105 protein-coding genes and 1 pseudogene (2 of these 106 cut by a window edge) are annotated in these 115,343 nt (G+C 65.3%); 51 read left to right on the top strand and 55 right to left on the bottom strand.

From position 1 onward, the window contains the following. The 9 genes from EB815_RS16880 to EB815_RS16840 form a co-directional block, all read left to right on the top strand. Positions 1-275, top strand: the end of a protein-coding gene (locus EB815_RS16880; protein WP_056571352.1) for a MurR/RpiR family transcriptional regulator. It extends 619 nt beyond the left edge of the window; 275 of the gene's 894 nt are visible here — the last part of the coding sequence; the start codon falls outside the window, past its left edge; its stop codon occupies positions 273-275. A gap of 78 nt (positions 276-353) precedes the next feature. Further along, positions 354-1,136: an SDR family oxidoreductase gene (locus tag EB815_RS16875; protein ID WP_056571349.1), complete on the top strand. Its 783-nt coding sequence runs from the start codon at positions 354-356 to the stop codon at positions 1,134-1,136. Further along, on the top strand, positions 1,133-2,677 hold the full coding sequence (locus EB815_RS16870; RefSeq protein WP_056571347.1) for a mannitol dehydrogenase family protein: 1,545 nt from the start codon (positions 1,133-1,135) through the stop codon (positions 2,675-2,677). The genes EB815_RS16875 and EB815_RS16870 overlap by 4 nt, the downstream gene beginning before the upstream one ends. 20 nt (positions 2,678-2,697) lie before the next feature. Beyond that, the gene (locus tag EB815_RS16865) at positions 2,698-3,615 is read left to right on the top strand and encodes a sugar phosphate isomerase/epimerase family protein (RefSeq protein WP_246738963.1); all 918 of its coding nucleotides are present in this window, start codon (positions 2,698-2,700) and stop codon (positions 3,613-3,615) included. Positions 3,616-3,703: 88 nt separating this feature from the next. Next, complete coding sequence (locus EB815_RS16860; RefSeq protein ID WP_056571345.1) at positions 3,704-4,738, top strand: ABC transporter substrate-binding protein; 1,035 nt, start codon at positions 3,704-3,706, stop codon at positions 4,736-4,738. A 241-nt stretch (positions 4,739-4,979) separates the two neighbouring features. After that, positions 4,980-6,530 (top strand): sugar ABC transporter ATP-binding protein, encoded by a 1,551-nt coding sequence (locus tag EB815_RS16855; protein WP_056571343.1) that lies wholly within the window; start codon positions 4,980-4,982, stop codon positions 6,528-6,530. Beyond that, entirely contained in the window at positions 6,527-7,501 is a 975-nt protein-coding gene (locus EB815_RS16850) for an ABC transporter permease (RefSeq protein WP_056571341.1), read from the top strand. The genes EB815_RS16855 and EB815_RS16850 overlap by 4 nt, the downstream gene beginning before the upstream one ends. After that, positions 7,498-8,484, top strand: a complete 987-nt coding sequence (locus tag EB815_RS16845; RefSeq protein WP_056571339.1) for an ABC transporter permease — start codon at positions 7,498-7,500, stop codon at positions 8,482-8,484. The genes EB815_RS16850 and EB815_RS16845 overlap by 4 nt, the downstream gene beginning before the upstream one ends. Before the next feature lie 28 nt (positions 8,485-8,512). After that, the gene (locus EB815_RS16840; protein WP_056571336.1) at positions 8,513-8,839 is read left to right on the top strand and encodes a DUF1294 domain-containing protein; all 327 of its coding nucleotides are present in this window, start codon (positions 8,513-8,515) and stop codon (positions 8,837-8,839) included. 58 nt (positions 8,840-8,897) lie between these two features. Here EB815_RS16840 and EB815_RS16835 read toward each other — a convergent pair whose 3' ends face one another. Together EB815_RS16835 and EB815_RS33960 are read right to left on the bottom strand one after the other, a co-directional pair. Further along, complete coding sequence (locus EB815_RS16835) at positions 8,898-10,331, bottom strand: cryptochrome/photolyase family protein (protein WP_056571334.1); 1,434 nt, start codon at positions 10,329-10,331, stop codon at positions 8,898-8,900. Next, a complete protein-coding gene (locus EB815_RS33960) occupies positions 10,304-10,435 on the bottom strand; it encodes a hypothetical protein (protein ID WP_274534574.1) in 132 nt (43 codons plus the stop codon). The genes EB815_RS16835 and EB815_RS33960 overlap by 28 nt, the downstream gene beginning before the upstream one ends. Before the next feature lie 911 nt (positions 10,436-11,346). On the opposite strand from EB815_RS33960, the gene EB815_RS16830 reads away from it, so the two are divergent. Then, the gene (locus EB815_RS16830; RefSeq protein ID WP_065005314.1) at positions 11,347-12,369 is read left to right on the top strand and encodes an aminopeptidase; all 1,023 of its coding nucleotides are present in this window, start codon (positions 11,347-11,349) and stop codon (positions 12,367-12,369) included. Positions 12,370-12,451: 82 nt separating this feature from the next. Here EB815_RS16830 and EB815_RS16825 read toward each other — a convergent pair whose 3' ends face one another. Then, the gene (locus EB815_RS16825; protein ID WP_056571328.1) at positions 12,452-13,996 is read right to left on the bottom strand and encodes an alpha/beta hydrolase; all 1,545 of its coding nucleotides are present in this window, start codon (positions 13,994-13,996) and stop codon (positions 12,452-12,454) included. A 218-nt stretch (positions 13,997-14,214) separates the two neighbouring features. Between EB815_RS16825 and EB815_RS16820 the strand changes: the two genes are divergently transcribed. Beyond that, a complete protein-coding gene (locus tag EB815_RS16820) occupies positions 14,215-14,859 on the top strand; it encodes a class I SAM-dependent methyltransferase (protein ID WP_056571326.1) in 645 nt (214 codons plus the stop codon). A 40-nt stretch (positions 14,860-14,899) separates the two neighbouring features. On the opposite strand, the gene EB815_RS16815 is transcribed toward EB815_RS16820, so the two are convergent. The 3 genes from EB815_RS16815 to EB815_RS16805 form a co-directional block, all read right to left on the bottom strand. Beyond that, a complete protein-coding gene (locus tag EB815_RS16815; protein ID WP_155772442.1) occupies positions 14,900-15,718 on the bottom strand; it encodes a hypothetical protein in 819 nt (272 codons plus the stop codon). A 7-nt stretch (positions 15,719-15,725) separates the two neighbouring features. Then, a complete protein-coding gene (locus tag EB815_RS16810) occupies positions 15,726-17,228 on the bottom strand; it encodes an ATP-binding protein (RefSeq protein ID WP_056571322.1) in 1,503 nt (500 codons plus the stop codon). Between the two features lie 317 nt (positions 17,229-17,545). Further along, entirely contained in the window at positions 17,546-18,205 is a 660-nt protein-coding gene (locus EB815_RS16805; RefSeq protein ID WP_056572111.1) for a glutathione S-transferase family protein, read from the bottom strand. A 175-nt stretch (positions 18,206-18,380) separates the two neighbouring features. Here EB815_RS16805 and EB815_RS16800 point away from each other — a divergent pair, with 175 nt between their 5' ends. After that, positions 18,381-18,689 carry a hypothetical protein gene (locus EB815_RS16800; RefSeq protein WP_056571320.1) on the top strand — a complete coding sequence of 103 codons (309 nt, stop codon included), beginning with the start codon at positions 18,381-18,383 and terminating at the stop codon, positions 18,687-18,689. A gap of 586 nt (positions 18,690-19,275) precedes the next feature. Then, positions 19,276-21,390 carry an alpha/beta fold hydrolase gene (locus tag EB815_RS16795; RefSeq protein ID WP_245303353.1) on the top strand — a complete coding sequence of 705 codons (2,115 nt, stop codon included), beginning with the start codon at positions 19,276-19,278 and terminating at the stop codon, positions 21,388-21,390. Here EB815_RS16795 and EB815_RS16790 read toward each other — a convergent pair. The 3 genes from EB815_RS16790 to EB815_RS16780 all read right to left on the bottom strand — a co-directional run bounded on the left by EB815_RS16790 (position 21,368) and on the right by EB815_RS16780 (position 24,231). Further along, a complete protein-coding gene (locus tag EB815_RS16790) occupies positions 21,368-22,198 on the bottom strand; it encodes an aldo/keto reductase (RefSeq protein ID WP_056571318.1) in 831 nt (276 codons plus the stop codon). The two genes, EB815_RS16795 and EB815_RS16790, sit on opposite strands and share 23 nt — an antisense overlap. Positions 22,199-22,341: 143 nt before the next feature. Beyond that, on the bottom strand, positions 22,342-22,974 hold the full coding sequence (locus tag EB815_RS16785; protein ID WP_065005313.1) for a Vgb family protein: 633 nt from the start codon (positions 22,972-22,974) through the stop codon (positions 22,342-22,344). Between the two features lie 36 nt (positions 22,975-23,010). Continuing rightward, positions 23,011-24,231 (bottom strand): hypothetical protein, encoded by a 1,221-nt coding sequence (locus EB815_RS16780; protein ID WP_056571314.1) that lies wholly within the window; start codon positions 24,229-24,231, stop codon positions 23,011-23,013. Between the two features lie 313 nt (positions 24,232-24,544). Between EB815_RS16780 and EB815_RS16775 the strand changes: the two genes are divergently transcribed. The 4 genes from EB815_RS16775 to EB815_RS16760 all read left to right on the top strand — a co-directional run bounded on the left by EB815_RS16775 (position 24,545) and on the right by EB815_RS16760 (position 27,142). Then, positions 24,545-25,297, top strand: coding sequence for a DUF899 domain-containing protein (locus EB815_RS16775; protein WP_056571312.1), 753 nt, complete (start codon positions 24,545-24,547; stop codon positions 25,295-25,297). Positions 25,298-25,406: 109 nt separating this feature from the next. Continuing rightward, positions 25,407-25,664 carry a hypothetical protein gene (locus EB815_RS16770; protein ID WP_056571310.1) on the top strand — a complete coding sequence of 86 codons (258 nt, stop codon included), beginning with the start codon at positions 25,407-25,409 and terminating at the stop codon, positions 25,662-25,664. 78 nt (positions 25,665-25,742) lie between these two features. Next, the gene (locus EB815_RS16765; protein ID WP_056571308.1) at positions 25,743-26,747 is read left to right on the top strand and encodes a zinc-dependent alcohol dehydrogenase family protein; all 1,005 of its coding nucleotides are present in this window, start codon (positions 25,743-25,745) and stop codon (positions 26,745-26,747) included. A 122-nt stretch (positions 26,748-26,869) separates the two neighbouring features. After that, positions 26,870-27,142: a hypothetical protein gene (locus EB815_RS16760; RefSeq protein ID WP_056571307.1), complete on the top strand. Its 273-nt coding sequence runs from the start codon at positions 26,870-26,872 to the stop codon at positions 27,140-27,142. 19 nt (positions 27,143-27,161) lie between these two features. Here EB815_RS16760 and EB815_RS16755 read toward each other — a convergent pair whose 3' ends face one another. Together EB815_RS16755 and EB815_RS16750 are read right to left on the bottom strand one after the other, a co-directional pair. Then, positions 27,162-27,629: a hypothetical protein gene (locus EB815_RS16755; protein ID WP_056571305.1), complete on the bottom strand. Its 468-nt coding sequence runs from the start codon at positions 27,627-27,629 to the stop codon at positions 27,162-27,164. Positions 27,630-27,733: 104 nt separating this feature from the next. Further along, positions 27,734-28,351, bottom strand: coding sequence for a TetR/AcrR family transcriptional regulator (locus tag EB815_RS16750; protein WP_056572109.1), 618 nt, complete (start codon positions 28,349-28,351; stop codon positions 27,734-27,736). A gap of 285 nt (positions 28,352-28,636) precedes the next feature. Between EB815_RS16750 and EB815_RS16745 the strand changes: the two genes are divergently transcribed. From EB815_RS16745 to EB815_RS16720, 6 genes are all read left to right on the top strand, one after another. After that, positions 28,637-29,134, top strand: coding sequence for a (2Fe-2S)-binding protein (locus EB815_RS16745; RefSeq protein WP_056571303.1), 498 nt, complete (start codon positions 28,637-28,639; stop codon positions 29,132-29,134). After that, positions 29,131-30,189, top strand: coding sequence for an FAD binding domain-containing protein (locus tag EB815_RS16740; protein ID WP_056571301.1), 1,059 nt, complete (start codon positions 29,131-29,133; stop codon positions 30,187-30,189). Before EB815_RS16745 ends, EB815_RS16740 begins: the two co-directional genes overlap by 4 nt. Next, a complete protein-coding gene (locus EB815_RS16735) occupies positions 30,179-32,437 on the top strand; it encodes a xanthine dehydrogenase family protein molybdopterin-binding subunit (RefSeq protein ID WP_056571299.1) in 2,259 nt (752 codons plus the stop codon). Before EB815_RS16740 ends, EB815_RS16735 begins: the two co-directional genes overlap by 11 nt. Positions 32,438-32,542: 105 nt before the next feature. Continuing rightward, complete coding sequence (locus EB815_RS16730; protein WP_056571296.1) at positions 32,543-33,016, top strand: (2Fe-2S)-binding protein; 474 nt, start codon at positions 32,543-32,545, stop codon at positions 33,014-33,016. Beyond that, positions 33,013-33,996 carry an FAD binding domain-containing protein gene (locus EB815_RS16725; protein WP_056571294.1) on the top strand — a complete coding sequence of 328 codons (984 nt, stop codon included), beginning with the start codon at positions 33,013-33,015 and terminating at the stop codon, positions 33,994-33,996. The genes EB815_RS16730 and EB815_RS16725 overlap by 4 nt, the downstream gene beginning before the upstream one ends. Next, positions 33,993-36,287 carry a xanthine dehydrogenase family protein molybdopterin-binding subunit gene (locus EB815_RS16720; RefSeq protein WP_056571292.1) on the top strand — a complete coding sequence of 765 codons (2,295 nt, stop codon included), beginning with the start codon at positions 33,993-33,995 and terminating at the stop codon, positions 36,285-36,287. Before EB815_RS16725 ends, EB815_RS16720 begins: the two co-directional genes overlap by 4 nt. A gap of 160 nt (positions 36,288-36,447) precedes the next feature. Here the strand turns inward: EB815_RS16720 and EB815_RS16715 are convergent, their stop codons facing one another. Beyond that, positions 36,448-37,458, bottom strand: a complete 1,011-nt coding sequence (locus EB815_RS16715; RefSeq protein WP_056571290.1) for a zinc-dependent alcohol dehydrogenase family protein — start codon at positions 37,456-37,458, stop codon at positions 36,448-36,450. A gap of 98 nt (positions 37,459-37,556) precedes the next feature. Between EB815_RS16715 and EB815_RS16710 the strand changes: the two genes are divergently transcribed. Continuing rightward, complete coding sequence (locus EB815_RS16710; RefSeq protein WP_056571288.1) at positions 37,557-38,486, top strand: LysR family transcriptional regulator; 930 nt, start codon at positions 37,557-37,559, stop codon at positions 38,484-38,486. Positions 38,487-38,658: 172 nt separating this feature from the next. Here the strand turns inward: EB815_RS16710 and EB815_RS16705 are convergent, their stop codons facing one another. The 8 genes from EB815_RS16705 to EB815_RS16670 form a co-directional block, all read right to left on the bottom strand. Then, positions 38,659-39,417 carry a slipin family protein gene (locus EB815_RS16705; RefSeq protein WP_056571286.1) on the bottom strand — a complete coding sequence of 253 codons (759 nt, stop codon included), beginning with the start codon at positions 39,415-39,417 and terminating at the stop codon, positions 38,659-38,661. Next, positions 39,414-40,799: an NfeD family protein gene (locus EB815_RS16700; RefSeq protein WP_065005375.1), complete on the bottom strand. Its 1,386-nt coding sequence runs from the start codon at positions 40,797-40,799 to the stop codon at positions 39,414-39,416. The genes EB815_RS16705 and EB815_RS16700 overlap by 4 nt, the downstream gene beginning before the upstream one ends. 145 nt (positions 40,800-40,944) lie before the next feature. Continuing rightward, positions 40,945-41,649 carry an outer membrane protein gene (locus EB815_RS16695; protein ID WP_056571284.1) on the bottom strand — a complete coding sequence of 235 codons (705 nt, stop codon included), beginning with the start codon at positions 41,647-41,649 and terminating at the stop codon, positions 40,945-40,947. A 252-nt stretch (positions 41,650-41,901) separates the two neighbouring features. Continuing rightward, complete coding sequence (locus EB815_RS16690) at positions 41,902-42,783, bottom strand: EamA family transporter (protein ID WP_056571282.1); 882 nt, start codon at positions 42,781-42,783, stop codon at positions 41,902-41,904. A 138-nt stretch (positions 42,784-42,921) separates the two neighbouring features. After that, positions 42,922-43,608, bottom strand: coding sequence for an aspartyl/asparaginyl beta-hydroxylase domain-containing protein (locus EB815_RS16685; protein WP_056571280.1), 687 nt, complete (start codon positions 43,606-43,608; stop codon positions 42,922-42,924). 122 nt (positions 43,609-43,730) lie between these two features. Beyond that, positions 43,731-45,026, bottom strand: a complete 1,296-nt coding sequence (locus tag EB815_RS16680) for an HlyD family type I secretion periplasmic adaptor subunit (RefSeq protein ID WP_056571278.1) — start codon at positions 45,024-45,026, stop codon at positions 43,731-43,733. Positions 45,027-45,037: 11 nt separating this feature from the next. Then, entirely contained in the window at positions 45,038-46,804 is a 1,767-nt protein-coding gene (locus tag EB815_RS16675; RefSeq protein ID WP_065005374.1) for a type I secretion system permease/ATPase, read from the bottom strand. Between the two features lie 331 nt (positions 46,805-47,135). Then, positions 47,136-50,657: a beta strand repeat-containing protein gene (locus EB815_RS16670; RefSeq protein ID WP_171883297.1), complete on the bottom strand. Its 3,522-nt coding sequence runs from the start codon at positions 50,655-50,657 to the stop codon at positions 47,136-47,138. 672 nt (positions 50,658-51,329) lie between these two features. Here EB815_RS16670 and EB815_RS16665 point away from each other — a divergent pair. Beyond that, positions 51,330-51,989 carry a response regulator gene (locus tag EB815_RS16665; RefSeq protein ID WP_056571274.1) on the top strand — a complete coding sequence of 220 codons (660 nt, stop codon included), beginning with the start codon at positions 51,330-51,332 and terminating at the stop codon, positions 51,987-51,989. A 48-nt stretch (positions 51,990-52,037) separates the two neighbouring features. On the opposite strand, the gene EB815_RS16660 is transcribed toward EB815_RS16665, so the two are convergent. From EB815_RS16660 to EB815_RS16640, 5 genes are all read right to left on the bottom strand, one after another. Continuing rightward, a complete protein-coding gene (locus EB815_RS16660; protein ID WP_056571271.1) occupies positions 52,038-53,531 on the bottom strand; it encodes an efflux transporter outer membrane subunit in 1,494 nt (497 codons plus the stop codon). 10 nt (positions 53,532-53,541) lie between these two features. Continuing rightward, a complete protein-coding gene (locus EB815_RS16655) occupies positions 53,542-56,709 on the bottom strand; it encodes an efflux RND transporter permease subunit (protein WP_056571269.1) in 3,168 nt (1,055 codons plus the stop codon). Positions 56,710-56,713: 4 nt separating this feature from the next. Then, positions 56,714-57,988, bottom strand: a complete 1,275-nt coding sequence (locus EB815_RS16650; RefSeq protein WP_056572103.1) for an efflux RND transporter periplasmic adaptor subunit — start codon at positions 57,986-57,988, stop codon at positions 56,714-56,716. A gap of 263 nt (positions 57,989-58,251) precedes the next feature. Continuing rightward, positions 58,252-58,458, bottom strand: coding sequence for a hypothetical protein (locus tag EB815_RS16645; RefSeq protein WP_056571267.1), 207 nt, complete (start codon positions 58,456-58,458; stop codon positions 58,252-58,254). Between the two features lie 124 nt (positions 58,459-58,582). Further along, entirely contained in the window at positions 58,583-59,290 is a 708-nt protein-coding gene (locus EB815_RS16640; RefSeq protein ID WP_056571266.1) for a hypothetical protein, read from the bottom strand. A 227-nt stretch (positions 59,291-59,517) separates the two neighbouring features. On the opposite strand from EB815_RS16640, the gene EB815_RS16635 reads away from it, so the two are divergent. Both EB815_RS16635 and EB815_RS16630 read left to right on the top strand, forming a co-directional pair. Next, complete coding sequence (locus EB815_RS16635; protein WP_056571264.1) at positions 59,518-60,243, top strand: response regulator; 726 nt, start codon at positions 59,518-59,520, stop codon at positions 60,241-60,243. Next, positions 60,240-61,481, top strand: a complete 1,242-nt coding sequence (locus EB815_RS16630) for an ATP-binding protein (RefSeq protein WP_056571262.1) — start codon at positions 60,240-60,242, stop codon at positions 61,479-61,481. The genes EB815_RS16635 and EB815_RS16630 overlap by 4 nt, the downstream gene beginning before the upstream one ends. Before the next feature lie 72 nt (positions 61,482-61,553). On the opposite strand, the gene minE is transcribed toward EB815_RS16630, so the two are convergent. The 3 genes from minE to minC all read right to left on the bottom strand — a co-directional run bounded on the left by minE (position 61,554) and on the right by minC (position 63,558). Then, positions 61,554-61,826 carry a cell division topological specificity factor MinE gene (gene minE, locus EB815_RS16625; RefSeq protein ID WP_056571260.1) on the bottom strand — a complete coding sequence of 91 codons (273 nt, stop codon included), beginning with the start codon at positions 61,824-61,826 and terminating at the stop codon, positions 61,554-61,556. Beyond that, a complete protein-coding gene (minD, locus tag EB815_RS16620; RefSeq protein ID WP_056571258.1) occupies positions 61,823-62,638 on the bottom strand; it encodes a septum site-determining protein MinD in 816 nt (271 codons plus the stop codon). The genes minE and minD overlap by 4 nt, the downstream gene beginning before the upstream one ends. A gap of 77 nt (positions 62,639-62,715) precedes the next feature. After that, on the bottom strand, positions 62,716-63,558 hold the full coding sequence (gene minC, locus EB815_RS16615; RefSeq protein WP_056571256.1) for a septum site-determining protein MinC: 843 nt from the start codon (positions 63,556-63,558) through the stop codon (positions 62,716-62,718). Between the two features lie 674 nt (positions 63,559-64,232). On the opposite strand from minC, the gene EB815_RS16610 reads away from it, so the two are divergent. The 5 genes from EB815_RS16610 to EB815_RS16590 all read left to right on the top strand — a co-directional run bounded on the left by EB815_RS16610 (position 64,233) and on the right by EB815_RS16590 (position 68,715). Continuing rightward, positions 64,233-66,059, top strand: a complete 1,827-nt coding sequence (locus EB815_RS16610) for an AAA family ATPase (protein ID WP_081294871.1) — start codon at positions 64,233-64,235, stop codon at positions 66,057-66,059. 216 nt (positions 66,060-66,275) lie between these two features. Beyond that, entirely contained in the window at positions 66,276-66,773 is a 498-nt protein-coding gene (locus tag EB815_RS16605) for a hypothetical protein (protein ID WP_056571253.1), read from the top strand. A 343-nt stretch (positions 66,774-67,116) separates the two neighbouring features. Beyond that, entirely contained in the window at positions 67,117-67,641 is a 525-nt protein-coding gene (locus EB815_RS16600) for a hypothetical protein (protein ID WP_056571251.1), read from the top strand. Positions 67,642-67,655: 14 nt separating this feature from the next. Continuing rightward, a complete protein-coding gene (locus tag EB815_RS16595) occupies positions 67,656-68,069 on the top strand; it encodes a phage holin family protein (RefSeq protein ID WP_056571249.1) in 414 nt (137 codons plus the stop codon). After that, entirely contained in the window at positions 68,050-68,715 is a 666-nt protein-coding gene (locus EB815_RS16590) for a hypothetical protein (RefSeq protein WP_056571247.1), read from the top strand. The genes EB815_RS16595 and EB815_RS16590 overlap by 20 nt, the downstream gene beginning before the upstream one ends. A gap of 13 nt (positions 68,716-68,728) precedes the next feature. On the opposite strand, the gene EB815_RS16585 is transcribed toward EB815_RS16590, so the two are convergent. Next, positions 68,729-68,908, bottom strand: a complete 180-nt coding sequence (locus EB815_RS16585; protein WP_056571244.1) for a hypothetical protein — start codon at positions 68,906-68,908, stop codon at positions 68,729-68,731. Positions 68,909-69,182: 274 nt separating this feature from the next. On the opposite strand from EB815_RS16585, the gene EB815_RS16580 reads away from it, so the two are divergent. After that, the gene (locus tag EB815_RS16580) at positions 69,183-71,081 is read left to right on the top strand and encodes a PAS domain S-box protein (RefSeq protein WP_056571242.1); all 1,899 of its coding nucleotides are present in this window, start codon (positions 69,183-69,185) and stop codon (positions 71,079-71,081) included. Beyond that, complete coding sequence (locus EB815_RS16575) at positions 71,078-71,437, top strand: response regulator (RefSeq protein ID WP_056571240.1); 360 nt, start codon at positions 71,078-71,080, stop codon at positions 71,435-71,437. Before EB815_RS16580 ends, EB815_RS16575 begins: the two co-directional genes overlap by 4 nt. 141 nt (positions 71,438-71,578) lie before the next feature. On the opposite strand, the gene EB815_RS16570 is transcribed toward EB815_RS16575, so the two are convergent. The 11 genes from EB815_RS16570 to EB815_RS16520 form a co-directional block, all read right to left on the bottom strand. After that, complete coding sequence (locus tag EB815_RS16570) at positions 71,579-71,728, bottom strand: hypothetical protein (protein WP_140773983.1); 150 nt, start codon at positions 71,726-71,728, stop codon at positions 71,579-71,581. A gap of 24 nt (positions 71,729-71,752) precedes the next feature. Continuing rightward, positions 71,753-72,076: a DUF2934 domain-containing protein gene (locus tag EB815_RS16565; protein ID WP_056571238.1), complete on the bottom strand. Its 324-nt coding sequence runs from the start codon at positions 72,074-72,076 to the stop codon at positions 71,753-71,755. Between the two features lie 189 nt (positions 72,077-72,265). After that, a complete protein-coding gene (locus EB815_RS16560; RefSeq protein ID WP_056571236.1) occupies positions 72,266-72,511 on the bottom strand; it encodes a hypothetical protein in 246 nt (81 codons plus the stop codon). A gap of 276 nt (positions 72,512-72,787) precedes the next feature. After that, positions 72,788-73,309 (bottom strand): DoxX family protein, encoded by a 522-nt coding sequence (locus tag EB815_RS16555; protein WP_056571234.1) that lies wholly within the window; start codon positions 73,307-73,309, stop codon positions 72,788-72,790. Positions 73,310-73,581: 272 nt separating this feature from the next. Then, positions 73,582-74,061 (bottom strand): tetratricopeptide repeat protein, encoded by a 480-nt coding sequence (locus EB815_RS16550; RefSeq protein WP_056571232.1) that lies wholly within the window; start codon positions 74,059-74,061, stop codon positions 73,582-73,584. Between the two features lie 30 nt (positions 74,062-74,091). Then, positions 74,092-75,063 carry an MBL fold metallo-hydrolase gene (locus tag EB815_RS16545; protein ID WP_056571230.1) on the bottom strand — a complete coding sequence of 324 codons (972 nt, stop codon included), beginning with the start codon at positions 75,061-75,063 and terminating at the stop codon, positions 74,092-74,094. Between the two features lie 138 nt (positions 75,064-75,201). Then, entirely contained in the window at positions 75,202-75,450 is a 249-nt protein-coding gene (locus EB815_RS16540) for a DUF680 domain-containing protein (protein WP_056571228.1), read from the bottom strand. A gap of 44 nt (positions 75,451-75,494) precedes the next feature. After that, the gene (locus EB815_RS16535; protein ID WP_056571226.1) at positions 75,495-75,731 is read right to left on the bottom strand and encodes a DUF680 domain-containing protein; all 237 of its coding nucleotides are present in this window, start codon (positions 75,729-75,731) and stop codon (positions 75,495-75,497) included. Between the two features lie 232 nt (positions 75,732-75,963). Next, on the bottom strand, positions 75,964-76,263 hold the full coding sequence (locus tag EB815_RS16530) for a hypothetical protein (RefSeq protein ID WP_056571224.1): 300 nt from the start codon (positions 76,261-76,263) through the stop codon (positions 75,964-75,966). Positions 76,264-76,430: 167 nt separating this feature from the next. Beyond that, entirely contained in the window at positions 76,431-77,393 is a 963-nt protein-coding gene (locus EB815_RS16525; protein WP_056571222.1) for an AraC family transcriptional regulator, read from the bottom strand. A gap of 154 nt (positions 77,394-77,547) precedes the next feature. Continuing rightward, positions 77,548-78,567, bottom strand: coding sequence for a helix-turn-helix domain-containing protein (locus tag EB815_RS16520; protein WP_171883296.1), 1,020 nt, complete (start codon positions 78,565-78,567; stop codon positions 77,548-77,550). Between the two features lie 382 nt (positions 78,568-78,949). Between EB815_RS16520 and EB815_RS16515 the strand changes: the two genes are divergently transcribed. From EB815_RS16515 to EB815_RS16505, 3 genes are read left to right on the top strand one after another with little or no spacing between them, the layout of a single operon-like run. Continuing rightward, positions 78,950-83,077, top strand: coding sequence for a Pls/PosA family non-ribosomal peptide synthetase (locus tag EB815_RS16515; RefSeq protein WP_056571218.1), 4,128 nt, complete (start codon positions 78,950-78,952; stop codon positions 83,075-83,077). A gap of 25 nt (positions 83,078-83,102) precedes the next feature. Further along, positions 83,103-83,585 (top strand): GNAT family N-acetyltransferase, encoded by a 483-nt coding sequence (locus tag EB815_RS16510; RefSeq protein WP_065005309.1) that lies wholly within the window; start codon positions 83,103-83,105, stop codon positions 83,583-83,585. Continuing rightward, positions 83,582-84,241 (top strand): 4'-phosphopantetheinyl transferase family protein, encoded by a 660-nt coding sequence (locus tag EB815_RS16505; protein WP_065005308.1) that lies wholly within the window; start codon positions 83,582-83,584, stop codon positions 84,239-84,241. The genes EB815_RS16510 and EB815_RS16505 overlap by 4 nt, the downstream gene beginning before the upstream one ends. Before the next feature lie 8 nt (positions 84,242-84,249). Here EB815_RS16505 and EB815_RS16500 read toward each other — a convergent pair whose 3' ends face one another. The 3 genes from EB815_RS16500 to EB815_RS16490 all read right to left on the bottom strand — a co-directional run bounded on the left by EB815_RS16500 (position 84,250) and on the right by EB815_RS16490 (position 86,556). Next, on the bottom strand, positions 84,250-85,350 hold the full coding sequence (locus tag EB815_RS16500) for a KamA family radical SAM protein (protein WP_065005307.1): 1,101 nt from the start codon (positions 85,348-85,350) through the stop codon (positions 84,250-84,252). Positions 85,351-85,465: 115 nt separating this feature from the next. Beyond that, entirely contained in the window at positions 85,466-86,362 is an 897-nt protein-coding gene (locus EB815_RS16495) for an NmrA family NAD(P)-binding protein (RefSeq protein ID WP_065005306.1), read from the bottom strand. After that, positions 86,359-86,556 carry a DUF1127 domain-containing protein gene (locus tag EB815_RS16490; RefSeq protein WP_081294865.1) on the bottom strand — a complete coding sequence of 66 codons (198 nt, stop codon included), beginning with the start codon at positions 86,554-86,556 and terminating at the stop codon, positions 86,359-86,361. The genes EB815_RS16495 and EB815_RS16490 overlap by 4 nt, the downstream gene beginning before the upstream one ends. 215 nt (positions 86,557-86,771) lie before the next feature. Here EB815_RS16490 and gcvA point away from each other — a divergent pair, with 215 nt between their 5' ends. After that, a complete protein-coding gene (gcvA, locus tag EB815_RS16485) occupies positions 86,772-87,683 on the top strand; it encodes a transcriptional regulator GcvA (RefSeq protein WP_056571208.1) in 912 nt (303 codons plus the stop codon). A 472-nt stretch (positions 87,684-88,155) separates the two neighbouring features. On the opposite strand, the gene EB815_RS16480 is transcribed toward gcvA, so the two are convergent. From EB815_RS16480 to EB815_RS16470, 3 genes are read right to left on the bottom strand one after another with little or no spacing between them, the layout of a single operon-like run. Continuing rightward, the gene (locus tag EB815_RS16480) at positions 88,156-88,368 is read right to left on the bottom strand and encodes a tautomerase family protein (protein ID WP_065005305.1); all 213 of its coding nucleotides are present in this window, start codon (positions 88,366-88,368) and stop codon (positions 88,156-88,158) included. 30 nt (positions 88,369-88,398) lie between these two features. Then, the gene (locus EB815_RS16475; RefSeq protein ID WP_065005304.1) at positions 88,399-89,292 is read right to left on the bottom strand and encodes an SDR family oxidoreductase; all 894 of its coding nucleotides are present in this window, start codon (positions 89,290-89,292) and stop codon (positions 88,399-88,401) included. A gap of 7 nt (positions 89,293-89,299) precedes the next feature. Then, positions 89,300-90,037, bottom strand: coding sequence for an SDR family oxidoreductase (locus tag EB815_RS16470; protein ID WP_065005303.1), 738 nt, complete (start codon positions 90,035-90,037; stop codon positions 89,300-89,302). 103 nt (positions 90,038-90,140) lie between these two features. Between EB815_RS16470 and EB815_RS16465 the strand changes: the two genes are divergently transcribed. Both EB815_RS16465 and EB815_RS16460 read left to right on the top strand, forming a co-directional pair. Further along, positions 90,141-91,034, top strand: a complete 894-nt coding sequence (locus tag EB815_RS16465; RefSeq protein WP_065005302.1) for a LysR family transcriptional regulator — start codon at positions 90,141-90,143, stop codon at positions 91,032-91,034. A 179-nt stretch (positions 91,035-91,213) separates the two neighbouring features. Further along, a complete protein-coding gene (locus EB815_RS16460; RefSeq protein WP_065005301.1) occupies positions 91,214-92,872 on the top strand; it encodes an acyl-CoA synthetase in 1,659 nt (552 codons plus the stop codon). A 41-nt stretch (positions 92,873-92,913) separates the two neighbouring features. Here the strand turns inward: EB815_RS16460 and EB815_RS16455 are convergent, their stop codons facing one another. The 4 genes from EB815_RS16455 to EB815_RS16440 form a co-directional block, all read right to left on the bottom strand. Beyond that, positions 92,914-93,870, bottom strand: coding sequence for a methyltransferase (locus tag EB815_RS16455; RefSeq protein ID WP_245303352.1), 957 nt, complete (start codon positions 93,868-93,870; stop codon positions 92,914-92,916). A 168-nt stretch (positions 93,871-94,038) separates the two neighbouring features. Further along, positions 94,039-94,782: a hypothetical protein gene (locus EB815_RS16450; RefSeq protein ID WP_065005299.1), complete on the bottom strand. Its 744-nt coding sequence runs from the start codon at positions 94,780-94,782 to the stop codon at positions 94,039-94,041. 40 nt (positions 94,783-94,822) lie between these two features. Continuing rightward, the gene (locus EB815_RS16445) at positions 94,823-95,974 is read right to left on the bottom strand and encodes a hypothetical protein (RefSeq protein ID WP_065005298.1); all 1,152 of its coding nucleotides are present in this window, start codon (positions 95,972-95,974) and stop codon (positions 94,823-94,825) included. Positions 95,975-96,372: 398 nt separating this feature from the next. Continuing rightward, the gene (locus tag EB815_RS16440) at positions 96,373-96,570 is read right to left on the bottom strand and encodes a hypothetical protein (RefSeq protein WP_056571190.1); all 198 of its coding nucleotides are present in this window, start codon (positions 96,568-96,570) and stop codon (positions 96,373-96,375) included. A 212-nt stretch (positions 96,571-96,782) separates the two neighbouring features. Between EB815_RS16440 and EB815_RS16435 the strand changes: the two genes are divergently transcribed. Beyond that, the gene (locus tag EB815_RS16435) at positions 96,783-97,079 is read left to right on the top strand and encodes a hypothetical protein (RefSeq protein ID WP_196772380.1); all 297 of its coding nucleotides are present in this window, start codon (positions 96,783-96,785) and stop codon (positions 97,077-97,079) included. Between the two features lie 146 nt (positions 97,080-97,225). Here EB815_RS16435 and EB815_RS16430 read toward each other — a convergent pair whose 3' ends face one another. Continuing rightward, positions 97,226-97,507, bottom strand: coding sequence for a hypothetical protein (locus tag EB815_RS16430; protein WP_245303351.1), 282 nt, complete (start codon positions 97,505-97,507; stop codon positions 97,226-97,228). A gap of 337 nt (positions 97,508-97,844) precedes the next feature. On the opposite strand from EB815_RS16430, the gene EB815_RS16425 reads away from it, so the two are divergent. Together EB815_RS16425 and htpG are read left to right on the top strand one after the other, a co-directional pair. After that, on the top strand, positions 97,845-98,729 hold the full coding sequence (locus EB815_RS16425) for a hypothetical protein (protein WP_065005373.1): 885 nt from the start codon (positions 97,845-97,847) through the stop codon (positions 98,727-98,729). 300 nt (positions 98,730-99,029) lie between these two features. Continuing rightward, positions 99,030-100,916 carry a molecular chaperone HtpG gene (gene htpG, locus EB815_RS16420; protein ID WP_065005295.1) on the top strand — a complete coding sequence of 629 codons (1,887 nt, stop codon included), beginning with the start codon at positions 99,030-99,032 and terminating at the stop codon, positions 100,914-100,916. A gap of 104 nt (positions 100,917-101,020) precedes the next feature. Here htpG and EB815_RS16415 read toward each other — a convergent pair whose 3' ends face one another. Both EB815_RS16415 and EB815_RS16410 read right to left on the bottom strand, forming a co-directional pair. Beyond that, a complete protein-coding gene (locus EB815_RS16415; RefSeq protein WP_065005294.1) occupies positions 101,021-102,001 on the bottom strand; it encodes a GlxA family transcriptional regulator in 981 nt (326 codons plus the stop codon). Positions 102,002-102,233: 232 nt separating this feature from the next. Then, positions 102,234-102,935, bottom strand: coding sequence for an alpha/beta hydrolase (locus EB815_RS16410; RefSeq protein ID WP_065005293.1), 702 nt, complete (start codon positions 102,933-102,935; stop codon positions 102,234-102,236). A gap of 185 nt (positions 102,936-103,120) precedes the next feature. Between EB815_RS16410 and EB815_RS16405 the strand changes: the two genes are divergently transcribed. From EB815_RS16405 to EB815_RS16385, 5 genes are all read left to right on the top strand, one after another. Further along, on the top strand, positions 103,121-104,671 hold the full coding sequence (locus EB815_RS16405) for a winged helix-turn-helix domain-containing protein (RefSeq protein WP_065005292.1): 1,551 nt from the start codon (positions 103,121-103,123) through the stop codon (positions 104,669-104,671). Positions 104,672-104,883: 212 nt separating this feature from the next. Continuing rightward, a complete protein-coding gene (locus EB815_RS16400) occupies positions 104,884-105,762 on the top strand; it encodes an ABC transporter permease (protein WP_056571179.1) in 879 nt (292 codons plus the stop codon). Between the two features lie 13 nt (positions 105,763-105,775). Beyond that, entirely contained in the window at positions 105,776-106,615 is an 840-nt protein-coding gene (locus tag EB815_RS16395; protein WP_065005291.1) for an ABC transporter permease, read from the top strand. Beyond that, positions 106,612-107,754, top strand: a complete 1,143-nt coding sequence (locus EB815_RS16390; RefSeq protein ID WP_081294864.1) for an ABC transporter substrate-binding protein — start codon at positions 106,612-106,614, stop codon at positions 107,752-107,754. Before EB815_RS16395 ends, EB815_RS16390 begins: the two co-directional genes overlap by 4 nt. Further along, complete coding sequence (locus EB815_RS16385) at positions 107,747-108,925, top strand: ABC transporter ATP-binding protein (RefSeq protein WP_081294863.1); 1,179 nt, start codon at positions 107,747-107,749, stop codon at positions 108,923-108,925. Before EB815_RS16390 ends, EB815_RS16385 begins: the two co-directional genes overlap by 8 nt. A gap of 62 nt (positions 108,926-108,987) precedes the next feature. Here the strand turns inward: EB815_RS16385 and EB815_RS16380 are convergent, their stop codons facing one another. Then, positions 108,988-109,314, bottom strand: coding sequence for a helix-turn-helix domain-containing protein (locus EB815_RS16380; RefSeq protein WP_244494073.1), 327 nt, complete (start codon positions 109,312-109,314; stop codon positions 108,988-108,990). A gap of 79 nt (positions 109,315-109,393) precedes the next feature. Continuing rightward, positions 109,394-110,410, bottom strand: a complete 1,017-nt coding sequence (locus tag EB815_RS16375) for a helix-turn-helix domain-containing protein (RefSeq protein ID WP_081294862.1) — start codon at positions 110,408-110,410, stop codon at positions 109,394-109,396. A 375-nt stretch (positions 110,411-110,785) separates the two neighbouring features. On the opposite strand from EB815_RS16375, the gene EB815_RS16370 reads away from it, so the two are divergent. The 3 genes and pseudogenes from EB815_RS16370 to EB815_RS16360 all read left to right on the top strand — a co-directional run. Then, positions 110,786-114,733 carry an autotransporter domain-containing protein gene (locus EB815_RS16370; protein WP_056571175.1) on the top strand — a complete coding sequence of 1,316 codons (3,948 nt, stop codon included), beginning with the start codon at positions 110,786-110,788 and terminating at the stop codon, positions 114,731-114,733. A gap of 168 nt (positions 114,734-114,901) precedes the next feature. After that, a pseudogene (locus EB815_RS16365) lies at positions 114,902-115,177 on the top strand (FAD-dependent oxidoreductase); the annotation flags it as partial. Positions 115,178-115,244: 67 nt separating this feature from the next. Further along, positions 115,245-115,343: the 5' end (the start) of a hypothetical protein gene (locus tag EB815_RS16360; RefSeq protein WP_081294859.1), read on the top strand. The gene runs 600 nt beyond the window's last position; the window shows 99 of its 699 coding nt (coding positions 1-99); it begins with the start codon at positions 115,245-115,247; its stop codon lies off the right edge, out of view.

Below are 115,343 nucleotides of genomic sequence, written 5' to 3'. Positions count from 1 at the left end.
TCGACCAGGTCGGCTGCATCGGCGGCCGGGATGCGGTGCTGGCGGTGTCCTTCAGCCCTTACAATTCGATCACGCCCGACCTCGTCGCGGTGGCGCATGAGCGCAAGGCCCGCATCGTCACCATCACCGACAGCACGTTCAGCCCGCTGATCCGGCTGTCGGACAGCTGGCTGGAGGTGGTGGAATCCGACTTCGCCGGCTTCCGCTCGCTGGCGGCGTCGCTGGCCGTCGGCATGGCGCTGGTCCAAGGCGTCGCGGCAAAGCGCGGCACATGAGGTGGTGCTGGCACAATTGACTATCGGGAATTGTCGTTCCATATTTCAAAAAATAGAAACTTTGTTCCGGGAGGAGGAATGGAGATCAGGCTCGACGGCAAGGTGATATTGGTCACCGGGTCGACGCAAGGCATCGGCCGCGCCATCGCCGAGACGCTGGCGCGCTCCGGCGCGGCCGGGCTGCTGGTCACCGGCCGCGAGAAGTCGCGTGGCGATGCGGTGGCGGCCGAGCTTTCGCGGCTGGGCACGCCGGCAGTCTTCGTCGCCGCCGACCTCGGAGACCCGGCGACCCCTGCCCTTTTGGCGCGGGCCTGCGTCGAGCGCTTCGGCCGCATCGACGGTCTCGTCAACGCGGCGGGGCTGACCGACCGCGCCTCCTTCCTCGATGCCAGCCTCGACGATTGGGCCTCGCTGTTCGCCGTCAACGCGCGCGCGCCCTTCTTCCTGATGCAGGCGGCCATCGCCGACATGAAGAAGCGCGGCGAGCGCGGCGCCATCGTCAACATCCTGTCGATCAATGCCCATTGCGGCTCGCCCGAGCTTGCCGTCTATTCCGCCACCAAGGGCGCGCTGGCGACGCTGACCAAGAATGCCGCCAACGCGCATCGTTTCGACCGCATCCGCGTCAACGGCATCAATGTCGGCTGGACCGACACGCCGGCCGAACGCACCATGCAGTCCGAAACGCTCGGCCATGGACCGGGCTGGCTCGACGCCGCCAACGCCGCGCAGCCTTTCGGCAGGCTGCTCGAGCCGGGCGATATCGCCAGCCTCGCGGTCTTCCTGCTTTCCGACGCGGCCGGGCCGATGACCGGCGCCGTCATCGATCAGGAGCAGTCGGTGATCGGGGCGAACCGGTGAACGCTGCTCCCAACTCGCCGGAAACGCTCGGGCCGGCCTTGCTTGACCGGCTTCCGTCCGCGGTCCAGACACCGTCCTATGACCGGGCGGCGTTGACGCCCGGCATCGCGCATCTCGGCGTTGGCGCCTTCCACCGCTGCCACCAGGCCGAATACACGGACGACCTGCTCTCGCTCCAGTTCGACCGCTGGGGCATCGTCGGCATCAACATCCGCCCGCCCCGCCTTGCCGACACGCTTGGCCGTCAGGGCGGGCTCTATACGCGGCTGATCCGCGAGAACAGCCATGTCGAGGCACGCGTCATCGGCAGCATCGTCGAAGTGGTCGACAGCCAGGACAGCGCCGCGCCGGCGCTCGACGTGCTGGCCTCCCCCGACATCGAACTGGTGACGATGACGGTGACGGAAAAGGGCTATTGCCACATCCCGTCCAGCGGCGCGCTCGATCTCGGCCATCCCGATATCGTCCATGATCTCGCCAACCCGCAAGCACCGCGCAGCGTGCCCGGCATATTGACGCGGGCGCTGGAACTGCGCCGCGCCACGCATGGCCGGAAGCTGACGCTGCTCTCCTGCGACAACATCCCGACCAATGGCGTCATCCTCGAAAATGTCGTGCGGACCTTTGCCGAACGGCGCGGCAATGGCCTGGCCGACTGGATAGCGGCCAACGCCGCCTTCCCTTCGGCCATGGTCGACCGCATCGCACCGGCGGTGACCCAGGACGATCTCGACAGCGTCGAACAATGGTTCGGTTACCGCGATGCCGCCGTTGCCGTCGGCGAGCCGTTCCGGCAATGGGTGATCGAGAAGAAATTCGCCGGCCGCATGCCGCGCTGGGATCTGGCCGGCGCGACCTTCGTCGAAGACGTGACGCCGTTCGAACATCTCAAGATGCGGGTGCTGAACGGCGCCCAGACGACGCTTGCGACCCTCGGCGTGCTGGCCGGACTTGAACACACATTCGATGCCGTCGCCGACCCGCTGCTGTCGGTCTTCGTGCACCGCATGCTCGTCGAGGAAACGCTGCCGACGCTGATGCCGGTACCCGGCATGGAGCCGCTGGCTTATGTCGAGCAAAGCCTTGGCCGGCTGAGGAACACGGCGATCCGCCACCGCAACCACCAGATCGCCACCGACGGCTCGCAGAAGATCGTGCAGCGTCTGCTCAACCCGATCCGCGACCGCTTGCGGCAGGGCCAGGGCATCGACCTTCTGTCGGTGCCGGTCGCCGGCTGGATGGCTTACCTCGTCCAGGCCTCGGCCCGCTTCGGCAAGCGCTGGCCGGTGTCGGACCCCTATGCCGGCAAGGTCGCCGAGATCGCGGACATGACCGGGCGCGATGCACCGGCGCTGGCCTGCGCCATTCTCGCGATCGACACGATTTTCGACCCTGGCCTCGCCGCGAACGCTACCTTCCGCGAGGCCGTGACCTCGGCGCTTGGCGCGTTGCTGTCGGACGATCCGATGGCGGGTGTCAGGCACAGTCTTGAACAAGATGAGATCGCGAGGTTGAAGCGATCCAAACAATCGGCATTATAGGCACTGGCTTTAGGGGAGGCATGATGAAACTTGGTGTGCTTACGGCACCGTTCGCGCAGACGCCGCTTGGCGAGGTTGCCGGCTGGGCGAATTCCGTCGGCTTCGAGGCGCTGGAGATCGCCTGCTGGCCGAAAACATCTGGCGCGACCCGCCGCTATGCCGGCACCAGCCACATCGACGCGGATGGCACCTCCCCCGCGCAGGCCAAGGAAATCGTTGCCTCGCTGGCGCAGAAGAACCTCACTGTCTCGGGCCTCGGCTACTATCCCAACCCGCTGCATCCGGATGCCGCGCACCGCGAGGCGGTCATCGGCCATCTGAAGAAGGTGATCGTGCTGGCCGCCAATATGGGCGTGCCGGTCGTCAACACCTTCTGCGGCGGCGATGCGTCCAAGACGGTCGACGTCAACTGGCAGGACGCGCTGAAGATCTGGCCCGAAATCGTCGCCTATGCGCGCGGGCACGGCGTCAAGCTCGCTTTCGAGAACTGCCCGATGATCTTCAGCCATGACGAATGGCCGGGCGGGCACAACATCGCCTATTCGCCGCAGGTCTGGCGCCGCATCCTGGAGACCTGGGGCGGCGATGTCGGCATGAATTTCGACCCCTCGCACCTGGTCTGGCAGATGATCGACCAGGCCCGCTTCATCAGGGAGTTCGGCCCCTACATGCTGCATGTCCACGCCAAGGACCTGATGATTGATCATGATGGTTTGTACGAGCGCGGAATCCTTTCGGCTGGCATAGGCTGGCAGGTGCCGCGCATGCCGGGGCTGGGCGATGTCGACTGGAGCGGCTTCTTCTCCGGCCTTTACCGCGCCGGTTATGATGGATCCGTCATCATCGAACACGAGGACAGGCGATTTGAAGGCAGCGACGACCAGGTGAAGCGCGGTTTCCTGCTCGCCCGCGACGTGCTGCGCCCCTTCGTCAAATGAATGAGAGCGCGCCGCATGACTCACTTTGTCAGCGGCGTGTTCCAACAGGTTGAAACTGAAACTGAAAACAATGTGGAGGAGTATTGAAATGAAGAAAATCCTGACCATGGTCCCGCTACTGGCGGGCGCGGCCTTGCTGGCCTCGGTGGGCGTCTCGTCGGCCGCCGGCAAATACACGATCGGCATTTCCAACACCGTGCAGGGCAATGGCTGGCGCGAGGAGATGGTCTGCGCCATGAAGGCGCAGGCGCTGGCTTCGGGCGAAGTCGCCAAGCTCAACATCGCCCACCGCAACACCGACGCCGCCGGCCAGTTGGAAGATATCCGCAACCTGATCAGCGCCAAGGTCGACGCCATCGTCGTCAACCCCGCCGATCCGGCCGGCATCAAGGCGGGCCTGGAGGAAGCCACCAAGGCCGGCATCGTCGTCGTCGCCGTCGACCAGGCGGTCACCGAACCGTCGGCCTACATCATCTCCAACAACCAGGAGCAGTATGCCTATCTCGGCGCCAAGTGGCTGTTCCAGCAGATGGGCGGCAAGGGCGAGGTGTTCTACATGCGCGGCGCCGCCGGCGCTTCCGCCGACTCTGATCGCGACAAGGGCTTCAAGAAGGCGCTGGCCGAATTCCCCGATGTGAAGGTCGCGCAGGAAGTCTTCACCGGCTGGCAGCAGGACCAGGCCAAGCAGCAGATGCTGTCTTTCCTCGCCACCGGCACGCCGTTCAACGGCGTCTGGACGTCGGGCATCGACAACGTCATCGTCGACGCGCTGGTTGAATCGCAGGCGCCTTTGGTACCGGTGGTCGGCGCCGACAATGCCGGCTTCGTCGGCCAGTTGAGCTCGGTCAAGGGCCTCGTCGGCGCTGCCGTCACCAACCCCGGTTCGATCGGCGGCGCGGGTGTGACGCTGGCCTTGCAAATCCTCGACGGCAAGAAGCCGGCACAGCAGACCGTGCTGGTCGACCCGCAGCTGTGGGAAAACGCCACCGAAGAAGGCAAGGCCAAGCTGAAGGCCGCCGCCGACCCCTCGCTCAGCCCCGAATGGCCGGTCTCGATCTCCATCCCGGACTGGACGACGTACACGAAGGACCAGATCGTGGCGTGCAAGGGTCCGGGCGAGTAAGGGCTGCGCCTCTGCCTTCTCCCCTTGTGGGAGAAGGTGGATCGGCGCGCTAGCGCCGAGACGGATGAGGGGTGTTCCAGGGAACGCCGACGCCTCACTCCGCTGGAACACCCCTCATCCGTCGCCTTCGGCGACAGCTTCTCCCACAAGGGGAGAAGGTGGAGCTTTTCAGCAGTACGCCGCGCACAAGCCTGGCGTACTGGTGCATTGAGCAGATCCCATAAATCGAGACCCGAACCATTTGACCACCAGCCCCCTCCTCGACGCGTCAGGCGTCGCCAAGAATTACGGCGCGGTCGCCGCATTGCGCAACGCATCGCTCTCCGTGCTGCCGGGCGAGGTGCATGCGCTGATGGGCGCCAATGGCGCCGGCAAGTCGACGCTGGTGAAGATCCTGACCGGTGCTATCCAGGCCAATGCCGGGCGCATCCTGATCCGGGGCGAGGCGCGTGACATACGCTCGCCCGCCGCCGCCCGCCGCGCCGGACTGCTGCCGGTCTACCAGGAGCCGTCGCTGATCCCCGATCTCGACGTTCTATCCAATCTGCGGCTCACCGGCACGCCGGTGGAGCCGTTCCGCGCCTGGGTGCGCGAGCTCGGCATAGCCGACCTCGACCTGCGCGACACCGCGCGCGACATTCCGCTGGCCGTGCTGCGCGTGCTTGACCTTGCCCGCGCGCTGGCCGTCGAGCCCGATGTGCTGCTGCTCGACGAGATGACGGCCGCGCTCCCGGCCAACCTCGCCGAAAAGGTGCTCGAAGTGGTGCGCCGCCAGGGCGACGCCGGCCGCGCCGTGATCTTCATCTCGCACCGCTTCGTCGAGATATCGGCGCTCTGCGACCGCGCCACGGTGCTGCGCGACGGCGAGACCGTCGGCGTCGTCGACATCGTGCCGGGCATCGAGGAGAAGATCGTCGAGCTGATGCTCGGCACCCGCATCGTCAAGACCCATGTCGCCGCCCGCAGCGCCGCCGAGAAGGCCGCGCCCGCCCCTGCCCAACCGCGCATCGCCGTGAAGAACCTGCGCGTCGGCACCAAGCTCAACGACGTCTCCTTCGATCTTGGGGATGGCGAGGTCGCCGGCGTGGTGGCGCTGGAAGGCCAGGGCCAGGACGAATTGTTTTCCGCCCTTGCCGGTTCGATCCGGCCCTCCGGCGGCACGATCGAGGTCGACGGCCATCAGGTGAAATTCTCGCATCCGATCGACGCCATCCGCTCGGGGATCGCCTATGTGCCGGGCGACCGTTCCGAGGCGCTCGCCATGCAGCGTTCGGTGCGTGAGAACATCGCCCTGCCCTTCAGCGCCGCGCTGCGCAACTGGGGCCCCATTCCCATGCGCCGCGAGCGCGCCAAGGTGCTCAGCGCCATCGAGCGGCTGCAGATCGACACCCGCGCGCAAGGCGAGGTGCAGCGCCTGTCGGGCGGCAACCAGCAGAAGGTGACCATCGCCCGCTGGATCGCGGCCGACGCCCGCACCATCCTGTGCTTCGACCCGACGCGCGGCATCGATGTCGGCACCAAGCAGGAGATCTACAAGCTGCTGCGCGAACTTGCCGGCCACGGCAAGTCGGTGCTGTTCTACACCTCGGAACTCGAAGAGGTGCAGCGCGTCTGCGACCGCGTCATCGTCATCTTCGGCGGCCGCCTGGTCGACATCTTCCCGGTCGAGGAGGCCGACGAACCGGCGCTGATGCGCGCCGCCTACGGCCTGCCGCGCGGCGCCAAGGCCGATGTCGGCATCCTGGCGGCCCCCACCGCCAATGCCTCCGATGCGCCGGAGGCGAAGCCATGAGCCATTTCCTGCGCCGCCAGGGCTGGGTCATCGGCCTGTTCGCCCTCCTCGTCGTCCTGTTCATCGCCACCAAGCTGATCCAGCCCGGCTATGGCAGCGGCGATTTCGGCTCGCTGGCGCGGGCCGTGCTGCCCTACGCCTTCGCCGTCGCCGCGCAGACGGTGGTGGTCATCGCCGGCGGCATCGACCTGTCGGTCGCCGCCATGATGGCGCTGACCAGCGTCACCGCCGCCTCGATGATGGCGGGCGCGTCGGAAGAATACGCGCTGTTCGTCGTGCCCTTCGTGCTCGCCATGGGTTTCGTGCTCGGCGCGCTCAACGGCCTGTTGATCGTCGTCACCCGCGTGCCCGACATCGTCGTCACGCTCGCCATGCTGTTCGTGCTGCAGGGCGCGGCCCTCCTGGTGCTCGATGCGCCGGGCGGCGCCGCCGCCGAATGGCTGAAGGCGCTGATCTCCGGCACCGTGCCGATCCCAGGCCTGCCCGACGCCATCGACGCCTGGCTGCCCAAGGCGCTGCTGGTGCTCATCGTCTGCCTCGCCATCATCTGGATACCGCTGCGGCGCTCGCGCCTCGGCCTCTCCATCTACGCCATCGGCTCGAGCGAGCTGGCCGCGTTCCGCTCAGGCGTGCCGGTCAAGCGCACCCGCATCATCGCCTATGCGCTGTCGGGCCTCTTCGCCGCCTTCGGCGGGCTGGCGCTGACCATGAGTACCGGCATCGGCGCGCCCATCCCCGGCCCCTATCTCCTGGCCAGCGTCGCGGCGGTGGTGCTGGGCGGCGTGGCGCTCGGCGGCGGCAAGGGCGGCCTGCTCGGCCCGATCATCGCCGTCTTCGTGCTGCGCCTGGTGCGCACGGATCTCACGCTGCTAGCCATCGACCCCAACGTCACCGCCATCATCGAAGGCGCCATCATGGTCGCCGTCGTGATGTTCGGCGCGTTCATCACCATGCGGAGCCGGCAACAATGAGCAACGCCGCGACTGTTCCCCAAACCATCCCCTTCGGCCGCCGCCTGAAGCGCTTCATGGCCGACCGGCCGCTGGTGCCGCTGATCATCCTGCTCGTCATCCTGGTGGTGATCCTGCAGATCCTGCGCCCCGGCATCGTCAACGAGCGCTGGATCGCCAACACCATCAAATTCGCCATTCCGCTGGCGATCCTGGCCGGTTGCCAGACCATGACCATGCTGACCGGCGGCATCGACCTGTCGGTCGGCACGGTGGCGACGATGAGCGCCTTCATCATGGCGACGCAGATCGTCAACCAGGACCCTTCCATCGCCTTCCTGCTGGCGATGATGCCGGCCCTGCTGATCGGCCTCGTCAACGGCATCGGCGTCGGCGTCTTCCGCGTCCATCCGCTGATCATGACGCTGGGCACCAGCCTGATCGGTACCGGCTGCCTGCAGGTCTACCAGCGCACGGTGATCGCGTCGGGCGCCAAGATCCCCGACTTCCTGGCCTGGCTCGGCACCGGCGTCACCTACGGCTTCCCCAACGCCTTGCTGCTGTTCATACCGCTGGCTGCCCTCATCGTCTTCACGCTGGCCCGCACCGGCTTCGGCCGCCTGCTCTACGCCGTCGGCGACAATGAGCGCGCAACGCGCCTGTCGGGCGTGCGATACTGGCAGGTCATCACCGCGCTCTACATCACGTCAAGCGTGCTCGCCGGCATCACCGGCCTGCTCTATATCGGCCTGATCAAGGCCCCATCGCTCTCGCTGGCCGAACCCCTGGTCCTGCCCTCGGTCGCCGCCGCCGTCATCGGCGGCACCTCCATCTTCGGCGGCCGCGGCGGCTACACCGGCACCATCATCGGCGCCCTGATCCTCACCGTGCTGACGACGCTGCTGACGATCCTGCAGATGCCGGAGGGGGCGCGGCGGATCTTGTTCGGGCTGATCGTGCTGTTTGTCACGGCGGCTTATTTGCGGATTGTGGAGGAGCGGTGAGAGTTGATAAAGCCCGCAGAGGGAGCGCATGCCGGGCCAGTTCACAATCGGTGTCGTCGGCTACGTCCTGGCGGTAAACCTGCTGGCACACGCCGCCATGGCGTTCAACAAGTCCAGGGCCAGGAACGGTTTACAACGCATTCCCGAGGCGACGCTTCTGACCCTTGCCATGATCGGCGGCGGCATCGGAACCATGATCGCGCAGCAAACGATCCGGCACAAGACGCGCAAGGAGCCGTTCCGCTCCACGCTCGTTGTCATCGCCCTGCTCCAACTCCTCGCCCTGATCGCGCTTATAGTCGGATTGCTCACGACGGGATCGCCCGAAGCGCTCTGGCAATTCCTTACGTCGTGACGGCCGCTTATCCGCGGATTGTCGGGGCGCGGCATGTCCCGTTTCGACTTGATGCGCTTCAGCCTTCTCGCGTGCCGCGATACATTTCCAGGGCTCGGTCCCTGGCCATGGCGTGGTCCACGATCGGTGACGGATAGTCCTTTCCGAGGCAAAGCCCGCAATCCCTGAGGACGGCTGCCGGCGCTTCGAAGGGGCGATGGATGTAGCGGTCGGGCAGCCTGGCCAGTTCGGGAACATAGCGCCTGATGTAGCTGCCTTGCGGATCGAACTTTTCGCCCTGCAGCACGGGATTGAAGATGCGGAAATAGGGCGCGGCGTCGGCGCCCGATCCGGCCACCCATTGCCAGCTTGCCGGATTGCTGGCGGCGTCCGCGTCCACCAGCGTGTCCCAGAACCAGTCCTCGCCGGTGCGCCAGTCGATCAGCAGGTCCTTGACCAGGAAGGATGCCGCGATCATGCGCACGCGGTTGTGCATCCAGCCGGTCTGCCACAGCTCGCGCATGCCGGCATCGACGATCGGATAGCCGGTCAGTCCGCGCTGCCAGGCCTTCAGCGCAGCGGGCGCGCTTTGCCATTCGAAGGCTTCGAAGGCCGGGCGAAAATTCTCCTTGTGCAGGCGCGGCCGGTTGAACAGCAGATGGTAGGAGAACTCGCGCCAGCCGACTTCCTTGCGGAAGGTGTCGGCGTCCTTGCCGCGCCTGCGCCGCAGCGCCGCCATGATCTGGAAAGGCGTTATCTCGCCATGCGCCAGATGCGGCGACAGGCCCGACGTGCCATCAATGCCGGGCAGGTCGCGGTTCTCGGCGTAGTTGTCGAGGCCATCCTCGACAAACCGCGCCAGCCTTTCCCCCGCGCCCTGTTCGCCGGGCTGCCAGCGTTGTGCGAGGCCCGACGACCAATCCGGATGCCTTGGCAGAAACCCGAACGCGTCGAGCCTGTCGGAGGCAAGCTTGCCCTTCCATCCCGTGAGCGAGGCCGGCGCATCGATCGGATCGCGCACATCGTCCTCGGCCAGCCTTCTGTAGAAGGGCGTGAACACCTTGTAGAAATCGCCGGATTGCGTGGCGAGGCGTGACGGCTCGTGCAGCAGGAACCCGTCATGGCTTTTCGCTTCCAGCCCTTGCTCGCGCAGGCCGGACTTCAGCGCCTTGTCGGCATCGATGCCGGCTGGAGAATACCGGCGATTCCAGTACACGGCGCCCGCCCCCGTCTCCTTGACGGCCTCGGCCACGATCTTCTCAGTCGCCCCCCGCCGCAGGAAAAGCTTGCCGCCAAGCTGCTCCAGCGACCGCTCCAGCGCCGCAAGCGAATGGTGCAGCCACCAACGGCTGGCTCCCCCAAGCGGCCGCGCGTCCTTCCCGCTCTCATCCAAAATGAAAAGCGGCACGACCGGCCTGCCCGCAGCGCCCGCCGCCGCCAGCGCCCCATTGTCCGCAACACGCAGATCGTCCCTGAACAGGACGATTATCGGGCCTGCTTGATTTCGCTCCAAACCTGCTCCTTCCAGACAAAAGAAATGGCAACCAGCGATGCGAGGCAGCCCTGCGACAGCCACCGGCTTGAAAACATGCCGGCGTCGTCGATGTCCTTCATCATCTAGAGCGCCGGCCGGTCAGTGACCAGCACGATTGCGGTGTGGGAGGTTTCGGCGGGCGCTGTGTCGAGACGGGGGAGAAGGCCGTGGTGGGCGGCGCGTCCATCTAAGCTGCTGCGCCAGCTTTTGCCCGTACCGGCGAAGGTGGCCACTGCGATAAAGATAGGGATCATCGAATAGATATGTCGTTAGCGCTGCGTAGTGGACGATCGCCGCTCCCAAGCCTCATTTCCCTGCCGGAATGTCTTCCGAACCACGACATGCCGTCAATGGTGCCAGTGAACAGAGCGGGCAGCTACCAAGCTCAGTGAAATCTTGCGATGGTACGTTGCCATCGTAACGCCGCCGAAAAGCGCCGGTTGAAGCAAAGAATTACGTGACCAAATTACGGTGACAGACAGCGCACTCTTTACGTCGCCTGTCGGCCAATCACCCACCCCGCACCATCCCCCCTCCACCAACACCCCCTGCTCACCCACCCAGAACCAGTGGTCCTCCGCCTCCACCTCGACAAACCGCGCCTCGGCTATCCTGCCCGCCAGATACCGCCCCGGCTTCCACCCGCACCGCCGGTCACCTCTGCGGTGCAGCACCAGCGTCTTGGCCGAGACTTTTGACAGCAGCGGGCGGACATCGGCGTCGCGCAGCGCTTGCGGCAGGCAGGCGACTGCGGCGGCCCTAGGGAGGCGGAGCGCCAAGCGCGCCTGGCGGTCGGCGACGACGCCCGGCGCAAAAGTTTCGCCTGGCCGCCTGCCAGTCCTGCCAGTTCGAAAGTCCGACCTGTTGCCCCCGCCAGCTCTTGACGAAAATCGGTGCGCCTGACACGAGGGCAAATGAGCATTCGCGCCATGGACGACAAGCAGGCGGTGGGCAAGCTGTGAAGCGTTTTTTTCGATTGCTTGCCGCTGTGGTGATGGCGTCCGGCCTGGCCGGGTGCACCAGCGTTTCCTACTACGCGCAGTCGCTGGAAGGCCATGTGCGGATCATGGCGGCGCGCGAAAATGTCGGCAGGCTCATCCACGATCCCTCGACGCCGGAGGTATTGCGCGCCAAGTTGACGTCGGCGAGCGCCATACGCCGCTTTGCCACGGACGAGCTGGCGCTGCCCGACAACAGCAGCTATCGAAGCTATGTCGACATCGGCCGGGACAATGTGACCTTTGCCGTTTTTGCCGCGCCGCAATTCTCGCTCACGCCCATGACATGGTGCTTTCCGGTCTTCGGCTGCGTTCCGTACCGGGGTTACTTTTCCCAGAAATCAGCGGCTGAAAGTGCCGGCGACCTGCGGCGGAAGGGGCTGGACGTTTACGTTTCGGGCGTCACCGCCTATTCCACGCTGGGCTGGTTCAGCGACCCGCTGCTCAGCACCATGCTGCGTCAGGACGACACCTATATTGCGAGCCTCATCTTCCATGAGCTGGCGCATCAGAAAATCTATGTGAACAACGACTCCGCGTTCAACGAGGCGTTCGCGGTCGCCGTCGAAACCAGCGGCGTGAGGAAATGGCTGCGGGTCACCGGCAATCGCGCCGGATTGCGCCGCTACGAAGCCGGCCGCAAGCGCAGCGCGGATTTTCTCGGACTGATCGCGCAAACGCGCGACGAGTTGCGGCAGGTCTATGGAAGTCCCCGCGCGCCCCAACAGATGGCTGCCGCCAAGACAGCCACGATCGACAAGCTGCGGGTGCGCTACCGGCAGATGCGCGACGGGCGCTGGGCCGGATACCGCGGATACGACGCCTGGTTCAACAGCCCCATCAACAACGCAAAGCTCGCCGCGACGTCCGTCTATGGCGAGCAGGTCCCGGCGTTCCTTCGCCTGTATGATTTGTGCTCCGGCGACTATCCAAGGTTCTACGCTTCCGTTCGGCGCATCGCGGCCTTGCCTCAGCCTTCCCGTGCGGAGGCGCTGAGGACCGCGACGACGTGTAATTGACGTCGGCGAGTACGGCGGCCGGCCTAGCAAGCTCGGCCTCGACCAATGCCTGATATGGCCGACACGCGCGCAAGCGGGGCCCTCACCGTCCGCCCGCCATCGCCGCGATCGTCTCCAGCAGCGCCCGCTGCTCCCCCACCCAGAACCAGTGATCCTCACCCTCCACCTCGACAAACCGGGCTCCCGCGATCCGCGCGGCCAGGTACCGCCCGGCCTCGATGCGCACGGCGTGGTCGCCGGCGCGGTGCAGGACCAGCGTCCTGGCCGAGACTTTTGACAGCAGCGGCCGCACATCGGCATCGCGCAGCGCCCGCAGCAGGCCCGCCACCGCGCCGGGACTGGAGGCGGCCCTGAGCAGGCCGGCCCACCAGGCACGCGCCTGGCGGTCCTGGGCGACGCTGGGCGCGAAGGTCTCGATTTCCGCCGGGCCGCCCCAGCCGGCAAGCAGGCGCCGCTGCCACAGATCGTATTGCGCCGATGTCAGCGCGAAGGGGTAGTCCGGCGCGTGGCTGCCCTTGGCGAGCGAACCCCACAGAACCAGGCCGGTCAGGCGGTCGGGGTGGTCGACGGCAAAACGGATGCAGCCCGGCCCGCCTTCCGAGGCGCCGACCAGCAAGGCTTTGCGGCTGCCGGCCGCGTTCATCACCGCCAGAATGTCGCGCGCCGTCGCCTCGACGGTCGGGCGGGCGCCGACCCGGTCGGACAGGCCCATGCCGCGCCGGTCGAACAGGATCAGACGGCCGAGGCGCGACACCGCGCTGAGCCAGGCGCGGCAGCTCCTGTCTTCCCAGATCCGCTCGACATGCGAGATGAAGCCCGGCACCAGCACGATGTCGGCCGGGCCGCCGCCGACGGTCTGGTAGGCGACATGGATGCCGTCCACCTCGACATAGCGGGTCCTGGGCATCTCCAGTTCGGGGTCGGGCATCGGCGCGCGCAGCAGGGCGAGCGTGGCCGGGTCCGGCGCCACACCGAGTTCGTCGCGCAGCAGCCGCGTGCAGGTTTCGCCCTGGCGCTCGGCCGCCGCCCTGTCGCCGGCCGCCAGATGGGCGCGGATGAGGTGGCGGTGCGCGCTTTCGCTCAGCGGGTCGAGCGCGGCAAGCCGCGTGGCGTGCGGGACAGCGCCGCGCGCATCACCGCCGGCGATCCTGGCTTCCACCAGCCGCTCCAGCGCCTGCACCAGCCGGCTGCGCAAGGCCTCGCGCCGGAAGAACACCCATTCCTCGAATTCGGGACAGTCCGGCAGCGAGAAGCCGGCGAGGTAGTCGCTGGTGTAGAGGCCGGCGGCCGCGTCGAGCAGTCCGGCGTCGCAAGCATGGTCGAAGGCCCGGGAATCGGCCTCGACCGAGAGCGCCGGGCGCAGGCTCAGCGATGCCGCGTTGGCGACGATGATCTCCTCACCGAAGGCGACGCGGATCTTGTAGAGCGTGCGCCGCAGGCGGGCGCGGGCGGCTTCCACGTCGGCCTCGGGCCACAGCAGCGTGGCGGCGACGTCGCGCGCCACCGGCCCACCGGCCTCGGCGAGGTAGATGACGAGCGCGGCCGCCTTGCGCAGGGCGAGCTCCACCCGCCGGCCGTCCAGCCGGAACTCCGGAAACCCCAGCAATCTGAGTTGTATCAGCTCCATCGATCCGCACGCGGCCGCGCAACGATGCCGAGAGGACGTTGAGGGGACGCCGGCCATCTATCCATCCCCGCGACGTCGGGCCAATGGGGCCCGATCAGGAGACTCCCTTGGAGCGAGAAATGTCACCGGTCAATACGTCAAGCCATCGCATGTCGGAACCGCTTGCTGGCGGCGGCACCCCTGCCGTCGCCGCCAACACCGGGCACGGAGGCTGAGCCATGTGCCAGACCTGCCTCTCCTGGTACGCGCGCTGCGTTGCCCCCTACCTCGTCCACGCCGGCTGTTCGGCCGGCGCCTTCGCGCGGATGCGCCGGCGTGTGATCCCGCGCGCAAAGGGGATTGTCGTCGAGGTTGGCTTCGGGTCCGGCCTCAACCTTCCCTATTACGACCCCGCCAAGGTGGAATGGCTGATCGGCGTCGATCCCGACGGCACGATGCTCGGCCTTGCCGGTCCCAGGAGCCGTGCCTTGCCATTCCGGGTCGAGTGCCTGCGGGCGAGTGGCGAAAGCCTGCCACTGGCCGATGGCCTCGCCGACACGGTCGTCGTCACCTATGCCTTCTGCACCATCCCGGACCCCGAGGCGGCGCTCGGCGAAATCCGGCGTATCCTGAAGCCGACGGGCCAGCTGATCTTCATCGAGCACGGCCAGGCCGAGGGAAAGTGGTGCCGCAGCTGGCAACGGCGCCTCAACGAGCTGTGGGGGCGCCTCGCCGGCGGCTGTCACCTCGACCGCGATCCGCTCAGCCTGATCCGCGCCGCCGGCTTCAGCCTCACCGAACAGCAGCACGGGCGTTTCGCCCTGCCCTTCTGGCAATTGGGCAGCCATCACGCCGGCATTGCGGCGCCCCCCGCGGCGGCTTGATGGGCGGGTGACGTCAAGCTTGCCGGCGTCCGCCCACCTCTCACCAAAAACCCACCAGCGACCTCAGTATCGCCGCGGGACCAATCGCCTTCCGGCAGGTTTTGCGGAATCCGGCCCGGCCCGTCGCCTCGAGCACGTCATCGTCGATGTCGCGCAGGATGCGGCGCGCATTGCGCCATCCGATCCTGGCAAGCGCCGATGCCAGGTCCGCGCGCGCGGGATCGAACGGGCCCTGATTGGCGGCCGGATCGGCGGGCCGGTCGATGTCATTGCTTGCGCCAATCGCATAGCGGGGGACCATCACCGGGGCGCCGGCGTCGAAAGGCGAGGCAAGATCGAGAAAACGCGACATCGAACTCAGGCAAAGGGCCGGCGTGGAAACGAGCTGCTCATAACAGACGAAATGCACCGGCGCCCCGGTGCGGCGCAGGGCTTCCATGGCAAAATAGAACTGGTTCCAGTAGTCGGCAGGGTTGCGGAACCTGTACTTCATCTGCTTCGGTTGCGTGAAATCCTGCCTGATTTCCAAAGGCCTGTTCAGGAACGGACCGAGATGTCTGGCCGGCCTGAAAATACTATCGTTCCTGGTGAAACGGAACCATGACAGAAGCTGGGTAACCGGGTCCTTGCTCATCACGATGATGGGCAAGCCGCCATATCCGAGCTCGCGTCCGCTCATCAGCGCCGGAAATATGCCATGTTTCCAAAAGCCCTGGTCGAAGACGACAGGCATGCCGAGATGCGTTTCGACCAGGTGCTTGGCGAGATTTGTGCCGGATCTCGGCGTTCCCATGATGCGCACCCGGGCGGCATTGCCGCCGGGCTGCCTCTGTGATCCGTCGGGGGCTGAACGCGTCATGGCCGTCTCACAGTGCCAGGCTCCCCTGCTCCGCCTCCTCGGCATTGGGATCGCCGGGCGCCGTGGCCCAGGCGAGTTCGACCAGCGTCACCGTGCGCTTTCCCGTGCCGTCGAGCTGGCAGACGATGAGGCCCTGCTCCTCGATATAGGTCAGGAGGCGCCGGGCGCGGCGCAGCGAGTGCGAACCATAGGCGCGCGCGATCGCGGCGTCGCTCGGGCACGGCCAGCCCTCCTTCGCCGCACGCGCGATCATCATGAACACGCCTTGCATGTCGTCGGGCAGCAGCGACGCGCGGACCGAAACGTCCCGCCACGCGTCATCCTGCGTCGTCTCGGAGCCGAGGCCGGCGCGCGCGCGCGTCAGCATGCGGCGGAACTCCGGCAGATCCGGCACCACCGAGGCGAGGCCCTCGATGCGGCAGCGCACCACGAATTCCTGGTAGAGCACGCCGATGACGCGGAAACCCGCGTCGGGTTGCGCAAGAATGGCGCTCAGCACGCGGTCGACCCGTTCGCGCCGATCGGCCAGGTCCTCGGCGCTGATTTGCGGCTCCGCCGGTTCGGGGCGGATTTCCAGCGCCGCCGACTTCGCCGCCATCAGCTGGTCGAGCAGGTCCGGCGACGCCACACGGCGCTGCGCGCGTACCGCCTCGGGCGGCGGTGCCGCCAGGATAATGGCGCGGGCGTCCTCCAGTGCCGCTTCCGGCAGCGGCATCAGCCGCGGCGTGCCGTTGCGCGGGCTGGTGTCGGTCGGCCCGATACGCAGGCCGAGCGGCCGGCGCGACAGCGCCGGCCCCAGCGCCATGAACTGCCCGCGCTCCAGATCGCGAAAGGCTTCCGCCTGGCGCCGCTCCATGCCGAGCAGATCGGCGGCGCGCGCCATGTCGATGTCGAGGAAAGTCCGGCCCATGAGGAAATTCGACGCTTCCGCCGCGACGTTCTTGGCGAGCTTGGCCAGGCGCTGCGTGGCGATGATGCCGGCCAGCCCGCGCTTGCGGCCACGGCACATCAGATTGGTCATGGCGCCAAGCGAAAGCTTGCGCGCCTCGTCGGAAACCTCGCCGGCCACAGCCGGCGCGAACAGCTGCGCCTCGTCCACCACCACCAGCATCGGGTACCAATGGTCGCGGGCGACCTCGAACAACCCGCCGAGGAAGGCGGCGGCGCGCCGCATCTGGTTCTCCGCGTCGAGCCCTTCGAGGTTGAGCACGGTGGAGACGCGGTGGATGCGTGCCCGCTCGCCGGCCGCCTGCAGGCCGCGCTCGGTATGCTCCTCGGCATCGATCACCAGATGGCCGTAGCGCTCGCCGAGCGAGACGAAGTCGCCTTCGGGATCGATGATCGTCTGCTGCACCCAGGGCGCGCTCTGTTCCAGGAGCCGGCGCAGGAGATGCGACTTGCCGGAGCCGGAATTGCCCTGCACCAGAAGGCGGGTCGCCAGCAGTTCCTCGAGATCGAGGTTCGCTGGGGCGCCCGCCGTGGTGTGTCCCATCTCGATCGCAACGGTCATGTCTCGACTCAATAAGGTCTCCTGCGCGGCATGGGGCTTACCAACCCAGGCGCTGCCCGTCGAGCACTGATGGCCGACTGCCCGGCGTTGCACACAGTTGCGAGAGACGGTGAAGGCCGGGCGAAGAGCGTGCCATCGCCCCGCCGGCCTGTGGATAGTAACCGCTCATTCACCATGGGCGGGCGTTCCGATTGAAGATGCCGGTCATCCGTCTAGCCTGACCCTGCATCGAGCCCCAACGAGATGCACCCAACGCCCCAAATGGCGGCCGGCGTCTTCAAGTTCCCTCTCCGTATGCGCCGGCCGTCGGTTTCACCTTACATCGTCACTTCCGCACCTTGCCCCGGCACCGGCGGCAATTCGGGCGCGTCGAGCGCGTTGAACGGATCGCGCCAGGCCTCGATGCCTTCAAGCCGGCGGTACCACCCGGCAAGCCCGGGATAATCACCGAGCGGCAGCCTCCCGACATCGTTGAAGGGCAGGAACGTTGCCATGCGGAAGTCGGCATAGGAGACCCGATCCCCGACCAGCCATTGCCGGCCCGCGAGTGCGGCCTGAAGGATCGCGGCCATCTTGTGGAACAGACCCAACCCCTCCTCGACCAGCTGATGGTCGATCGGGCCCAGATGATAGCGCTGCTTGGTGCCACGCTCGAAATGCACCATGTCGCAGGCCCTGGCGAAATTCTCCTTGCCCCAGCTCAGCCAGCGGATCATCTCCGGTTCGTCATCGCCGGAGCGCCAGAAATCCGAACGCATGTCGCGCGACAGCCGGCAGGCTATGGCGTCGGTCTCCCACAGGCTGCCGCCCGGCCAGGCCAGTATGGGAAGGGAAAGATTGGGATTGAGCGGCCGAAATCGTTCCGCTTGCCCCGGCGCGAAGGGCGACGCGAATTCGAAGGCCACCCCCGCCTTGAGGTGACGCGCCACCGCGACCGCCAGGCGCGGATTGGGGTTGCGGCTGAAATACAGTTTCATTTCGCCCGCGGCCGGCACCGGCTCGACCTTGTCACTCATGAATGCCTCTCCTTGTCCTGGCCAACGTCGCCAGACCAAGGACGAAAGCGGACGGTGCAATCCGACAAAGTTTGGGTTGACCGGCCCCGATGGCGAGGCGACACTTCCCATAGCACCAAAGGCAGGAGGAAATGCGATGGACGAGCCCGAACGGTGGCGCCACATGTCGACAGCGCCCAAGGACGGCAGCCGGATCCTGGTCACGGTGCGCCCCTCCGAACAGGGCCCGGCGGAAGTCGACCTCGCCTATTGGTCGCGCGGCGACCAGTTCGCCGGGGAAGGCTGGCGGGCGTCGGATTCCTCGCCCGGCCGCGTCGTCGAATATGCCGAGCCGGAGCTGAAATGCTGGATGCCCCTGCCCTCGGCCAATCTCAGCCGGGGCGGCTCGATGCCTGCCCCCTGGCAAGGCGACGATGCGCAACAGTTGGACGGTTCGGGGATTTGACGCCGCTTCATCGTCGCGATACCCCAGGGAGAAAGCGGGGAGCTTCGCCATCCACGTCAGGAGTGCAGCGGCGGTGCTGGCCTTCTTTCAAACGCCGGCCAAACAGGCGCACGACGATCCGCGCTGTCGATAGCACCAATGGCTCGAGGGCCTTCCCCCAATCAGTCCTGGATATCGCCAATGCCCGGCTGGCTTTTTGCCGTTCGAGGTAGCGTTCAAGCGCGATGCCGTGGCGCAACCCTGCTGGCGCGGGCGCCGGATAGAAGTCCGGCCGTGAGCCATCATCGAGCCGAAACGGCCAATCAGTTGACCTTGAGGGCAGCATGGCATCCTCCCGAGGTTGCTCCCGTCGGCAAACTGTCGGCTGCCTGCGTGACGAAGCAGATGAAAGCCGCGTGATGGAATCGTGAAAAACGGCGCTCTTGGCAGATGGCGGTTGAAATAGAGGCCGCTACACCGGACAATCGCGTTCGACACGTGGCTGGGGCGGGATCCGATGACGGGGCCTCATCTTTATCTTCTGGGCGGTTTCGACTTTGCCGGTGTCGGGGCCGTGGTCCCGGCCTTCAGCCGCAAGGCGCGGGCGATGATGGCTTATCTCGCGCTGCAAGCGGGCCATTCGCAGTCGCGCGAGAAGCTCGCGACACTGCTTTGGAGCGCCAACAGCGAGGCACAGGCCCGGATGAGCCTCAGACAGGCGGTGTCGGCCACGAGGAAAGCCCTGCAGGCGTCCGGCGGCCGCCTCCTGACCGACGGTGACAACGTCGTCCTCCATCTCGATGAACTTGATTTCGATGTCGCCCGGTTCGAGGCACTGGCCGCCAGTTCAACGGCTGCGGATCTCGAACAGGCGCTTCTCGTCTATCGAGGCGACCTGCTCGAAGGATTTGGGCTGAAGGAAGAGCCCTTCGAAGACTGGCTGCGGGTCGAGCGCGAGGGCCTGAGGGCGATGGCGGTCGCGGCGCTGGACAGGCTCGTTGCGCACTACTCGGCGCTCGATCCGGCATCATGTGTACGTGCTGCAACGCGTTTGCTGACCATGGAGCCCCTGCGGGAAGACATCCACCGAGCCCTGATGCGAGCCCTTGCCGCTCAGGGCCGGACCAATCTTGCGCTGAAACAATATGAAGATTGCCGTCGTGTGCTGCAGCGCGAGCTCAACCTGCAGCCCGAGCCGGAAACCCGTTCCCTGTACGAAGAGCTGCGAAGGCGCCGGATGGCGCCGCAAGTTCAGTCCAGGACGGCAGGCCCGGCCTCGCCGGCCGGGGCGTCACCAGCGACGCATGCCGACGAGCGGCCGGCATTCGGCGGCGAGCAGCAGCAGGCCTCGACCCACTATGCCAAATCGGCCGGGATCAACATCGCCTATCAGGTAACCGGCGATGGACCGATCGACCTGATCTATGTTCCAGGGTGGGTGTCCAACCTCGATCTTGCCTGGTCGTCGCCGCGGCTTTCGCGTGTGCTTCATCGCCTCGGCACCTTTTCGCGCCTGATCCGCATGGACAAGCGCGGCACAGGATTGTCAGACCGCAGCGTTGGTTTGCCGACCCTTGAGGAACGTATGGAAGACATGCGGGCGGTGCTGGATGCGGTCGGCTCGAAGCGAACAGTTTTGTTCGGCAGTTCCGAAGGCGGACCCATGTGCATGCTGTTCGCGGCGACCTATCCGGAGCGCACCGCGGCACTTGTGCTCAACGGAACCTATGCCAGGGGCACGTGGTCGAGGGACTACCCATGGGCAAGGACGAGCGAGCAGGTGGAAGAAGACTTGGCCGCTGTCGAAAGACAATGGGGCGAGCCTGCGGACATGAGCAATGCGGCACCGAGCCTGATGAATGACAGCTTCGAGAAAGAATGGTTCGCCGCGTATCTCAGGAATTCAGCCTCGCCCGCCGACGCCATCGCGCTCTGGCGCTGGGGGACAGAAATCGACGTACGTGACATTCTGCCTGCCATTCATGTTCCAGCACTGATCGTGCAGACCACCGGCGACCGCTGGGTAAACCCTGAAGAAGGACGCTACCTGGCGACGCACATCGAAGGCGCCAGATACATCGAACTCGCCGGCCGCGATCACGTGATCTGGGGCGAGAATTCCGATCGTCTCGTCGACGAGATCCAGTCCTTCGTTACCGGCACCCTGCCGGCGGCGCCAGACGAACGGATCCTGGTGTCGGTGCTGTTGCTGGAGATGGGTAACCCACCCTACTGTGACGGCGCGGATCTTGTCGAACGCCATACTGAAGAGATCCGTGCCCAATTGCTCACTGCCGAAGGCAGGCAGATCAGGCACTCGGAAAATAGATTTCTCGCCGTGTTCCAGAGGCCGACCCAGTCGATCCAGTGCGCCATCGCGATCCGTCATCGCCTGCGACAATCCGGCGTCGATATCCGCTGCGCGGTCCATACCGGCGAATGCGAGGAGCGCGGCGACGATCTTACGGGGATCGCGATCGAGCTGGCATCGCGGCTGCTCGATCATGCCGAACCGGGTGATATCATCGCATCGCGAACCGTGCGCGATCTCGTGGTCGGCTCCAGCCTGATATTCCAGGAGCGGGGCGACATCGAAGCAAGCGGCCTGCCGGGCATACTTTCGTTTTTCAGGGTCAGCGAATCGCCTTCAGACCCTGGGGCAGGACGTGCCCTCCTCTGTGAGGGAGAGCACGCGATCGTCAGAACAAGAACGACGCCGTAGCCGGGTTCGGTCCGTCGCGGCCGTCGGCCGAATCCATGCCGGCGATCGTCTTCAGGTCCTCTGCGTCCAGTTCGAAATCGAAGACATCGAAATTGGCCGTGATGCGGTCCTGGTGGATCGACTTCGGGATGACGATCAGCCCTTGCTGGAGGTGCCAGCGGATGATCGTCTGGGCGGCGGATTTGCCGTGCTTGCCGGCAATGCCCGCTATGGTCGGGTCGCTGAGCAGCCGGCCGCTGCCGAGCGGGCTCCAGCTTTCGGTATGGATGTCATGCAGGGCATGGAAATCCCTGAGCGCACGCTGCTGGAAGCGCGGGTGCAGTTCGATCTGGTTGGCCACCGGGACCACGCCGGTCTCGCCGATGATGCGCTCCAGGTGATCCCGGTTGAAATTCGAGACGCCGATCGATTTGATGCGGCCGGCCTGCTGCAGCTCGATCAAGGCCTTCCAGGCCTCGACATATTTGTCCTGGCTGGGTACCGGCCAGTGGATCAGGAACAAGTCGAGCTGCTCGATGCCGAGTTTCTTCATCGTGTCGTCGAAGGCGCGAAGGGCCGCATCGCGCTTATGCGCGCCGTTGCGCAGTTTCGAGGTGATGAACAGCTCGCTTCTCGGCACGCCGGCGGCGCGGATCGCCTCGCCGACGCCTTCCTCGTTCTGGTAGCCCTCGGCGGTGTCGATCAGCCGATACCCGGCCTTGATCGCCCAGCCCACCACTTGCGCGGTGATGCCGTGATCGACCTGCCAGACGCCAAGGCCAAGCTGCGGAATGGTGGCGCCGTCGTTCAGCGTGATCTGTTCGGGCATGGTCGATTCCTTTGCGAAGAGATGTCCGGGCGGTCGCCCAACGCAGCCTATCTAGGCGCGCGCCGGGGCGACGGCCAGTCACCGATGGACAAATTCGCGCGGCTCGACTTCGCGGCCCTGATGCCTCCGTCAGAGAAAGCGCCTCACTTCGGCCGGCGCACCGCTCGCACCACCCCGTCGGACGTGCTGCCGCAGTAGAGGCGCTCGCCGCCATCCGATTCCATCCCCGAGACACCGATGCCATCGGGCATGTCGAGCGTCTCCAGGACCTTGCCGGTTCTTGGATCAACGCGGCGCAGATCGCTCTGATCGCCTTCCCAGGTGGCGTGCCACAGCTCGCCGTCCACCCAGGTCACGCCGGTGACGAAGCGGTTGGATTCGACGGTGCGCAGGATTTTCCCGGTCTCGGGATCGATCTGGTGGATTTTGCGCTCGCGGTACTGCCCCACCCAGAGCGTGCCTTCGGCCCAGGTCAGCCCGGAATCGCGGCCGCCGCCGGGCGCCGGGATCGTGGCGAGCACCTTGCCTGTATCGGGATCGATCTTCTGGATGCGATCATTGGCGAGCTGGAAGAAATGCCGGCCGTCAAAGGCGGTGCCGGCATGTGCGGCGACATCGATCGACCGCAGCGTCTGCCCGCTTTGCGGATCGAAGGCATTGAGTTTTTCGCCCGAGGCAAACCAGACGTTCTCACCGTCAAAGCTCACCCCATGCACCCGCTCCACACCGGGAAAGGGTCCGTATTCGCGCAGGATCTCGGCCGCTGCATGTTTCATGTCTCTCTCCTCGCGTGATGGTGGAATGACCCATTCCTAACCATTTGGCAGCGGCGCCGGGAGTAACAAGGTGGTCGTGAAACCGGCCACCGGCGGCGTCATCCAGCGGCGCGCCCGGCCATGGCCGAAGGACTGTACCTTGCCTGCCTCGGCAAGCGGCTCGAGCGCCCGCTGCACGCTGCGCTGGCCGGTGCCGAGCGCCAGCGCCAGCGCCGAGCTCGACCAGGCCTCGCCATCGGCGAGCAAGGCCAGCACCGCCGCGTGCCGTTCCTCGATCGGCCGCGCCAGCACCATAACCGCGCGCGAATGGCGCGGCGCCAGCGTGAAGCCGCGCTTGGTGGCGCTGATATCCGCCAGCGCGGCAAGCTCGGCGCGCAGCCGGCCGATTTCGACGCGCAGGCGCGCGCGGTGCGATTCATCGGCGTGCTTGCCGCCGAAGGCCCGCGCCACGAGATCCTCGCGCGATACATCCCCGGGCCACGCTTCGGCGAGCGCGCGCGCCAGCGCGAACAGCACCGGCCGGTTCGCCAGCGAGACGGTGCTGTCGCCAGCGCGCACGACATAGCGAATAGCGTCGACGACCAGCGCCGGCGATGCCTGCAGCGCCTCGACCTCTTCGAGCAGCAGCGGCCGCTCCGCACCTTGCGTGATCAGCCGCGCCGCCGGTGTTTCGAGCGCCAGCGATGCGCTGGCGACCTCCGCCATGAGGCCCGGAATGCCGGCCTGGCGGGCGGCGTTGCGTGCCCATTCCAGCGCCGCGCGCGCCGGCCGGATCCTGAGGCGCCGCATGGCGATGCCGGCGACAGCGAGCTCATGGGCGGCCCTCGCGGCCGGCGGCAGCGGCGTCGGGTCGAGCCCCGCCAACACATGTTCGGCCTCGTCGAGGCGGCCGATCAGCAACAGGCGCCGAACCTTGAGTTGGCCGGCATGCGCCGCGTTAAGCCGGTCGCCATGCTTCTCCAGCGCGGTCCGCGCCGCGTCGAGCGCCTTGGCCGGCCAGCCCAGATCGCGCGAGACCAGCGCGATCTCGGCCTCGGCGACGACGCATCTGGCGCGCGCGACGGCCTCTTTCGGGCTGAAGGCGCGCGCGGCTCGCCGCAACAGAAGCTTGGCGCGGTCGAAGTCGCCGAGCTGCGCCATGGCAATGCCGCGCAGCGCCAGTGCCGGCGCATCCTCGCGCAGCGCGACGCGGTCGAGCGCCGCGAGCGGATCGCCCGCCGCCAGCGCCAGTGCCGCCGCCGTGATCAGCGAGTCCATTCAAATCCCGTCACACTTGTAACTCCCACCTCGAAAAACACCGCCCTAACTTAAGTCACCACGGCCAAGCAGCAAGCCGCATCGGCAACGGGCGGCACACCAAGGAGAACGCGATGACTGTCTCAACCGACCTTGCTCTCGACGCACCGAACGACGCCACCGGGCATGCCCGGCGTCACCCCTGCTGCGCCGGACCGGACGATGCGGACCCAACCGCTTTCGCAACACCTGTCCCTCACCGCCCCACCCTGGCTCAGGATCCCCGGGCGATCACAGGCCGCAACGGCCCCATGACTGGCAAAGGAGAAGACCAATGACCAAGCACTTGACCATGAAGACCCCGCCGATCGTTTCGAGGCAGGAATGGGACGCCGCGCACGAGAAGATGCTGGTGAAGGAGAAGGCGACGCTGCGCGCCAAGGACGCGCTCGCCGCCGAACGCCGGCGCATGCCATGGATGGAAGTGGACAAGGCCTATGTGTTCGAGGGCCCCAACGGCAAGGCAAGCCTGCTCGACCTGTTCGAAGGCCGCCGCCAGCTGATTGTCTACCGCGCCTTCTTCGAGCCCGGTGTCTATGGCTGGCCCGATCACGCCTGCCGCGGTTGCTCGCTCGGCGCCGACCAGGTTGGCCACCTCGCCCATCTCAACGCCCGCAACACCACGCTCGCCTACGCCTCGCGCGCCCCGCAGGCCGATATTGCGCGGCTGAAGAAGCGGATGGGCTGGGAAATACCCTGGTACACCATCACCGACAGCTTCGACAAAGACTTCGGGGTCGACGAATGGCATGGCCACAACGTCTTCATCCATGACGGCGACCGCGTCTTCCGCACCTATTTCATCAACAGCCGCGGCGACGAGGCGATGGGCACGGTCTGGAGCTATCTCGACGCCACCCCGCTCGGCCGCCAGGAGATCTGGGAGGACTCGCCCGAAGGCTATCCCCAGACCCCGCTCTACAGCTGGTGGAACTGGCACGACAATTATGAAGCCGGTGCCGACAAGAAGTGGGCCGAAGTGGCCGCCGCCGGCGAAGCCGCCTTCCGCGACAAGGGCGAACAATAGGACCGGTGGATCGACGCCCCATCGAGCTTGGGTTCCTCTTCCCCACACCGTGGGGCGAAGAACCCAAGCCCTGGCCTCGTCACTGGCATGATCATCAGGGAAAAGGACCATGACCGACATCCATTCCGGCACCGGCGGCGCGACCCCCGAAAATACCGCCTCCCTTGGCGTCGCCGACTGGCTGTGTCTCGCGGCGGCACCGACCTTCGCCCTGATGGCCCTGCTCTCATGTCTTCAAGGTGGCGACACGGCCATGCTGTGCATGGGCGGCTCGCCGCTGACCGGCATGGCGGCCATGTACCTGCTGATGAGCGCCTTCCATCTCGCACCCTGGCTCAGGCTGATCTCCGGCCGGCAGGTCCGATAGGCCTGGCTCGGTTAGACTTGGCTCACTTAGACCGGGCTCGCTGTCGCCATATCAAGACATCCACACAAGGAGAAGACAATGAAGCTGGTCAGGCTGAGGGCGCCGGGTGGCCTGGACAGGCTCGAACTGGTCGAGGAAGATCCTCCCCGGCCGGGGCCAGGTGACGTGCTGGTCAGGATCCGCGCCTGCTCGTTGAACATGCGCGACGATTTCGCGGTGCAGGGCAAGACACCGCTCGGCGACGGCCGCGTGCCGCTGTCCGACGGCGCGGGTGAAGTGATCGCCGTCGGCGGCGATGTCGATGCGCTCCGCCCGGGCGACAGCGTGGTCAGCGTTTTCTATCCCTGGTGGCTGGACGGAGACATGACGCCCGCCACCAGACGCGACATTCCGGGAGAGAATTTCGACGGCTTCGCCAGCGAATATGTGTGCATGCCGGCGCATGCCTTCACGAAAGCCCCGGCGGGTCATAGCCATTTGGAGGCGGCGGCGCTCACCTGCACCGGCGTCACCGCCTGGCGAGGCCTGGTGGTGCGCGGCAAGGTGAAGCCCGGCGACACGGTGCTGGTGCTGGGCACGGGCAGTGTTTCGCTGTTCGCGCTGCAATTCGCCAAGGCCGCCGGCGCCCGGGTCATCGCCACCTCGTCCGACGAGGAAAAGCTGGAGCGGCTCGCAAGCCTCGGTGCCGACGCGACCATCAACTACAAGGCCGTCCCGGATTGGGGCCGCGAGGCCCGGGAGTTGACCGACGGGCGCGGCGTCGATCACGTGATCGAGGTCGGCGGCCCCGCCACGCTGGCGCAATCCCTGGTCGCCTGCCGGACAGGCGGCCACATCGCCCTGATCGGCGTCCTGACCGGTTTTGCAGCTGATGTCTCGATCCCGGCCGTGTTTTCGAACCAGATCCGCATCAGCGGTATTTCGATCGGCAGCCGGGCGGACCAGGAGGACATGATCCGCGCGATAGAGGTCAACGGGTTGAAGCCCGTCATCGACCGCCGCTTCCCGCTGCGCGACATTGCCGCCGCCTTCACGCATTACGGAGCGCGAAAGCACTTCGGCAAGGTTTGCCTGGAGCTTTGAGCCATTCCATCAGCAATGGCTAATTGACAGCCTCCAGGAAACGGCGCTCAGTGCCTTGTACAGGTGGATCGCAGCATCAGGCGGGCGATTTCGGCCGCCGGCGTCACCCTGGGGAGGATGCCATGCCAACCGTAATCGGCCATCACAACATCTCGAAAGACAGCAAGCACTGGCTCGCTTCACCCAAGCGCAAGGAGCTTTTCGGCTCGCTGGGGATCACCAACATCCGCACCTTCGTCGATCCGCAGAACCCGAAACGGGTGGCCGTGATGATGGACGTGCCGGATATGGACAAGATGGCCGCGCTGATGCAGAGCAAGGCGGCCGCCGACGCCATGTCGCACGATGGCGTGGTGCCGGAGTCCCTGGTGATCCTCGTCGAAGCCAAAGCGTAACCGCGCCAGGTCCGGCACTTCAGGTCGCGATGTCGTTGACCGGCAGCAAGGGCTTGGGGAGGTCAGCCTCGCCAAGCCCGGCGCGCAACTCGATCTCGATGTCGCGGCATATCCGCGAGATCGGAACGTCGTTGGCGTTGCCCTCGAACGGGTTGGCGCTGCTCTCGCCGACTGGTCGAGAGACATGTAGGCCAGCCCAGCAGCGTGCTGAACGGATCGTCAGCCAGATGCCGATCGTGCCCAGCATGCCGCCAGGTTTGCCCATGTCGGCAAAGACCGGAACGACGCCGAACGGCAACAGCGAGATCATGACAAACATGGAACTGACGATGGCGTACTGGCGCGGATAGGGATTGTTCTTGATGCGGTCGCGGCGCGCCGCTGATCGCGGAAATCGCGGATCAGCTGTCAGTTCGCCATGGATCTGCGGGGGAATCCTGGCGTCCTTGAGCAGTGCGTTGACCTGGACCGATTGCATTTCGAGCAAGGTGGTCGCCGGCTGCGATCAGCTTGCAGGAACGGCCCACATATATCGGATCCCCTCAAAGATCGTGGATAGGCATGGTTGTCACGCGGCCGATATCCAGATCCTCAACCCGCGCTGTTTGCCCCGAACCGCAGGCCGTCCATCAACAGCTTGACCAGCCGACGCGAGCGGTCTCGCCACTCCGGCGTGTCGGGGGCGGAGTAGATTCCCGACAGCGCATGCAGCACGTCGGAGGCATCGACGTCGCCCCGGATCGTGCCGTCGGCCACCGCTGCCTCGACCAATTGCCGCAAGGCCTGGGAGACCCTGCCCGACGTGTCGGAAAACAGCGTCGAGTTGGTGGTGAGGAGGATGCGCAGGCTGGTTGCCAGGCCGCGCTTGGTGGCGATGTAGTCGACGAAGCGCCGCATCCATTCTTCCAGCGCGACATCGGACGGATGCTTTGCCGCAAGCTCGCCGGCGGCCGCACACAGCGCCTCCGCCTCGCGGCGGTAGACCACCTCGACCAGATGCTCGCGCGTCGGAAAATGCCGGTAGAGCGTGCCGATGCCGACACCGGCGCGGCGCGCAATGTCCTCCAGCGAGGCATCGATGCCGCGTTCGGCGAAGACCGATGCGGCCACCTCGACCAGCCGGTCGCGGTTGCGTCGCGCGTCCGCGCGCAGCGGCTTGGTGTCCGCGGCGGTCTTCGTTTCGGCGATGACGGACGGCTCGACGGCCAATTTTTTCTCCACGGTCGAAATATGGGGGCTTGAACCCGGCCGGGCCAGCCCCCACGTAATAAACGGAGGCGCCTCCGCTTTAGTGGAGTGCTTTCATCATATAAGAAGGGGAACGCTTATGTCACGCCTTTCGAACCTGCAAGCCGACATCTCCCCTGCCCGCCTGTCTCCCCGGAGATCCGCTGTCACTTCCTCCAACACCTGACCAAGAATTTACCTTGCCGTTCTCCGGCAAGGCACCAGTTCACCTCCCATCCGCGTCAAGCAAACTGGAGCCAGACGCCCATGACCAGTCTTCCCATCACGCTTACCATCAACGGACACCGACACGAACTGGAAGTCGATCCGCGCGTAACCCTGCTCGACCTCCTCCGCGAGCGGCTTGACCTCACCGGCACCAAGAAGGGCTGCGACCGCGGCCAGTGCGGCGCCTGCACGGTGCTGGTCGACGGCAATCGCATCAACTCCTGCCTGGCGCTGGCGGTCAGCCATGACGGCGCCAATGTCTTGACCATCGAGGGCGTCGCCCGTGGCGAGGAGCTGCATCCGGTGCAGGCCGCCTTCATCGCCCATGACGGCTTCCAGTGCGGTTTCTGCACACCGGGCCAGATCATGAGCACGCTCGGCCTGATCGCCGAAGGACAGGCCGGGGACGATCCCGAACGCATCCGCGAGGGGCTGAGCGGCAACATATGCCGCTGCGCGGCCTATGGCGGCATCGTTGAGGCCGTCCTGGAAGCTCAGGAGCAACTTGCCAAGGCCGACCGGAGGACCGCGGCATGAGGGACTTCGATTACGTCAGGCCCGCCACGATCCCGGACGCCATCGCGGCGGCCGCGCGGCCGGGTTCAGCCTATCTCGCCGGCGGCACCAATCTGCTCGACCTGATGAAGGGCGGCATAACCAGCCCCGAGCGCGTCGTCGACATCTCGCGGCTGCCGGAACTCAACCGCGTCGAACGGCTGGACGATGGCAGCCTGCGCATCGGCGCGCTGGTCCGCAACGCCGATCTCGCCCACGACACGGCATTCGCCAAGGCCTATCCGGCGGTGGCCGAGGCGCTGCTGTCGGGCGCCTCCGCGCAGCTTCGCAACGCCGCCACCGTCGGCGGCAATCTCCTGCAGCGCACGCGCTGCAGCTATTTTTACGACACCGCCAGCGCCTGCAACAGGCGCGAGCCCGGCACCGGCTGCGACGCGATTGGAGGCGAAAACCGCCTGCACGCAGTGCTTGGCTGGAGCGATGCCTGCATCGCCACCCATCCGTCGGACTTCTGCGTGCCTCTGGTGGCGCTCGACGCCGTGGTCGAGATCGAGGGCAAGCAGGGCCGGCGTCATGTGACGCTGGAGGAATTCCACCGGCTTCCCGGCGAAACGCCGCAGCGGGAGAATGTGCTGGAGCCCGGCGACCTGATCGTGGCGGTGCGGCTGCCGGCCGAGGCGGCCTCCTTCGCCGCCAACGCCCGATACCTGAAAGTGCGCGAACGCACCTCCTTCGCCTTCGCCGTCGTCTCCGCCGCCGCGGCACTTGTCGTCGACAGCGGCAAGATCCGCGCCGCGAGGCTGGCATTGGGCGGCGTCGCGGCCAAACCGTGGCGGGCGCGCTCGGCGGAAGCCGTGCTGCTTGGCGCGGATGCCAACGAGGCGACCTTCGCCAGCGCGGCGGACGCGGCCCTGGCCGATGCCAGCCCCTCCGGCGACAATGCATTCAAGATCGAGCTTGCCCGCCGCATCGTGGTCAGGGCGCTGACGTCTGCCCTGGCGGGGACGCCCGAGCGGATACCGGCCCTTCCGGCTTCTCCCTTTTCCTCCATTCCCGGAGCGCGCCATGACGCTTGAACTCAGCCTCAACCAGCAACCCGCCCACGCGCGGCAAGGCTCCAGCATCGGCCAGCCGCTGACCCGCCGCGACGGCTTTCTGAAAGTCACCGGAGCCGCGCGCTACGCGGCCGACAACCATCCGCCCGGCATGCTCTACGCCGTGCTCGCCGTCTCCAGCATCGCGCGCGGCCGCGTGGCCTCACTGGATATCGAGGCGGCCAAGGCGCACGAGGGTGTGGTCGAGGTGATGACGCCCACGAACCGGCCGGCGCTCGCCGCCGATCCGGATGCCAAGGACCATCCCTTCATGTTCCGGCTCGACCTGTTGCAGAACGAAGAGGTCCGCTACCCCAACCAGAGCATCGCCGTGGTGATCGCCGAGACGCTGGAAGCGGCGACCGAAGGGGCGGCGCTGCTGTCGCCGCGCTATGAAGCACTGCCGGCGCGCGTCGGTCTCGACGGTGCCGAAAGCTTCGTGCCGCGCGGTGTCGGCGTCGGCGGTCCGGCGGTGCAGCACAAGGGCGATGTCGAGGCCGGCCTCAAATCGGCAAGGACGCGGATCGAGGCCACCTACGAGACGCCGGCCCAGTACCACAACGCCATGGAGCCGCACGCGATCGTCGCCGCCTGGGATGGCGACCGGCTGTCGATCGACACGCCGAGCCAGGGCCTTGCCATGGCGCAGGGCCGCATCGCCGGCCTGTTCGGCATCGCGCCCCAGGACATCCACATACGCAGCCCCTTCCTCGGCGGCGGCTTCGGTTCGAAAGGCATGATTTCGGGGCCGCAGGTGCTAGGCATCCTGGCGGCGCGCCTCGTCGGCCGTCCGGTCAAGCTGGTGCTGCGGCGCGAGCAGATGTACGGGCCGGTCGGCCACCGTGCTCCGACGCGCCAGACCTTGCGCATGGGCATGGATGGCGAGGGCCGGCTGACGGCGATCGACCATCACGCCAAGACCGCGTCGAGCACGTTCGACGACTTCTTCGAACCGGCGGCGGATGCCTCGCACACACTCTATGCCAGCCCGGCCATCGCCACCTCGCACGAGGCGGTCCGGCTCGACACCGGTACGCCGCTATTCATGCGGGCGCCAGGCGAAGCCACCGGCTCGATCGCGCTGGAGAGCGCCATCGACGAGGCGGCTCACGCCTGCGGCATCGACCCGCTGGAATTCCGGCTGCGGAACTATGCCGAGGTCGAGCCGATGACCGGCAAGCCGTTCTCCTCCAAGGCCCTGCGCGAATGCTACGCACAGGCGGCCGGGACGTTCGGCTGGGCGAGCCGCCCGCCGCGGCCGCGGCAGATGCGCGACGCCGATGGTTTCCTCACCGGCTGGGGCATGGGTACGGCGACGTTCCCCGCCCTGATGTTCCAGGCCGAGGCGCGTGCGGTGTTGAGGGCCGATGGCAGTGGCCTGATGGAGACCGGCGCGCAGGATATGGGACAAGGCGCCTGGACCGCCTTCGCCCAGATCGCCGCCGACGGGCTCGGGCTCGACATCGGCCAGGTCGATTTCAGGGCCGGCAGCTCCGACTTGCCCAATGCGGGCATTGCCGGCGGCTCCGCCCACACGGCGACGGCCGGCATGGCGATCCACAATGCGGGCGCCGCCGTCATCGCCAGGCTCGCCGATCTCGCCACCGGCAACGAGGCCTCGCCATTGTTCGGCGCCGGCAATGAGGGCGTCGTGGCGCGCGGCGGCCGGCTGTACCGGCGCGACGATGAAAGCCGCGGCGAAAGCTATGCCGAGATCCTCACGCGCGCCGGCCTCACCGAGATCGAAGGCCGTGGCAAGGGCGCTCCGGATCCGGCATCGCAGGAGACCTATGCCAAGCATGCGCATGGCGCCGTGTTCGCCGAGGTCAAGGTCGATCCGGATTTCGGGCAGATCCGCGTCACCAGGCTGGTCGGCGCCTTCGCCGCCGGACGGGTCATCAACCCCAGGCTGGTGCGCAGCCAGTATTATGGCGGCATGATCTGGGGTGTCTCCTTCGCGCTGCATGAAGAAGCCAGCACCGACCGGCGCTCGGGCCGGATCCAGAACGCCAATCTCGCCGAATACCATGTCCCGGTGAATGCCGACGTGCCGTCGGTCGAGGCGATCCTGGTCCATGAGGACGACCCCTACGTCAACGCGCTCGGCATCAAGGGCGTCGGCGAAATCGGCGTCACCGGCACGGCCGGCGCGGTTGCCAACGCGGTCTGGCATGCAACCGGCGTGCGGCCTCGCCGCTTTCCGATCCGCATCGAGGACCTGCTCGGGTGAGAAATGACGAACGCCCGGAGCGAAAGCGCCGGACGGACAGGTGGGCCTCCACCTGTCCGACATGAAATAATTCCACCAGCGTCAAGCAACTGGAGCCCGACGCCCATGACGAAAATCCCCATGCATCTCGACATTAACGGCACCCATCATCACCTGGAACTCGAACCCCGCGTGACGCTGCTCGATGCCTTGCGCGAGCGGCTCGGCCTGACCGGCACCAAGAAGGGCTGCGACCACGGCCAGTGTGGCGCCTGCACGGTGCATGTCGACGGCGAGCGCGTGCTGGCTTGTCTCACCCTGGCGGCGCAGGCCGAGGGCCGCGCCATCACCACCATAGAGGGGCTTGCACGGGAGGGCGAACTGCATCCCGTGCAGGCTGCCTTCCTCGAGCAGGACGCCTTCCAGTGCGGCTATTGCACGCCCGGCCAGATCATGTCGGCGGTCGCCTGCATCCGCGAGGGCCATACCGGCTCGGATGAGGAAATCCGCGAATACATGGCCGGAAATCTCTGCCGCTGCGGCGCCTATCCGCACATTGTCGCCGCTGTCCGCCAGGCAGCCCTGGAGGTCACATCATGAGGGATTTTTCCTATTTCCGCGCCGGCTCGCTTGATGCCGCACGCCAGGCAGCGGCCCTCCCCGGCGCCATGCTGCTTGCCGGCGGCACGACGCTGATCGATCTCGCCAAATGCGGCGTCGCCGAGCCCGACACGCTGGTCGACATCACCCACCTCAAGGGGCTCGACCGGATCGAAGTGGGCGAACACCGCGCCACCATCGGCGCGCTGGCCCGAATGAGCCATGTCGCCGTTCACGCCGACATCAGGAGCCGCTTCCCCGCAATCTCCGAAGCGCTCTGGCAGGCGGCCTCGGCGCAGATCCGCAACATGGCGACCATCGGCGGCAATCTGATGCAGCGCACGCGCTGCCCCTATTTCCGCGATCCCGCGAATTTTTCCGCCTGCAACAAGCGTGAACCCGGCTCTGGCTGTTCGGCGATCGGCGGCGTTACCCGTGGTCACGCCGTGCTCGGCATCAGCGAGGCCTGCATCGCCATGTATCCCGGCGACCTCGCCACCGCTTTGGTTGCCTTCGACGCGACAGTCCATCTCGGCGAGCGCCGCATCCCGGTCGACGACTTCTTCCTGCTACCGGGAACTACGCCCGACAAGGAGCACGCGATCAAGCCGGGCGAGATGATCACCGCCATCGAGGTCCCCTCATCCGCCGCCGCGCACCGCTCGACCTATTTGAAGATCCGCGACCGGCAATCCTATGAATTCGCCGCCGCGAGTGCCGCAGTCGGTCTCGAACTGGAACCCGATGGGCGCACCATCCGCGACCTGCGCGTGGCGCTCGGCGGCGTCGCGACGAAGCCGTGGCGGGCGCGGGCCGTGGAGGCGGCGTTGATAGGCAAGGTGCTGGAACCGGACGCCGTCCGCGCGGCCAGCCTGCTTGCCGTCGAAGGCGCTGTCGACCACGGCGCCAACCACTACAAGATCGAGCTCGCGCCGCGCGTCGTCGCGCGGGCCATCCTCAAATTGGGAGAGACGGCATGACTGTTCACGCAAGACACGGCGACGCCTCGGATGGCGCGCTGGCGCAAGCCGTCGGCGGCCGGCTGTCGCGCGTCGACGGACCGGCCAAGATCACCGGCGCGGCCAAATACGCCGTCGAGCAGCAGCTCGAAGGCCTCGCCCATGCCGTGCTGGTCGAGAGCACGATTGCCTCCGGCAAGGTGCGCGCGATCGACACCGCGCGGGCGGAGGCAGCACCGGGCGTGCTCAAGGTGCTGACGCCGGACACCATCATCAGCCTGAGAACCGCGTCGGACTGGTTCGGCACGCCGCCGCCGGACAAGCCCTATTGCCCGCTGGCGCGCGACATCACCTTTTCAGGCCAGCATGTCGCCGCTGTCGTGGCCGAGACCTTCGAGCAGGCGGTCGCCGCCGCGGCGCTGGTCAAGGTCAGCTATGACGAGACGCCTTCAATCGTCGACCTCAGCGACGGCAAGGCCGGCGATGGCATCCCGATCGACGCCATGACCAAGGAATGGGGGGATGCGGCCACCGCCTTCGCCTCGGCGCCGGTGCGGATCTGCGCCGCCTACAACACGCCGCGCGAATACCAGGCGCCGATGGAGCCGCATGGCCTGATCGCGCGCTGGGAAGGCGATCGCCTGACCGTGTGGGAGCCCAGCCAGTGGCTGGACGGCATGGCCCGCACCTATGCCGAATGGTTCGAAGTGCCGTTCGAGAATGTGCGGCTGGTCTCGCCCTATATCGGCGGCGGCTTCGGCTCCAAGGCGCTGGCGCTCAGCCACGGCGCGATTGCCGCGAGTGCCGCCAGAATGCTGGGCCGGCCGGTGAAGCTGGTGATGACGCGGCCGCAGACTTTTACCGGCTATGGCGGCCGCGCCGCGACCCGGCAGACGGTGACGATCGGCGCCGACCATGACGGCGTGATCCAGTCGATCGTGCATCGCGGCGTCAATGAAACCTCCATCGACGGCATGTGGGTCGAGCCGCTGGGATCGGTCACCTCGATCATGTACGCGACGCCGAATTTCTCCTCGAGGCAGAATGTCGTGCGGGTGAATTCCGTGGTGCCGGGCGCCATGCGCGCGCCTGGCGAAAACCCCTCGGCCTTCGGCATTGAAAGCGCCATCGACGAGCTCTCCTACGAGGTCGGCATCGACCCGCTGGAGATCCGGCTGCGCAACTATGCCGAACAGGACCCGGAAGCGAAAAAAGCCTGGTCGACCAGGCAGTTGCGCGAGGCTTTCGCAGCGGGTGCCGAACGCTTCGGCTGGGCCAGGCGCACGCCGGCGCCGCGCTCGATGCGCGACGGCAACCATTTGATCGGCTGGGGCGTCGCCGCCGGCACCTATCCGGTGCGGCGCGCCTATGGCGAGGCGGTCGTGCGCATCCTCGCCGACGGTTCGGTCGAGGTCGAAAGCTCCTCGATCGACATGGGCCAGGGCACCTACACCATCCTGGCGCAGACCGCCGCCGAAACGGTCGGCGTGAGCGCCGACGACGTGGTGGTGAAGCTCGGTGACTCCCGCTTTCCCCGCGCCGGCGTCACCGGCGGCTCGCGCCTTGCCGGCGTGATGACGGGTGCCGTCCACAAGGCGGCAACCTCGGCGCTCGACCAGCTGGTGGGCTTGGCGATCAGCGACCCGCGCTCGCCCTTCCACGCGCTGCAGGCGAACACCTTGGTGGTCGCCAATGGCCGCATCGGCTCGCCGCGCGGCGACCGCGCCGATGTCTCGATCGCCGACCTGCTCAAGAGCGTCGGGCGCGACCGCATCGAAGCGACCGGCGACACCATGCCTGCCAATTCGACCGCCGAGGACCGCTACAAGAACTACACCACCATCGCCATGGCGCTGCCGCACACCGAGGGCGACTATTCCCGCCACTCCTGGTGCGCGCATTTCATCGAGGTGCGCGTCGATGAGGATTTCGGCACGGTGCGTGTGTCACGCGTGGTGTCGGCGCTGGATTCCGGCCGGCTCTACAACCCGAAGCTCGCCGAGAGCCAGTGGAAGGGCGGCATCATCATGGGCATCGGCCAAGCCCTGCTCGAGGAAGGCATAGTCGACCGCCGCCATGGCCGCATCGTCAACAACAACCTCGCCGACTATCTGGTGCCGACCAATGCCGACATCCCTGACATAGATGTGATCTCGGTCGGCATCCCCGACCTGCATTCCTCGGTGCTCGGCGGCAAGGGCGTCGGGGAACTCGCCATCGTCGGCGTCGCGCCGGCGATCGCCAACGCGGTGTTCCATGCGACGGGAAAGAGGGTGCGGGATTTGCCGATCACGCTGGAGAAACTGATCTGAGGGATCTCCCCCCTCGAGGGGGAGATGGCCGGGAGGCCAGAGGGGGTCGTCTCGCGTGAAGCGCCAACCTCCGATCGTCGAAAGAAGGTCGCGCCCGGTCGAACCGACCCCCTCTGTCGCCTTCGGCGACATCTCCCCCTCAAGGGGGGAGATCAGCTCCTCACCACTCCAGGCCGAACACCAGCTTGCCGAAATGCAGGCCGCCGGCGGCCATGTGGGCATAGGCTTCAGCCGCTTCGCCAGGTGAAAACACCTTGTCGACGACCGGCTCGATCCCCGCCGCGCCGACGGCGCGGGCGGCGTCGCGGAGGTCCGATACCGACCCGGTGTTGTTGCCGATCACCTTCAGCGCCTTGATGATGATCGGCAGCAGGTTGACCGTGGCCTCGGCGCCGGTGACGAAGCCGATGGTGAACAGCGTGCCGCCGGGCGCGGTAGCGTTGATGGCGCGGGCGAAGGTAGCGGTGCCGCCGGTCTCGACCACAAGGTCGGCGCCGAGGCCGTCGGTCAGCTCCAGCACCTTGCCGTCCCAATCAGGTGTCGCTCGGTAGTTGATGAGATGATCGGCGCCAAGTGCCTTAGCCCGCTCCAGCTTCTCGTCCGACGACGAGGTGACGATGACGGTGGCACCGGCGGCTTTCGCCAGCTGCAGGGTGAAGATCGAGACGCCGCCGGTGCCAAGCAGCACCACGACCGAGCCCGGCCCGACATTGGCCACGCGGATGGCGTTCCAGGCGGTGGTGCCGGCGATCGGCAGCGTCGACGCCGCCTCGAAGGAAAGATGCGCCGGGACCGGCACGAGCGAATTGGCCGGCAGCGCGACATATTCGGCCAGCGACCCCGGCAGCGCGACGCCGCGCATCTGCGTCATCTCGTAAGGGCGCGGCGGGCCGCCGATCCAGCGTGGCTTGGCGTGGGCGACGACGCGATCGCCCGTTTTGAATCTCGTGACGCCCTCACCCACCGCGACGATCTCGCCGGCACCGTCGGCGACGGGGATCAGCGGAAAGACCGGTCCGGGATAATTGCCGCTCGCCACCGCGACGTCGACGAAGTTGAGGCTCGCCGCACGCTGGCGGATCAGCACCTCGCCGCGTTGCGGCTCAGGGGTTGCAACGGTGGCGGCGCGGAAGGCGTCCAGCCTGGGTTGGCTGAGTTCGATGGCTTTCATGGTTTCACTCCGGTGGGACGATTGATGGGGTTGAGTGAACCTAGTTGCTGCGTTATTTCTGGATAATCCTGATCTTCTACATTTGAGTATTGCAAATCATGCAGCAATCCCATGAGCCGGCGGCCCTTGCCGAAATGGCTGCCTTCGCGGCCATTGCCGAGGCGCGCTCCTTCACCAAAGCGGCGGCGCGTGTCGGCCGCGACGCGACCATCCTGTCGCGGCGCCTGCAATCGCTGGAGGAGCGGCTGGGGGTAAGGCTGCTCTCCCGCACGACGCGCAGCGTCTCGCTGACCGAGGCGGGCGCCGAATTCCTGGTGCGCGTGCGCGCCATCCTCGCTTCCGTCGACGAGGCCGAGGCCGCCGCGTCGGCGCATGCCGGCGGCGGTCCGCGCGGCCTGCTCAGGCTGGCGCTGCCCGGCACGTTCGGGCGCATGTGGATCGGGCCGCTGCTGCCGCAATTCCTTGCCGAATTTCCCGATGTCCGCATCGAGGCCGAATTCTCCAACCGCTTCGCCGATCTGGTCGCCGAGAATTTCGACGTCGCCGTGCGGCTCGGCGCGCTGGAGGATTCGCGCCTGGTGGCGCGCAAGGTGGCGACGCGGCGCCGGCTGCTCTGCGCGGCCCCCTCCTATCTCGCCCGAAAGGGCCGGCCGGAAACACCGCGGGCGCTGCTCGGACATTCCTGCCTGGGCTTCAGTGGCTTCCAGACCTTTCCGGCCTGGGAGATGACCGACCGCGAGGGCCGGCGCGCGCGCGTCGAGGTTTCCGGACCATTGGTCAGTGACGATGCCGAGGTGCTGGTCGAGGCCGCCGTGCAGGGCGTCGGCCTGATGATGAGCACCGACTGGCTGGTCGGCCGCGAACTTGCCGACGGACGGCTGGTGCCTGTGCTGGAGGAGTGGACGCTGGCCGACGAAGGCGCGGTCCATGTCGTCATGCCCTCGGCCAAGGGCCAAGCCGCCAAGACCCGCGCCTTCGCCGACTGGATCGGCAAGCGCTTCGCGCCGGAACCGCCCTGGCGGCGGTGAAGCTGCCAATCTCCCTCCTTGAGGGGGAGATGGCCGGCAGGCCAGAGGGGGTCGCCTCGCGTGGAGCGCCGGCCTCCCCTGCCGAAGATAAGAGGTCGCGTCAGGACGCACCGACCCCCTCTGTCGCCTTCGGCGACATCCCCCTCGAGGGGGGAGATTACGTGCACGTCCCTCACTTCCCCTGCCCCTTCATGAACTGGCTGAGCAGATCCACCGGCAGCGGGAACACAACCGTCGACGAGCGCTCGCCGGCGATGTCGTGCAGGGCCTCGAAATAGCGCAACTGCATGGCCTGCGGCTCGGCCGCCAGCATGCGGCCCGCCTCGACCAGTTTCGCCGCCGCCTGCTGTTCGCCCTCGGCGTTGATCACCTTGGCGCGCCGCAGCCGCTCGGCTTCGGCCTGCTTGGCGATGGCGCGGACCATGTTCTCGTTGAGGTCGACATGCTTGATCTCGACATTGGACACCTTGATGCCCCACGCGTCGGTGCGCTGGTCGAGGATCTCCTGGATGTCGCTGTTGAGCTTGTCGCGCTCGGCCAGCATCTCGTCCAGCTCATGTTTGCCGAGCACCGAGCGCAGCGTGGTCTGCGCCAGCTGGTTGGTGGCGGCCATGTAGTCCTCGACCTGGATCACCGCCCGCTCGGCGTCGACGATGCGGAAATAGAGCACCGCGTTGACCTTGACCGAGACATTGTCGCGCGAGATCACGTCCTGTGGCGGCACGTCCTGCACCACCACCCGCAGGTCGACCTTCACCATCTGCTGCACGAAGGGAACAAGGATGATGAGGCCGGGGCCCTTGACCCCGGTGAAGCGGCCGAGCGTGAAGACCACGCCGCGCTGATATTCCCTGAGGATGCGGATGGCCGAGGACAGGAACATGATCACGACCAGTGCGACGAACAGATAGGCGACATAACCAATCATCATTGTGTTGCTCCATTCCTTGCCGCGTCGCGCTTCCGCACCGTCAGCACGAGGTCGCTGATATCGGTGACCTCGACACTGTCGCCGGCCGCGATCGGTTCGTCGGCCTTCGCCCGCCAGCGCTCGCCCAGGGCCAGGACATGGCCCTCCGTGCCCTGCCAGTCGAGGATCTCGGCCGGCTGCCCGCGCATGGCTTCGCCGCCGACGCGCGGCGGGTTCTTGCGCGCCGCCCAGACATAGGTGCCGGTCAGCAGCGCCAGCCCGAGCGTCAGCGCCGCGGCGGGACCGATGACGGCCCAGGACATGGCAAAGCCCGGGCCCTCTACCCGCAGCAGCATGGCGGCGCCGAACAGAAAGGCGGCCACGCCGCCGAGCCCAAGCACGACGGTGGGATTGAAGGCCTCGATGACGAGGAAGGCGAGGCCGAGCAGCATCAGGGCAAGGCCGGTATAGTTGATCGGCAGGAGGTCGAGCGCATAGAGGCCGAGCACGAGGCAAAGCGTGCCGATGACGCCGGGCGCGACCGCTCCGGGGCTGGTGAACTCGAAGACGATGCCATAGACGCCGACCAGCATCAGGATGACGGCGACGTTCGGATCGGTGACGACGCCGAGCAGCCGGATGAACCAGCCGGGCTCCAGCGTCTCGACCGGCAGCCCCTTGGTCGCCAGCACCACTTTCTTGCCGGCGACATCGACAGTGCGCCCGTCGGCCAGTTGCAACAGTTCGGTGGTGTCGCGGGCGACGAAGTCGATGACATGTTCCTGCAGCGCCGCATTGGCCGACAGGCTCGCCGCCTCGCGCACCGCCTTCTCGCCCCAGTCGCCATTGCGCCCGCGCAATTCGGCAAGCGACCGGATCAGGGCGACCGCGTCATTGGTCACCTTGGCCATCATCGCGTCGCCTGCCGGCCGTCCGCCCTGGCTCTTCTGGTCGCTCTTGTCCTTCTGGTCGTCCTTCTCGCCGCCAGGAAGCGACGGCAGCCCGCCGATCTCGACCGGCGTCGCGGCGCCGAGATTGGTTCCCGGCGCCATCGCCGCGACATGGGTGGCATAGAGGATGTAGGTGCCGGCGCTAGCCGCATGGCCGCCGGCCGGCGCGACATAGCCGATGACGGGTACCGGCGAAGCCAGTATATCGGCGATCATCTCGCGCATCGAGGTGACCAGCCCGCCCGGCGTGTCGAGCTGAAGGATAAGAACCGAGGCGTCCCGCTTGGCGGCGGCATCGAGCGCTTCCTCGAGCTGCCTGCTGCTTGCCGGCCCGATGGCGCCGTCGATGGCGACGCTCAGCGCGACCCTCTCGCTCCCGGCCGAAGAGAAGGGAGAAAAGACAGCCACGGCGACGAAGGCCGCGGCCAGAAGGGCCACCCGCGCGAAGGTCACGCTCAAAGCTCCATGGACTCAATATGGGTTGTATTTTGGCGAGTCCAAGAGGAGCCGAAGTCGGCGGCCGGCGAAGGCCGAAGCGACGACGGATTGCGGACCCGCGCCGGAAAGGTCGGGGCGGGGTATTGTTCGCTCTGGGGGATCAGAACTTGTAGCTGAGCCCTACCCGGACATCGTGCGTCTGCAGGTCGACCTTCGTCTCCGTGGGCAGGCCGGCCGCTATCGACAGATCCTGGCTGCCGAAATCGGAGTAGCGGTATTCGGCCCGCGCGATCCACCTGTCGGTGAAAGCGTGCTCGATGCCGGCGCCAACGGTCCAGCCGACATGGCTCTCGTCGTGAAACGGTATTTCGCCGCCGGGGCCGGCGCTGATCGCGGTCACTTCATATTTGGCCGCGGCCACGCCGGCGGTGATGTAGGGCAAGGTCCGGTCGAACGCATAGCCCGCCCGCAGCCGCGCCGATCCCTCCCATTTGAGTTCGCTCTTGAGCAATGTGGTGACGCCACCGCCGCCGGTGTCGACAGGTGTCAGTCCGTCGGCATTGCTGTAGGCGATGTCGGCCTCGGCGCCGATCACGAAGCTGTTCGCCATCTGGTAGTTGGCGCCGATATGGATGCCGCCGACAAAACCGTCCGGATCAAGCGGCACGTTGAGGTCGGATCCGCCGCCGAACCCACCGCCGGCGATGAACAGATTGGATTTTCCGGCTGCGTAGCCCGCGTCGACGCCGGCATAGAGGCCGGACCAGTCGTAGCCGGCAACAGGCGAGACCTCATTGAGGTCGGCCGCGCACGCCATGCCGACAGGCGCCAGAATGAAGGCCGTCGCGAGAAGAATGATTTTCATTGTTTGTCTGCCGCCCCATATGTTGTGGTCCTCGCCACGAAAATACTCCGTGGCGATCCAGGTGTGGTCGAGGCCCCCGGTGTTGCATTGTCCGCCGGCTGCGTCTTGGGCTGGGTCGCACCGGAATTGTCCGGGAAAGCGACACGCCGCTTTCCCGATCGGTGTGACCATTCAGCCGCAGTCGATCGGCGCGAACGCGGCATTGGCCGCCGTGACACCGAAGGCACCGGCGAGGACGGCGCTGTGGTACCCCTACTCCGGCGACGGCACCGGTGGCTTCGAGGTCAGCGCCGTGCCGGCGGCCGCCGCGATGACGGCGGCGATACCGGCCAGTTGCGCCGGGCTCAGGCTTTCATGCAGGAACAGGAAGCCGGCGAGCGCGCCGAGCCCCGGCTCCAGGCAGGTCAGCGTGCCGTAGATGCGGGCCGGCATCCGGGTCAGCGCCACCATCTCCAGGAAGAACGGCAGCGCGCTGGAAAACAGGCCGACGAGCAGGGCGCCGACCAGGATCGACGGCGCCAGCAGCCCCGTGCCGGCCTCGGCGATACCGAAGGGCAGCACCAGCACGGCGGCGATCGCCATGCCATAGGCGGTGGTGCGGGTGCCAAGCTCGGCGCCCGTCTTCTGGGCGAGCACGATGTAGAGCGCCCAGAAGCCGCCGGCCGCCAGCGCCAGCATAACCCCGGTCGGGTCAAGCGGCTGCTGAGAATGGATGAAGGGCGACAGAAGGATGATGCCTGCCACCGCCAGCGCGATCCAGGCAAAGTCGCTGGCGCGCCGCGACGTCAGTGTCGCCACCAGCAGCGGCCCGGAAAATTCGAGCGCCACGGCGACGCCGAGCGGGATCCTGGCAAGAGCCGCGTAAAACAGGAGGTTGAGCGCGCAGAGCGTCACTCCATAGGCAACGAGCCAGGGCAAGTTGGCACGCGTCGGCCGCATCTGCCACGGACGCAGCACCGCGATCAGCATCAGCGCGCCGACGACCAGCCGCAGCGTCGTCGTGCCTTGCGCACCGATCACCGGAAACAGGGTCTTGGCGAAAGTGGCGCCGATCTGGATCGACACCATCGCGCCCATCAGCGCCGCGACGGGCAAGGGCGCCGCTTCGCGACTGGCAACCGGTATCGATGTCACTTGGTACTATCCTCCGCGCCGCCGGGCACAAGCCCTCCGGCGGCATCGGGATAGGCCGAACCGGCGCGCCTGTCGTGAGACAGCGCGCGGCGCTTGATGGGACACGGCCGTCGCACGGCGCTGTCGCCCGCCGCCGGCTCAGCCGCCGAACGACACGCCCCTGCGCCGCATTCCCGCCTGCACGCCGCGCACGATCAGCCTGGACAGGACTTCCATGTCCCAGGGCATTCCCGGACGCCAGACATCCAGCAGAAGGGCTATGCGGGCTTCATCGGCATTGTTCATCACCTCGTGCGGATAGGTGTCGTCCCACAGCATGCCTTCGCCGTCGCTGATCCGTTTCTCCTGATGGTCGATCATCATGACGGTTGCCGGGCGGCCATCGGCCTGTCGCGGGATGACCAGGCCGAGGTGGAACCGCATGATGCCGCGAAAGGGTCCGCGATGGCTGGGAATGTGCTTGCGCGGCGCGAGGAACGAGATGGCCGCCGATTTGACTTCCGGGCATTCGGCAAGCAACCGGCTGAGAACCGGCATCCGCGCAAGGTTCTCCGGAACCGCCATGTCATAGGCCTTGAGCACGAACATGCGCCAGTCGAGGCCGTCATTGGCCGAGATTTCGGCCTGCTCGGGCATGATGTCGTGAAAACGCGGCACCTTGCCCAGATGCACGCCCATCGCTTCGCCGCGGATTTCACGCCACGCGTCGATGAATTTCGCCGCGTTGGGAAATTCGATAGCGGTATCGAGGATCGCCGGCGCCTCTATCCGCCTTTCATAGACACGCCGGATCACATCGGATGCAAGATCATAAGTGCGCGACATCTCATGGCCTCCGTCGCACCATAGACGGATGGCCCTTGATTTTCGTTACACATCTTGTTCACGACGCCGTGCGCTGCCCGCCAGCCGTGGTCCGGTCGCACCGGCCCTGCTCCAGAATCCCCTCATTCCCTGAAGGCGCGGCTGATCTGATCTTGCAGCGGTTTGACGAGATAGGAGATCACGGTCCGGTCCGCGGTCTTGATGAAAGATTCGACGGGCATGCCGGGAACCAGCTTGACCTCGCCGAGGCGCGCCACCTCCGCATGCGTGGTCGCGATGCGAACGGTGTAGTAGCTGATGCCTGTACGCTGGTCGGTCGTGGTGTCCGGCGAAGTCAGCTCTACCGTGCCGTTGATTTGCGGCGTGGTGCGCTGGTTGAAGGCTGAAAAGCGCAGCGCCGCCGGCTGGCCAACCCAGAGCTGATCGATGTCGCTCGGCGCGATCTTGGCTTCGACCGTCAAGCTGTCGCTGTCGGGCACGATCTGCATGATCGTCTGGCCAGGGGTGATGACGCCGCCGATGGTGTGGACGATGGACTGCTGCACGACGCCATCCTGGGGCGCGCGGATGTCGATGCGCCTGAGCTGGTCCTCGGCGGCGATCTTGCGCTCCGTCAATTCGCCGACCTTGCCGTCGATCTCGCGCAGATCCTTGTTGACGTCGGTGCCGAGCTCGAGGTCGATCTGGAGAATCTGCAGATTGATCTCGGCGATCTTGCCCTGGGCCTGCGCCAGGGCCGCCGTCAGCTGGCCGCGCTCGCCATCGAGCCGTGCCGACTCGCGCTCCATGGCGGTCAGGCGGTCGATCGAGATCAGCCGCTTCTTCCACAGCGCGCGTATGCTGGCCAGTTCCTCCTCGACGAGCGTGATTTCCTGCGACTTGGCATCGGCTTGCGCCGTGTCCCCGCCAATCTCCTTCTGCAGCTGCAGGATGCGCTCCTGCAGCTGGCTCTTCTGGCCGGAACGCCCCGCGCGTCGCGTCTCGAAAACCTGTTGCTCGCCAGCCATGAGCTCGGCGATCGCCGGATCGCCGCGGCGATCGAGAAGGTCCTGCGGAAAGGCGATGACATCCGCGCCCCGGCGCTCCGCTTCGAGGCGCGCCTCGCGTGCCGCCAACTGGTCGAGCGCCTTGGTGACGACGGCAAGGTTGGCCGCCGGCACGGTCGGGTCGAGGCGCACGAGCAGAGCGCCGCGCTTGACGCGGTCACCATCACGCGCCGCGATCTCGCCGACGATGCCGCCGGTCGAATGCTGCACGTCCTTGACATGGGAATCGACGACGAGAACCCCGGAGGCGATGACCGCTCCCGAAATCCGTGTCAGCGAGGCCCAGCCGCCGACACCGCCGACCAGCAGCGCGACCGCGATGAGGCCCAAATGCAAGTAATGCCGGATGGATTGGTGAGAGGAGCTCTGCATCGTTCCCCCAATCACTCGCCCGCCGCCGCCACCGTGCCTGGCGTCGCCGGCCCTTCGGTGGCGAGCCTGAGGTGCGGCACGGTGGCCGCGGCCGGCTGCGGCCGCGGAAACAGCTTGTTGAGAACGTCTTCCTTGAGCCCAAACGCCTGAACGCGGCCCTGGCTCATGGCGAGGATGAAATCGACCGTGCCGAGCGCGCTAGGCCGATGCGCCACGAGCACGACGATGCCGCCTCGCTGCCGCACCGAGACAATCGCCTGGAACAGCGCCTGCTCGCCTTCGGCGTCGAGGTTGGAGTTCGGTTCGTCGAGCACCACCAGGAACGGATCGCGGTAGAGAGCGCGTGCCAGCGCGATGCGTTGGCGCTGGCCGGCCGAGACGGCCTCGCCGAGTTCGCCGATCTGCGTCTCGTAGCCGTCGCGGAAACCGACGATGAGATCATGCGCGCCGGCTGCCCTGGCGGCGGCAATCACCAATGCGGGATCGGCGCCGGGTTCGAAACGCGCGATGTTCTGTGCGATCGAGCCAGCAAACAGCTCGACGTCCTGTGGCAGGTAGCCGATGAACTGGCCGCGATCCTCCGGCGACCACTGGTCGAGGTCGGCGCCATCGAGCCTGACCCTGCCGGCGGCGGACGGCCAGGCGCCGACAAGCGCCCTGACCAGCGTCGACTTGCCCGAACCGCTCTGGCCGATGATGCCGACCGCGTGTCCTGCTTCCAGCGCAAAGCTGGCATCCTGCAGCAGAAGACGCTGCGTGCCGGGCGCCACGACGCTGACACCTTGCATGAAGACGTGGCGGCTCGGCGCCGGCATGGCCATCGGCTCGGCATCGGCCGGTAATGCGGCGAGGATCCTGGTCAGCCGCAGCCAACCCTGCCGCGCGGTCACGAAGCCCTTCCAGTTGGCGATGACCAGATCGACGGGCGCCAGCGCCCGGCCACTCAGGATCGAGGCGGTGATGATGATGCCCGCGGTCGCCTGCTGCTCGATCACCAGCCAGGCACCGATGCCGAGCATTGCCGATTGCAAGAGCATGCGCAGCACCTTGGACACGGCGCCAAAGCCGCCGGCAATGTCACTGACGCTGCGCTGCTCGGCGAGATAGTCGCGATTGGCCTCTTCCCATCGTTTTGCCATCCTGCCGCCCATGCCGAGAGCAGCAATGACTTCGGCGTTGCGGTTGCCGGTCGTGGTCAGGCCGTTGCGGATGATGCCGGTCTGGGTGCCTGATGTGACCGGCTTGCGCGTCAGCCGCTCGGCAAAGACGGTCAACAGCACCAGCACGATCGCGCCGATCAGGGCCGTCACGCCGAGAAGCACGTGGAACATGAAGATGATGACCAGATAGAGCGGCAGCCACGGCAGGTCGAACAAGGCGGTCGGGCCGGAACCGGACAGGAAGGTCCGCACGCTGTCGAGATCGCGCACCGGCTGCATGCTGTCGCCATTGCGCCCGACCTTGAGCGGCAGCTTGAGGACACTGGAATAGACGCGGGCGCCGAGCGCCTCGTCGAGGGCGCCGCCGATGCGCACCAGGATGCGGCCGCGGATGAAATCGAGCACGCCTTGCCCGGCATAGAGGATGGCGACGAGCAGGCTGAGGCCGATCAGCGTCGGCACGCTGCGGCTCGGCAGCACGCGATCGTAGACCTCGAGCATGTAGATCGAACTGGACAGCATCAGCACATTGAGGACGCCGCTGAACAGCGCAATGGCGATAAAGGCGGAGCGGCAGGATTTGATTGCCGCCGAGAGTTCCGATCCCTGCTGCAGGATATTGGGCTGCCGGGTACTGGACCCGGCAGCCCTTCGCGCCGTCGCCGCGGCGCCGGGGGCTGCGTCCGGACCGGTTTCGGCGCGAAAGGGATTGCGTCTCCGAAACAGCACAAGCGCGCCGGATATCGCCAGCGCCAGACAGACCAACCAGATCCCCGCCGACGTTGTCAGCACGCCGCCGAGGGCAAGAAAAAGGGCGCAGGCGATCAGAACCAGACCCAAGGACCTGATCCTGGCCTGCGCCGAAGTGAAGATGGTGAAGCCCCTTTCCATGCCATTTCACGCGGGCGAAGCTGCGGCAAACACCCGGCCGAAAGGCCGGACGCCGGCCTCAGGCGATGCCCGTGAGGCCCCCCACTTCGTGCAAGGTGAGCCAGAATTGATCGAGCGTGTTGGGATGCTCGTCGATGATGTTGGCCCCATCGAACCAGGCTACATGGCCGCCTGCCCCGGATGTCACCAATTGCCCCTGGTTGAACCACATCAGCGCGTTCTTCAGGCCCTCGCCGTCGGCCTCCTTGCCGCCGTTCCAGTCGGTGATGCCGGAGCTCGGATCGGTGACGTCGACATACTTGGTCCAGGCCGTCGAGCTTGTCTTCAGCGCGGACCCTGCCAACCCCGTGCCAGCGGCGTTTCCATCAATAATCCCGTCACCTCCGTCGACATTGACGTTGAGTCCGGCCCATACCCCCTCGCCCTTCAGCCACATCATCGCCTCGGTGATCAAGTCGTTGGGCTGGGCAACGTGGTTGTCTATGTTGAGCTGAGCGGCGATCACCTGCTGCAGCATGATGACGCGCGCGTCACCGCCGGTCGAACTCGATTCTATGGCCTTGGCCAGGGAATTCGAAATCAGCAGGGTGTGTTCGCCGGCGTCGGCAACGCCGTTGCCATTGCTGTCGCCGAGCAGCAGGTTGCCGTCGTGGCGCGGGTTGATGTCCAGCCCCCAGATGACGCCACTGTTGAAAGCGCTCTTGGTGGGATTGCTTTCGTGACCGGTGACACCATCCCACGCATCGGAATGGCTTCCCCAGAACCCCTGGGTCAGCGCCTTGTTCGAGAAGCCCTCATAGTCGCTGCTGTCGGTGGCGAGCGGCGTCAGCGAATGTCCGGCCGTGTCGACATAGGCATTGGTGGTGGCCGTTGCATTGTTGACGTAGCTGCCGAGTTGCGCTGTGCCGGTCGCCTTGAAATGCCAGGTTTCGTTGGTGTCGAGCAGGCCGTTGTGGTTGATGTCGCCGGTGTTGAAGCCGCCGCTGGTTATCGCCGTGGCATTGAAATCATCACCAGTGCCGACCGTGCCATTGTCGTCCTTGACGACGACGTTGGCGAGCGCGACGTTGCCGTCGTTCTTGACATCGTAGGTCCAGGTCACAGCCTGGCCTTGGAAGATGTTAAGGCCGTGGTCGACGCCGTTGGTCTTCTTGTCCAGCGTGATATGCGGATCAGCGCCGAAATAGCTGGAGCCGTCGGTGGCGCTAGGAGTGGCGACATGACTGGCATCGTCAGTAAAGGAGCCCGTGGCCGTGCCGACATTGCTGTAGTTGCCTTTTTCGGCAACGCCGGTGCCGGTGAAGGTCCAGGTCTCGGTGAGGTCGAGCATGCCGTCATGGTTGGTGTCGCCGACATTAAAGCCGCCGCTGAGATCCGGCGTGACGGTGACGCCTTGATTGTCGGTCACGTTGACGCCCGAAAGCGCGACGTTGCCCACATTGGTGACCGTGTATTTCCAGGAGATCGCCTCGCCGGCCAGGATGTTGAGGCCGTCACCGGATGTCGTACCGTCGACCGTCACCTTGTCGATGGCGATCTCGGGATCAGCGCCGAAATAGCTGGAGCCGTCGGTGGCGCTAGGTGTGGCGACATGACTGGCATCGTCAGTAAAGGAGCCCGTGGCCGTGCCGACATTGCTGTAGTTGCCTTTTTCGGCAACGCCGGTGCCGGTGAAGGTCCAGGTCTCGGTGAGGTCGAGCTTGCCGTCATGGTTGGTGTCGCCGACATTAAAGCCGCCGCTGAGATCCGGCGTGACGGTGACGCCCTGGTTGTCGGTCACGTTGACGCCCGAAAGCGCGACGTTGCCCACATTGGTGACCGTGTATTTCCAGGAGATCGCCTCGCCGGCCAGGATGTTGAGGCCGTCGCCCGATGTCGTACCGTCAACCGTCACCTTGTCGATGGCGATCTCGGGATCAGCGCCGAAATAGCTGGAGCCGTCGGTGGCGCTAGGTGTGGCGACATGACTGGCATCGTCAGTAAAGGAGCCCGTGGCCGTGCCGACATTGCTGTAGTTGCCTTTTTCGGCAACGCCGGTACCGGTGAAGGTCCAGGTCTCGGTGAGGTCGAGCTTGCCGTCATGGTTGGTGTCGCCGACATTAAAGCCGCCGCTGAGATCCGGCGTGACGGTGACGCCCTGGTTGTCGGTCACGTTGACGCCCGAAAGCGCGACGTTGCCCACATTGGTGACCGTGTATTTCCAGGAGATCGCCTCGCCGGCCAGGATGTTGAGGCCGTCGCCCGATGTCGTACCGTCAACCGTCACCTTGTCGATGGCGATCTCGGGATCAGCGCCGAAATAGCTGGAGCCGTCGGTGGCGCTAGGTGTGGCGACATGACTGGCATCGTCAGTAAAGGAGCCCGTGGCCGTGCCGACATTGCTGTAGTTGCCTTTTTCGGCAACGCCGGTGCCGGTGAAGGTCCAGGTCTCGGTGAGGTCGAGCTTGCCGTCATGGTTGGTGTCGCCGACATTAAAGCCGCCGCTGAGATCCGGCGTGACGGTGACGCCCTGATTGTCGGTCACGTTGACGCCCGAAAGCGCGACGTTGCCCACATTGGTGACCGTGTATTTCCAGGAGATCGCCTCGCCGGCCAGGATGTTCAGGCCATCACCGGATGTCGTACCGTCGACCGTCACCTTGTCGATGGCGATCTCGGGATCAGCGCCGAAATAGCTGGAACCGTCGTCGCTGGTAACGGTAGCCGCACCGGCTGAAGCGGAAACGTGGCCGACATTGGCATAGTCGCCTTTGACGGCCGTGCCGCTGCCGGTGAAGCTCCAGGTCTCGGTGGTGTCGAGCAGGTTGTTGTGATTGATGTCGCCGACGTTGAAGCCGCCACTGAGAACCGCCGTCACGACAACACCCTGGTTGTCGGTGACCGTGACGTCCGACAATGCGACGTTGCCGGTGTTGCTCACCGTATATTGCCAGCTGATCGTATCACCGGCGAGCACGTTCAAGCCATCGCCCGTTGCCGCGCCGTCGACCGTCACCTTGTCGATGCCGATTCCAGGCGTATCCGTGCCGGTGCCGGGGGTCGTAAGGGTGCGCCACTCCTCGAAGCCGCCATTGGCTCCGGAGAAGCTTGAAAACAGCGTCACATAGGATCCGGGAGAGACGCCGGCCGCCGTAAAGTCGCTGACCGGGACGAGCACACGGTAGTCGTCCGTTCCCGAGCCATGGTTGGAATCGATCAGCAACTGGTCGGCGCTCAGGTGGAAGACGGAGGTGAATCCGGCGAAGCCTGCATTGTAGTCGGTGAGGGTCGCTCCGGCGTTGGAGATGTAGATATCCAGGCCGGTCATCGTGATGTCGGCGTTTACGGCGTTGTTGCTTTCGTTGAGGTCGAGCCGGAACTCGAGATAGTCGACGCCGCCGACATTGATCGATTGGATGTTGCCGTATTGCAGGTCGTGGGTGAAGGACGCCTTGTTATCGAGGACGTTGCCGTTCTGGTCGGTGTTAAAGCCCTCCTCGATACCTGTCGCCTGCAGCCGCAGGAAGGAATCGTAGTTGCCGGTTCCCGACCCCTCGGTCGTTGCCTCGAGAAGGACACCGGAGCCCAGATCTGTTGCCATTATCGTTTCCTCCACATTGTCGTCCGGTCAGCGGCCAGGCCGCTTCCGTCTATCCAGTTTGCGAGCTCCGGACGCCCGGCTCCCGCGGAACGCGGCGTATCGGTGAGCGACCGTTTCGCGAAAAGAAGGTGGGTGAATTTGGACAAAAGTACCGAGGCGACGGCGAAGTCTGAACTCGCTTCGCCAGCTGTTTCTGCGACATGACGGAACACAAGTGCCTTCGAACCGCCTGCCACGCCCACGCCCCACGCCCAAACTCACGCGGTCGATGTCGACCGGCAGAGCCTTAATATTCCCCTAACCATATTGCGCAGGTTGCAATGGATGCGTCTATATAACCGAGGTTATAGGCGCGAACGAAAATTCAATATCGTTAAATACCACGAACGTTGGAGTAAAGACCTGCAACATTAGCCGATTTGTATGAAAATTTGTCGGCTTTCACTCTCGCCGACGAGGCCGCTGGAGTCAGGCCCGTGATCTCATCAAGTCACGGACGGGCAATGGCGCCCCGGAACCGACCTGTTTTCATTTCGGCACCGGGCGCCTTGGTGCCGACAGCGTATCGACATTGATTTAGTAATTGCTAATTCTTTCCGAAAACACGATGCTGCCGGGATGGGTCATCGCATAGGGTGTGCGAGCCTGACCGGGTTGGAGCGCGGCTGAAAGATGGTCACTTCTGTGTTCATTGTCGACGACCATCCGCTGCTCCTGCACGGCCTGGAAGACCTGATTGCCCGAGACCCCGGCTATACGGTCGTCGGATCCGCGCTGGATGGCAGGAGCGCACTGACCAGGATCAGGCAAGACCTGCCCGACGTCGCCGTGATCGACCTGAACATGCCGGGCTTCAGCGGACTCGACGTTGCCGTTGAACTCGGCAAGGAAACGCCGGGCACGCGATGTGTGATGCTGACGGCCGGCGCGTCACAAGGCCAGCTCTACGACATCGTCATGGCCGGCGTCGCCGGGATCGTGCTGAAGGAGTCCGCCATCGGGACGCTGCTGAGATGCATTCGGCAGGTCGCCGCCGGCGGCCACTGGCTGCCTGCCGAAATTGTCGGCGAAGCCCTTGAAATCGAGGCGTCCCGCCGGATCAGATGGCGGAGCCTGTCGTCACGCCTGACCAGGCGGGAGATGGAGATCGCCCGGCTCGTTGCCGGGGACAAGCCTTACGAGCGGATCGCGCTCGACATCGGCATCTCGAAAGGCACGCTGAAGATCCATATGAACAACATATATCGCAAATTGGAAGTTGCCTCGCGAGGCCAGCTTGTGCAGCTCGCCGCCGGCCAGGTCGGACTGGATGCCGGCATCGGGCGCGAATGAGGCCGCCAGCGTATAGGCCGCCCTCGCCTCCAGGACAGGCGCAACTGGTCACGGTGCCGTCATCGTCGACGCCAGTCTTGGCCCGGTCCTGACGTCGACGATCTCGGGCTTCGCGCTGTCGACCGCGCCGTCCCAGCCGCCGCCGAGCGCCTTGTTGAGGGCGATGTAGTTGGTCGCCAGAAGGACGCGGCTCTGCAGCAGGGAATCCTCGGCCGTGTAAAGCGAGCGCTGGGCGTCGAGCACATCGAGCAGGCTGGTCTCGCCGGCCTTGTAGAGCGTGCCTTCGAGGCTCGCCGCCTCGCCATAGGATTTCGCCGACGAGGCAAGCTTGCCGATCCGGATGCGCTCCTGCGCCATCAGCACCAGCGCATTCTCGACATCCTCGAGCGCGGTCAGCACCGAGGCGCGATAGGCGATGAAATACTGGTCGCGCTGCGCCCGGGCGACATCGGCCGCGGCCTGCAGCTGGCCGGCATTGAACAGCGGCACGCTGAGCGAAGGCCCGAACGACCAGCCGATCGACGAATTCTTGCCGAGATCGCCGAGATTGAGGGCCGCCGTGCTGATGTTCCCCGTCAGGCTGACCGAAGGGTAGCGCGCCGCCTCGGCCTGGCCGACCTTGGCGGTGTATTGCGCGTATTGCCGCTCGGCCATGCGCACGTCCGGCCGCGACAAAAGGATGTCGGCGGGAATGCCGGTCGGCATCGGCAGGCGCGGCGACGGGATCGGCTTGCCGCGCTTCAGTCGCTCGCTGAGCGCGGCCGGCGGCCGGCCGGTGAGCACCGACAGGCGATGCACCGCCTCGGCATAGCTTGCTTCCAGCGTCGGCACCGCGGCCTCGGTGCTCGCCGCCTGCCCCATCGCCTTGGCGACGTCTGCCGCTGTCGCCGACCCTGCCAGCGCCATGGTGCGGGTGAGTTCGGCGGTCTGCCGCTGCGAGGTGGCCGAACGCCGGGCGAGCGCGATGCGGGCCTGGTAGCCGCGCGCCTGGGTGTAATAGGACGCGACATCGCCGACCAGCGTCAGCAATGTCGCGCGCAATTCCTCTTGCGCCGCGTCCACGCCGTAGCGCGCGGCCTCGACGCCCCTGCGGTTGGCGCCGAACAGGTCGAGCTCCCAGCTGGCGTCGAAACCGGCCTGGTATTCGCTGTAGATCGAATTGGTCCCCGCCGTGGTCTCTGACGACTTGTCGCGCGTCACCGAGCCGGAGCCATCCACGGACGGCAGCAGCGTGCCGGCGCTCTGGCGATAGCTGGCACGCGCCTCGCGGATCTTGGCCTTGGCGGTGGCGACGTCGAGGTTGCCGGCGACGGCTTCCGCGACCAGCGTGTTGAGCTGCGGATCGTGCAAGCGCTGCCACCATTGCGACAGCTGCGCCGGCTGGGCGGATTTCGTCGGCTTCTCACCGCTCCAGTTCGCCGGCATCGGCAGGATCGGCGTCCGGTAATCCGGCCCGACGACGCATCCGGCAAGCAAAACAGCCGTGATCATGGGCGCAATGAGCCGCCCCGCGGCCACCGGGCCACGTTCCAAACCTGTCATGGGAAGTTCCTTACTGCTGGTTGGCCGTCGCCGGCTTCTCGTCCGTGCCTTGCCCGAGATCCGGGCCGGTATCCTGTTTGGCCACCTTGCCCTTGAAGATGCGCCGCACCGTGACGAACAGCAGCGGCACCAGGAACACGCCGATCACCGTCGCCGCGATCATGCCGCCCATCACGCCGATGCCGACCGAGTTCTGCGCGCCAGAGCCGGCACCGCTGGCGATCGCGAGCGGCGTGACGCCGAGGATGAAGGCCAGCGACGTCATCAGGATCGGCCGCAATCGTTGTCGCGCCGCTTCCAGCGTCGCCTCGACCAACCCCATGCCGGCCGCCTGCCGCTCGATGGCGAACTCGACGATCAGGATGGCGTTCTTGGCGGCCAGGCCGATCGTGGTCAGCAGGCCGACCTTGAAATAGACGTCGTTGGTCTGGCCGAAAAGTGTTGCCGCCGCGAGCGCGCCGAAAATGCCGATCGGCACCGACAGCATGACCGCGAACGGGATCGACCAGCTCTCATAAAGTGCCGCCAGGCACAGGAACACGACCAGCGCCGAAATCGCATAGAGCGACAGCGCCTGGTTGCCTGAAAGCCGTTCCTGATGCGACAGACCGGTCCATTCGTGGGAATATCCGGGCGGCAGTTGCGCCACCAGCCGGTCGATCTCGTCCATCGCCGCACCGGAGCTCACGCCGGCCGCCGCCGCGCCCTGGATCTCGACCGCCGCCGAGCCATTGTAGCGTTCCAGCCGCGGCGAACCGAACGTCCAGTGGCTGGAGGCGAAGGCCGAGAACGGCACCATGGCGCCGCCGGCATTGCGCACCTGCCATTTGTCCAGGTCTTCCGGCTGCATGCGGAAGTTCGCGTCCGACTGCATATAGACCGGCTTCACCCGCCCGCGGTCGATGAAGTCGTTGACGTAATCGCTGCCCCAGGCGCTCGACAGCGTGTTGTTGATGTCGGCAAGGCTGACGCCGAGCGCGCTGGCCTTCTCCTGGTCGATATCGATCGAGAATTGCGGCTGGTCCTCCTGGCCGTTGGGCCTGGTGTTGGCGAGCAGCTTGCTCTGCGCGGCAAGACCCAGCAGCTGGTTGCGCGTCTGGATCAGCGCGTCATGGCCGGCGCCGTTGACGTCCTGCAAATAGAAATCGAAGCCGTTGGTGTTGCCGAAGCCCTGGATGGCAGGCGGGGCAAGCGCGAAGACCTGCGCGTCCCTGATCCCTCGGAAGGCGCCCATGGCGCGCCCGGCAACCGCTTGCGCCGACAAGGCCGGCGATTTGCGCAGGCTGAAATCCTTCATTGGCACGAAAGCGATGCCGACATTCTGCCCGGCGCCGCCGAACCCGAAGCCGGAGGCCGTAAAGACGCCCTGGACAGCGTCCTTTTCCTGCTTGAGATAGTGGTCGGTCACCTCGGCCAGGACACGCTCGGTCCGGTCCTGCGTCGCTCCGACCGGCAGCGACACGCTGGTGATCAGGATGCCCTGGTCCTCTTCCGGCAGGAACGAGCTCGGCAGCCGGGCAAACATCCAGCCCATGGCGACGACGATGGCAAGGAACACGGCGAGAAAGCGCCAGGACCGGTTGATGATTCCATGCGAACCGTCGCGATAGGCTGTGGTGCCGCGATCGAAGACACGGTTGAACCAGCCGAACGGGCCGGTCTGCGTTGCATGGTCCTTGGGCCGCTTCAGGATCGTGGCGCAGAGCGCCGGCGTCAGCACCAGCGCGACCAGCACCGACAGCACCATGGCCGAGACGATGGTGACCGAGAACTGCCGGTAGATGATGCCGGTCGAGCCGCCGAAGAAGGCCATCGGCACGAACACCGCCGACAGCACGGTGGCAATGCCGACCAGCGCGCCGGTGATCTCGTTCATCGATTTTCGCGTCGCCTCTTTCGGCGACAGATCTTCCTCCGCCATCACGCGCTCGACATTCTCGACCACGACGATGGCGTCGTCGACCAGCAGGCCGATGGCCAGCACCATGGCGAACATGGTCAGCGTGTTGACCGAATAGCCGAACAGCGACAGCACGCCGAACGTGCCGAGCAGCACCACCGGCACGGCGATGGTCGGGATGATGGTGGCCCGCAGATTCTGCAGGAAGATGAACATCACCAGGAACACCAGTACGATCGCCTCGGCCAGCGTCTTGACCACCTCCTCGATCGACAGCCGCACGAAGGGCGAGGTGTCGTAGGGGTAGACGACCTCGACGCCTTGCGGGAAAGTCGAGCTCAGCCGGTTGATCGTCGCGCGCACCGCTTCCGCCGTGCTGATGGCGTTGGCGCCGGTTGCGAGGTTGACGGCGACGCCGGCCGCCGGCTGGCCATTGTATCTGGCTTGCGTCGTATAGCTCTCGGCGCCGAGCTCCACCGTGGCGACGTCGTTGAGGCGAACCAGCGAACCGTCGGTCTGGCTCTTCAGGATGATGTTGCGGAACTGTTCGGCGGTCTGCAGCCGGCTCTTGGCCGTCACCGTGGCGTTGAGCTGCTGGCCCTTGCGTTGCGGCATGCCGCCGAGCTGGCCGGCCGAGACCTGCGTGTTCTGCGCCTGGATCGCCGCAGCCACGTCGCTCGGCATCAGCGTATATTTGGCGAGCTTGTCGGGATCGAGCCAGATGCGCATGGCATAGCTGGAGCCGAACAGCTGCGTCGAGCCGACGCCTTCGACGCGCTTCAGCGTGTCGTTGATGGTCGAGTCGACATAGTCGGCAAGATCGGTCGAGTTCATCTTGCCGTCGCTGGAGACGAAGCCGATGACCATCAGGAAGCCGGTCGAGGATTTGGACACGGTGATGCCGTTGCTCTGCACCACCTGCGGCAGCTGCGACTGCACCAGCTGCAGCTTGTTCTGCGTCTGCACCTGGGCGGTGTCGGGATCGGCCGCGCTGGTGAAGGTCAGCGTGATCGTGGCCTGGCCGGTCGAGGTCGAGGTCGCCGTCATGTAGTCGAGATTGTCGATGCCGGTCATGCCTTGCTCGATGACCTTGGTCACCGAGTTCTCGACCGTTTGCGCGTCGGCGCCCGGATAGGTGGCGCTGATGTTGACCGTGGTCGGCGCGATCTGCGGATATTGCGAGATCGGCAGCGTGGTGAGCGCGAGCAGGCCGCCCAGCATGATCACGATGGCGATCACCCAGGCGAAGATCGGCCGGTTGATGAAGAATGCTGACATCGCCTCAGTTCCCGGTCGACTGGCTGCTATCGGCCATCTTGGACGTGGAAGATGCGGCCGAAGAGGTCTGCGCCCGGTCCTTGACCTCGCCGGTCATCTCGTCGATCGTCACCTCGACGCCCGTCGCGTCGCCGCCGGGCCGCACCAGTTGCAGGCCCTCGACGATGACACGGTCGCCGTCGCCGACGCCCGAATCCACCAGCCAGTTGTTGCCGACGCTGTTGCGCACGGCGAGCACACGCGTCTCGACCTTGCCCTGCGCGTTGATGACCATGGCGGTCGCCTCGCCCTTGGTGTTGCGGGTGACGCCCCGCTGCGGCACCAGGAAACTGTTCTGGGCGACGCCCTCTTCGACCAGCGCGCGCACATACATGCCCGGCAGAAGCAGGCGGTCGGGATTGGGGAACTCGGCCCGCAGCGCAAAGGTGCCGGTGGTCTGGTCGACATTGGCGCCGGCGAATTCCAGCTTGCCGGTCTGGTTGTAGATGGTTCCGTTCTCGAGCTTCAGCTTGACGCTGACATTGGGGCCGCTGAACTTCAGCCGGCCCTCATTGATGGCCTGGCGCAGGTTGAGCAGATTGGTGCTCGACTGCGTGACGTCGACATTGATCGGATCGAGCGAACGGATGGTGGTGAGCAAGGTGTCCTGATTGGCGGTGACCAGGGCGCCCGGCGTCAGCGACGACTTGTCGATGCGGCCGGCGATCGGCGCGGTGATCTTGGTGTAGTCGAGATTGATGCGCGCGGTTTCGACGCTGGCCTTGGCGGACGCCACATCCGCATTGGCCTGGGCCAGCGTTGCGGCGGCATCGTCATAATCCTGTTTGGAAACAACGTTCTGCTTCAGCAAGCCGGCATAGCGGTCGAACTTGGCCTGCGCCGTCGGCACCGCCGCCTCGGCTTTCTGCTGGGCCGCCTGCGCGCTGTCATAGGCGGCCTGGTAGCTCGCCGGATCGATGAGGTAGAGCGGCTGCCCGACCACCACCTCGCTGCCCTCCTTGAACAGGCGCGCCTGGATGATGCCGTTGACCTGCGGGCGCACATCGGCGGTGAGCGAGGCCGAAGTGCGTCCCGGCAGTTCGGCTGTTATCGCCACCGACTGCGGATGCAGCGTGACGACGCCGACTTCCGGCTTGCTTGCACCGGCCATGCCGGCCGGTGTCTTGCTCTGTTCCTGCGAACAGGCCGCCAGAAGAACCGTGGCGGCGAGCGCTGCCGCCCAGGGCGCGAGCCGGCGTGGATGGACCGACACGACGGATTGGCTAGGCGTGAAAGGCATGGCCTGGATCTTTCCCTGGAGTTGCGGCGGCCTGGCACCGGAAGCGAGGCCAGGCAGGATCGATGAAATACGCTCGACGGCGATCGATATCGTGAAAACGGGCCGCGCCCATGCGAGGGCGGCGTCGAGCAGTGCCTCGAAGCGGCTCATGTCGCGCTCCTTCTCCGCGGCCAGATCGAACCCGACGATAGAGTTCCGGGCCGCGATGCCCATCGCGCTCATTTATGCCGATTGGCGGTTGCATGCCAAGCCTTGCCTGCATCCTATGCGGTCTTGCGGTCATGATGATCGTGGAGCTGCCGCGAAACCGGCAGCGACAGGCGCCAGGCGGCAAAATGCAAGCGGATCGCACCCTGCGGCGTGCCGACCGGCGGCGCCGCTGGCGTGACGGCATGGCCGGCGCGCTGGCCGAGCGAGCCGATCGGCCTGACCGACGCGATCAGCCGCAGCATCATCAGGGCTTCCCACATTGCCGAGCTTCCATTGTGTGTGATTTGAAGGATGGGATGGCTGGATATGTCAGCCATCCCACGGGACCGGCCGGCCCGAGAACGGGTTGGGCGCCGGGCCGGCCGGCGCAGCCGGCTGGAGTGATCAGCCGTTCCCGGGCTGGGGTGGCGGAAGCTGCCCGCCCTGGTCGGGCGGACCTCCAGGCGCGGCTGCATCATTCGGCGGGCCGCCCCAGGGGCCGGGGGGTGGTCCGTGGGGGCGTTCCGCCGAAGCGAGGATTTCGAGCTGTTCGGGAGTAAGCTTGGCGCGCAGCACGGCGATCGCATCCTTGAGCTTGGCGGCCGAAGCCGCGCGCGCCGTGATGTCGTCGGCCAGCCTTTCCTGGAAGGCGAAGGCATCGGGCTTGCCGCCCGGAGCCGCATCAGGCCCCTTTGCCTCGGGACCGCCAGTGCCGCCGGGACCGCGATCAGGCCGGGGCGGCGAAAGCACCGCCTGCAGCGCGCTGGTGTAGTCGCGCCAGGCGTCGAGCTGCTCGCTGCGGATGCCGACGCGCGTCTCGAGCGCCGCCAGCCTGGCGGCCAGCATGAATTCCGGCGGCGGTCCCATGCGGCGGGGACCAAAGCCTTCCGGGCCAACGCCTTGCGGGCCCCAGCCTGGCGGCCCCCAGCCTGGCGGACCATGCCGCATCGGGCCATGCGGGCCAAAACCCTGCGGTCCGGGCATCGGTCCGTCCTGCATGGCGATGGCGGGCGGCGGCTCGCCCGGAGCGGGGCCGGCATCGGGCTGCGCCGCCAGCGCGGGATGAATCGCGGCGACGGAAAACAGGCCGAGCGCAAGAAGTCTGCTTCGCATGATTGGTGTTCCTTTCTCTCATGCATCGGACGGCCATGAGGATAGGAAGCCTGTTTGTCCGCTTCGCGTCGGCATGTTGCCGAAGGTTTCCGCAAAGGGGCAATTTGTTTCCGAATGTTTCCCGACCCCGGCCAGAAACATTGCGTTGCAATTTTCCATGCCGCCGGCGCGCGCTCTCCCTATAATCAGCTTCAAGCCCCCTACAATCACGGGCAAGGGCACGCCTCATGCAGTCACAACCCCATATCCTCGTCGTGGACGACGACCGCGAGATCAGGACGCTTCTCGGCCGCTACCTCGACGGCCAGGGCTTTCGCGTCTCGGTGGCGGCCGACCGGCGCGAATGCGAGCAGAAGCTGGCCTCCGGCCAGTTCGACCTCGTCGTGCTCGACGTCATGCTGCCGGACGGGTCGGGCCTCGACGTCTGCCGGAGCTTGCGGGACCGCAAGCCGCACGTCCCGGTCATCCTGCTGACGGCGCTGAAGGAGGATGTCGACCGCATCATCGGGCTGGAGCTCGGCGCCGACGACTATCTCGGCAAGCCCTTCAACCCGCGCGAGCTCACCGCCCGCATCCGCGCCGTGCTGCGGCGCGCGGTTCCCGAGGACGCGCCCGCTCCCCGCGCCCGCGTCTACCGCTTCGCCAGCTACAGGCTGGAGCCCGACACCCGCAAGGTGACGGACATGCAAGGCGCGAGCATCGATCTCACCGGCGCCGAGTTCGACCTTTTGCAGGTGTTCCTCGACCGGCCCGGACGGCTGCTGTCGCGCGACCAGCTGCTTGATCTCACGCAGGGCCGCGAGCGCGACCCGCTCGAACGCTCGGTCGACGTGCTGATGAGCCGGCTGCGCCGCAAATTCGCCGACACCGGCGACGGGCCGCTGTTCAAGACCGTGCGCAATGGCGGCTACCAGCTCACCGCCCGTGTCGAGACGGTGGAGGTCCCGGCGTGAACTCGCTGCGCCGCCGCCTCATTGTCTTGCTGGTCGCCTCGATCGTCGGCGTCGTCGGCCTGGCGACGGCCGCCATCCTCAGCGTGCGCGGCGGCGGGCCGCCGCCGGAGCTGACCGTGCCCTGGATCGCCCAGCAGATGGAACTGGTGGTCCGGCTGCTGCCGGGCCCGATACCGGACGTGCTGCGGGTGCAATTCACGGACCATCCGGCCGGCGGCAAGGTCGCCAGCGCGGAAACGGCGATGCTCAACCACATCCTGCAACGCCGCGGTCTCGACCTGCAGGCCATCGTCAGCGAAAAAGGAGAGGAACCCGGCCAGGTCGCGTCGGTGCGATTGCCCGACAGCCGCTGGGCGATCATGGATGTGCCGCATCTCAAGCCGCCGGGCCGCGAATGGCTGGTTCTGGCCGGCTGGATCTCGCTGATCGTGGCCGGCGCCACCGCCGTCTCGGTGTACTTCACCTCGGTGCTGATCCGGCCGCTGGAAATGCTGGAGGCCGCCGTCTCCAAGATCGGCAGCGATGGTGTGCTGGCCGCGGTGCCGGAAGTGGGCTCGGCCGAGGTCAAGGCGACCGCGCATGCGCTGAACCAGCTGTCGTCGCGGCTCAGGACCGCCATGGAAAGCCGCATGCGCCTGGTCGCCGCCGCCGGCCATGATCTGCGCACGCCGATGACGCGCATGCGGCTGCGCGCCGAATTCCTCGACGAGGACCGCGACAAATGGCTTCACGACCTCGACGAGCTCGACCGCATCGCCGACAGCGCCATCCGCCTGGTGCGCGAGGAGGTGAACCAGGATGCGGTCGAGCCGTTGGACCTGCGCAAGATGGTGGAGGATATCGAAGCCGAGATGGTGTCGCTCGGCCATGCCGTCTCGATCGGCCACCTCGACAAGGTTTCGGTGCGCGCCGGCGCGCTCGGCCTGCGCCGGGCGCTGCGCAACCTGATCGTCAACGCCGCCACCCATGGCAAGGCCTGCGGCATCAGCCTCGCGCTCGCCGACAGGCGTGCCGTGCTGACCATTTCCGATAAGGGCCCGGGCATTCCGCCCGACCTCATCAACAAGGCCTTCGAGCCCTTCTTCCGGGTCGACCCCGGCCGCCAGCAATTCATTCCGGGCGCCGGGCTGGGCCTGGCCATCGCCAAGGAGATCATCGAGCGCTATGGCGGGACGGTGACGCTGGAGAACCGCGAAGGCGGCGGGCTGGCGCAGACGGTGGTGTTCAAGGCTGTGTGAGGGGTACGGCGCGGCCCCCCACCCCGATCCGCTTTGCGGATCGACCCTCCCCACAAGGGGGAGGGTGAAAAGTCATCCCGCGATCGCCATCGGCACAGCGCTCTTGTTGGGGATCTGGATATCGATCTCCAGCGTCGACATGGTCTCGCCGCGGTCCATCGAGACCTGCAGGTAGTCCTGGTCGATCTGCACGTGCTTGGCGATGACGGCCATGATCTCCTCGCGCAGGATGGAGACCAGGTCGGGCTGGCTGCGGTTGCGGCGCTCATAGGCGAGCAGCACCTGCAGCCGCTCGCGCGCCACCGGCGCGCTGGAGCGCCGACGGAAAAGGTCGAACACGTTCATGCCGCCCTCCTTCCCAACAGCCGGTCGAGGAAGCCTTTGCGCTCGAAGGGAACGACGACCGGCAGGTCCTCGCCTTCCAGCCGCCTTGCGGCGTCGAGATATGCCTTGGCCGCGGTGTTGAGCGGCTCCGACAGCGTCACCGGCGCGCCGAGGTTGGAGGCGCGCAGCACATCCTGGCTTTCGGGGATGATGCCGAGCAGCGGCACCGAGAGGATTTCCAGCACATCGTCGATGCTGAGCATTTCGCCGCGCGCGGCGCGCGCCGCGTCGTAGCGGGTGACCAGCACGTGCTTGGCGATCTGCTCGCCCTGTTCGGCGCGCATGGTGCGGGCGTCGAGCAGGCCGATGATGCGGTCGGAATCGCGCACCGACGACACTTCCGGATTGGTGACGATGACCGCCTCGTCGGCAAAGCGCATGGCGAGCTGCGCGCCGCGCTCGATGCCGGCCGGGCTGTCGCAGAACACATAGTCGAACACCGAGCGCAGCTTGTCGATGACCTCGCCGACGCCCTCTTCCGTCAGCGCGTCCTTGTCGCGCGTCTGCGAGGCCGGCAGCAGGAACAGCGTCTCGACCCGCTTGTCGCGGATCAGCGCCTGCGACAGCTTCGCGGTGCCCTGGATGACGTTGACGAGGTCGAACACCACGCGGCGTTCGGCGCCCATGATCAGGTCGAGATTCCTGAGGCCGACGTCAAAATCGACGAGCGCCACCTTCTTGCCGGTCTTGGCCACGGCGGCACCGAGCGCCGCCGTCGAGGTGGTCTTGCCGACGCCCCCCTTGCCCGAAGTGACCACCACTACCTTGCCCATGAAAAATGCCTCCGTTGTTTTTCTCTGTTATTTCCGTCGGCCCGCCGGCTTGCCATCTCGGCCGCCTTGCGGACCAGTCAGCTCAGTGTCTCGACGCGCAGCTTGTCGCCGTCGAGGAAGGCCTGCACCGGCTTGCCGCGCGAAACCCCTTCCATCTCCTCGGCGGTGATGTACCAGCCGTCGACGGACAGAAGCTCGGCCTCGTTGCGGCGGCAGAAGATGCGCGCGCTCGTGTTGCCCAGCGCGCCCGCCGAAGCGCGCCCGCGCAGCGTGCCGTAGACATGGATCGAGCCGGCGGCGACAATCTCCGAACCGGACGCGACCGAGCCCAGCACGATCACATCGCCATGCGGATGCATGATCGCCTGGCCGGACCGGATCGGCGCCTTGATCATCAGCGTGCCCGAATCATAATGCGAAACCTGCGGCTCGCTCTCGCCCGCCTTGCTTGCGCCAGCCTTGCCCTCGCCAATCCTGCCGCTGTCGGCCTTGCCGTTCTCCGCCCTGCCCTTGCCGGCGCTGCCTTCAGGCTGCTCGGCCTTGTCGGAAACCTCCGCCCTCGCTTTGTCGGCGCCCTTGCGGCCAGGCAGCAGCCCATCCGTCGTCGCCTCCTTGGCGCCGACCAGCAAAGGCGGCAGGTCAGGCCCGAGCGAGGCCCCTTCAAGCTCGATGGCATAGATGCGGATACCGCGCGTACCAAGCTCCGCCACAAGTGCCGCGATCTCGCTCGGCTGCGGCTTCAAAACGTTCAGATCCAGCAGCACCGGCCGCCCGGCAAAATAGCCCGGCGAGTTGCCGATCCAGTGATCCAGCCCCTGCAGCCACTCCGCCATGGGCGCTTCCGGGGTCAATGTGAAAGCGACGAAGGAACGAGCACGAAAGCGAATGGATTTAGCCTCGAGGGGGGCGGCAAAGGTCACGGCTGGCGAATCCTTACTGAGAGGTAAACGCTAGCGAGAGAATGGTTAACGAATGGTTAACGAGGGTGGATAGAGGAGTGTCGGAATTAAGGTTCCTGACAGGGCCTGCCGAGTCCCTTGGGGCGGGACTGCCCGCCTCCTCCGACGCTATTGCATTTATAGAGACCAGACAGCGATGAAGCTCGTCCCAGTTTGTCAAAAATAATCGTGTGTGACGCTGCCCCCAATACTTGTGCAATGTCATGCGCCACGTAATGTTGCCGGCGGGTGGGTTTATTGAAAAGTGGGGGAATTGTGAGACGTGCTGTACTGACACTATCGGTGCTGGCCAGCCTAGCAGGGTGCGCCACACCGCCAGAGAAGATTGCAGGAATTCCAAATTCCGGACCTTGCACACAGGCCGACAGACAGCGCCTAGCCGTCATATCAAACCAGCAGAACAAGGCTTCGACGGGCGGTGCGCTGGGGGTGTTCTTGATTGGCGTGCCGGTGGCGTCGATGTCGGGAGGCGACCACGAGGCCGAGATCGCTATCCTCAAGGGGCGCTGCGGGCCGCCGAAGACATAGTCGGCTACAATTCTACGGTTGACTGCACCGAAGCAGTTTATCGCTATGTGAGAACATTTCTTTCTTAACGCCCTCATATACCGCGCAATCTAGCGGGTGAGAATAAAATGAAAATTGTTAAACTAAGAATAAATGGTTTCCAATCATTTAGAGATTCTGGCGATATATATTTCTCCAACGGTTTCAATATAATCATAGGTCAAAATAACGCGGGTAAGAGTGCTACTTTACGTGCATTATTATTACATATACCCGACGACAGACACCGCACGCCCGAAAAATGGCAAGACTTTATGCTTCCTAGGCCGGAAGTTCATTTTACCGTCGCTGCGATCGGAACTGAGATTCGAGACTGGGTCATGCGATCCGGAAATCGCCAATATTTTCCTATTAAAATGTTAAACGACGGAAAGGTATTTCCCGATTTCGGTATTATTTTTGGAAATGAAGAAATACATATTAAGGTATTGAAGTATCCAAACGAGAATAGATTCTTTGGAAATTATCCATCCTACGGATATTTTGAACACAATTCCGGCGATTCGGCAGCATATATTTCTGCAGCTCCCGAGAATGGCGAACTTTTACTTGATAGATCACCGACAGCCGCAGCAAATGACACTTTGCCCAACCTTCTCTTCGATGCTTGGCAGCGGGATATGTTCTACTTTGCGGCAGAACGTATGACAGTCGGAGAAGCAGAGGCAGGATATGCCGCGCGCCTTCATCCTAATGCGAGCAATTTACCGAATGTTCTCCACACCCTCAGCAGCGAACGAGGGGACGTTTTCAAACAACTGGTTGATCACCTCAGAGAGATATTTCAGTCCGTCGGCAATCTCAGCGTCAGAACTAGGCCTGACAACCGAAATATGGAAGTTCGAGTCTGGCCAACTGAAGCAATGGAGAGAGTGGAGTTAAGTTTTCCTCTCAACTCAAGCGGCACAGGTGTCTCACAAGTTATTGCAATTCTCGTCGCAATTATGACAATTGACAGCGCTGTTATTATAATTGATGAGATCAATAGCTTTCTGCATCCTGCAGCAGTCAAAGCGCTCCTTCGAATTTTACAGACGCGGTACGCCCAGCATCAGTACATTATATCCACGCACGCGCCGGAGGTGATTGGTTTCAGCAACCCAAGCACCATCCATCTCGTTAGGAGAGCAGGCTACGATTCATCTGTCGAGCGATTGGACCTTGATGATGTGGGAAAATTTCGAGAGGTGGCCGAGCACCTAGGCGTCTCTATGGCAGATGTATTTGCAGCGGAGCGGGTCATCTGGGTCGAGGGTCCAACAGAAGAACTGTGCTTCCCCTATTTGTATCAACAGTTGGTTGGGAATTTGCCCAGAGGAACGATCTTCACTTCTGTTGCGGCTACGGGCGACTTCAATAGCAACAAGCGGGATCCTGCCATCGTCTACGAGGTCTATCACCGACTAAGCACGGCGGCAGCAACATTAGTGGTTTCGGTTGCCTTCAGCTTCGACACGGAAAAACTGACCGAGAATCAGAAAACCAAGATGACGCGAGATTCCGGCGGTCTATTGCACTTCCTACCTAGGCGCCATTTGGAATGTTATTTGATGGACCCGGCGGCAATCGCTGCGTTCATCATCAGCAAAGACCCTTCGTCAGCCGAAACCGTCACACCGGAGATCCTTGAAGCCAAGCTGACGGAAGTTGCAGGAGAGCCTCCATTTAAGATTCCGGAATGGAAAGGTAACATCGAAGACGAGGTATGGCTTGCGCATGTTGATGCCGCGAATCTGATCGCTCGGGTCTGCGGAACCGTCTCTGAGCACCGAGCGCCGTTCGCAAAGAAAAATGATACGCTCTTTCTGATGAAACATACACTCGAACATAACCCCGATCGCCTTGTCCAGTTGCGAGACTACGTCGAGAACTTGGTCGCGACGATAGCCTCGTAATTGTCGCGCTTTTTCTTACAGCCACAGAGTGGGCGATACCCGATCCACAGGTCCTGATTATTGCTCGCTGACGGGCGCCGCCAAGCTGCAAGATCCCGGACCTGACGCCCAAACGAGGTCCTCCCCAATCAGCCGTCTCGCCCCGTGGAGTTCAAGAACGCAGCTATGCTAGCCTACCATCGGGCCGGCTGAAGCTCGGCCCATGAGGGGCAAGTCATGTTGGATCAATGGACCAATTTCTTCGTCATGGTGGGCGGCGGCGCGGCGGGGCTTGCCGGGTTGATCTTCGTCGCCATCTCGATCAATCCCGAACGCATTGTCCGCAACACGACGCACAAGAACCGGGCCATCAACATGCTGTCGGGCTTCAGCGCGATTTTCATGGCCTGCAGCCTGGCGCTTCTGGGCGGTCAATATCTTCCGGCACTCGGCCTCGAATGGCTTTTGCTGTGGGTCGTCGCGACATTCATCTTTGTCAGAGGCTATGTCGTCGCCATCAAGTCGGGGATGAGTTCCATCGGGCTCACCGTGCCCCGGCTCGCGGGCGGCACGGTGTGTTACCTCGCCGAAGTCATCGGCGCGTTTCTGCTGGTTCTCGGACGCGGCGTCGGCCTTTACATCGCGGCCCTTGGAACCATCGTCTTGTTCGCCTTCCTCATTTCGGGCGCCTGGCTGCTGATCATCGGCATCTACGAAGAGCCGGCCAAGGAATGAGCCGCACATCAGGCGCTGCGGAGGCTCAATGCCGCTTGAAATACTGCACCTCGCGCCCATGCTTCTCCGCCGCCTCGCGGTTGTCGAACGTGCCGAGGTTGCGCGTCGCCCCATAGGCCGCTGCGCACGGCTTCGACCTACAGCACATCGGTGCTGGCGATCTCGTGGGTGTTGCGGCAGCGCATCATCCGCCGTAAGCGCCAAAGCGGCTTCCCTGTCGATTCCATCACGGCCCGGTAGGCGGAGGCGAAAAGCGGGCGATCAACTCAGCGATATTTGCTAGCTGCCGGAACCGCTTGTTCGTGGCGAAGTTCCCCTCCTATCAACACAGGAGTGACTCGCCGTGAACACCTTAGATACAGACAACCTTTCGGGATCAGGAATCGCCAACGAGAATGGCTGGCAGGGCAACACGGGCGCTGAGCGCGCCGGCGACAGCAAGGAGGCGCTCGCCAAGTTGAAGACGAGTGCGGCAGAAACCGCCGGGCATCTGAAAGATGCCGCGGCTTCGGTTTCGAGCGACGCCAAGGACTATGCCGGGTCCATGGCATCCAATGCCGCCGGCGCCTTCAAGGACGCCGTCGAGTCAAACAAGACCGCAGGCGCCGACGCGATCGCCAATATCGCCCATTCCGTGAAGGACGCGGCTGACGGCATCGAGAAACAGTCGCCTCAGGTCGCAAGCATGGTGCGCAATGCTGCCGAAGGCGTCGAGCGGATCTCGACCGATATCAGGGACCGCAACGTCGGTGAATTGCTCGATTCCGTCACCAAGTTCGCGCAGCGCCAGCCGGCAGCCTTTTTCGGCGTCGGCATCATGGCCGGAGTCGTCCTGACACGGATCATGCGAAGCTCCGATCGGTCCTGAGAAGGATCAAGAGCATGGATCAGGGAACGGACCATCGGCCATTCGGGAGCGTGCTCAGCGAAGCTGTAAGCCAATTTGCTTCGTTGATGCGCCTCGATCTTCGTCTGCTCGAAGCGGAAATGCGGGCAAAGACCTCGACTATCGTCTCGTCGGGCGCATGCGGCGTGGCTGCCGCCATGTTCTTTGTCCTGGCGGCATTCGCCTTGGTCCAGTTCCTCATCCTTGCGATGATCCATTTCGGGGTCGGCGCGATGTTTGCCTGCCTGATCGTCGGTGCCGTTTTGATCGGCGCAGGGGTACTCTCTCTTTATCTGGCTAAGCGCGCTCTGATCGGATGGACCATCACGCCCGTCGAGACCGTCAATCAGGTGCGGACAGACCTCGCAGCTTTGAAGCAGGGACTACGTTATGGCTCAACCCAGCAATGAGATCCGGGATATACTGGTGCAAAGCCGCGCTGAACGGCAGGCACTTTTTGGGCCGGTCAGCGAGTTGAGCCGCCGGCTGCAACCCACCCATCTGGTGCAAGTCTCGACGCACTACGCCAAGCAGAAGGTGATCGGGGTCCTTGGTGGCGTCACGGATGCCGTAAAGGAGAATGGTGGCACTGCGGCGGCTGTGGCCTTGGGTGCCGTTGCTGTCTTCGATGCAGGACGGAGAAGCGCTGGCGGGAATGTCCCCGCTGGAGTTGCCGGCGCTGACATTGAAACACTCGTCAGCGGTGGGCATGTCGATGCTGGACCAAGCCGTTACCACGCAGCTCAGCGAAGTGTGGTCTCAAACATTGATCGGACAAAGGCGATAGCCGGCTCCGCTGCAGGTCTTTTCATAGGCCATGCCATCGGGCGGGCATTTCGGCCAACAGCCAAAGAGCAGGCGCTGTTCGGTAAGGCCGCCGACGAAGTTCGGGACGTGGCGGCGCAATTCGTCAGCGAGCACAAGCGGGGTGCTAAAATTGCAGCGGCCGAGGCCTTTGGCTTCGCGCGATACGGCGCTGCCTTTCTGGCTGTGCTGGCGTTGGCAAGCGACTATTTCGTGCGCAATGAAGAGGCGCGCAATCCGCCCGACATGTGATTGCCGGGCACCGTCAGGCGCACTTCTTGCATTCGGCGACTTCGACACCAAGCCGGAACGCCTGCCCATCCGCGTAAGAGCGGGCATAGCTTTCGGCCTCGAATGGGAAGGTCAAGGTGCTGCCGTAGGCCGTGACGCGGACGGTCCACTTCTTGTCGCGGAGGATCTCGACGGCGTGCTCGGGCGATCCCATGACTTCCTCCCACGATCGCAAGTGAGGGGCCAAGAATTAGCGTCGTGAAACTCATTTGAATGCAAACATTTCGACATGACCATGTCGCAATGTTGAACCTGCATACAGGCCAGCTTTGGTGCGGCGAACCTGGCGGTCCCGTGTCGAGGCGATTGGCGATCCCACTTCAACTCTCCGACGATGATCTGCGAAACCTGGGCATTGGAACGAAAGCGACTGCTTGGCGTTACATGCGTCGTTGCTAAATAACTATTCGCCTAAGGGAGGGTCGGCGTTGCAGTTAGGTGGGGGCGGCGAAAAGCTCGCAGAGCGTCTGGACGAACTCAGTGCGCTTTACGTGCTGACGGATCGGCTGTACCGGGCAAAGGCAAGTCACGAAGCTTTTGAAGCTGGTCTGGATGCCATTCGCGACGGATTGGGGTGTGAACGCGCGTCCCTGCTGCTTTTCGACGAGGCAGGCGTGATGCGGTTTGTCGCCTGGCGCGGGCTGTCGGAACGTTACAGAAAAGCTCTGGAAGGTCACTCGCCCTGGGTTGTCGGCGAATGCAACCCTGAGGCCATCCTCGTTTCACACATTGCCGAAACGGATGAACCAGCCGCCGTCAAAGAGATGATTGCCAGCGAAGGCATTGTTGGCTTGGCGTTCATTCCATTGACGGTTCAAGGTGAGGTGGTGGGCAAATTCATGACCTATTATGAACGCCGGCATTCGTTTGCCGTCCATGAAATCGATCTCGCCACGACCATTGCCAGACAGATCGGGTTTTATCTGGAGCGGACGCGGGCGGAGAACGCGCGCAAGCTAGCCGAGGAAGAGTTGCGAGCATCCGAGCAACAATTTCGCCTTATGTCGGAACACGCTCCGGTGATGATCTGGACGTGCGACGCTTTGGGCAAATGCACCAATCTGAACATGATGCTACGCGAGTTCTGGGGCGTCGAGACCGATGATATCCCGACGTTCAATTGGCACCCGACCATTCATCCAGATGATGCTGCCGAAATTGGGACTCGGATGATGCAGGCCTTGTCTACGCAGACAGCCGTCTCGGTCCAGGGCCGCTACCGAAATTGCAAGGGCGAGTACCGCGTTCTGCTCACGACCGCCCGTCCCCACTTCTCCGCAAGTGGCATATTCCGCGGGCTGATCGGGGTAAATGTCGACGTCACGGAACGTGACCAGGCAGAGATGGCGATGCGCCACAGTGAGGAACGGTTTCGCTCGGCCGTAGAGGCGGCCCCGAGCGGTATGGTGATGACGGACGAGGAGGGGCGCATCGTTCTCGTCAATCTTCATGCCGAAACCCTGTTTGGCTATGGGCGGGAGGAGATGGTGGGGCAAGGCATCGAGATGCTGGTCCCCGATCGCTCTCGTGGCTCCCATCCGGTTTTTCGCCAGGGGTATGGGAGCTCCCCGCAGGCGCGCCCGATGGGTGCGGGCAGAGATCTCTATGCGCGGCGCAAGGACGGAAAAGAGGTGCCGGTCGAGATTGGGCTCAGCCCGATTCAGACGAGGGAAGGAATGATGGCGCTCGCCTCCGTGGTGGACATCAGCGAACGAAGGCGGTCGGAGGCACAAAGAGAGCTGCTGATGGCCGAACTAAACCATCGGGTGAAAAACACTCTGGCGGTCGTCCAGGGGATTGCACAACAGACGTTCAAGGGAACGCAGGCCACCGTTGCCCATGCCGCGTTCGAAGGCCGGCTGATGGCGCTGTCGACTGCGCACGACATCCTGACGCAGACCAGTTGGGAACATGCGTCTTTGGACCAGCTTGTACGCGACAGCCTGCAGATCAGAGGCGCGTTCTCCAACCGGGTTTCGACGACCGGACCCGCAATTCTGTTGCGGCCTAACCAGGCTCTCTCCCTGGCGCTCGCTTTCCATGAGCTGCTGACAAACGCCGTGAAGTACGGCGCCCTTTCAAACGAGGCCGGCAAGATTTCGGTCGAGTGGTTTCTCAGCGACCAGCCCAAGCCGAGGCTCAAGCTTGTCTGGAGCGAACTCGGAGGTCCCGCCGTTTCGTCTCCGGCCAAGCGAGGCTTTGGCTCTCGCCTCCTCGAGCGAGGATTGGCCGCAGATCTCGAGGCGGAGGTCGCGATGGATTTCCAGCCTCAGGGCCTTGTCTGCAGGATAGATGCCCCCCTGATGGAGGGGAGGATGCCGCAATGACAACACTGTCAGGCCGACGTGTGCTCATCGTCGAAGACGAATCCCTGATTGCCATGTTGGCCGAGGATTTTCTGATTGAGCTGGGGGCCACTGTCATTGGTCCTGCGACCACCATCGACGGCGCTATTGCAATCATTGAGACCCAGGAAATCGACGCGGCTGTCCTGGACATCAATATACGAGGTGAGCGGAGCGAGCGCGTTGCCGAGGCTTTGCGGCTTCGGGGTATCCCGATTGTATGCGCCACTGGATATGGCGACGGTGCGGCAGACTTCGCCAAGGGAGCGATGATTATTGCCAAACCTTACTCGAAAGAGAAACTCGACCTTTCGTTGCGGTTCGCGCTCTTCGGATAAGCAGGCCGACCGCAGCTTCCTTTCGCGAGTCCGCTATCGCCTGGTTCATTCTCCTTGCTGTCGAGGCCAAACGGCAGCGACGAGAGTCATCTGGCAAGACTTGTTGTCTGCGTCACCATCGCGACGGTCGCAGGCAAGCCCTCAATGCCGCTTAAAATACTGCACCTCCTTCTCATGCTTCTCCGCCGCTTCCCGCGTCTCGAACGTGCCCAGGTTGCGCCGTTTCCCGGTCTTCTCGTCCTTCTTGCGGGAATAAAGCCGGTATTTTCCGTCCTTGAGTTTGCGGATCATCTCGCTCTCCCCAGTTAGGATCGATCAGGATTTTCGCCTCGCCTTCAGGCCGCGCGCGGCCTGCTCGATCGCGGCGCGGTCGGTGCCCAGGCGGTCGATCAGGGCCTGCGCCTCGTCGCCCGATATGCCAGTGCGCACGGCCAGTTGCTCGACCTCCAGCACGTCGGTGCTGGCGATTTCGCGGGTCTGCGGCAGCGCGTCGTCGGCTGTCAGCGGCAGGGCGGATTCCCTGTCGATCTCCATTTCGGCCTGGTGCCAGTGCCGCTCGTGGTCGCCATGGGCGCCGCCTTCGCGTTGCCAGATGGCGTAGGCGCGGTCTCGGATCTTGTCGTTGCGGTCGTCGGTCATCGTCGTTCTCCCTTGGTGTTCGGGAAGAACGCCGCGCCTGCGCGAATGATCCAAAAATTTTGCGTGATCGCTGGCCAGGGTTGAATTGCTGGATGAAGCGAGGCGCCGGGCGGAGCCGGGCGCAAAAATGATCCAGGCGGCGGGGCAAGCCCGCCGCCTGGATGCCGGCCGTCGTGGACGGCCTTGGTGTCAGTGGCCCCAGATGCCCTGGCCGGAATCGGCCGGCATGTCGAGGCGCGGCTGCCCCGACGCCGCGCTGTCGGTGATGCTGTGGGTGACGCGCGGGTCGACCGCCTTGGCGCCGGACATCATCGCATGGGTGGCCGGGTAGCCGCCGGCGGCGGGGACGAAGTCCGAGCCGAAATGGTCGCTGCCGGCAAAGGCCATGCCGGATGCAAACAGCAGTGAGGCAATGGTCAATACGATCTTCTTCATTTCAGTTTTCCATCTTCTTGAAGTTGACATCTGGCCCCGACGCGCCGCCCGCCCGCGTTTCATGGGACCGTGTTTGCTGCTCTTCAGGCGAAACCGGCCAACCGCCACCCTCACGGGGTCCTTGCGATGTCCGGCTGTCAGCGCACGACCGTGTCGGTTCGTTGTTGCGCTGTTGGCCGCTTCAATAAGGGCCTGGTGTTTGTGCGGGCGTGGTAGGCGGCGTGGTAAAACCCGCCGCCGGAGTGGAATTTTGCGTGGAATGCGGCCCCGCGTGCCTCAAACCGGCAACCGCACCTCCAGGGAGAACTGGTTCTCCACGGCCAGCAATGCGTTGACCATTTCCTTGTCGCGCCGGCGCTTTTCCAGATAGCGGGCCAGCAGCCAGTCCAGCGAGAGCGTGCCGGCGCCGACGGCGGCCAGCACGAACATGCCGCCCGATATGGCCAGGTCCTTTTCGAAATGCAGCAGTTCGTTCTGGTTGGCGAAGTTGACGTGGAACAGCAAGGCCGTGGACAGGCAGAACAGGCCGAGCCCGATGCCGCCCAACCGCGTCAGCAGGCCTGTCGCCACCGAGAGCCCCGCCCCCAGCTGCAGCGCGATGGTGGCGACGAACAGCGGCAGCCCGACGCCTTGCGCGGCCATCGCCTTGGCGGCGCCGTCGAAATGGGTGGCCAGCGTCACGCCCTCATGCAGGAAGATGAAGGACATGAGCAGGCGGCCGGCAAGCAGGGTCACGTCCCTGATGTGGTATTTCGTGGCGAGGCCGGTGAGCTTCGCGGCGATGTCATTGGGTGTCATGGTCAGCCTCCAATTTTTGGGCACGGGCCAATTTTGGTAACAGGTGGGCGCCGCCCGCGTAGGACGCACCAAAACGGCGCCTGCCGGATGTGATCTTCGAAAAGGCCGGAGCCGGCTCGAGGGAGAGGCGCCGGCTCCGGCAAGGGGCGCCAGCCACGAGCGCCCGAACTGGTGGTGGGGGACTGGAGCGGTCAGTCCCGGTCCCCCACTCCGGCCGCGTCGCGGCCACCTCTCCCCCGCCCCCGCGGAGGGAAAGGAAATGGGTCGCGGTCTTACTGCGTCACCTTGGTGTCGATGGCCTTTTGCAGGTCGGAAAGCTCGTCGCAGCCGGCGGGGCAGAGTTTCTGCAGCGAGGCCAGCTGCTCCTTGGCCTTGGCCATGTCGCCGGTCTCGACATAGAGCTCGCCCAGATATTCGCGGGCGGCCTTGTGGTCGGGCTTCAGCTCCAGCGCCTTGTTGTAATAGGTCAGCGCGGTGGCGGTGTCGCCGGTCTTGCGCAGCGTGAAGCCGAGCAGATTGTAGACGTCGGCCTGCTGGTTGTCCTGCGCGAGGTCGCGCAGATCGGCCAGCGCGCCCTTGTAGTCCTTGGCGGCGATCTTGGCCTGGACGGCGGTCAGGTCGGGCGCGTCGGCGCCCTCGATGTCGTCGACCGCATAGGCCGGCATGATGGTCGCGACGGGAACCACGGTCAGCACGGCAATGGCGCCGAGCAGGCCGTAGAGGGCGTGCTTGCCCAGATAGGATTGTTTCATTGTCTTTCTCGCTTGGTTTGGGTTGCCCGTTCAAATTTGAACGGGTGTGAAGCCGTAGGCGCTGCCGTCCTTGACGAAGACGCCGGTGCCGGGGAACGGGAAGTGCGAACCGGAAATGCGGATGTTGTCCGCGATCACCCGGTCGATGATCTTGTGGCGCGTGGTAATGGCGGTGGGCCCGTCCTGGTCGTAGCTGCCCTGCCATTCCGGATGCGGCGCCAGAAGGGCCGGCACATACATGGTGTCGGCCGAGATCATCAGCTGCTCCTTGCCGGAATTGGCGAGGTAGACGGAATGTCCCGGCGTGTGGCCGGGTGCTGCGATGATCTGGATGCCGGGCGCCACTTCCGCGCCGTCCTGGACCAGCTTCCAGTTCTTCCATTTCGGGAAGTTTTCGGCGATGCGCTTGCCCGCCGGCTTGCGGCCCTCGGGCAGCTTGGCCAGCCGGCTCGGATCGGTCCACCAATTGTACTCGGTCGCGTTGACGATCAGCTCGGCATTGGGGAACACCGGCGTGTTGGTGCCCTTCTCCATCAGGCCCCAGACATGGTCGGGGTGGAAATGCGAGATCATGATGGTGTCGATCGCCTTGTAGTCGATGCCGGCGGCGGCCATGTTGGCCGGCAGATGCGTGGCATTGGCCTGCCACTGGCCGACGCCCGAGCCGGCATCCATCATGATCAGCTTGCCGCCCATCTTGAGCACGACGACGGTGAGCGGGATGGGCATGAAGTCGGTGGTCAGCCCCGCCTTGGCAAGCGCCGCCTTGGTCTCGTCGACCGAGACATCCTTGATGAAGGCCGGGTCGTGCGGCTTCTTCCAGATGCCGTCATAGATGGCGGTCACCTCGATATCGCCGACCGTGTATTTGTAGAAGCCGATGGTCGGCTCGACCAGCAGTTCCGCGAAAGCGGGACGCGTGAACTCGAGCTTGCCGGCAAGACCGAAGGCGGCGGCGGCGGCGGCGGATTGAAGCACTGTGCGGCGTGTCATGCTGAACATGGTGGTCTCCTGTGGGTTGCGGTGGCGGCAAAGTCGGAAGGCGAGAAACTCCGGGGTGACGGAGGGCCACGCCACATGGCCCTCCGTCCTGAGTGCGGACCGGGTCGGGACCTCGAGGAGGGGGCCCGACCCCTGAACTCAGTTGCCCGGCACAGGCGGGCCGACGAATTCGCCCGCATCAGTCTGGGAAGCGGCCTGGCTGGGACCGGTCGTCACCGTGGTGTCGACCTTGTTCTGGCGCGCCTTGTAGGGGATCGAGGCGGTGGCGTTGCTGTCGACGGCGGCAAGCGGCTGGTTTGCCGTGTCGGCGTTGAAATGGTCGCTGCCGGCAAAGGCGCTGGTGGTGGCCACCAGAATGGCCGCGGCGGTAAGAGCGAGGTTTTTCATGTCGATGATACCTGTTTGTTGAGGCACGGGTTGAAGGCCAGCGCCTATCGGCCCCAGAGGCTGTCGCGATCGTGCTGGGCGACGATGTCCTGAACCGAGGTCTGGTCCTGTTCGGTCCTGAGCTGTGCATCGGCGCCGTTCCGGGGTGCCGTGTCGGAGATCGAGGCCGTGACAGCGGTGTCGACGGAAGGCTGGTTGCCGCCTTCGAAATGGTCGCTGCCGGCAAAGGCGGCACTCGAGGCAAGCAACATCGCGGCCACGCTGAGAGCGAGCTTGGTCATTTCCAGAAATCCTTGTTTCGTTTCTTCGGGTCGCGGGCCGTATTGGCCCCGCTGTAGTGAAGACCCGGCGGGGCGGTGCTTTATTCCCGGCGACGGCGAGATTTTTTTGAAGGAGATGATTTCAGGGGGGCGCGGCCACGCCAGGCGCTGTTCGCCAGGTGGATCGCATGGACGCACAAAGGCGCCGGCGCAGCGCGCCGACGCCTTCGAAGATGCGCCAGATCAGCGTCGCCTACGGACAGGTCTTCTTGCCGCAGACCGCGATGCAGATCGCCTCGTTGGAGCAGGTGTAGGTCTTCCTGGAACTGGTGCCGGATGAAGCGCCGCCGCTGGAGGCGGCGAGTTGTCCGGACGCACCGAGGTCCAACGCCTTCATGTCGCGGTTGCTCGCGCTGATCTTGCCGCATGTCTCGCTGCCGCAGACAGCCCTGCAGATCGCCGGGTTCATGCATTTGTAGGCCGCGAAGACCTCGGTTGGAAGAAGGGCGCAGAAAACCGAGATGCCGAGAATCCACCTTTTCGCCGCACGCATTGTTGCCTCCTGTGGCCAGTTTTCCCGATGTCGCGGAGGCCCGGCCGCCCAGCCTCCGTTCCCGCGCGTGCCTCCGGCACCGCGTCCACGGTGCGACTATGCGGATGCGGGAGCCTCGGCGTATCGCAGGGACGGCACAGGTGGATGGCACTGTCGGAACAGGCGCCTCACTGCGCCAGGCCGGCGCGCACCTCGGAAGGCGTCATGCGATAACGCGACCGGAACTGCCGGTAGAAGGTCGATGGCTCGACCAGCCCCGCCTCGAAGGCGAGATCGGCGATCGGCCTTGCGGCGAAAAGCGGGCTGGCGAGTTGCCGGTGGATCCGCTCCAGCCGCCTTTGCATGACATAGTCGGAAAAGCTGTGCCCTTCCTCCGCGAAGAGACGCCTGATGTAGCGCGGGCTGAGCCCAAGGCCCCTTCCCGCCATCTCCGCCGACAGCCGCGCTTTGTGCATATTCTCCTCGATATAGCGCTTGATGGCCTCGATGCGCGCGGCGCGGACGCCGCGCCCGGCGATCACTTCGCCCACCTCGCGGCTGGTTCCGACCGCCGCGGCGAACAGATCGGCAATGTGCTGGGCGGCCAGCGGCGCAAGCCCGGCGCTCATCCCGCCGCGCGCCACCGCCGTGACATAGGCCAGGAGAAGCCGCGCCTCCGGCGTGCCGGGGTTGATCGCGTCGGGCCTGAGATCGCCGACATGGCGCACCAGCGGCTCGAGCGTCGACCTGTCGAAGCGGGCGCAGATGGTCCAGTCCCCGCCCGGCGCCCTGGCGCGCCAGCGTCCGTCCATCGGCATGATGCAGGGTGCGCCGGCCGGCGTCTCCACGGTTCCCTGGCCTGGCGTGTCGAAGCCCCAGCCACCCGCGATCCAGGACACGACGAGATCGTCATTGGCGTCCTGCCGCAAGGCTGCCGTGCGTTCCCAGGCCATCGGCGAGACCTTGCCCTCGGCCACGCTCACCCCTGGCAGCAAAAGCGTGGAGGCGCTCAGATGCAGCGCGCCGCGATCCAGCGGAGCAAGGTCCAGCCGCATGCAGATGCGGCCGTAGAATTCTCGCACGGCCGCTTCGCGCTCGCGGTCCGCGATCTCGTCCGTGGACAGGACGATGACATTGTCCTGGCTGGCCACCTGCGTCCGCCCCCCGTTTGTCCGGTTGGTTTTCGTGCGGGCGGCGGCGGTAATTCAAGGCCTGTATGAACGCGCCGGGCAAATGTGGCGGCAGGCGCAAGGAATGTGGCTGTGGGTGCAAAAACCGGCATCGGATTGCCGGCCGGCGAGGCTCCTAGCGGAGGTCGCGGATCCAGCGCCATAGGGTGCGGTCCGCGCCATGCCCGGCTGGCAGGCCGCGCCCCTGCGCGGCGAGCGCCCGCATCTCGCGTGGCGTCATGTCGAAGCAACGCCGGAAGGCACGGACAAAACTCTTGCGGTGGCCGAAGCCGTGGCGGTCGGCGATCTCGCCGATGGCTTCGTGCCGGCGGGCGGGATCGACGAGCTCGGCGCGGCAGCGGCGCAGCCTTTCCTCCTGGATGTATCGGGAAAGGCCGCCATACGGCTCGAACAGGTAATAGAGCTTGCGCGTCGAAATGCCGAACAGCGCGGCTATGGTCGCGGCCGTGAGGTCGCGGCTGCCGACATGCCTGTCGATGTGGCGGCGGATTTCGCCGGCCAGCGCCAGTTGCACCGAAGCGGCGTTTTCCTCCGCCACGGCCGAATTGATGGCCGCCGCGGCAAGATCCAGCGTCGGCCTGGTCACCGCCTCGGCGTCCTGGCCGCTCATGGCCGGCGCTGCCGCGTAGAGGCCGAGGAGATGGCCGCGCAACAGCGCCGTCAAAGGGGCATTGCCCGGGATGACGCGCAGATTGTGCTCGTCCGGCGCCTTCAGGAGCGGCGCCAGCAGGCGGCGCGGCATGGTCAGGTTGAGGCTGTCGATGCCGGATGTCCCCGTCGACTGGGCCTGCGCCAGGTCGGAGACGATCAGGTCGCCCGGGCAGGCCTTTTCATCCGGCCCGCCATCGCGCCGGCCGTGGCTGCCCCGCAGGCAGACCTGCACGGTGATCTGGTCGAGACCGTCGCGGCCGATGCGGGCGCGCGAACGGTCGAAGGTCTGCGCGACGCATCGGTACGAACTGAGTGCGATTTCGCCGAAATGAAACGCTTCGGCATGGACATGGAACCGGTCGTCGCCGCCATTGCGCAGGCGAACGTCATAGAAGAAACCCATGTTCTCCCGCCACAGCGCGACCGCGTCCCTGGGCGCCAGGCCCGCCGTGTCCAGCACCGAACGCGGCACCCCGCGTCCCACGGGAGCCCTCCCCGGCACCACGTCCTGACCGTTGCCTCCCGCTGCCATCCGCCACGATCCTGAAAGCCGCGAACCACCCAGCATAGGCATGGATGGCGGGCCGCGACAACACCGGCCTTGCATGGCAGCCGAGGCCGGCTCCTCCAGCCCGCAATATCTCGCTCAGACACAATTCAGAAACAAGTTTCAACACTTCGGAAAAACTGGCGAAAAGATCGGATGCCATAACCATCCCGCGGGGGACTGCCGGGATTCCTTTTCGGAAGCTTCGGGTCCGCCACCAACAAGGGTCAAATCGCAGCGGCGGCACAGCCGAAAATGCCGGATCGAACGGCGGTATGAACAGCCGGGCGATGCGCGGCCAGGACGAGAGAGTTTGGAAATGGATCACGGTGTCGATATCGCCGCACTCGACAGGGACACGGCAAGACCGGACGGAGCGCCCGAAGCCGGCGTCGCGAGCTTCGATGCGCTCATAAGAAGTGCCCAGCGGTCCGCGGCCGCGCACGGCCAGGTTCTGACCGGCGCGGACTTCGCCCGGGCAGGCCGGCCCGATGAGCGGCTGGACGCGGTCTTCGAGGAGCTCGCCGAGACATTCGCAGCCTTGCCGGCGGTGATCTCCGAGGGACGTGTCTGGACGTATCAGGAGCTCGACAAGCGCGCCAACCAGTTCGCCCGCCTGCTCGTCAAGCGCGGCGTTCGGCCGGGCGACCGGATCGGGCTTATCCTCGACCGGTCGGCGGAGACCTATGTCGCGGTGCTCGCGGTGGTGAAGGCGGGTGCCGCCTTCGTGCCGCTGGCCACCGCCTTTCCGCAAGAGCGCATGGCGCTGATCATCGACGACGCCAGTGTCAGCCTGATCGTCACCATCGCCACCTATGCGTCGCGCGCCGACCAGTTGCCGGTTCCCCACGTGCTGATCGACAGCGCCGCCGCCGAGATCTCCAGACAGTCCGACGCGCCGCTGAAGCTGCACAGGGCGCCGGCCTCCGTCGCGGTCGAAGACATCTGCTACATCCTCTACACCTCGGGCACGACAGGCAGGCCGAAGGGCGTGGCCGTCCGGCACCAGAGCTTCGTCAACTTCATCCGGGTCGCCGCCGCATCCTATGGCTACCGGCCGGGCGACCGCGTCTACCAGGGCATGACCATCGCCTTCGACTTTTCCTCCGAGGAGATCTGGGTGCCGTTCGTCGCCGGTGCGACGGTGGTGCCCGCGCCCGGCCAGATGCCGCTCGTCGGCGAGGAACTCGCCGATTTCCTGCGGCATCACGACATCACCTGCATGGCCTGCAGCCCGACCCTGCTGTCGTCCATGGCCAGCGACGTGCCCAGCCTGCGCACGCTCCTGGTCGGCGGCGAGGCCTGCCCGCACAATCTGGTGGTGCGCTGGTCGAAGCCCGGGCGGCAGATCCTCAACACCTACGGCCCGACAGAGGCGACCGTCACCGCGACCATGGGCGCGCTGACGCCGGACAAGCCCGTCACCATCGGCGCGCCGCTGCCCACCTATTCCATCGTCATTCTCGACCCTTCGCTGCCGGAACTGGCCGAGCCTGGCGAACTGGGCGAGATCGGCATCGCAGGCATCGGGCTCGCGATCGGCTATCTCAACAGGCAAGACCTCACCGAACAGAAATTCATCCCCGACTTCATCGGCCTGCCGAACAACCCGTCGAAGCGCATCTACCGCACGGGCGACCTTGGCCGGATCAACGCCGATGGCGAGATCGAGTATAACGGGCGCATCGACACCCAGGTGAAGATCCGCGGCTATCGCATCGAGCTCGGCGAGATCGAGGCGGTGCTGCTGGACCAGCCCGCCATCGCGCAGGCCGCCGTCACCACCTGGGAGATCGAGCCCGGCCGTGTCGAGCTCGTCGCCTATTACGCGCCCAAGGCCGGGGCGTCGGCGATCTCGCGCGCCGATCTCGCCCAGACGATGAAGCGGCGCCTGCCGGACTACATGGTGCCCTCCTATCTGGAGGAACTGCCGGCGATCCCGATGACCGTCTCCAACAAGGTGGATCTTCGCCAGCTTCCCAAGCCGACAAGCGTCCGGCTTTCCGCCGACCGCGAGATGGTCGCGCCCGGCAATGACGACGAGCGCTTCCTGGCCGACGCGCTGGCCGCCGTGTTGAAATTCGACGCGGTCTCGGTCGAGGACAATTTCTTCGACGATCTCGGCGCGAACTCGCTGCTGATGGCTCATTTCTGCGCCCGCGTTCGCACCCGCAAGGAATGGGCGACGACGTCCATGCGCGACATCTATCTCTATCCGACGGTTGCGCGCCTGGCCAAGCACCTGGCCATGGCGGAGGAGATGACGACGGCCACCTTCGAGCCTGTCCTCACCCGCCGGGCCTCGAACCTCGTCTACTGGACCTGCGGAGCGGGCCAGCTTTCGTTCTACCTTGTCTACAGCTATGTCGCGCTGTGGGTCCTCGACCACGGCCTCGACTGGGTCTATGACGCGCTCGACGAGCCGCTGCAGCTTTACATCAGGTGCGTGGCGCTCTCCGCCGGCGTGTTCTTCGGCATGTCGGGCTTTGCCGTTGCCGCGAAATGGCTGCTTGTCGGCCGCTGGAAGGCCGAGGCATTTCCCATCTGGGGCCTGCGCTACTATCGCTTCTGGGTCGTCAAGACGCTGATCCGCACTGCGCCCGTCGTGCTGTTCCGCGGCAGCCCGCTCTACAGCATCTATCTCCGGCTTCTCGGCACCAAGCTCGGCCACAACGCCGTCATCGAATCCAAATCCGTGCCGGTCTGCACGGACCTGATTTCGATCGGCGCCAACACCATCCTGCGCAAGGAATCGATGATCCTCGGCTATCGCGCCCAGTCCGGCTATATCCACACCGGGCCGCTGACCATCGGCCGCGACGCCTTCGTCGGCGTCGGCTCCACGCTCGACATCGACACCTCGATCGGCGACGGTGGCCAGCTCGGCCATTCGTCCTCGCTGCAGAGCGGGCAAAGCATTCCCGACGGCGAGCACTGGCACGGATCGCCGGCCGTGCCGACCACGGCGGACTATTGCAAGGTGCGCAACGCGAACCCTTACGAGGTCCGGCGTTTCCTCTATGAAGCCGTCCAGCTGGTGCTGCTGTTCGCGGTCATCACCCCGCTGCCGCTCCTGTTCCACAGCTATTGGGAATATGTCGGCGACGACTATCAGGAGACGATCGGCCTTGTCGCGATCGGCACCACGGTCACGCTGTTCGGCTATATCGCCGTGGCCTTTCTCGCCGCCACGGTGGTGCCGCGCGTTTTCAGCCTGATCCTGAAGCCGGGCCGCACCTATACGCTCTATGGCTTCCGCTACTGGCTGCAGACCGTCTCGGAATTCTCGAGCAACTCGCGTGTGCTGGGGCTGCTGTTCGGCGACAGCTCGGCCATCGTCCACTATATGAGCGCCATCGGCTGGAACCTCAACAAGGTGGTGCAGACCGGCTCCAATTTCGGCTCCAACCAGCAGCACGAAAACCCGCTTCTGTGCGAGATCGGCACCGAGACCATGGTGTCCGACGGGCTGTTCATGATCAATGTGCACAAATCCGCCTCGGCGTTCCGGCTGGAGCCGACACGCATTGGCGAGCGCAACTATCTCGGCAACAACATCTACTATCCGCCGGATGGCCGCACGGGCGACAACGTCCTGCTCGGCACCAAGGTGATGATCCCCATCGATGGCCCGGTGCGCGAGAATGTCGGGCTCCTGGGTTCGCCCGCCTTTGAGATCCCGCGCATGGTGAACCGCGACAAGGAACTCATCGCCGGCGTCGACGAGGCCGACCGGCGCCAGCGCATCCCGTTCAAGAACCGCCACAACCTGGTGACGATCCTTCTGTTCATTGCCGCCCAATGGGTCATGCTGTTCGCCACGCTGGCGATCTGGGATCGGGCATTGAACTACTACACCGAATGGAACGAGGTCGCCCTCTTCGTCGCCGTGATGCTGACCTCGGCGATCACCATTCCGTTCTACATTCTTGTCGAGCGGGCAAGCCTTGGCTTTGGCCGGCTGAAGCCGCGGATGACGACGATCTACGATGTCGACTTCTGGCGCCACGAACGCCATTGGAAGCTTGCCGATACACCGATCGTGCGCCTGTTCGCCGGCACGCCGTTCCGGCCGGTGATCCTGCGCATGCTGGGCGTCAAGGTCGGCAAGCGGGTCTATGACGGCGGCAGCAACCTGACCGAGCGTTCGCTGGTCGAGATCGGCGATGACGTCACGCTCAACGAGGGCTGCGTCATCCAGGCCCATTCGCTGGAAGAAGGCGCGTTCAAGTCGGACTTCATCCGCATCGGTGACGGTTGCACGCTCGGACCCTCCGCCTTTGTCCACTACGGCGTCGTCATGGGCAAGGGATCGATGGTCGATGCCGACTCCTTCGTGATGAAAGGCGAAGTGCTGGAGCCCAACTCGATCTGGCGCGGCAACCCGGCCAAGCTGCATCGTTTCGTCGAGCCGATCATGGATGACGGCTCCACGGCGTCATCCTGACGATCCCGAGAGCATCGGAGGTCACGTGACAGAGCGATCCGGAAGCACGCCCGACATCCGGATCGCGCCGCTTACCCCGGCCAATCGCGCCCTGGTGGCAGCACTGCGGCTGGCCCCCGACCAGATGGATTTCGTCGCGGGCAACGCGGCCTCGCTGCGCGAAGCCAGATCCGATCATGACGCGCGGCCGCGCGCGATCATGGCCGGGGATCGTGTTGTCGGGTTCCTGATGTACGAGGCGCCAAGCGATGACGACGAGGCGCGCATCTATCGGTTCATGATCGACCGCGCCAGCCAGGGCAAGGGCTACGGCAAGGCCGCGCTGCGCGAGGTGCTGCGCGAAATCGGCGGGCTCGGTCACATCAGGCACGTCTCCATCTGCTACGAGCCGGAGAATGAAGCGGCACGCCAGCTCTACCGTGCCGCCGGTTTCGTCGAAGAAGGGCTCGACGAGGATGGCGAAATGATCGCCGACCTCGCCCTGCCGGCATCGATGGGCGATCAATGAGGCCCGCCGCGAATCCTTCGCCTCCGGATTTGCCCGAGGAAAGCTCCCTGGCGCAGGCACTGGCCGCCATCGCCCCGCATGGGGTCCGCACCGGATGCCGGCTCATACGCGAAGGCGACGAGACCCATCTTTTGCCCGAGGAGGCGCGTTCCATCCCCGCCCGCCAGCCGGCCATGCGACGAGCCAGCGGTGCGGCCCGCTGGATCGCGCACCGCCTGCTGGCCGACATCGGCATCAAGAACATCGCCATCCCGCGCGCGCCGTCAGGTGCTCCGGTCTGGCCCCACGGGACAATTGGTTCGCTCGCTCATGACGACGACATGGCCGTGGCGGCGGTCGCGCGCATTGCCGATATGAGCTCGCTCGGTATCGACGTCGAGCCCGCGCTGCCCTTGCCCGATGACGTTTTCGCGCTCGTTGCAACCGGCGCGGACCGGATGGATACAGCCGACCAGCATCTTGCCGGCCGCATCCTCTTTGCCGCCAAGGAAGCGGTCTACAAGGCCGTCTATCCGCTGGACCACCAGGTGCTGGGCTACGAGGATATCACCGTGGACCTGAACACAGGCCGCGCGACGACAACGACCGGCCGCAGCGCCAACCTCGTCTACTGCATCGCCCCGCGCGTGGTCGTACTGGCGTTTATCGGGGAATAACGCATCGTCTATTCGGCCAGAATCTCGCGATAATCCCTCACCTGCCCATCCAGCCCGCGTATCCGCCAGCTCTCCCCGTCCCGCGCCTCGATGGAGCACGGCCCGAGCGGCACCTTGCCGCCGCCTTCCGGCAGGTCGAGCACGTAGACGGGATTGCAGATACCCGACAGCCGCGCCCTCAGCGCTTCCACCAGCGCCTGGCCCTCGGCGATCGTGGTGCGGCGGTGGGCCATGCCGCGCGCGAGATCGCCATGGTGCAGGTAATAGGGTTTTACCCCGAGCCGATACATCAGTTCACGGCAGAGCTCTTCCAGCACCTCGACGCTATCGTTGACGCCTTTCAGCAGAACACTTTGGTTGAGCAGCACGAAGCCGGCTTGCCGCATCGTCCGGCAGGCCGCCTCGGCGGCGTCGGTTATCTCGCGGGCATGGTTGAAATGGGTGACGACGGTGACCATCAGCCGGCCCTGCAGCGCTTCGACCAGGCCTGATGTGACGCGTGTCGGCAGCACCACCGGCACGCGTGTGTGGATGCGCAAGAGCCGAACATGCGGAATGGCCTCGATGCGCGCGAAGATTTCGGCCATCGCCTTGTCCGGCAGCGACAGCGGATCGCCGCCGGTCAGGATCACCTCGCGGATTTCGGGATGCTCGGCGATATAGGCCAGCGCCGGCTCCAGCGCCTCGCGCGTGTAGCCGCGGCCGATCGAGGTCAGCGATTCCTTGCGGAAGCAGAAGCGGCAATAGACCGCGCACTGATAGGTTGGGAACAACAGCACCCGGTCGGCATGGCGATGCGTCAGCCTGGGCACCGGGCTGAAATCATGGTCGGCGATCGGATCGCCAAGCTCGCCCTCCGTTTCCACCAGTTCGCCGGGCGACGGGATGACCTGCGCGCGGATCGGGTCGGCCGGGTCGTTCCAGTCGATCAGGTCGAGATAGGCTTTCGGCGCACGCACCTTGTGCCGGCTGGCGGCCTCCTGCGCGGCTTGACGCTCGGCGGGCGACAGCGGCAGGCGGTCGAGATCGCGAACATGGCGCACGCCCTGGCGGACATCGTCCTGCCAGGCGGCGTCGGGGGCGCGGGTTGCTTCTTTCAGGTCAGTCATTGCAGGTCTCGGCTTTTCGCGCGGACCTATCGGCCGGATGGCCCGCGCGGTCAACCACCGTGGCAGCATCCATTGTCATGCACCGAGATCCGCCGACCCTTGCCGCGCAGCCGGCTCACCCAGCGCCCCCACCCCTGCCAGCCATCCCCACAAAAGCACTCTCAATCGTCTCGAACCTCAGTTCCGGATAAAGCGCCCCCGCCTCCGGAGTGCCCGTCTCAAGCGCGGTCTCGCCGCGGATCCAGAACGCCCGCAGCAATCCAAGCCCTGGCGCCACCGCGATCATCGCCTCCAGTTCGTCAGCGCCCATGTTCACGATGCGCGGCGCGCGGCCGCTCACCCGGCGCCACAGGTCAATCATCGCGCCCTGCGTGATCCTGTTCCGCGCGATGCGGATTTCGCGGCGGACAGCATTGGGATCCTCCAGCGCGCGCATGGTGACGGCGGCGATATCCTTCTCGCTGACGAAGGTCGCCGGCACATGGCCGTCGCCATAGAGCGTCACCTCGTCCGGCGGCAGCGGTGTCGATCCGAAGCGCGTCAGGTCGCCCAGCGTCGCCACCCAGGTCGAGAAGAAACCGTTGGTGTAGATCACCGTATAGGGCAGGTCGGCCTCCCTGACCGCGTCGAACACGGCCCTCTTGATGTCAAGCGGTGCGATCGTGCCGGGTGCGGCGGCGGCAAAGTCGAGGCCGAAGCCGGCGGATGGCACGAAACGGGAGACGCCGACATCTTTCACGGCGCGCACCAGCGTCATCTCGCTGGCCGAACCGACATGCACCGAGCTGATGACGCGATCCGCCTTGCCGACGGCGCGCACGAGGCTGTCATAGTCGTCGAGATCGCCGACATGCACCGTGGCGCCCAATTCCTTGAGCGGGCGCATCCGCGCTTCGTTGGCTGAAGTGGCTGCCCGGACCAGGACATGCAGGCTGTCGCCATTGCGCGCGCTGGCCTTCGCCATCTCGCTGCCGAGAAGTCCCGTCGCGCCGATGATCAGGGTGCTGGTCATATCCCCCTCCCATTGCCCGGAATTCCATTACCAAGGACAGAGCCGTCCCAGTCGCGCTCGAAGCCGATGTCCCGCAAGCGGCGGTCGGAAAGTCGGGAAAGCCGGCGCAGCGTGCGCCGGCGCTCGAACGCTGCCGTGCTTCGCATGGCGAGGCCGCTCATCGCGGCGCCGATATATCCAAGGGTCGGACTCATTTTTCGTCTCCTGTGTTCGCTAGACGCAAGCGTGCCGTGCCGCCCAACGGGCGAGCATGATGATCGCTCACATCAATGTCTGGTCTTCAGCGCATCGATGAACCGGAAAAGTCCGATATGGATGCGCGGTGCACGCTGAATATCCGCTATTTTCAGGCTGGACGACAAACGACTCTTTGTGCAGGATTTGTGAGCAATGCTCACAGGTTGAGATCATGCCGCGTCGACTGCCACCCCTGACCGCTCTGCCCGCCTTCGACGCGGCCGCGCGGCATTTGAGTTTCTCCAGGGCGGCGGAGGAACTCAACCTCACCCATGGCGCAATCAGCCGTGCCATCCGCAACATCGAGGATAGGCTGGGCATCCAGCTTTTCGACCGGGGGACGCGATCGGTGCGCCTGACCGCCGTGGGTGCTGCCTACGCCTTGGAAGTCGGCAAGGCGCTCGACCAGATCGCCGCCGCCACCATCGCCGCCACGCCCGACCGCTCGACGCGCATCCTGAGCGTCAGCACATCGGATGGCTTTGCCGGCCGCTGGCTGGTGCCGAGGCTGCACCGCTTCCATCGCGCCAATGCCGAGATCGACGTGCGGCTGGCGACCTCGGGCGTGCTGGCCGATTTCGTCAGCGACGGCATCGACATCGCCATCCGCTATGGCAAGGGCGGCTATACCGGCGTGACGGCGGAATTTCTCGCCGACGAAGAAGTCTTCCCCGTCTGCAGCCCGGAACTTCTGCAAGGCGAACATCCGCTGCGCCAGCCCGGAGATCTCCGGCATCACAAGCTGATCCATGACGCCTTTCGCATCGACTGGGCGACATGGCTGCAACAGGCCGGCGTCGAGGGCATCGACCCCAAACGCGGTGTGCGCTTCGATTCCGCCACCTTCGCCGTCGAGGCCGCCGTGCATGGCGAAGGCGTGCTGCTCGGCCGCAGCGCGCTGGTCTCGGCCGACCTCGCGTCAGGGCGGCTGGTGCGACCCTTCGGCCTCGCGCTGAAATCGGCGGCCAGCTACTACCTCGTCTATCCCGACGGCGCGCTGCGGCAGAAAAAGGTCAGGGCATTCCGCGATTGGCTGTTTGCCGAGGTGGCGGCTGACTGGGTTGGGATGCCCAAGGGCGGCTGAGGAAGGCTTGTGCCTATGCCGCTCTCGACCCCACCAACCCCAGCCGCGACAAGCTCTCGGCCGTTGCGACAATCGCCTCTTCGGCCGGGCGTGCAAGCAAGGCTTGCGGCGCCGCGCTGACCCCAACCCGGACCCTCGGCCATACCTCCCCACAAGGGGAGGTATGGAGCTCAGCTTTTCCGCATTTCCGGAAGAGCGCTATCTTGGAGGCCGGCAGGGCGCCTCCTCACCCTTCCCCTTGTGGGGAGGGTCGCTGCGAAGCAGTGGGGTTGGCGCGTCGCCGCAAAGAGCAAGCGAGACAGGTGGACAGCTCGGGGCTGTCCACCTGGCCCCCGCCTGGTGCATGCCGCCCCAAAGAGGGCATCGGTTTTCAGGGAACCGACATGCAGGCCCCGCGGACAGAGTGGACGCTGGCGTCCGCGGCGACCAGTCGTCATATGACGACTGGCGCATGCGGCAATGGCGCTCCCGCCTACTCCTTGGCGCGATAGGCGTCGGGCACGACGAACACTTCGTCGGCCCGGCCATAGCCGCCGTCGGCAACCTCTTCCACCAGCACCATCGTGGTGGGTCTGGCGACTTCGCCGAAAAAGTCGACGAACATGGCCGTGGTTCGGTGGATGAGGTCTTCCTTCTGCGCCCTGGAGAGTGCGGCCTGCGGTACCTTGATGTTGGCGAATGGCATGATCGTTTCCTTGCTTCTCGAGGTTGGATTTCAGGCTTTGGGATGGAGCAGGTCGGCAAGGCCGATCCGTTCCATGAGTTGCGCGCGCACGCGGTCGGCAACGCCGTTGACGATGGCGGCGCCATCATCGGAAGGGTCGATATGCACGCGAAACGGGCGGCTGCCGTGCGGCATCGCCACGAGGTCGACGATTGCCCGGGCGATCTCGGCCGGGTCGGCATCCACCGGCTCCAGGGACGCCAGCCCCGTCAGCACCTTCTGGTCGACATCGGCATAGGGACCGGCCCAGTAAGCGTCGGCGCGCTCGGTGTCGGCGGGTGCCGCCGCGTGATGAAAATGCTCCGTGCCCTTGGTGAAGGCGCCCGGCACCACGATCGTCGTTTCGATGCCGAAGCGGGCGAGTTCCAGCGCATAGCTCTGCGCCAGCGCGTCCATGCCGGCCTTGGCGGCGAAGTAAGGCGCCAGGAACGGCGGCGTGCCGCCGCGCGTGCTGCTCGAGCCGACCCAGATCATTTGGCCCCGGCCGAGAGAGCGCATATGCGGCAGGGTCGCACGGTTGACGCGCTGCGTGCCGACGACATTGACGTCATAGAGCTGAGCCAGCTGTTCAGGCGAGAACGCCTCGGCCGGCCCGAACCCCATATGCCCGGCATTGTGGATCAGCACGTCAAGTTGGCCGGCCTCGCCCAGTATATGCCGGATCGCCGCTTGCGCCGAGGCATCCGAGGTGACGTCGAGCGCGACGGTCTTCAGCGCCACGCCCGCGTCACGAGCGAAGTTTTCCATCTCGGCTACCGCGGCGCCACGCGCCGAGGGGTCGCGCATCGAGGCATAGACAGTGTGGCCGGCCTTTGCGAGCGCCCGCGCGGTCATCGCGCCGAAGCCGCTGGAGGCGCCGGTGATCAGGATTGTCTTTTGCATCATGGCCTCCTCAGATCACGCCGCCATTGGCGCGGATGATTTGTCCGTTGACCCAGCCGCTATCCGGCCCGGCGAGGAACGAGACCACGCCGGCAATGTCGTCGGGCTGGCCGAGCCGGCCGAGCGGGATCATCTTGCCAATGGCCTCGATCTGCGCCGCGCTCTTGCCATCCGTGAACAGCGCGGTCTCGACCGGTCCGGGCGCCACGGCGTTGACGGTGACGCGGCGCGCGCCAAGCTCCTTGGCGAGGATATGCGTCATCGCTTCGACGGCCGCCTTGGTGGCGGCGTAGACGCCATAGCCCTGCTGGTAGAGGCCAACGACGCTGCTGGAGAAATTGACGATGCGGCCGCCGTCGCGAAGCCGCTTCGCGCCTTCGCGCATGCCACGGAACACGCCGCCGAGATTGATCGCGACCTGCGTGTCGAACGACGCATCATCGGTCGCCGCGATCGGCGACAGTCTCATGATGCCGGCATTGTTGACTAGGATGTCGACGCCGCCGAAGGCCTTCTCGCCGGCGTCGAAAAGTGTTGCGATGCCGATCGGGTCGGCGATGTCGGCCTGCACGGCGATCGCCTTGCCGCCATCGGCGTCGATCGCGCCGACAAGCGCTTCGGCCTCGGCGCGGCCCCGTGCATAGTTGACGACGACGGCGACGCCGTCGCGGGCGAGCCGCCGCGCGATCGCCGCACCGATGCCCTTGGAAGCGCCGGTCACGATCGCGGTTCTGGTTGGATTTGTCATGGAAGTCTCTCCGTATTGCTGGTGACACGGATATAGGCCAAGCCAGCTTCCGGATAATCAGCCGCCTCTTGACATCACTATTCGGAAACTGCGAACAAAGCCCATGGATCGTCTGGACACGATGCGGCTCTTCGTCCGCGTTCTGGAGCGGCGCAGCTTCACCGCCGCCGCCGCCGATCTCGGCCTGCCGCGCTCGACCGCGACGGAAGCGATCCGGCGGCTCGAGGAACATCTCGGCGCGCGGCTGCTGGAGCGCACGACACGCCAGGTGAACGCCACGCAGGATGGCGAGGCCTACTATCAACGTTGCCTCTCCATCCTGGCCGAGATCGAGGATGCCGAGGCCGCCTTCCGCAACGCCGAGCCCTTCGGCCTGCTGCGCATCGACGCCAGTACGCTGCTCACCCGCACCTTCCTGTTGCCGCGCCTGCCGGAGTTTTTGGCCCGCTATGCCAGGATCGACCTGCAGATCGGCCAGAGCGACCGGCTGGTCGATCTCGTGCGCGAGGGCGTCGACTGCGTCATCCGCGTCGGCGAGCCGCCCGACAGCGGCATGATCATGCGCCGGCTGGGGATGATCCGCGAGATCACCTGCGCCAGTCCCGCCTATCTCGAACGCCACGGCACACCCGCTTCCCCCGATGCGCTCGACGGCCACCAGGCGGTGGGCTTCGTTTCGTCGCGCACCGGCGAGGTGCTGCCCTTCGAGTTCACCGTCGGCGGCAAGACGCGCGAGGTTCGATTGCCGGGCCGCGTCGCCGCCAACAATTCCGACACCGCCGCCGACCTGGCGCGGCTTGGCCTCGGCCTCATCCAGGCGCCGCGCTATCGCTTCGAGAAGGAGCTTGCCGACGGCACGCTCATCGAGGTGCTGGCCGACTACCCGCCATCGCCGACGCCGCTCTCGGCGCTCTACCCGCAAAACCGGCAGCTCTCGCCGCGCCTGCGCGTCTTCCTCGACTGGGCGGCCCGCATCTTCGCCGAGGCGAACTTGTAGGAGCAATGCCAGGAAAAGTGTGTGGTGATTTTCCCGGGAAAAACGCCTGGCGTTTTCCCTTGGGGATCGCATCAAAACAAAGAGATAGGCTTCCGTCGTTGCCCATCGGCGCCATCTGATGCCATTGTTGCCGCGACAGCGCGCCATGGGGAGATGGAGCGCCGCCAGGGAGGACCGACATGACCAGCATACGAGCCGGCTTGCCGCGCTATGAGGATGCCGTTTCGCGCTTTCGCATCGAGGATGAGATCGCCAGGCTCGACGGCGACCCGGCGACCGGCATCAATGCCTATGTCGAATGCTGCGGCCGCCATACCGGGCAGGACCGGCTGGCGCTGCGCGCGATCTCCGCCGGTGGCGAACTCCGGCTGTTCAGCTTCGATGACCTCGCCGATATGTCGGGCCGTGTCGCCAATATGCTCAAGGGGCTGGGCGTCGGCCCCGGCGATGTCGTGGCCGGCATGCTGCCGCGCATTCCCGAACTGGTGGCGCTCATCCTCGGCACCTGGCGCATCGGCGCCGTCTACCAGCCGCTGTTCACCGCTTTCGGGCCGAAGGCGATCGAGCATCGCCTGGGCTACAGCGGCGCCAGGCTGGTGGTGACCAACCCGGCCAATCGCGGCAAGCTCGACGAGATCGAGGACAGCCCGCCGATCGCCACCATTCTTGGCCCCAATGATGCCTTGCCCCAAGGCGACATCGATTTCCGCGCCGCGCTTGCCGCCGCCTCCCCCGATTGCGAACCCGTCATGCGCAAGGGCGAAGACCTGTTCATGATGATGTCGACATCAGGCACGACGGGCCTGCCCAAGGGGGTGCCGGTGCCGCTCAGCGCCCTGCTCGCCTTCGGCGCCTATATGCGCGACGCGATCGGGCTGCGCCCCGACGACGTCTTCTGGAACATCGCCGATCCGGGCTGGGCCTACGGCCTCTATTACGCCATCACAGGCCCGCTGCTGCTCGGCATCGCCACCACCTTCAACGAGGGCGCCTTCACGGCTGGGAGTACCTACGAAATCATCGAGCGGCTCGGTGTGACCAGCCTTGCCGGCTCGCCCACCGCCTTCCGCCTGCTGCTGGCCGAAGGCCCCGAGGCCGCCGCTGGCGTCAAGGGCCGCCTGCGTGTCGTGAGCAGCGCCGGCGAGCCGCTCAATCCGGAAGTGATCCGCTGGTTCGACACCCATCTCGCCGCCCCCATCCACGACCATTACGGCCAGACCGAGAACGGCATGATGGTCAACAACCACCACGGGCTTGCGCATAGGGTTCGCGCGGGATCGTCCGGCTTCGCCATGCCGGGCTACCGCATGGTGGTGCTGGACGAGGCCGGCAACGAACTTGGCCCCAACCAGCCCGGCGTCCTCGCCGTCGACATCGCCAACTCGCCGCTGCGCTGGTTCGACGGCTATCACCAGGTCGAGACACCCGCGATGGCGGGCGGCTATTACCGCACCGGCGACACGGTGGAATACGAACCGGACGGCTCGGTCTCCTTCATCGGCCGCGCCGACGATGTCATCACCTCGTCGGGCTACCGCATCGGCCCCTTCGATGTCGAAAGCGCGCTCATCGAACATCCCGCCGTCAACGAGGCGGCCGTGGTCGGCGTGCCCGATCCGCGGCGCACCGAGATCGTCAAGGCCTTCGTCATCCTGGCGCCCGCCTACCAAGGCAGCCCCGAGCTTGCCGAGGAGCTGGCCCAGCATGTCCGCAAACGGCTTTCCGCGCACGCCTATCCGCGCGAGATCGACTTTGTCGCCGAACTGCCGAAGACGCCAAGCGGCAAGATCCAGCGGTTCCTGCTGCGGAAGGCAGAGGTGGAGAAGCGGAAGTTGTGAGAACCCGCGATCAGGCCACGAACTCCAATCTGATCCGATCTTCAGCCGAGGCGCGCACGAAACAAGGTCGAGCCATCCGCCAGGCGCGACCTGGAGATGTCGCGCAATCCAGCCTCGGTCATCCAGGCGCGGTACTGACCTTCCGTGTAGGATTCGCCGTGGCGATAGAGGTTCAGGAAGGTGAGATTGAGAAAGACACCCTCGGGCGGGCCGAGGCGGTCGTCATCGACGACACCCCACCCCGCGATTGCGATCTCGCCGCCATGCGTGAGGCAACGCGCCGCGTTCAGGATCGCACTGCGCGCCTGGTCCGGCGGAAGGACCTGGACGACGGCCTTCAGGATCGCCAGATCGTGCCGGCCGATCGATGGCGCCACGGTTATGTCCCCCTCTTCGACAGTCACGTCCTCGGCACCATATTCGGCCAGGATGGAAGGCGCGACCGCAGCGACCGTCGGGAGTTCCATCAGCGTCGCCGCGATCCGTGGCCACCGCTCGCGAAGTCCGACCAGAATGGTCCCGGCGCCCCCGCCGATATCGATCACCGAACGGATCGTGGAGAGGTCCATCTCCCGGGCCAGGTTTCTGCCGAAAACCACCCCGCCCGGTGCGAGCATGCGGCTGAAGGCGGCCGCCGCCTCGGGGCCGGCCTCGGAAAAATCGTGCAGCGCGGCCGGCCGGTTCTGCCGCAGCGACTCGGCGGTCAAAAGGTCGGCTCCCCAGAGCTCGCGCAGCAGCGCATGATCGCCGCCGCGATAGGTCGTCTTGGACGCGTCGAGGAAGGCCGACGCTTCGGCTCCGTTGCGAAAGCGACCATCCTCGACTTCGAGCAGACCGATGCTGGCGAGCGCATAGAGGAGCCGCGACAGACGATCGGGCTCGACCTTGAGCGCGGCCCCCAGGCTGTCGGCGGTCGCCACATCGCCACCGAGCCGGGTGAAGATGCCAAGGTCCAGCCCGGCGCGAAGCGCCAGTGCGGCGGGCACCGCCGCGATCAATCCGTCGATCCGATCATGATCCGCCATCTCACGCCCCCTGCCGCGATCCAGGACCGAGCTTGAAGCAGCTCACTTGAGATTGGAACCTCCGTTCCGCGGAAAATGTTGCCGCCTCGACCAACTCGCGCGGCGTCGGCGGAGCGCCGCCTACCCTCTTGCAGGTTGGTTCTAGATCACCGCGCGGACCCTGCCTGCCTTGTCGAGGCGACAGCGGACTTGCGCTTGCCGGACTTCGATGCCGCCTCGTCTCGCATAGTCTATTCGCACCATGATCGGCGCCGTCAGCGCGCTCCCGGATTGACGCAAGGCACCCGCGCTTACCGCACGGACACGGACAGCGCCAAGCGGCTTGGCGGCGGACATGATCGCCGCGCGGCAGGCTTGTACGACCGTGGCCGGCGTGCCTGGTTTCGCCGTCAGGGCTTCCAGGGGTGCGAAGGGATATCCCATGGTGAGGTCGCCCTGACCGGCTTTGGAAGGCCTGAGGACGGATGGCAGGAGGATCGGTTGCCTGGTGGCCTTGGCCAGGGTTGTCGCTGTCATGGCGGTGGCCGTGGCTGTCGCGGCAGAGCCGGTGGTGGCGGCGGCCTGGCCACCGGGAGCGGCCGTCGATCCGTTTTGGGCGGACGAATCGGCGCCCACGCCGACGCTGGTCGACACGCCTGCACCCGAGGTGCCAACGTTGCCGCTGGCGCTGACCGACCCGCTGCCTGCGCCGACCGAAGCTCCGACGTTGGCTCCGCCAACGCCATCGACGCTCGCGCCCACCCCTACGGATGCGCCTTGCGAACCGGCGCTCACGCCGGCGCCGGCGCCGAGACCGCCGGCCCTGCCGCCTATACCTGCTTCGAGAGCCGAGGCAGGCCCGATTGCGATACCCATCGTCAACGCGGCCGCGAAGTATTTCTTCATTGTCATCCTCCCAGCGCCATGCATCTCGCTCACCTGTCCTTCACTGCGCGGGTGGTCGCACCGGGAGCAATGCGGTTGGAAGAGCGATGGTTGCCAGCAGGACAGGTTGCGGCGACTTTGGGCCTTTCACTTTCCGTTTTTTCGGCAGGTCCGGGTTACGGGCTGCGACCGGACGCGATGGCGGACTTGCGAGCGCGCTCTCGGAGGTACCTGCCTTGGGCGCGCGCATCTCGGCCGCGGTCCGACGCTTGTCCTTGATGGCGTCGATTTCCGCACGCGCGGCACTGAGGCTGCGGGCCAAGCCGTTGGCCCTCTCCCGCTCCTGGTCCAGCGCCGCACTCAAGCCTATCGAGCTCTGCTTCAAGGCGTCCCGTTCCTCGCGGGCACTGTCGAGGTCACGCATGGCTGAATCCGCCCGTCGACGTTCCAGTTCGAGCGCTTCTCCGGCTTGGTTTGAAGCGGCGTCAGCCACTTGCCGGTCCTCCAGGGCCTTGGCCTGCTCCGCCGCGGCCAGGTTTGCGCTCGTCTTGAGAGCATCGATGGTCTGCCGAGCCGTGGCGAGTTCCTGTTCCAGGAGCTCGGCCTTGTGGCGCTCCTCTTCCAGCGCCTGGTTCGCGGCGGCGTGGGAGGCATCGGTGGAGGGATGCGTTTCAGGCATCGCGCCTTTCTTGCCGTCCCAGAGACTGGCTTCCGCCCTGAAATCTTGGATGGCGCGCAGCGCGGTGTCCAGGTTGGCCGTGAGCGCTTCGTCCGTTTGCTGCTGCTCTTTCAGGGCCTGCGCTTGCTTGGCCAGTTCAGCCCGTGCAGCGGCCAATTCGCGGCGCAAGGCCTCCTCCACCGCGCCGGGCGGCGTTTGTGGGCCGTTGAGGGCATTCGCTCCGCCGGGCGCGGGATTGAATATGTTGGTTCCGACCGCGCCGGATCGCACATTGCCCGGTTCTTTCGCGATATCCGTATGGTCCGAAACCGCGACCGACGAACGGCCATTGACCGCGGCCGTCGCGGACGCATCGGGCGCCAGCTGGCTGTTCGCGGGAGACGCAGACAGCAGAACGAGGATGGACGAAACAAAGGACAGCGTGGCCTTACACCCGCTGCCAACTATCCTGTGAAGTAGAACAAAAGCGCGTCGCTTAATAAGGGTGAAGTCAAAGAGCCGGCATTTGGCCCTGGTACCTTGCAAATGATTCATCACTTGACCTCACCTGGCGCGACCCTCACCGCGATCGTATTCTCCACTTAGTTCGAGCCACGGCGCTGGATGCCGCGTCACCGCGACGCTATCTTCTATTTCTCTGCTTGTTGTCATTCGAACGAACGAAACTTTCCCTGAGACGACCCTGTTCGGATCAGCCGCGCCGAGCATGCCCGGCCGCGCGCGACCAGACTTACGCAGGCCGGATCGATCGAGCATCCGAACCTTGACTGCACGGGGGCGTGCGGTCTCTTGTCCCAGCGCGGAAGGCAAGGGAGATGCCCACCTGGAAAAGATCATCCTGGACCGCGACCCCGGATATGATGACGCCATCGCCATCCTGCTGACCGCCGGCAATCCGAACATCGATCTCCTCGGCCGCTGGCCCGGCCTTCTCAGCTCTGGTCCAGCTTCGTCCGGATTGCGCCGATGGCATTCACGATCGCGTCGGCGGCTTGGCGATCAAGCGCGATCTCAACCATGCCTTCGGTCGTCTGGATCGAGAGGATACCGAGCGTACCCCTGTCATCCTCGACGGTGCTGACGTGGATTTCAGTTGGCACGAAAGGCCGTGCCTTGTCCTTACGCTTCATCGGATACCCACATCATCGAGCAGCCGACAATCGTGCAACTTTTTGACACATACAAGCCAGCTCAGGTTGAATCTCGCCCGGGGTGAAGATCTCCCGCGTGGCCGCCCGCTTCATGGCTCGGTGCCGCCCGGGCGTCGCACCTGTCACAGCACATTCATTGTTGGCGGATATTTTGTCGACACGTCGTTTTCAGCTGCGATGCAGGAAGCGCCATGCCTGTTCACCCTCGGTATGATAGCGGTTGCCCCAAAAACTCCGTGGAGCTGTCGGAGGGTTTTGGTGGTTGGTTTGTCCGCGTATGCGAGAACGACCAGGAAATTTTCCATCAATTCAGGCGTGAGCGCGATGCGATCGCCTTCGCGGGCACGCAGCGCAAGCGCCTTGGGCTGCCCCGTCCGCCGGAGCGGGCAGCAGCCGACGGCCGCAAGACGGTCGGGAAGATCAACCAGATAGCGGATGTGCTAAGAACCAGGGGGCTCGGTCGGTTCTTCCAGTTGTCGCGACGCTGATCGAGGAGTGCCAGGCGTCCGCAACTCGCGTCGGGCTTTTCATGTTTTCTGATACGGCTTCCTTTACACGGCCGGCGGAAGCCGGCTTGATCGATCCGCCAATGGCCGCACGGAGGATCCAAGCTCGAGGCCGGTCTGGCCCGAACTCAGTGCGCCACGCCATCCGAAGCGTGCAGCAGCCGCCACGCCGAACCAACTCGCCCGTCGAATTGCGCCGCAAAACGCTCCGCCGCCACATCCTCCAGGCCGTCATCGACGAGCGCCTCGATGCTTCGCCGCATCAGGGCGAGCTGCATCCGTCTGGCGTGCTCGAGGTCGGCCTCTCGCATGATTTCCGTCACGTGGTAGGCGATGACGGGTTGGCCGAGGCACGACACAAGCGCGTTGGCCTCGGCTGTTACAGTGGTCACCGCGTCTTCGATCTTCATTGTGGCGATCCTCATCAAGAATGATGCTGACGCCTCCCTGCAAGGCGACGGTGGTCCGTCGCTTATTCTTTTGATTTCAGACTGCCGCGCGACCGAAGGCTGCGCGCCAGGCCAATAATTGCTGTCTTCTCAGGTCCCTCGAGCAGCCTCGTTGGCCAAAACAATATCCGCCAAATTTGATTCAAAGGCGAACTGATAGTTAACTGATGGTTAATGACGGCGCTTGCGGTCCCTCCCCGGCAAGGATGTTTCGCCTCCACGTTTCCTGCCGCGCAATAGCCGCAAAGCTGCCCGATGGCTGCCTGGCCTGTTGATCGCCACGAAGAAAGGTTCTGTCATGCTGTTGGTCTGGACGGTCATGTTTGCACTCGCCAGCGGTGTTGCCTTCGCCGCCTCGCCCGAGGACGACTATATCGCCGCGCGCGACAAGGCGATTGCCGAGATCGCGGCGATGGAGAGCACGAACACCGCCGTGGAAACGCTCGACGCGGCCAATGAAAAGGCCCGCGCCGATCTCGAAAAACGTCTCACCGCCCTCCTCGGCCCCTTCACGGTCAAGGATTTCCCGGCTGCCGGCACGATCAATATCGAAAGCCTCAGTTCCTCCGATGTCGGCTTCGGCATGCTCGACGGGCTGCGCCACGGCACCGAGGACGGCCCCAGCATCGTGGCATCGACACGCGGGCTGGTCGAGCGCTGGCTCAAGTCGCGTGCGGCCGAGACGGACGCCGACCTCAAACTGCCCACCAGCTTCGACGCCGCGCTGAAACTCGACGCCTTCTACACCCAGGCCATCGGCAGCGACGCCGCCTTCACCGGCACGCTCGACTTCGCGCTGAAGACGCCTGATGGCGCCGACATGGCGATCGCGCGGCTCGGCGGCTGGGCACAGGATATCGGGCCGAACTACGACCAGGAGGTCATCGTCACGGTCGTCAAGGGCAACAGCGTCCTGATCGCCGAGGCGCCCGCGGCGCCGCCGGTCCCGAAGATCGCGGCCTGCGACGCCGTCTGGACCGCCGCCGACGCAGCCGCCCAGAAACTGGCCAAGCAGGCCACCGACGACAGCGACGAAAACACATCCGACGCCGCCAACGCCGCCTGGACGAAAGGCGACGACGACTTCCGCGCCTGCATGGGCAAGAACCTGCCCGGCACCCCGGCCTTCCCCGCGCTGCTCGCCCAGGCGCAGGCGCTAGCGGATCACATGGCGGGGAAATAAGGGGCAACGTCGGCGCTGCCCCTCACCTGCCTGCCTGTCCAGCCGATAGATGGGTAACACTTTAAACCGGATACATGGGTAACACTTCTCCCTCTATGTGTCAGCCGCGGCGCCAAGCGGTTTGGTTGGCGCGGCGATCCATAAATTGGCGACTCGTCCTTGTTGCCCTCGCATCCCACCACCATATCGTCGGCGCGCTGGCACGCTGAACGCAGTTGCCAGCACCGCAAAAAATGGTTGAAAGGAAGTCCTGAACGCGCCCCGGCGCGGCGGGCGGATGAAAAGCGTGGGAAAACCGGAATGACGACGGATACGAAAACGACGGAAACCAGGGCGTTCGAGGCGGATGTTTCGCGGCTGCTGCACATGATGGTGCATTCGGTCTATTCCGATAAGGACGTCTTCCTGCGCGAGCTGATTTCCAACGCGGCTGATGCCTGCGAGAAGCTGCGCTTCGAGGCTGTCAGCCGCCCGGAGCTTCTGGCCGACGATCCCAAGCCGCGCATCTCGATCTCGGCTGACGCGGACAACAAGCAGATCACCGTCGAGGACAACGGCATCGGCATGAGCCGCGACGACATGGCCGAGGCGCTGGGCACGATCGCCCGCTCCGGCACCCGCGCCTTCATCGAGCGCGTCGGCTCCGGCACCGAGGACACGCAGCTCATCGGCCAGTTCGGTGTCGGCTTCTACTCCGCCTTCATGGTGGCCGACCGGGTCGATGTCATCAGCCGCCTGGCGGGAAGCGAGGAAGCCTGGCGCTGGTCGTCGGACGGCAAGGGGTCCTATGAGATCGCGCCCGCCCCGCTCGAAGCCGCGCCGAAGCGCGGCACCCGCGTCGTGCTGCATCTCATGGACGATGCCGTCTCCTACACCGGATCCTACCGGCTCGAGCAGTTGGCCAAGTCGCAGTCGGGCCATGTGCCGGTGCCGATCACGCTCATCGAGAAGCCCGGCGCCGAGGCGCGCGACATCGCCGACGGCACGGCACTCTGGGTCCGGCCGAAAAGCGAGATCAAGCCCGAGGAATATACGGACTTCTATCGCGGCGTCGCCGGCCAGTATGACGAGCCGGCCGCCACCATCCATTTCCGCGCCGAGGGCCGGCAGGAATATTCGGTGCTCGCCTTCGTGCCGGGCTCGCGTCCGTTCGATCTGTTCGACCAGGACCGCAAGGGCCGCATGAAGCTCTATGTGCGCCGCGTCTTCATCACCGACGATGCCGACCTTCTGCCGCGCTACCTGCGCTTCGTGCGCGGGCTTGTCGATTCCGCCGACCTGCCGCTCAACGTCTCGCGCGAGATGATCCAGGAAAGCCCGCTGCTCGCCTCCATCCGCAAGGGCCTGACCAACCGCGTGCTCGGCGATCTCGCCAAGCTCGCCGAAAACGAGGCCGACGCCTATGCGAAAATCTGGGACAATTTCGGCGTCGTCCTCAAGGAAGGACTCTACGAGGACTATGAGCGCCGCGAGCAATTGCTGAAGCTCGCCCGCTTCCGCTCGACCGCCTCTGGCGAAGCCTGGCGCGGCCTTGCCGACTATGTTGCCGCGATGAAGGAAGGCCAGAAGGCGATCTTCTTCATGGCCGGCGACGACCGCGCCCGGCTTGAAGCCTCGCCGCAGCTCGAAGGGTTCAAGGCGCGCGGCATCGAGGTGCTGTTGCTCACCGATCCGGTCGACAGTTTCTGGGTGACGATGGCGCCCGAATTCGACGGCAAGCCGTTCAAGTCGGTCACGCAGGGCGTGGCCGAGCTGTCCGACATCCCGCTGCTCGACGAAGCCAAGAAGCAGGAGACAGTGGCGACGCCGGAGGTCGACGGCTTCCTGGCCTTCGTCAAGTCCGCCCTTGGCGATGCCGTCTCGGACGTGAAGGCATCGGATCGCCTGACCGAAAGCGCGGTCTGCCTTGTCGCCCCCGAACACGGTCCCGACCGTCAGTTCGAACGGCTGATGAACGCCGCCGGCCGCCTCGACAAGGCGGCCAAGCCCATCCTCGAAATCAACCCGAGGCATGAGCGCGTGCTGGCGCTCGCCGGCCTCGGCGAGGACGAGCAGGCCTTCAAGGACGATGCCGCCCATCTTCTCTACGACGAGGCGCGCGTGCTCGACGGCGACAAGCCGGCCGACGCCAGGGCGTTCTCGGAACGGCTCGCAAGGCTGATCGCGCGCGGCATCTCGAAGGGCTGAGCAATTCCAGGAAAAGTGTGAACGGTTTTCCCGGGACAAGCGCGTAGCGCTTGCCCTTGGGAATTGCGCCAAACAAAGTGTCAGCGCCGCTTGGCGGCCGGGCCTCATTGCCCCGCGGCAGTGGCGGGCATCCGGTTGGGGTGCCTGAGATGGGTCGGCGTGATGCCGGTCTGCTGGCGGAACACGCGGCTGAAATGGCCGGCATTGGTGAAGCCGCAGCGATAGGCGATGTCGCCGATCTGCAGGTCGCTGCCTTCGAGCAGCGACTTGGCATGATGCACCCTGAGCGCCAGATAGGCCGCCATTGGACCGATACCGAGCTCGGTCCCGAACAGCCGCTCGAGCTGGCGCCGCGAGCAGTTCAGCCGGCCAGCGATCTCGGTCACCGAAAGCGTCTCCTGGAGGTTGCTCTCCATCAACAGAAGTGCGCGCTTCACCGCGCGGCTCGACGCCTTCGGAAACAGGTCGCCGACGGGCTGCACGTCGCGGCTGCTTCTGATCCGATCGAGCACCAGGATCTTGGCGGCCTTTTCCGCCGCCTTCTGGCCGATGAACTGGGACACGAAGTGGCCGGCGAGGTCGGCCGCACCCGTGCCGCCGGCGCATGTCGAACGCCCACGGTCGACGGAAAACAGACTGTCGGCATGGGCGTTTACGTCAGGGAATTGGCTGCGAAAGTCCTTGATGTGGAACCAGCTGACGGCCGCGGCGTAGCCGTCGAGCAGGCCGTAGCGCGCCAGCACGAAGCTTCCCGTGCAGAGCGCCGTCAGCGGCACCCCCTTCTCGGCGGCGCGCAGCAGGAACGTTTCCTTGTCCGAGCTCAGGCTGCGGTTGGTGTCGAGCAGGCCGCCGACCACGACGACATTGTCGAAATCCTCCGGATTGCCGATCCCCTTGGTCGGCAGCAATTCGACGCCGCAACTCGCCCGGATCGGCAGGCCGCGTTCGCCGACGATCTCCCAGTCGAACTCGATCCTGCGGCTGCGGTCGCCCTCGTCGCCCGCGAGACGCAGCGTGTCGATGAACAGCGACAGCGGCGACAGGGTGAAGTCGCGAACCAGCAGAAACGCAAACCGCCTTGCCATTGTGTTTCCGGAACCGTCCCCTCGCCCGTGCTGGAGCCTGTTATCACCGATCCGTATTGTTTGGCACAGGCGCCAGCCTCGCGATCCCCAGGAGCGGCCGTTGGATGTCGGAGATGCGACCGACGATCCCAGGAGGAAGTGGATATCAGGCGCACCGTCGGCCGGATACGGGATGGAACAAAAAGGGCCCGGGCGCCAGGCGCCCGGGCCTTTCTTCAGGGATGTCGCGGGCTCAGTTCTTGCCGACGCCGGCGGCAGCCTGTTCGATCAGCTTGGCGACCGCCGCCGGATCGGAGACATAGACCGCGTGGCTGCCGGGCACTTCCACCGTCGTGGCTCCGGCCCGGGTCGCCATCTGGCGCTGCGCCGGCGGCGGGATCATGTGGTCGTCGGTGGCGACGAGATACCAGCTCGGCTTCACCCTCCAGGCCGGCTTGGTGACCTTGCCTTCCAGTGCCGGGATACCCCACGGCACCTGCGAGTCCGCCATGAAGGCAGCGAGCGAGGGGCGCACATCGGCGGCGAAGGCAGCGGCGAACTTGGCCTTGTCGAGCATCAGGAAGCCGTCGACGGGCGGCAGGATCGGCGGCACCGATGCACCGGGAGGCGGGTTGGCGATCAGGGTCGAGACCGACTCGCCGGCATCCGCCGCGAAGGCCGCGATGTAGACGACACCAGCCACCTTGGGATCGGTGCCGGCTTCCGACACCACCACGCCGCCATAGGAGTGGCCGACCAGGATGACATTGCCCGGAGCGGCGGCGATGGCGCGCTTCGTCACCGCGACATCGTCGGCGAGCGAGGTGGTCGGGTTCTGGACGATGGTGACGTCGTAGCCGTCCTTCTTGAGCTGGTGGTAGACGCCCTCCCAGCCGGAGCCATCGACGAAGCCGCCATGGACGAGGACGACGGAATTTGCTGCATTGTTCGACATTTGAGTTCTCCTTTTCAAAGTGTTGTTTGCGTTGGTTGCAGGAGGACTATGCGACGCGGCCGCAGCGCTCGCTTTGAGGCGGCCTTCAGGACCTCTTGATTTTCCCTTGAGATGGCTTTGATTTTGCGGCCACGACACGGCTACAGTGTCCAGAGTCGCGATTTCCGCCCATCCGGAGCCAGCAATTGCCGTATCTCTTCGAGGATTTCGCCCTGGACGGCGAGCGGCGCGAACTGCGCCGTGGCGATGATCTGGTCCCCGTCGAGCCACAAGTGTTCGACCTCTTGCAATATCTGATCCGCAATCGCGAGCGGGTGGTGAGCAAGGACGACCTGGTCGACGCTGTCTGGCAGGGGCGCATAGTTTCCGACGCCACGCTGGCCAGCCGCGTCAACGCCGCCCGCAGCGCCCTTCAGGACAATGGCGAGCAGCAGCGCCTGGTCCGCACTATCCTGCGCCGGGGCTTTCGGTTCGTCGGCACCGTGTGCGAGGAGGTCGGCGCCGAGGCGATCGCCCCGGTCGAGCAGGCGAAGCCCGGCCTTGGCATTCCGGCCCGCCCCTCCATCGCCGTGCTGCCCTTCGTCAACCTGAGCGGCGATGCCGATCAGGACTATTTTGCCGACGGCATGGTCGAGGACATCATCACCGGTCTGTCGCGCATCCGCTGGCTGTTCGTGATCGCGCGGAATTCTTCGTTCACCTACAAGGGCCGCGCGGTCGATGTGAAGCAGGTCGGGCGCGAGCTCGGCGTGCGCTATGTGCTGGAAGGCAGCGTGCGCAAGGTCGGCAGCCGCGTGCGCATCACCGGCCAGTTGATCGATGCCGAGGATGGCGGCCACCTGTGGGCCGAGCGCTACGACCGCGAGCTGACCGACGTGTTCGCGCTGCAGGACGAGATCACCATCAGCGTCGTCGCGGCCATGGAGCCCAATTTGCGCCGGGCCGAGATCGAACGCGTCAAGCGCCGGCGCCCCGACAGTCTCGACGCCTACGATCTTTTTCTGCGCGCGCTGCCCGACGTCTACACCTTCATGCCGCAGGGCGCCGCCAGGGGCCTGCCCCTGCTCGACCAGGCGCTGGCCATCGAGCCGACCTATGCGCTCGTCCACGGCTTTGCCGCCTGGGCGCACCAGACCCTTTTTATCCGTGGCGGCATGGAGGCGGAGCATAGCCGGAAGGCGTCCCGCCATGCCCATGCGGCGATCGAGCACGGCTCGGGCGACGCCATGGCGCTGGCTTTGGCCGGTTTCACCATCGGGCTGGTCGAGCATGACCGCAGGCTCGCCGACCAGGCGTTTTCGCAGGCGCTCGCGCTCAGCGCCTCATGTGCCTTCGTCTATGCCTTTGGCTGCGTGCCGGTCGCCTATGGCGGCGATGCGACACGGGCCATCGACTGGGGCGAGCAGGCGTTGCGGCTGAACCCGTTGGACGCCATGAACTGCGTTCCGCAAGGCATGATCGGCTTCGGCAATTTTCTCAACGGCCGGCATGAGCAGGCAATCGCGGCCGGCCGGCGGGCGGTGGAGATGAACCCCGGCTTCAGCATCCTGCACGGATGGCTGGCCGCTCCCCTTGCCCGACTCGGCCGGATCGAGGAGGCCAAGGCATCGGCCGCACGGCTGTTGTCGCTTGATCCCCGCTTCACCATCGGCCGCTGGTCCGCCGCCGTCGGACTTGCGCCTGGCATCATCGACGACGTCAGCGACGCCATGCGAACGGCAGGGTTGCCGGCATAGAAAGCGATTGCCGCCTGGTAAAAATCAACCAGGTCGAACGGCCACGGCCCCTGTTGCCACGCCGTCCGCCTATCGAGTTTCGTCGTTTATCGCGGCCGCGGCGCACGGATGTCCACTGGCTCAATCGCCTGGTGTAGACATCGGGCCGTTAATCACCCAATCTTGGCACCGGGAACAAAACAGGCGCTTCAAAGAAAGCGCACCGGGTGGTCATGAAACGACGATGGACATTGTATGATCCGCGGCTGGCCTGGATGCTGGTCGCGCCGGTGCTCCTGCTGCTGATCTTCTTCCTGGTGTTGCCGATCGCCGTCATGGGCGCCTACACCTTTTTCACCTTCGTCACCGCCGGTGTGGAAACGAGCGTACTGACGACCGCCAACTGGCATGAATTCCTCACCGACAGCTACTATCACGGCTTCCTCCTGAAGACGCTGCGCGTCGGCGCGATGACGGCGCTGCTCTGCGGCGTGCTCGGCTATTTCCCGGCCTATTTCATCTGGGCGACGACCTTCAAGCACAAATGGCTGCTCCTGCTCTTGCTCATCGTGCCGTTCTGGATTTCCTTCACCATCCGCACCTTTTCCTGGATCAACATCCTGGGCGAGCAAGGCGTCGTCAACGTCGCGCTGCTGAGGATGGGGATCATCAGCGATCCGCTGCCGATGCTCTACAATGAGGGCGCGGTGATCCTGGGACTCCTGCACTTCCTCCTGCCCTACATGATCCTCAACGTCTATGTCAGCCTCGAGGGCATCGACCGCACGCTGATCTCGGCCGCCCGCTCCATGGGCTGCACCAGCGCGCAGGCATTCCGCGAGGTCACGCTGCCGCTGTCCCTGCCGGGCCTGGCGGCAGGCCTGCTGCTCTGCTTCGTGCTGGCCGCCGGCAGCTACGTGACGCCGCAGCTTCTGGGTTCGGGGCGCGACGCGCTGTTCGGCAATTTGATCTACGACACCATCATGGGCGAGCTGAACTGGCCGATGGGCGCCACGCTTTCGATCGTGCTGTTCCTGGTGCTCGGCTTCTTCGCCGCCATCTACACCCGCTACATGGGCATGTCGCAGATCGTCAAAGGACTTGGTGGATGACGGGGTTGGGCGGATGAAGGCGCGGCGCAAGGAAGAAGGCAGATGGGCCTGGCGGCTGACCGGCTTCGTCACGATCTGCGTCTACATCTTCATGTTCGCGCCGATCGTGGCGACCGTCATCCTGTCGTTCAACGCCTCGATGTTCGGCGGCTTCCCGATGACCGGCTTCTCCCTGCAATGGTACGCCAAGCTGATGACCAACGAGCAGGTGCTGGCCGCCTTCCGCACCTCGCTGTGGATCGCGCTGCTCACCGCCGCCGTCACCACGGCGATAGGCGTGGTCACCGCCTTTGCGCTGGTGCGCTTCGAATTCCCCGGCAAGCAGGCGCTGAGCACGCTGGTGATCCTGCCGGCGCTGGTGCCGGAGACCATCCTGGGCGTCGGCCTTCTGGTGCTGATCAAGGCGGTCGACCAGCCAAGGACCATGGTGCTGCTGGTGCTCGGCCATATCCTGCTCGCCGTGCCCTATGTGGTGCTGATCGCGCAGGCGCGCATGGTCGGCATCCGGCGCGTCTACGAGGAGGCGGCGCTCTCGCTGGGCGCCTCGCGTTTGTCGTCGTTCCGCGAGATCACGCTGCCGCTGCTCATCCCCGCCGTCGTCGGCGGCGCGCTGCTCGCCTTCACCATCTCGTTCGACAACACGTCGGCCAGCCTGTTCTGGCGCCCGGCTGGCGTCGAGACCATGCCCACCCAGATCCTTTCGATGCTCAAGATCTCGATCAGTCCCGAGATCAACGCGCTCGGCACCGTGATGATCCTGGTGACCGTAGGAATCCCGCTGCTCGGCGGCCTGATCCTGCAAAGCCTGACCAGATTGAAAAGACGTGGCGAACCAAAGGAGGAAGCACGATGAAACTGTCCAACGGCAAGCGGCTTGAACGGCTGCATGATCGATATCGAAACGGTGATCTCAGCCGCCGCACTTTCCTGACGCTGACAGCCGCCGCGGCTGCCGCGGCGGGTCTCGACATGCCCTGGATGCGGCAGGCGCTCGCCGCGGTCCAGGAGGTTCGCTTCGACGGCTGGGGCGGCACGGTGCAGGACGCGATCGACAAATACGCCTTCCAGCCCTACACCACCAAGACCAAGATCAAGGTCGTCCAGGGCACGTTCGGCGACGAGGACGAGATCATCACCAAGATCAAGACCTCGAAGCCCGGCGACTACCAGGTCATCCATTCCTCCGGCGTCAACTACTACATCAAATACGTCAATGGCGGCCTGACCTCGGAGATCAACGAGGCCAACATCCCCAACATGGCGAATGTGCTGCAGCCGATGATCGAGCCGTTCCGCAAGCTGACGCCGAAACTCTCGGCCGTGCCTTACGACTACGGCACGACAGGCATCGCCTACAACACCAAGGTGATCTCGCCCGAGGAAGCCAAGGAAAAGGGCGCCGCCCTTTTGCTCGACAAGAAATATGCCGGCAAGGTCGGCGGCTATGACGACATGACCACGCGCGTCTGGTACGCCGCGCTCGCCACCGGGCAGGATCCCAACAACATCAAGGACATGGACACGATCTGGGCCAAGGTGCGCGAGACGCGCGACCTTGCCAAGAAGTTCTGGAGTTCCGGCGCCGAGCTGATGGACCTGCTTTCCAAGGGCGAGATCGTGGTGACCGACGCCTGGTCGGGCCGCGTCGCCGCCTTGCAGGACCAGGGCCATCCGATCGGCTATCTCGATCCGGCCGGCTCCTATGCCTGGATGGAGGACATGCTGATCCTGAAGGGCTCGCCGATGGCCGAGTGCGAGGAGCTGATCAACTTCATGCTCGACCCGGCGACCTCCATCGCGGTGGCCGAGGGCCAGAGCTATCCGCCATCGCTCGACCCGACCAAGGTCAAGCTCACCGAGAAGATCGAGAAGCTGCCGGCCTTCGACAAGACCGGCACGATGAAGTCGCTGACCTTCGCCGACCCGGTCTACTGGGCGACCAACGAGGACGCCTGGACCAAGCAGTGGAACAGGATCTCGAAAGGTGCCTGACAGAAACGACCTTTCAGAATTGCCCCGGCCGGAAGCGGCCGGGGCGACGCTGTCCGGCGCGGGCAAGGCCGCATCGGACAGCGCCGAAGCGAGCCAGCCGGCGGTCGAGTTTCGCAACATCGACATCGCCTATGGCAAGTTCGTCGCCGTGCGCGATTTCTCGCTGTCGATCCGCAAGGGCTCCTTCGTCACGCTGCTCGGCCCTTCGGGCTGCGGCAAGACCACGATCCTGCGCTCCATCGCCGGCCTGGTCGATATTTCAGGCGGCCAGATCATGATCGATGGGCGCCGGGTCGACGACGTGCCGATCTACAAGCGCAACATCGGCCTTGTCTTCCAGAGCTACGCGCTGTTCCCGCACAAGACCGTGTTCGACAACGTCGCCTTCGGCCTGAAATACCGCAACGTGCCGAAGCCGGAAATCGTGCGCAGGGTCGGCAAGGCGCTCGAAATGGTGCGGCTGCCGGGCAGCGAGAAGAAACTGCCCTCGCAATTGTCGGGCGGCCAGCAGCAGCGCATCGCGCTTGCCCGCGCCATCGTCTTCGAGCCGCAGGTGCTTTTGCTCGACGAGCCGCTATCGGCCCTGGACGCCAACATGCGCGAGGAAATGCGCGTCGAGATCAAGAAGATCCAGAAGGAAACCGGCATCACCGCCATCTTCGTCACCCACGACCAGGAAGAAGCGCTCTCCATGTCGGACCGCATCGTGGTTATGAACGCGGGATCGGCCGAGCAGATCGGCACGCCCGAGGAAGTCTACGAGCGGCCCGCCACCGCCTTCGTCGCCGATTTCCTCGGCAAGGCCAACATGCTGGCCGGCACCGTGAGCGGATCCGGCAAGGCAACGGCTGTGGTGCTTGCCAGCGGCCAGACGGTCAACGTGGCCTGTCCTAGGCAGCTTGCCGACGGCAGCAAGGTCACCGTCGTGGTGCGGCCGCAGAAACTGACGGTCGGCGCTGCGGCGGGCGCCAACCATCTGTCCGGCCGCGTCGTCTCGGCGTCATATCTGGGCGGCAGCGCCATCTACGAGATCGACATCGGCGGCAAGACCAGCATCCGCGCCAACGCAACGATCACTGGCCGGGTCCTTCGCGAAGGCGAGACGATCGACCTCGGATTCGATCCCGAGGGCTGCGTTCTGCTCGACGAGGACGGTCAGCGCATTTCGTGATGCATGTCGCCCAGGAGTTGGCACGGCTCGGCCGACGCTGAGGCGGCGCGTCTTCGAACGGGTTACCCCGCCGCGCAGGCGGGCATCCGGTTGGGGTGCCTGAGATGGGTTGGCGTGATGCCGGTCTGCTGGCGCAACACCCGGCTGAAATGGCCGGCATCGGTGAAGCCGCGGCGATAGGCGATGTCGCCGATCTGCGGGTCGCTGCCTTCGAGCAGCGACTTGGATGATGCACCCTGAGCGCCAGGTAGGCCGCCATCGGCCCGATGCCGAGCTCGGTGCCGAAAAGCCGTTCGAGCTTGCGCCGCGAGCAGTTCAGACGGCTTGCGAGCTCGCTGACCGACAGCGTCTCCCGCAGGTTGCTCTCCATCAAAAGCAGCGCGCTTCACCGCGCGGCTCGCCCGTATCGGCAGGCCGCGTTCGCCGACGATCTCCCAGTCGAACTCGATCCTGCGGCTGCGGTAGCACCTATGCGCTGGCCGAGCGCGCTGTCGTAGCCACGTCCACCCACCATCGATTGACGACTTCCGGGCTTGTCAGCTGCGTCTGCTTCGAAGCCTCGATCTGTTCTTGGCGATACTCGGTAGCGGTCATATCGAACCGCTGGCGAAACGCGCGACTGAAATGCGCTTCGCTGTTGAAGCCGAGATCGGCTGCAATTCGCGACAGTTTGCGCGTTTCGAGAGGATCGCTCAGCGCTGCCCGCACGGCAATCAGCCGACGCTCCTGGACGTAACGCATGATGCCTCCGTGAGGGGCGAAAACGCGGTAAAGCGTGGCCCGCGATATGCCAAGCTTTTCGGCCAGGAAATCCGGCGACAGTTTGCCAATGGCGAGATTGTCGCGAATTGCCGTTTGCGCCAGTGACAGAAAATCATCATCGGCATCTTGAGCATTTCGCCATGTGAAATCCGCGTGGCCGAACAAGCGCCTGAGAAAATCCGCCGTATCGGAAACAGTGCTCGCGATCTCGTCTTCCGAGATCTGAGAACTCCGCTCCTGAAGCGACCGGATGTGGGCGGCGAGCAGTTCGTTGCGAGGCGGATCGAGGCGAGCCTTCAGGGTGCCGGGTGCCATGTCGGGCAGCATCGTTCGGGGAACGACGAGCGACAATGTGTTGGAGGCGAACGCCCGCGTCCTGACCTCGTGCGCCAGATCGATGACCGCGACCTTTCCCGGACCGATCGAAGCCTGCTCTCCTGAGATCAGACCGTTGAAGCCGCCGCTAAGATAGAGGTGCAACAAGATGTGGTCTGGAGTGGCGGCGATACGTTCGGCGTCGCGGACAAACATCTGCGGCTCGAACGCCACCTTAGCGATGATCATGTCGCCCAGGATCGCTCCGTTCGCCGATCCGGTGGGCAGGATTTTGCTTCGGGCCCAAGGGCGTGGCTCGAACAGGGGGGACAACACCGCGCTCCACGTGGCGAAGGCTATATCCGCATCCAACCCAGTCGTTACGTAATAGAGCCGAGGTACAGCCATGCTTAGATATATTCTTCTTCGCTTATGTTCGGCCCACAAAAGAAAGTGGCTAGATCAAGTTCGAAACACCAATCCGCTGGGAATCGCGAGGGCACCGATCGAATTAACGCCTCTGGTAGCTGTCCGTTCCGACATGCGAAGCGGAGCCACTGTTCGATATTCCGCGAATTGATTGATCGAGCGTCTCAAGGCGACGCTTTTGCCGAAAGCGCGCTTTTCCGGCTGCTGACATCGACGCCGAACTCATGTTTCAACCGCCTTGAGATTGGGAATCTCGCCGCGATGGCGGCGTGTGCTTGGGTGGGTAAATTGCATATTTTTTCTGACGTGGTGGCTTTCGGCTCTCGTGCCGCGAAGATGTCCTCTCATTGGTCAATGGCGGGCAGCCCTCAAGGGCGATCCATTCTCGCCGCGAACCGCGCCAAGGTCGTTGCAAATCACGGCTGGCGTCAAGGCCTTCTTGTCTGCACCGCGCTTGCCGGTGTTGTGCTGATCGCGAACGACGCGGTTGCGCAATCGGTTGGCGGCCGCGGCGGCAATGGAAATGCCGGCAACCAGGGCGGAGCGGGCCAGACCTTCGGAGTTGCTGGCACGCCAGGCCAAGGCAACACGCTATTCTACCCGGGCGGCGGCGGCGGCGGCGGCGCGGCGGCAGCCGGCGGGGCGGGCGGCGACGGCACCAGCTTTGCGGGCGGCGGCGGCGGGGCGGGCGGCACGAACGGCGATATTGCCAGTCCCGTTGGCGGGAATGGCGGGAATGGCGGCAACACCAATTATGGCGGCGGTGGCGGTGGTGGCGGCGGCGGCAACGGCGTTCTTCTCGCGTCGCCCGGCGCCCAGTTGCTATCGGCCACCGGCGGCAATGGCGGCGCGGGCGGCACCGCGGAGGTCGGCGCCGCGGGCGGCGGCGGTTCGGGCGGCTACGGCATCGGCTCGACCGTCGGCACGTCGTTCCTGAACATATTGGGCACGGTGAAGGGTGGCGACGGCGGTGCCGGCGGCAATGGCGTCAGCTACGGCGGCGGCGGCGGCTCCAGCGGGAGCGGCGGCGATGGCGGCGGCGGCATCTATTTCGGATCGGCCGGATCGAGACTCAATCTGATCGCCGGCTCGATTACCGGCGGCAATGGCGGCGCCGGAGGCACTGGTGGATATAGCAACGGCGCATCGGGCCGAGGCGGAAATGGCGCCGACTTCATGGGGTCGGACGGCAATGTCGCCGACATCGCGCAGGGCACCATCATCCAGGGCGGCATTGGCGGGGCGGGCGCGGCCGGTGGCGCCGGCATCGTCGGCAGCGGCATTGCGGTCACCAATCTCGGCACGATCTCCGGCGGTCTGTCGAATCTCGGCGCATCCGGCGCTGTTCGAGCCGACGCGATTACGTTCACCGGCGGCAGCAACAGCCTGACGCTTGGCAATACCAGCTCGACCGGAACGATCAACGGCGGCATCGGCATCACCGGGACACTTGCCATCGATCCAGGCACGGCAGCCGGCGCCAGCGTCACGCTCGGCAACGTCATACACGATGCCACGGCTGCGGGCGGCATCATCAAGTCCGGAGCCGGCACGCTGGTGCTGACAGGTGCGAACACCTACACGGGCGGCACCACCTTCGCGGCCGGGATTCTGAACGCCGGAAGCGCGGGCGCGCTCGGCACATCAGGCGCACTCAGCTTCACCGGCGGTACGCTGCAATACAGCGCCTTGAACCAGGTCGACTATTCGAGCCGGCTCTCGACCGCCGCAGGCCAGAAAGTCAGCGTCGACACCAACGGCCAGAACGTCACCTGGGCGTCGGATCTGGTGTCGTCCGGCGGCAGCCTCGCCAAGTCGGGCACCGGCACGCTGACGCTGACCGGCAACAACGATCTCAGCGGCGGCGTAACGTTCGCTGCCGGGACGATCAATCTTGGCAGTGCCGGCGCGCTGGGAAGCACCGGCACCCTCACCTTCGGCACGTTCGGAGGAGGCAAGCTGCAATACAGCGCCGACAATCAAGCCGACATTTCGAGCCGGATTTCAACCGCCGCGAACCAGTTCATCGGCATCGACACCAACGGACAGAACGTCACCTTCGCCACGACGATAGCGGCTACCGGCAGCAGCACGCTGGGAAAATTTGGCGCGGGGACGCTGACATTGACCGCCGAGAATGCGACGCGTCTGCGCATCGACGGCGGCTCGGTCGTGTTGACGGGCAATGGAAGCATCGCCGGCGACGTGTATTTCACGGGCGGCGGCCTGTCTTCCGTGCTGGACATTTCGCAGACAAATTCCGGCGCAACGATCGGCGGTCTTTCTCGCCTCGGTCTGCCTGACACGGCTTCCGGAACCATCAAGCTCGGCAGCAAGACACTGACGATCAACGGCGGCGGTCTGCCCAGCAGCTTTATGGGCGTCATCGAAGGAACCGGCGGCGTCACGGTCGCCGACGGATATCTGAATCTTGGCAACACGAACACCTATACCGGCTCGACAACGGTAGGGTACGGCTATCTGGGGATTTACTCGGACGATGCCATCGCCGCTTCGAGCGAGCTCAACCTCACTGGCGAGGGTCAAGTCGAGTTTGGCTCGGCGACCGGCACGATACAGACCTTGCGCGGCGTTGCCGCCAGCACGGTGTACATACTAGACAAACTCAAGATCACGAACGGCTCGACCTCCTATGCCGGCGTTCTTGCGGACTCCTACGATCCCGCCGGCCTCATCATCGAAGGAGGCCATCAGACACTCGACGGCATCAACACCTACACCGGCACCACCACGGTCGAAGACGGCGGCACGCTCACGGTCAACGGCTCGATCGCTTCATCCTCGATGACAACGGTCAACGCCGGCGGCACGCTTGGCGGCATCGGCACGGTTGGAAACGTCACCATCGATGGCGGCACGCTGGCGCCGGGCAGTGCAACCGGCACGCTGACGGTGCAGGGCGACCTGTCGATGACATCCGCGTCGACCTATCTCGTGGACGTGTCGCCGGCCAGCGCGGCGCGCGTCGATATCACCGGCACGGCCAGCCTCAACGACGCGACATTGCGGACATCCTACGCTCCGGGCAGCTACGTCGCGCGACAATATACGATCATGACCGCCGCCGGCGGCGTCGACGGCACGTTCAGCGGGCCGGTCAGCAGCAACATACCTTTGTCGCTCTCGCAGACCGTGAGCTATGATCCCGAAGGCACCGCTGTTTATCTCAATACCAAGCTGAATTTCGTCGTGCCGGGTGGCCTGAACGGCAATCAGCAGTCGGTCGCCAATGCGCTTACCGGCTATTTCGACAGCACCGGCGGCATTCCGGTGGCCTTCGCGGCGCTTGGCGCGGCCGGCCTGTCCCAGGCGGCCGGCGAGACCGCGATCGGATTGCAGCAGACGACCTTCAGCGCCATGGACCAGTTCCTGGGCGTTCTGGGCGACAGCTCCGTTCATGGCCGCGCTCATGGCGGCGACATCACCGCGTCGATCGGCGATGCACCTTCATCACGCTGGACTGTCTGGGCAGCCCCCTTCGGCTCCTCGCAGACATCCGACGGTGATGCTGGCCAGGGCAGCAGCAACTTGACCACCCGGCTCTACGGCTTGGCGGGCGGTGCCGACTACCGCCTTTCGCCCGATACGCTCGCCGGCTTCGCCTTGGCCGCCGGCGCGACAAACTTCAGCGTTGGCGATTACGGCTCGGGAAGAACCGACCTGTTCCAGGCCGGCGCCTTCATCCGCCACGACATCGGCGCTGCCTATGTCGATGCATCGCTTGCCTATGGCTGGCAGGACGCAACGACGCAGCGTTCGGTCGGTGCCGACCGGCTCGAGGCGCGCCTACACCCGCAAGCATTCGCCGGGCGCCTGGAAGGCGGCTACCGTTTCGACACGCCATGGGTCGAGCTGACACCTTACACCGCCGCGCAATTCGCGACCTTGTCGTTGCCGGCCTACAGCGAAACCGCGAAATCCGGCGCCGACACGTTCGCGTTGAACTACGACTCGAAGAACATCACCGCGACTCGGGCGGAGCTTGGGATGCGGACCAACATGTCTTTCGCAGTCGAGGACAAGATTTTTACGCTGCGCAGCCGTGTCGCCTGGGCGCATGACTTCAACGCGGATCGCAATATCACGGCGACCTTCGAGGCTTTGCCGGGTGCTACCTTTGTCGCCAGCGGGGCGGCACGAGCGGCCGACGCCTTGCTGACCTCGGCATCCGCGGAGCTCAAATTCAACAATGGCTGGACGCTATCGGGGACGGTTGACGGTGAGTTCTCCAAGGCCACGCGCAGCTATGCAGGGCGGGGTGCCGTGCGGTACGCGTGGTAAGGAGCAGGACATCGGGCCGCTTCCGGGCGACCCGATGTCCACCTTGGCTCCCGCATCCGGCTGGCCGGCTCGAGCAGCTATGGAAGCCGGCCGGCGAGCGGTGGAGATGAACCCTGGCTTCAGCATGCTGCATGGATGGCTGCCCCCTCCCCTTGCCGGGCTTGGACGGATCGCCTGAGGAGCGGGCAAGGCCTGCTGCTGGACTTCGATGCCCACCCTGCCCTGCAGGCGCTGGCGAACCGCTGGAACGGGCGGATCGGCTATGTCGCCGTGGATGCCAAGGAGCGACTGGGCCTGGGCGCCCTGCTCGTGCGCCCCGATGGCGTCGTCGCCTGGGCTGCTGATGATGACCTTGACCCTGACCTCAAGCCCGCCGCCGAGGCCGCGTCACGATGGTTTGGCGAAGGCGACCAGGAGCCCACATATGCTGGAGGAACCGTTTGAGCATGGTTTCGGTTGTCTGCTGTGCGAACTGTCGTTCCACGAAGGCCCCGATGAGCGAACTTGAAACATGGCAGCCAAGAAGCGCGACTCCCTGCGCAAGATCCTGAGCGGCATCGTCGCGGCGATTGCCGCCGCGCCTGATCGCACATCGGAGCAAGGCGCGAGC

This window comes from Mesorhizobium loti, assembly GCF_013170705.1.
Taxonomy (GTDB): Bacteria; Pseudomonadota; Alphaproteobacteria; order Rhizobiales; family Rhizobiaceae; genus Mesorhizobium; species Mesorhizobium loti_D.
The sequence above is the reverse complement of the archived record's forward strand: the minus strand, read 5'-3'. Positions and strand labels throughout refer to the sequence as shown.

Coding starts and splice junctions, on each gene's coding strand:
- EB815_RS16875 (WP_056571349.1), top strand. CDS start 354: ATGGAGATCAGGCTCGACGGCAAGGTGATATTGGTCACCGGGTCGACG.
- EB815_RS16865 (WP_246738963.1), top strand. CDS start 2,698: ATGATGAAACTTGGTGTGCTTACGGCACCGTTCGCGCAGACGCCGCTT.
- EB815_RS16860 (WP_056571345.1), top strand. CDS start 3,704: ATGAAGAAAATCCTGACCATGGTCCCGCTACTGGCGGGCGCGGCCTTG.
- EB815_RS16850 (WP_056571341.1), top strand. CDS start 6,527: ATGAGCCATTTCCTGCGCCGCCAGGGCTGGGTCATCGGCCTGTTCGCC.
- EB815_RS16845 (WP_056571339.1), top strand. CDS start 7,498: ATGAGCAACGCCGCGACTGTTCCCCAAACCATCCCCTTCGGCCGCCGC.
- EB815_RS16840 (WP_056571336.1), top strand. CDS start 8,513: ATGCCGGGCCAGTTCACAATCGGTGTCGTCGGCTACGTCCTGGCGGTA.
- EB815_RS33960 (WP_274534574.1), bottom strand. CDS start 10,435: ATGATGAAGGACATCGACGACGCCGGCATGTTTTCAAGCCGGTGGCTG.
- EB815_RS16830 (WP_065005314.1), top strand. CDS start 11,347: ATGGCGTCCGGCCTGGCCGGGTGCACCAGCGTTTCCTACTACGCGCAG.
- EB815_RS16825 (WP_056571328.1), bottom strand. CDS start 13,996: ATGGAGCTGATACAACTCAGATTGCTGGGGTTTCCGGAGTTCCGGCTG.
- EB815_RS16820 (WP_056571326.1), top strand. CDS start 14,215: ATGTGCCAGACCTGCCTCTCCTGGTACGCGCGCTGCGTTGCCCCCTAC.
- EB815_RS16815 (WP_155772442.1), bottom strand. CDS start 15,718: ATGACGCGTTCAGCCCCCGACGGATCACAGAGGCAGCCCGGCGGCAAT.
- EB815_RS16810 (WP_056571322.1), bottom strand. CDS start 17,228: ATGACCGTTGCGATCGAGATGGGACACACCACGGCGGGCGCCCCAGCG.
- EB815_RS16805 (WP_056572111.1), bottom strand. CDS start 18,205: ATGAAACTGTATTTCAGCCGCAACCCCAATCCGCGCCTGGCGGTCGCG.
- EB815_RS16800 (WP_056571320.1), top strand. CDS start 18,381: ATGGACGAGCCCGAACGGTGGCGCCACATGTCGACAGCGCCCAAGGAC.
- EB815_RS16795 (WP_245303353.1), top strand. CDS start 19,276: ATGATGGCTTATCTCGCGCTGCAAGCGGGCCATTCGCAGTCGCGCGAG.
- EB815_RS16790 (WP_056571318.1), bottom strand. CDS start 22,198: ATGCCCGAACAGATCACGCTGAACGACGGCGCCACCATTCCGCAGCTT.
- EB815_RS16785 (WP_065005313.1), bottom strand. CDS start 22,974: ATGAAACATGCAGCGGCCGAGATCCTGCGCGAATACGGACCCTTTCCC.
- EB815_RS16780 (WP_056571314.1), bottom strand. CDS start 24,231: ATGGACTCGCTGATCACGGCGGCGGCACTGGCGCTGGCGGCGGGCGAT.
- EB815_RS16775 (WP_056571312.1), top strand. CDS start 24,545: ATGACCAAGCACTTGACCATGAAGACCCCGCCGATCGTTTCGAGGCAG.
- EB815_RS16770 (WP_056571310.1), top strand. CDS start 25,407: ATGACCGACATCCATTCCGGCACCGGCGGCGCGACCCCCGAAAATACC.
- EB815_RS16765 (WP_056571308.1), top strand. CDS start 25,743: ATGAAGCTGGTCAGGCTGAGGGCGCCGGGTGGCCTGGACAGGCTCGAA.
- EB815_RS16760 (WP_056571307.1), top strand. CDS start 26,870: ATGCCAACCGTAATCGGCCATCACAACATCTCGAAAGACAGCAAGCAC.
- EB815_RS16745 (WP_056571303.1), top strand. CDS start 28,637: ATGACCAGTCTTCCCATCACGCTTACCATCAACGGACACCGACACGAA.
- EB815_RS16740 (WP_056571301.1), top strand. CDS start 29,131: ATGAGGGACTTCGATTACGTCAGGCCCGCCACGATCCCGGACGCCATC.
- EB815_RS16735 (WP_056571299.1), top strand. CDS start 30,179: ATGACGCTTGAACTCAGCCTCAACCAGCAACCCGCCCACGCGCGGCAA.
- EB815_RS16730 (WP_056571296.1), top strand. CDS start 32,543: ATGACGAAAATCCCCATGCATCTCGACATTAACGGCACCCATCATCAC.
- EB815_RS16725 (WP_056571294.1), top strand. CDS start 33,013: ATGAGGGATTTTTCCTATTTCCGCGCCGGCTCGCTTGATGCCGCACGC.
- EB815_RS16720 (WP_056571292.1), top strand. CDS start 33,993: ATGACTGTTCACGCAAGACACGGCGACGCCTCGGATGGCGCGCTGGCG.
- EB815_RS16715 (WP_056571290.1), bottom strand. CDS start 37,458: ATGAAAGCCATCGAACTCAGCCAACCCAGGCTGGACGCCTTCCGCGCC.
- EB815_RS16710 (WP_056571288.1), top strand. CDS start 37,557: ATGCAGCAATCCCATGAGCCGGCGGCCCTTGCCGAAATGGCTGCCTTC.
- EB815_RS16705 (WP_056571286.1), bottom strand. CDS start 39,417: ATGATGATTGGTTATGTCGCCTATCTGTTCGTCGCACTGGTCGTGATC.
- EB815_RS16695 (WP_056571284.1), bottom strand. CDS start 41,649: ATGAAAATCATTCTTCTCGCGACGGCCTTCATTCTGGCGCCTGTCGGC.
- EB815_RS16685 (WP_056571280.1), bottom strand. CDS start 43,608: ATGTCGCGCACTTATGATCTTGCATCCGATGTGATCCGGCGTGTCTAT.
- EB815_RS16680 (WP_056571278.1), bottom strand. CDS start 45,026: ATGCAGAGCTCCTCTCACCAATCCATCCGGCATTACTTGCATTTGGGC.
- EB815_RS16670 (WP_171883297.1), bottom strand. CDS start 50,657: ATGGCAACAGATCTGGGCTCCGGTGTCCTTCTCGAGGCAACGACCGAG.
- EB815_RS16665 (WP_056571274.1), top strand. CDS start 51,330: ATGGTCACTTCTGTGTTCATTGTCGACGACCATCCGCTGCTCCTGCAC.
- EB815_RS16660 (WP_056571271.1), bottom strand. CDS start 53,531: ATGACAGGTTTGGAACGTGGCCCGGTGGCCGCGGGGCGGCTCATTGCG.
- EB815_RS16655 (WP_056571269.1), bottom strand. CDS start 56,709: ATGTCAGCATTCTTCATCAACCGGCCGATCTTCGCCTGGGTGATCGCC.
- EB815_RS16650 (WP_056572103.1), bottom strand. CDS start 57,988: ATGCCTTTCACGCCTAGCCAATCCGTCGTGTCGGTCCATCCACGCCGG.
- EB815_RS16645 (WP_056571267.1), bottom strand. CDS start 58,458: ATGTGGGAAGCCCTGATGATGCTGCGGCTGATCGCGTCGGTCAGGCCG.
- EB815_RS16640 (WP_056571266.1), bottom strand. CDS start 59,290: ATGCGAAGCAGACTTCTTGCGCTCGGCCTGTTTTCCGTCGCCGCGATT.
- EB815_RS16635 (WP_056571264.1), top strand. CDS start 59,518: ATGCAGTCACAACCCCATATCCTCGTCGTGGACGACGACCGCGAGATC.
- minE (WP_056571260.1), bottom strand. CDS start 61,826: ATGAACGTGTTCGACCTTTTCCGTCGGCGCTCCAGCGCGCCGGTGGCG.
- minD (WP_056571258.1), bottom strand. CDS start 62,638: ATGGGCAAGGTAGTGGTGGTCACTTCGGGCAAGGGGGGCGTCGGCAAG.
- EB815_RS16610 (WP_081294871.1), top strand. CDS start 64,233: ATGAAAATTGTTAAACTAAGAATAAATGGTTTCCAATCATTTAGAGAT.
- EB815_RS16605 (WP_056571253.1), top strand. CDS start 66,276: ATGTTGGATCAATGGACCAATTTCTTCGTCATGGTGGGCGGCGGCGCG.
- EB815_RS16595 (WP_056571249.1), top strand. CDS start 67,656: ATGGATCAGGGAACGGACCATCGGCCATTCGGGAGCGTGCTCAGCGAA.
- EB815_RS16590 (WP_056571247.1), top strand. CDS start 68,050: ATGGCTCAACCCAGCAATGAGATCCGGGATATACTGGTGCAAAGCCGC.
- EB815_RS16585 (WP_056571244.1), bottom strand. CDS start 68,908: ATGGGATCGCCCGAGCACGCCGTCGAGATCCTCCGCGACAAGAAGTGG.
- EB815_RS16575 (WP_056571240.1), top strand. CDS start 71,078: ATGACAACACTGTCAGGCCGACGTGTGCTCATCGTCGAAGACGAATCC.
- EB815_RS16570 (WP_140773983.1), bottom strand. CDS start 71,728: ATGATCCGCAAACTCAAGGACGGAAAATACCGGCTTTATTCCCGCAAG.
- EB815_RS16565 (WP_056571238.1), bottom strand. CDS start 72,076: ATGACCGACGACCGCAACGACAAGATCCGAGACCGCGCCTACGCCATC.
- EB815_RS16560 (WP_056571236.1), bottom strand. CDS start 72,511: ATGAAGAAGATCGTATTGACCATTGCCTCACTGCTGTTTGCATCCGGC.
- EB815_RS16555 (WP_056571234.1), bottom strand. CDS start 73,309: ATGACACCCAATGACATCGCCGCGAAGCTCACCGGCCTCGCCACGAAA.
- EB815_RS16550 (WP_056571232.1), bottom strand. CDS start 74,061: ATGAAACAATCCTATCTGGGCAAGCACGCCCTCTACGGCCTGCTCGGC.
- EB815_RS16545 (WP_056571230.1), bottom strand. CDS start 75,063: ATGTTCAGCATGACACGCCGCACAGTGCTTCAATCCGCCGCCGCCGCC.
- EB815_RS16540 (WP_056571228.1), bottom strand. CDS start 75,450: ATGAAAAACCTCGCTCTTACCGCCGCGGCCATTCTGGTGGCCACCACC.
- EB815_RS16535 (WP_056571226.1), bottom strand. CDS start 75,731: ATGACCAAGCTCGCTCTCAGCGTGGCCGCGATGTTGCTTGCCTCGAGT.
- EB815_RS16530 (WP_056571224.1), bottom strand. CDS start 76,263: ATGCGTGCGGCGAAAAGGTGGATTCTCGGCATCTCGGTTTTCTGCGCC.
- EB815_RS16515 (WP_056571218.1), top strand. CDS start 78,950: ATGGATCACGGTGTCGATATCGCCGCACTCGACAGGGACACGGCAAGA.
- EB815_RS16505 (WP_065005308.1), top strand. CDS start 83,582: ATGAGGCCCGCCGCGAATCCTTCGCCTCCGGATTTGCCCGAGGAAAGC.
- EB815_RS16500 (WP_065005307.1), bottom strand. CDS start 85,350: ATGACTGACCTGAAAGAAGCAACCCGCGCCCCCGACGCCGCCTGGCAG.
- EB815_RS16495 (WP_065005306.1), bottom strand. CDS start 86,362: ATGACCAGCACCCTGATCATCGGCGCGACGGGACTTCTCGGCAGCGAG.
- EB815_RS16490 (WP_081294865.1), bottom strand. CDS start 86,556: ATGAGTCCGACCCTTGGATATATCGGCGCCGCGATGAGCGGCCTCGCC.
- gcvA (WP_056571208.1), top strand. CDS start 86,772: ATGCCGCGTCGACTGCCACCCCTGACCGCTCTGCCCGCCTTCGACGCG.
- EB815_RS16480 (WP_065005305.1), bottom strand. CDS start 88,368: ATGCCATTCGCCAACATCAAGGTACCGCAGGCCGCACTCTCCAGGGCG.
- EB815_RS16475 (WP_065005304.1), bottom strand. CDS start 89,292: ATGATGCAAAAGACAATCCTGATCACCGGCGCCTCCAGCGGCTTCGGC.
- EB815_RS16470 (WP_065005303.1), bottom strand. CDS start 90,037: ATGACAAATCCAACCAGAACCGCGATCGTGACCGGCGCTTCCAAGGGC.
- EB815_RS16465 (WP_065005302.1), top strand. CDS start 90,141: ATGGATCGTCTGGACACGATGCGGCTCTTCGTCCGCGTTCTGGAGCGG.
- EB815_RS16460 (WP_065005301.1), top strand. CDS start 91,214: ATGACCAGCATACGAGCCGGCTTGCCGCGCTATGAGGATGCCGTTTCG.
- EB815_RS16450 (WP_065005299.1), bottom strand. CDS start 94,782: ATGAAGAAATACTTCGCGGCCGCGTTGACGATGGGTATCGCAATCGGG.
- EB815_RS16445 (WP_065005298.1), bottom strand. CDS start 95,974: ATGAATCATTTGCAAGGTACCAGGGCCAAATGCCGGCTCTTTGACTTC.
- EB815_RS16440 (WP_056571190.1), bottom strand. CDS start 96,570: ATGAAGCGTAAGGACAAGGCACGGCCTTTCGTGCCAACTGAAATCCAC.
- EB815_RS16435 (WP_196772380.1), top strand. CDS start 96,783: ATGCCTGTTCACCCTCGGTATGATAGCGGTTGCCCCAAAAACTCCGTG.
- EB815_RS16430 (WP_245303351.1), bottom strand. CDS start 97,507: ATGAAGATCGAAGACGCGGTGACCACTGTAACAGCCGAGGCCAACGCG.
- EB815_RS16425 (WP_065005373.1), top strand. CDS start 97,845: ATGCTGTTGGTCTGGACGGTCATGTTTGCACTCGCCAGCGGTGTTGCC.
- htpG (WP_065005295.1), top strand. CDS start 99,030: ATGACGACGGATACGAAAACGACGGAAACCAGGGCGTTCGAGGCGGAT.
- EB815_RS16415 (WP_065005294.1), bottom strand. CDS start 102,001: ATGGCAAGGCGGTTTGCGTTTCTGCTGGTTCGCGACTTCACCCTGTCG.
- EB815_RS16410 (WP_065005293.1), bottom strand. CDS start 102,935: ATGTCGAACAATGCAGCAAATTCCGTCGTCCTCGTCCATGGCGGCTTC.
- EB815_RS16400 (WP_056571179.1), top strand. CDS start 104,884: ATGAAACGACGATGGACATTGTATGATCCGCGGCTGGCCTGGATGCTG.
- EB815_RS16395 (WP_065005291.1), top strand. CDS start 105,776: ATGAAGGCGCGGCGCAAGGAAGAAGGCAGATGGGCCTGGCGGCTGACC.
- EB815_RS16390 (WP_081294864.1), top strand. CDS start 106,612: ATGAAACTGTCCAACGGCAAGCGGCTTGAACGGCTGCATGATCGATAT.
- EB815_RS16375 (WP_081294862.1), bottom strand. CDS start 110,410: ATGGCTGTACCTCGGCTCTATTACGTAACGACTGGGTTGGATGCGGAT.
- EB815_RS16370 (WP_056571175.1), top strand. CDS start 110,786: ATGGCGGGCAGCCCTCAAGGGCGATCCATTCTCGCCGCGAACCGCGCC.